This is a genomic window from Paenibacillus sp. FSL R10-2778, assembly GCF_038593035.1.
Taxonomy (GTDB): domain Bacteria; phylum Bacillota; class Bacilli; order Paenibacillales; family Paenibacillaceae; genus Paenibacillus_AQ; species Paenibacillus_AQ odorifer.
On the sequence record NZ_CP151956.1, the window covers coordinates 3,170,673 to 3,286,015 of the forward strand.

Annotated in this window: 103 protein-coding genes, 2 pseudogenes and 1 riboswitch (2 of these 106 cut by a window edge); of the genes and pseudogenes, 85 read left to right on the forward strand and 20 right to left on the reverse strand. The window is 40.7% G+C overall.

Annotated elements, in window-relative coordinates:
- From NST40_RS14120 to NST40_RS14175, 12 genes are all read left to right on the forward strand, one after another.
- Positions 1-474, forward strand: the 3' end of a protein-coding gene (locus tag NST40_RS14120) for a hypothetical protein (protein ID WP_076275689.1). The gene continues 741 nt to the left of window position 1, outside the view; the window shows 474 of its 1,215 coding nt (coding positions 742-1,215); its start codon lies off the left edge, out of view; its stop codon occupies positions 472-474.
- Between the two features lie 208 nt (positions 475-682).
- Positions 683-1,165, forward strand: a complete 483-nt coding sequence (locus NST40_RS14125; protein ID WP_038570783.1) for a DUF2975 domain-containing protein — start codon at positions 683-685, stop codon at positions 1,163-1,165.
- 10 nt (positions 1,166-1,175) lie between these two features.
- A complete protein-coding gene (locus tag NST40_RS14130) occupies positions 1,176-1,391 on the forward strand; it encodes a helix-turn-helix transcriptional regulator (RefSeq protein WP_076129351.1) in 216 nt (71 codons plus the stop codon).
- Between the two features lie 2 nt (positions 1,392-1,393).
- Positions 1,394-2,170, forward strand: a complete 777-nt coding sequence (locus tag NST40_RS14135) for a DUF817 domain-containing protein (protein ID WP_342410808.1) — start codon at positions 1,394-1,396, stop codon at positions 2,168-2,170.
- 184 nt (positions 2,171-2,354) lie between these two features.
- Complete coding sequence (locus NST40_RS14140; RefSeq protein WP_076219090.1) at positions 2,355-3,011, forward strand: CatB-related O-acetyltransferase; 657 nt, start codon at positions 2,355-2,357, stop codon at positions 3,009-3,011.
- A gap of 150 nt (positions 3,012-3,161) precedes the next feature.
- Positions 3,162-3,677 (forward strand): GNAT family N-acetyltransferase, encoded by a 516-nt coding sequence (locus NST40_RS14145; protein ID WP_076219091.1) that lies wholly within the window; start codon positions 3,162-3,164, stop codon positions 3,675-3,677.
- A gap of 30 nt (positions 3,678-3,707) precedes the next feature.
- Positions 3,708-3,944, forward strand: coding sequence for a DUF3977 family protein (locus NST40_RS14150; protein ID WP_076129355.1), 237 nt, complete (start codon positions 3,708-3,710; stop codon positions 3,942-3,944).
- Positions 3,945-4,060: 116 nt separating this feature from the next.
- On the forward strand, positions 4,061-5,449 hold the full coding sequence (locus NST40_RS14155) for a serine hydrolase (protein ID WP_076275687.1): 1,389 nt from the start codon (positions 4,061-4,063) through the stop codon (positions 5,447-5,449).
- 1 nt (position 5,450) lies between these two features.
- Positions 5,451-6,140 carry a hypothetical protein gene (locus NST40_RS14160; protein ID WP_076275686.1) on the forward strand — a complete coding sequence of 230 codons (690 nt, stop codon included), beginning with the start codon at positions 5,451-5,453 and terminating at the stop codon, positions 6,138-6,140.
- A 76-nt stretch (positions 6,141-6,216) separates the two neighbouring features.
- Positions 6,217-7,299 carry a CHAP domain-containing protein gene (locus NST40_RS14165; protein WP_256718898.1) on the forward strand — a complete coding sequence of 361 codons (1,083 nt, stop codon included), beginning with the start codon at positions 6,217-6,219 and terminating at the stop codon, positions 7,297-7,299.
- A 292-nt stretch (positions 7,300-7,591) separates the two neighbouring features.
- Entirely contained in the window at positions 7,592-7,990 is a 399-nt protein-coding gene (locus NST40_RS14170) for an Rrf2 family transcriptional regulator (RefSeq protein WP_036678138.1), read from the forward strand.
- Between the two features lie 108 nt (positions 7,991-8,098).
- Positions 8,099-8,791: a class I SAM-dependent methyltransferase gene (locus NST40_RS14175; protein ID WP_076219095.1), complete on the forward strand. Its 693-nt coding sequence runs from the start codon at positions 8,099-8,101 to the stop codon at positions 8,789-8,791.
- A 336-nt stretch (positions 8,792-9,127) separates the two neighbouring features.
- Here NST40_RS14175 and NST40_RS14180 read toward each other — a convergent pair whose 3' ends face one another.
- On the reverse strand, positions 9,128-10,036 hold the full coding sequence (locus NST40_RS14180) for an aldo/keto reductase (protein WP_248548207.1): 909 nt from the start codon (positions 10,034-10,036) through the stop codon (positions 9,128-9,130).
- A gap of 161 nt (positions 10,037-10,197) precedes the next feature.
- On the opposite strand from NST40_RS14180, the gene msrA reads away from it, so the two are divergent.
- From msrA to NST40_RS14200, 4 genes are all read left to right on the forward strand, one after another.
- Entirely contained in the window at positions 10,198-10,710 is a 513-nt protein-coding gene (gene msrA, locus NST40_RS14185) for a peptide-methionine (S)-S-oxide reductase MsrA (protein WP_076219097.1), read from the forward strand.
- Positions 10,711-10,879: 169 nt separating this feature from the next.
- The gene (locus NST40_RS14190; RefSeq protein WP_342410809.1) at positions 10,880-12,070 is read left to right on the forward strand and encodes a cell wall-binding repeat-containing protein; all 1,191 of its coding nucleotides are present in this window, start codon (positions 10,880-10,882) and stop codon (positions 12,068-12,070) included.
- 98 nt (positions 12,071-12,168) lie between these two features.
- Entirely contained in the window at positions 12,169-12,876 is a 708-nt protein-coding gene (locus NST40_RS14195; protein ID WP_341002475.1) for a response regulator transcription factor, read from the forward strand.
- Complete coding sequence (locus NST40_RS14200) at positions 12,873-14,276, forward strand: HAMP domain-containing sensor histidine kinase (RefSeq protein WP_341002476.1); 1,404 nt, start codon at positions 12,873-12,875, stop codon at positions 14,274-14,276. Before NST40_RS14195 ends, NST40_RS14200 begins: the two co-directional genes overlap by 4 nt.
- Before the next feature lie 54 nt (positions 14,277-14,330).
- On the opposite strand, the gene NST40_RS14205 is transcribed toward NST40_RS14200, so the two are convergent.
- A complete protein-coding gene (locus NST40_RS14205; protein WP_076185873.1) occupies positions 14,331-14,879 on the reverse strand; it encodes a PadR family transcriptional regulator in 549 nt (182 codons plus the stop codon).
- A 153-nt stretch (positions 14,880-15,032) separates the two neighbouring features.
- Here NST40_RS14205 and NST40_RS14210 point away from each other — a divergent pair, with 153 nt between their 5' ends.
- Entirely contained in the window at positions 15,033-16,481 is a 1,449-nt protein-coding gene (locus NST40_RS14210) for an MDR family MFS transporter (protein WP_076185870.1), read from the forward strand.
- Positions 16,482-16,559: 78 nt separating this feature from the next.
- Here NST40_RS14210 and NST40_RS14215 read toward each other — a convergent pair whose 3' ends face one another.
- Complete coding sequence (locus NST40_RS14215) at positions 16,560-17,054, reverse strand: DUF6803 family protein (RefSeq protein ID WP_076129365.1); 495 nt, start codon at positions 17,052-17,054, stop codon at positions 16,560-16,562.
- A 129-nt stretch (positions 17,055-17,183) separates the two neighbouring features.
- Here NST40_RS14215 and NST40_RS14220 point away from each other — a divergent pair, with 129 nt between their 5' ends.
- Positions 17,184-17,864 (forward strand): HAD family hydrolase, encoded by a 681-nt coding sequence (locus tag NST40_RS14220; protein ID WP_076219101.1) that lies wholly within the window; start codon positions 17,184-17,186, stop codon positions 17,862-17,864.
- Positions 17,861-18,457, forward strand: a complete 597-nt coding sequence (locus tag NST40_RS14225; RefSeq protein WP_076275680.1) for a GNAT family N-acetyltransferase — start codon at positions 17,861-17,863, stop codon at positions 18,455-18,457. Before NST40_RS14220 ends, NST40_RS14225 begins: the two co-directional genes overlap by 4 nt.
- Before the next feature lie 687 nt (positions 18,458-19,144).
- Here the strand turns inward: NST40_RS14225 and NST40_RS14230 are convergent.
- Positions 19,145-20,197: a 2,3-butanediol dehydrogenase gene (locus NST40_RS14230; protein WP_339248640.1), complete on the reverse strand. Its 1,053-nt coding sequence runs from the start codon at positions 20,195-20,197 to the stop codon at positions 19,145-19,147.
- Positions 20,198-20,512: 315 nt separating this feature from the next.
- Between NST40_RS14230 and NST40_RS14235 the strand changes: the two genes are divergently transcribed.
- The 16 genes from NST40_RS14235 (at position 20,513) to NST40_RS14310 (ending at position 40,733) form a co-directional block, all read left to right on the forward strand.
- Positions 20,513-21,535 carry a LacI family DNA-binding transcriptional regulator gene (locus tag NST40_RS14235; RefSeq protein WP_076194230.1) on the forward strand — a complete coding sequence of 341 codons (1,023 nt, stop codon included), beginning with the start codon at positions 20,513-20,515 and terminating at the stop codon, positions 21,533-21,535.
- 112 nt (positions 21,536-21,647) lie between these two features.
- Positions 21,648-22,580, forward strand: a complete 933-nt coding sequence (cysK, locus tag NST40_RS14240) for a cysteine synthase A (RefSeq protein WP_342410810.1) — start codon at positions 21,648-21,650, stop codon at positions 22,578-22,580.
- Positions 22,581-23,536: 956 nt separating this feature from the next.
- On the forward strand, positions 23,537-25,066 hold the full coding sequence (locus NST40_RS14245; protein WP_076276448.1) for a TPM domain-containing protein: 1,530 nt from the start codon (positions 23,537-23,539) through the stop codon (positions 25,064-25,066).
- Between the two features lie 174 nt (positions 25,067-25,240).
- Positions 25,241-26,368: a phosphodiester glycosidase family protein gene (locus tag NST40_RS14250; protein WP_076184510.1), complete on the forward strand. Its 1,128-nt coding sequence runs from the start codon at positions 25,241-25,243 to the stop codon at positions 26,366-26,368.
- 120 nt (positions 26,369-26,488) lie between these two features.
- Positions 26,489-27,421, forward strand: a complete 933-nt coding sequence (locus NST40_RS14255; RefSeq protein ID WP_076105621.1) for a LysR family transcriptional regulator — start codon at positions 26,489-26,491, stop codon at positions 27,419-27,421.
- 16 nt (positions 27,422-27,437) lie between these two features.
- Positions 27,438-28,553 (forward strand): 5-methyltetrahydropteroyltriglutamate--homocysteine S-methyltransferase, encoded by a 1,116-nt coding sequence (locus NST40_RS14260; RefSeq protein ID WP_076184511.1) that lies wholly within the window; start codon positions 27,438-27,440, stop codon positions 28,551-28,553.
- 139 nt (positions 28,554-28,692) lie between these two features.
- Positions 28,693-29,820: a 5-methyltetrahydropteroyltriglutamate--homocysteine S-methyltransferase gene (locus NST40_RS14265; RefSeq protein ID WP_076276449.1), complete on the forward strand. Its 1,128-nt coding sequence runs from the start codon at positions 28,693-28,695 to the stop codon at positions 29,818-29,820.
- 165 nt (positions 29,821-29,985) lie between these two features.
- Positions 29,986-30,708 (forward strand): YebC/PmpR family DNA-binding transcriptional regulator, encoded by a 723-nt coding sequence (locus NST40_RS14270; RefSeq protein ID WP_036678376.1) that lies wholly within the window; start codon positions 29,986-29,988, stop codon positions 30,706-30,708.
- 7 nt (positions 30,709-30,715) lie between these two features.
- Positions 30,716-30,778, forward strand: a riboswitch (Fluoride riboswitch).
- A 67-nt stretch (positions 30,779-30,845) separates the two neighbouring features.
- The gene (locus NST40_RS14275; protein ID WP_076276450.1) at positions 30,846-32,156 is read left to right on the forward strand and encodes a voltage-gated chloride channel family protein; all 1,311 of its coding nucleotides are present in this window, start codon (positions 30,846-30,848) and stop codon (positions 32,154-32,156) included.
- 445 nt (positions 32,157-32,601) lie between these two features.
- Positions 32,602-34,167, forward strand: a complete 1,566-nt coding sequence (locus tag NST40_RS14280) for an ABC-F family ATP-binding cassette domain-containing protein (protein WP_076276451.1) — start codon at positions 32,602-32,604, stop codon at positions 34,165-34,167.
- 95 nt (positions 34,168-34,262) lie between these two features.
- Positions 34,263-35,552 carry an amidase gene (locus NST40_RS14285; RefSeq protein WP_076276452.1) on the forward strand — a complete coding sequence of 430 codons (1,290 nt, stop codon included), beginning with the start codon at positions 34,263-34,265 and terminating at the stop codon, positions 35,550-35,552.
- 169 nt (positions 35,553-35,721) lie between these two features.
- On the forward strand, positions 35,722-36,312 hold the full coding sequence (locus NST40_RS14290; RefSeq protein WP_076276453.1) for a sigma-70 family RNA polymerase sigma factor: 591 nt from the start codon (positions 35,722-35,724) through the stop codon (positions 36,310-36,312).
- On the forward strand, positions 36,290-37,915 hold the full coding sequence (locus tag NST40_RS14295) for a DUF4179 domain-containing protein (RefSeq protein WP_076276454.1): 1,626 nt from the start codon (positions 36,290-36,292) through the stop codon (positions 37,913-37,915). The genes NST40_RS14290 and NST40_RS14295 overlap by 23 nt, the downstream gene beginning before the upstream one ends.
- A gap of 89 nt (positions 37,916-38,004) precedes the next feature.
- Entirely contained in the window at positions 38,005-38,232 is a 228-nt protein-coding gene (locus NST40_RS14300) for a hypothetical protein (RefSeq protein ID WP_036678084.1), read from the forward strand.
- Positions 38,233-38,361: 129 nt separating this feature from the next.
- Positions 38,362-39,522, forward strand: coding sequence for a DHHA1 domain-containing protein (locus tag NST40_RS14305; protein ID WP_076276455.1), 1,161 nt, complete (start codon positions 38,362-38,364; stop codon positions 39,520-39,522).
- Positions 39,523-39,590: 68 nt separating this feature from the next.
- Positions 39,591-40,733, forward strand: a complete 1,143-nt coding sequence (locus NST40_RS14310; RefSeq protein WP_076276456.1) for a copper amine oxidase N-terminal domain-containing protein — start codon at positions 39,591-39,593, stop codon at positions 40,731-40,733.
- A gap of 73 nt (positions 40,734-40,806) precedes the next feature.
- On the opposite strand, the gene NST40_RS14315 is transcribed toward NST40_RS14310, so the two are convergent.
- Entirely contained in the window at positions 40,807-41,607 is an 801-nt protein-coding gene (locus tag NST40_RS14315; protein ID WP_076125834.1) for a polysaccharide deacetylase family protein, read from the reverse strand.
- Between the two features lie 330 nt (positions 41,608-41,937).
- On the opposite strand from NST40_RS14315, the gene NST40_RS14320 reads away from it, so the two are divergent.
- Together NST40_RS14320 and NST40_RS14325 are read left to right on the forward strand one after the other, a co-directional pair.
- The gene (locus NST40_RS14320) at positions 41,938-43,479 is read left to right on the forward strand and encodes an ABC transporter ATP-binding protein (protein ID WP_342410811.1); all 1,542 of its coding nucleotides are present in this window, start codon (positions 41,938-41,940) and stop codon (positions 43,477-43,479) included.
- The gene (locus NST40_RS14325) at positions 43,472-45,235 is read left to right on the forward strand and encodes an ABC transporter ATP-binding protein (protein WP_342410812.1); all 1,764 of its coding nucleotides are present in this window, start codon (positions 43,472-43,474) and stop codon (positions 45,233-45,235) included. Before NST40_RS14320 ends, NST40_RS14325 begins: the two co-directional genes overlap by 8 nt.
- Positions 45,236-45,261: 26 nt before the next feature.
- Here NST40_RS14325 and NST40_RS14330 read toward each other — a convergent pair whose 3' ends face one another.
- Positions 45,262-46,158, reverse strand: a complete 897-nt coding sequence (locus NST40_RS14330) for a LysR substrate-binding domain-containing protein (RefSeq protein ID WP_342410813.1) — start codon at positions 46,156-46,158, stop codon at positions 45,262-45,264.
- Between the two features lie 133 nt (positions 46,159-46,291).
- Between NST40_RS14330 and NST40_RS14335 the strand changes: the two genes are divergently transcribed.
- The 5 genes from NST40_RS14335 to NST40_RS14355 all read left to right on the forward strand — a co-directional run bounded on the left by NST40_RS14335 (position 46,292) and on the right by NST40_RS14355 (position 49,524).
- Entirely contained in the window at positions 46,292-47,521 is a 1,230-nt protein-coding gene (locus NST40_RS14335) for an MFS transporter (protein WP_076125825.1), read from the forward strand.
- A 56-nt stretch (positions 47,522-47,577) separates the two neighbouring features.
- Positions 47,578-47,979 (forward strand): NUDIX domain-containing protein, encoded by a 402-nt coding sequence (locus tag NST40_RS14340; protein WP_076125824.1) that lies wholly within the window; start codon positions 47,578-47,580, stop codon positions 47,977-47,979.
- Positions 47,980-48,169: 190 nt separating this feature from the next.
- Complete coding sequence (locus tag NST40_RS14345) at positions 48,170-48,595, forward strand: DMT family transporter (protein ID WP_076190424.1); 426 nt, start codon at positions 48,170-48,172, stop codon at positions 48,593-48,595.
- A gap of 31 nt (positions 48,596-48,626) precedes the next feature.
- Positions 48,627-49,085 carry a DMT family transporter gene (locus NST40_RS14350; protein ID WP_076125820.1) on the forward strand — a complete coding sequence of 153 codons (459 nt, stop codon included), beginning with the start codon at positions 48,627-48,629 and terminating at the stop codon, positions 49,083-49,085.
- Positions 49,086-49,206: 121 nt separating this feature from the next.
- Positions 49,207-49,524, forward strand: a complete 318-nt coding sequence (locus NST40_RS14355) for an iron-sulfur cluster biosynthesis family protein (RefSeq protein WP_076125818.1) — start codon at positions 49,207-49,209, stop codon at positions 49,522-49,524.
- 99 nt (positions 49,525-49,623) lie between these two features.
- On the opposite strand, the gene NST40_RS14360 is transcribed toward NST40_RS14355, so the two are convergent.
- Positions 49,624-50,232 carry a TetR/AcrR family transcriptional regulator gene (locus tag NST40_RS14360; protein WP_076276457.1) on the reverse strand — a complete coding sequence of 203 codons (609 nt, stop codon included), beginning with the start codon at positions 50,230-50,232 and terminating at the stop codon, positions 49,624-49,626.
- Positions 50,233-50,489: 257 nt separating this feature from the next.
- Between NST40_RS14360 and NST40_RS14365 the strand changes: the two genes are divergently transcribed.
- The 8 genes from NST40_RS14365 to NST40_RS14400 all read left to right on the forward strand — a co-directional run bounded on the left by NST40_RS14365 (position 50,490) and on the right by NST40_RS14400 (position 59,362).
- On the forward strand, positions 50,490-51,257 hold the full coding sequence (locus NST40_RS14365; RefSeq protein WP_076276458.1) for an SDR family NAD(P)-dependent oxidoreductase: 768 nt from the start codon (positions 50,490-50,492) through the stop codon (positions 51,255-51,257).
- A 211-nt stretch (positions 51,258-51,468) separates the two neighbouring features.
- Positions 51,469-52,269, forward strand: coding sequence for a GNAT family N-acetyltransferase (locus tag NST40_RS14370; RefSeq protein ID WP_076217522.1), 801 nt, complete (start codon positions 51,469-51,471; stop codon positions 52,267-52,269).
- Positions 52,270-52,304: 35 nt separating this feature from the next.
- Positions 52,305-52,988 (forward strand): response regulator transcription factor, encoded by a 684-nt coding sequence (locus NST40_RS14375; RefSeq protein ID WP_076125811.1) that lies wholly within the window; start codon positions 52,305-52,307, stop codon positions 52,986-52,988.
- Entirely contained in the window at positions 52,989-53,990 is a 1,002-nt protein-coding gene (locus NST40_RS14380) for a HAMP domain-containing sensor histidine kinase (RefSeq protein WP_076125808.1), read from the forward strand.
- Between the two features lie 95 nt (positions 53,991-54,085).
- Positions 54,086-54,769 (forward strand): ABC transporter ATP-binding protein, encoded by a 684-nt coding sequence (locus NST40_RS14385; protein WP_076125806.1) that lies wholly within the window; start codon positions 54,086-54,088, stop codon positions 54,767-54,769.
- Entirely contained in the window at positions 54,766-57,369 is a 2,604-nt protein-coding gene (locus NST40_RS14390) for an ABC transporter permease (RefSeq protein WP_076276459.1), read from the forward strand. The genes NST40_RS14385 and NST40_RS14390 overlap by 4 nt, the downstream gene beginning before the upstream one ends.
- A gap of 144 nt (positions 57,370-57,513) precedes the next feature.
- Entirely contained in the window at positions 57,514-58,908 is a 1,395-nt protein-coding gene (locus NST40_RS14395) for a protoporphyrinogen oxidase (protein WP_076276460.1), read from the forward strand.
- A gap of 187 nt (positions 58,909-59,095) precedes the next feature.
- Positions 59,096-59,362, forward strand: a complete 267-nt coding sequence (locus tag NST40_RS14400; RefSeq protein WP_038570858.1) for a CD3324 family protein — start codon at positions 59,096-59,098, stop codon at positions 59,360-59,362.
- A gap of 70 nt (positions 59,363-59,432) precedes the next feature.
- Here NST40_RS14400 and NST40_RS14405 read toward each other — a convergent pair whose 3' ends face one another.
- Complete coding sequence (locus tag NST40_RS14405) at positions 59,433-59,852, reverse strand: hypothetical protein (protein ID WP_076276461.1); 420 nt, start codon at positions 59,850-59,852, stop codon at positions 59,433-59,435.
- A 20-nt stretch (positions 59,853-59,872) separates the two neighbouring features.
- Positions 59,873-59,987, reverse strand: a pseudogene (locus NST40_RS14410) (DUF2935 domain-containing protein); the annotation flags it as partial.
- 325 nt (positions 59,988-60,312) lie between these two features.
- Here NST40_RS14410 and NST40_RS14415 point away from each other — a divergent pair.
- Complete coding sequence (locus NST40_RS14415; protein ID WP_076125801.1) at positions 60,313-60,864, forward strand: GNAT family N-acetyltransferase; 552 nt, start codon at positions 60,313-60,315, stop codon at positions 60,862-60,864.
- 190 nt (positions 60,865-61,054) lie between these two features.
- Here NST40_RS14415 and sleB read toward each other — a convergent pair whose 3' ends face one another.
- Complete coding sequence (sleB, locus tag NST40_RS14420; protein ID WP_256718971.1) at positions 61,055-61,648, reverse strand: spore cortex-lytic enzyme; 594 nt, start codon at positions 61,646-61,648, stop codon at positions 61,055-61,057.
- A 223-nt stretch (positions 61,649-61,871) separates the two neighbouring features.
- Between sleB and NST40_RS14425 the strand changes: the two genes are divergently transcribed.
- On the forward strand, positions 61,872-62,423 hold the full coding sequence (locus NST40_RS14425; RefSeq protein WP_076276464.1) for a YdhK family protein: 552 nt from the start codon (positions 61,872-61,874) through the stop codon (positions 62,421-62,423).
- 91 nt (positions 62,424-62,514) lie between these two features.
- On the opposite strand, the gene NST40_RS14430 is transcribed toward NST40_RS14425, so the two are convergent.
- Both NST40_RS14430 and NST40_RS14435 read right to left on the reverse strand, forming a co-directional pair.
- Positions 62,515-64,149, reverse strand: a complete 1,635-nt coding sequence (locus tag NST40_RS14430; RefSeq protein WP_076276465.1) for an MDR family MFS transporter — start codon at positions 64,147-64,149, stop codon at positions 62,515-62,517.
- Between the two features lie 29 nt (positions 64,150-64,178).
- Positions 64,179-64,607: a MarR family transcriptional regulator gene (locus tag NST40_RS14435; RefSeq protein ID WP_036678010.1), complete on the reverse strand. Its 429-nt coding sequence runs from the start codon at positions 64,605-64,607 to the stop codon at positions 64,179-64,181.
- Positions 64,608-64,875: 268 nt separating this feature from the next.
- Here NST40_RS14435 and NST40_RS14440 point away from each other — a divergent pair, with 268 nt between their 5' ends.
- The 7 genes and pseudogenes from NST40_RS14440 to NST40_RS14470 all read left to right on the forward strand — a co-directional run bounded on the left by NST40_RS14440 (position 64,876) and on the right by NST40_RS14470 (position 72,925).
- The gene (locus NST40_RS14440; protein ID WP_076276466.1) at positions 64,876-65,937 is read left to right on the forward strand and encodes a MoxR family ATPase; all 1,062 of its coding nucleotides are present in this window, start codon (positions 64,876-64,878) and stop codon (positions 65,935-65,937) included.
- A gap of 2 nt (positions 65,938-65,939) precedes the next feature.
- Positions 65,940-67,739 (forward strand): peptidase, encoded by a 1,800-nt coding sequence (locus NST40_RS14445; protein WP_076276467.1) that lies wholly within the window; start codon positions 65,940-65,942, stop codon positions 67,737-67,739.
- Between the two features lie 36 nt (positions 67,740-67,775).
- Positions 67,776-68,238 (forward strand): annotated as a pseudogene (locus NST40_RS14450) (NUDIX hydrolase).
- A 72-nt stretch (positions 68,239-68,310) separates the two neighbouring features.
- The gene (locus NST40_RS14455; protein ID WP_076276468.1) at positions 68,311-69,381 is read left to right on the forward strand and encodes a stalk domain-containing protein; all 1,071 of its coding nucleotides are present in this window, start codon (positions 68,311-68,313) and stop codon (positions 69,379-69,381) included.
- 171 nt (positions 69,382-69,552) lie between these two features.
- A complete protein-coding gene (locus NST40_RS14460) occupies positions 69,553-71,439 on the forward strand; it encodes an acyltransferase family protein (RefSeq protein ID WP_342410815.1) in 1,887 nt (628 codons plus the stop codon).
- 90 nt (positions 71,440-71,529) lie between these two features.
- On the forward strand, positions 71,530-72,036 hold the full coding sequence (locus NST40_RS14465; protein WP_076125785.1) for a sigma-70 family RNA polymerase sigma factor: 507 nt from the start codon (positions 71,530-71,532) through the stop codon (positions 72,034-72,036).
- A 1-nt stretch (position 72,037) separates the two neighbouring features.
- Complete coding sequence (locus NST40_RS14470) at positions 72,038-72,925, forward strand: RsiV family protein (protein WP_342410816.1); 888 nt, start codon at positions 72,038-72,040, stop codon at positions 72,923-72,925.
- A 341-nt stretch (positions 72,926-73,266) separates the two neighbouring features.
- Here the strand turns inward: NST40_RS14470 and NST40_RS14475 are convergent, their stop codons facing one another.
- Positions 73,267-73,851: an AAA family ATPase gene (locus NST40_RS14475; protein WP_076190412.1), complete on the reverse strand. Its 585-nt coding sequence runs from the start codon at positions 73,849-73,851 to the stop codon at positions 73,267-73,269.
- Positions 73,852-74,082: 231 nt separating this feature from the next.
- Between NST40_RS14475 and NST40_RS14480 the strand changes: the two genes are divergently transcribed.
- Positions 74,083-75,639: an ABC-F family ATP-binding cassette domain-containing protein gene (locus NST40_RS14480; protein WP_341002503.1), complete on the forward strand. Its 1,557-nt coding sequence runs from the start codon at positions 74,083-74,085 to the stop codon at positions 75,637-75,639.
- A 275-nt stretch (positions 75,640-75,914) separates the two neighbouring features.
- On the opposite strand, the gene NST40_RS14485 is transcribed toward NST40_RS14480, so the two are convergent.
- Together NST40_RS14485 and NST40_RS14490 are read right to left on the reverse strand one after the other, a co-directional pair.
- Positions 75,915-76,781, reverse strand: a complete 867-nt coding sequence (locus NST40_RS14485; RefSeq protein WP_076217535.1) for a helix-turn-helix domain-containing protein — start codon at positions 76,779-76,781, stop codon at positions 75,915-75,917.
- A gap of 231 nt (positions 76,782-77,012) precedes the next feature.
- The gene (locus NST40_RS14490) at positions 77,013-78,674 is read right to left on the reverse strand and encodes a ribonuclease J (RefSeq protein WP_339248774.1); all 1,662 of its coding nucleotides are present in this window, start codon (positions 78,672-78,674) and stop codon (positions 77,013-77,015) included.
- A gap of 129 nt (positions 78,675-78,803) precedes the next feature.
- Between NST40_RS14490 and NST40_RS14495 the strand changes: the two genes are divergently transcribed.
- From NST40_RS14495 to NST40_RS14520, 6 genes are all read left to right on the forward strand, one after another.
- Complete coding sequence (locus NST40_RS14495; RefSeq protein WP_076184542.1) at positions 78,804-79,280, forward strand: GNAT family N-acetyltransferase; 477 nt, start codon at positions 78,804-78,806, stop codon at positions 79,278-79,280.
- A 117-nt stretch (positions 79,281-79,397) separates the two neighbouring features.
- Positions 79,398-79,931 (forward strand): TetR/AcrR family transcriptional regulator, encoded by a 534-nt coding sequence (locus tag NST40_RS14500; RefSeq protein ID WP_081387451.1) that lies wholly within the window; start codon positions 79,398-79,400, stop codon positions 79,929-79,931.
- Between the two features lie 13 nt (positions 79,932-79,944).
- On the forward strand, positions 79,945-80,271 hold the full coding sequence (locus NST40_RS14505) for a multidrug efflux SMR transporter (protein WP_339248664.1): 327 nt from the start codon (positions 79,945-79,947) through the stop codon (positions 80,269-80,271).
- 17 nt (positions 80,272-80,288) lie between these two features.
- On the forward strand, positions 80,289-80,648 hold the full coding sequence (locus tag NST40_RS14510) for a multidrug efflux SMR transporter (RefSeq protein WP_076306430.1): 360 nt from the start codon (positions 80,289-80,291) through the stop codon (positions 80,646-80,648).
- Positions 80,649-80,938: 290 nt separating this feature from the next.
- Positions 80,939-84,415 (forward strand): discoidin domain-containing protein, encoded by a 3,477-nt coding sequence (locus tag NST40_RS14515; RefSeq protein ID WP_342410817.1) that lies wholly within the window; start codon positions 80,939-80,941, stop codon positions 84,413-84,415.
- Positions 84,416-84,707: 292 nt separating this feature from the next.
- Positions 84,708-85,049 (forward strand): DUF1801 domain-containing protein, encoded by a 342-nt coding sequence (locus tag NST40_RS14520; RefSeq protein ID WP_076125767.1) that lies wholly within the window; start codon positions 84,708-84,710, stop codon positions 85,047-85,049.
- Positions 85,050-85,129: 80 nt separating this feature from the next.
- Here NST40_RS14520 and NST40_RS14525 read toward each other — a convergent pair whose 3' ends face one another.
- Complete coding sequence (locus NST40_RS14525; protein ID WP_248548335.1) at positions 85,130-85,552, reverse strand: MarR family transcriptional regulator; 423 nt, start codon at positions 85,550-85,552, stop codon at positions 85,130-85,132.
- A gap of 275 nt (positions 85,553-85,827) precedes the next feature.
- Between NST40_RS14525 and NST40_RS14530 the strand changes: the two genes are divergently transcribed.
- Positions 85,828-87,351 carry an MDR family MFS transporter gene (locus NST40_RS14530; RefSeq protein ID WP_342410818.1) on the forward strand — a complete coding sequence of 508 codons (1,524 nt, stop codon included), beginning with the start codon at positions 85,828-85,830 and terminating at the stop codon, positions 87,349-87,351.
- 79 nt (positions 87,352-87,430) lie between these two features.
- Here NST40_RS14530 and NST40_RS14535 read toward each other — a convergent pair whose 3' ends face one another.
- A complete protein-coding gene (locus tag NST40_RS14535; protein WP_076276476.1) occupies positions 87,431-88,516 on the reverse strand; it encodes a helix-turn-helix transcriptional regulator in 1,086 nt (361 codons plus the stop codon).
- 128 nt (positions 88,517-88,644) lie between these two features.
- On the opposite strand from NST40_RS14535, the gene NST40_RS14540 reads away from it, so the two are divergent.
- From NST40_RS14540 to NST40_RS14585, 10 genes are all read left to right on the forward strand, one after another.
- Positions 88,645-89,724: a saccharopine dehydrogenase NADP-binding domain-containing protein gene (locus NST40_RS14540; RefSeq protein ID WP_076276477.1), complete on the forward strand. Its 1,080-nt coding sequence runs from the start codon at positions 88,645-88,647 to the stop codon at positions 89,722-89,724.
- Between the two features lie 35 nt (positions 89,725-89,759).
- Positions 89,760-90,326, forward strand: coding sequence for an adenylyl-sulfate kinase (cysC, locus tag NST40_RS14545; RefSeq protein ID WP_076276478.1), 567 nt, complete (start codon positions 89,760-89,762; stop codon positions 90,324-90,326).
- Between the two features lie 166 nt (positions 90,327-90,492).
- Entirely contained in the window at positions 90,493-91,263 is a 771-nt protein-coding gene (locus NST40_RS14550; protein ID WP_342410819.1) for a flavodoxin family protein, read from the forward strand.
- 76 nt (positions 91,264-91,339) lie between these two features.
- On the forward strand, positions 91,340-93,724 hold the full coding sequence (locus NST40_RS14555) for a polyprenyl synthetase family protein (RefSeq protein WP_076276480.1): 2,385 nt from the start codon (positions 91,340-91,342) through the stop codon (positions 93,722-93,724).
- A gap of 166 nt (positions 93,725-93,890) precedes the next feature.
- On the forward strand, positions 93,891-94,388 hold the full coding sequence (locus NST40_RS14560) for an RNA polymerase sigma factor (RefSeq protein ID WP_076125874.1): 498 nt from the start codon (positions 93,891-93,893) through the stop codon (positions 94,386-94,388).
- 17 nt (positions 94,389-94,405) lie between these two features.
- On the forward strand, positions 94,406-95,887 hold the full coding sequence (locus tag NST40_RS14565) for a DUF4179 domain-containing protein (RefSeq protein ID WP_342410820.1): 1,482 nt from the start codon (positions 94,406-94,408) through the stop codon (positions 95,885-95,887).
- A 58-nt stretch (positions 95,888-95,945) separates the two neighbouring features.
- Entirely contained in the window at positions 95,946-96,572 is a 627-nt protein-coding gene (locus NST40_RS14570; protein WP_076276482.1) for an HAD family hydrolase, read from the forward strand.
- 223 nt (positions 96,573-96,795) lie between these two features.
- Positions 96,796-98,163: a Na+/H+ antiporter NhaC gene (gene nhaC / locus NST40_RS14575; protein ID WP_076217546.1), complete on the forward strand. Its 1,368-nt coding sequence runs from the start codon at positions 96,796-96,798 to the stop codon at positions 98,161-98,163.
- Positions 98,164-98,257: 94 nt separating this feature from the next.
- Positions 98,258-99,478 carry a GNAT family N-acetyltransferase gene (locus NST40_RS14580; RefSeq protein WP_076184556.1) on the forward strand — a complete coding sequence of 407 codons (1,221 nt, stop codon included), beginning with the start codon at positions 98,258-98,260 and terminating at the stop codon, positions 99,476-99,478.
- 84 nt (positions 99,479-99,562) lie between these two features.
- The gene (locus NST40_RS14585) at positions 99,563-99,886 is read left to right on the forward strand and encodes a hypothetical protein (RefSeq protein WP_341002512.1); all 324 of its coding nucleotides are present in this window, start codon (positions 99,563-99,565) and stop codon (positions 99,884-99,886) included.
- A 44-nt stretch (positions 99,887-99,930) separates the two neighbouring features.
- On the opposite strand, the gene NST40_RS14590 is transcribed toward NST40_RS14585, so the two are convergent.
- Positions 99,931-100,806 carry a deoxyribonuclease IV gene (locus tag NST40_RS14590; RefSeq protein ID WP_076303784.1) on the reverse strand — a complete coding sequence of 292 codons (876 nt, stop codon included), beginning with the start codon at positions 100,804-100,806 and terminating at the stop codon, positions 99,931-99,933.
- A gap of 200 nt (positions 100,807-101,006) precedes the next feature.
- Positions 101,007-102,038 carry a M23 family metallopeptidase gene (locus tag NST40_RS14595; RefSeq protein WP_341002513.1) on the reverse strand — a complete coding sequence of 344 codons (1,032 nt, stop codon included), beginning with the start codon at positions 102,036-102,038 and terminating at the stop codon, positions 101,007-101,009.
- Positions 102,039-102,229: 191 nt separating this feature from the next.
- Between NST40_RS14595 and NST40_RS14600 the strand changes: the two genes are divergently transcribed.
- The 8 genes from NST40_RS14600 (at position 102,230) to NST40_RS14635 (ending at position 113,423) form a co-directional block, all read left to right on the forward strand.
- Positions 102,230-102,985 carry a response regulator transcription factor gene (locus tag NST40_RS14600; RefSeq protein ID WP_342410821.1) on the forward strand — a complete coding sequence of 252 codons (756 nt, stop codon included), beginning with the start codon at positions 102,230-102,232 and terminating at the stop codon, positions 102,983-102,985.
- Positions 102,982-104,733, forward strand: coding sequence for a HAMP domain-containing sensor histidine kinase (locus NST40_RS14605; RefSeq protein WP_076184559.1), 1,752 nt, complete (start codon positions 102,982-102,984; stop codon positions 104,731-104,733). The genes NST40_RS14600 and NST40_RS14605 overlap by 4 nt, the downstream gene beginning before the upstream one ends.
- 195 nt (positions 104,734-104,928) lie before the next feature.
- Positions 104,929-105,795 (forward strand): SDR family oxidoreductase, encoded by an 867-nt coding sequence (locus tag NST40_RS14610; protein ID WP_339174188.1) that lies wholly within the window; start codon positions 104,929-104,931, stop codon positions 105,793-105,795.
- A gap of 214 nt (positions 105,796-106,009) precedes the next feature.
- Positions 106,010-106,555: a CueP family metal-binding protein gene (locus tag NST40_RS14615; protein ID WP_076278438.1), complete on the forward strand. Its 546-nt coding sequence runs from the start codon at positions 106,010-106,012 to the stop codon at positions 106,553-106,555.
- A 413-nt stretch (positions 106,556-106,968) separates the two neighbouring features.
- On the forward strand, positions 106,969-107,481 hold the full coding sequence (locus NST40_RS14620) for a DinB family protein (RefSeq protein ID WP_076125721.1): 513 nt from the start codon (positions 106,969-106,971) through the stop codon (positions 107,479-107,481).
- A gap of 280 nt (positions 107,482-107,761) precedes the next feature.
- Entirely contained in the window at positions 107,762-108,670 is a 909-nt protein-coding gene (locus NST40_RS14625; RefSeq protein WP_342410822.1) for an NAD(P)/FAD-dependent oxidoreductase, read from the forward strand.
- Positions 108,671-108,971: 301 nt separating this feature from the next.
- Entirely contained in the window at positions 108,972-110,453 is a 1,482-nt protein-coding gene (locus NST40_RS14630) for an Lsa family ABC-F type ribosomal protection protein (RefSeq protein WP_342410823.1), read from the forward strand.
- A 180-nt stretch (positions 110,454-110,633) separates the two neighbouring features.
- Positions 110,634-113,423: a glycoside hydrolase family 3 C-terminal domain-containing protein gene (locus tag NST40_RS14635; RefSeq protein ID WP_342410824.1), complete on the forward strand. Its 2,790-nt coding sequence runs from the start codon at positions 110,634-110,636 to the stop codon at positions 113,421-113,423.
- Between the two features lie 229 nt (positions 113,424-113,652).
- Here the strand turns inward: NST40_RS14635 and NST40_RS14640 are convergent, their stop codons facing one another.
- Positions 113,653-115,343, reverse strand: the 3' portion of a protein-coding gene (locus NST40_RS14640) for an FtsX-like permease family protein (RefSeq protein WP_342410825.1). The gene runs 898 nt beyond the window's last position; only the last 1,691 of its 2,589 coding nucleotides appear in the window; its start codon lies beyond the right edge, outside the window; the stop codon is at positions 113,653-113,655.

Here is a 115,343-nt window from a genome sequence, read left to right on the forward strand (position 1 = left end):
CAATGGATTTTAACGGTTAGTAAAGATAATCATAAAAAGGCATATCAAGTAGATGTTGCAACAGGACAAATCTCGCCGCTCGCGTTCCAAGGGCATGAAATGTTATTGAATAATATTATGAATGCGTATGGACAGAAAATTTATTTCCTGCAAAAAGCTGTATCGGGTAAGGAGAATATAGGATTTACTGTGATTTCTTACGATCTCGTGAGTAAAGAATATGAGACTACTCTGAAGAATACAAATATAGATTTAAGTGAAAACATTACCTATGATTTTAAACAAGACTATCTCTATATTGTGGGTTATAAGAATATGGGTAATAAGTACTTCAAAGGTAATCGTCTGTATGTATTCAATTTGACAAGCGGTAACCTTGAATACGAAGGAAAAGCAGTATCAACAGAGGTTACAAATCAGGCTGAAGATGAAGCTAACATGGATTTGAATTTTATCGATCTCGGTCAGTATTAGAATTACTTGTAGAATAGAAAAATAGAGATAAAGAGATATGAAAAGGTACCAAGGCCGAGCTAATGACTTCTAATAGTCAATTAGCTCGGCCTTTTAGTCGAAAATTATAAAACAACCAATAATCACTGTATATCGATTAAAATATATTGTAAAACGATAAATAATGTGATAAATTCAATTCACAATAAATCTGTGAGGTGTGTTTTTTATGGAAAGAGGATCAACACTTTTTTTAAGGGCAGCGGTTATTCTTATTGGTATCCCGGTGCTTGCTTTGTGCATATTTGTGGTGCCGGAAATAGCGAGTTTCGCAGCAGAACTGTATCCGGATTATAGTTTATTGAAATATCTCATTGCCATTGATTTGTATGCCTCGGCGATACCTTTTTACTTTGCACTGTATCAAGCTTTTAAACTGTTAGGCTATATTGACAAAAACAATGCTTTCTCGGAAATGTCTGTGCAGGTTTTAAAGAAAATAAAATATTGTGCAATCATCATCAGTTGCTTGTATGTAGTTGGTATGCCACTCTTTTACCTCATGGCGGAGAAAGATGATGCCCCAGGGATTATAGTCATCGGCTTGATTATCATTTTTGCCTCCATGGTGATTGCCGTTTTTGCTGCAGTTCTACAAAAGCTTTTAAAAGAAGCTATTGATATAAAATCAGAAAATGACTTAACTGTCTGAGGTGAAAACAATGGCGATTATAATTAATATCGACGTGATGCTGGCTAAAAGAAAAATGAGTGTTACTGAGCTTTCGGAGAGAGTTGGAATAACAATGGCTAATCTTTCTATATTGAAAAATGGAAAAGCAAAAGCGGTGCGATTATCAACGTTAGAGGCAATTTGTAAGGCTTTGGAATGTCAGCCTGGAGATCTATTAGAATACAAAAATGATGAGGAAACATAAGAATGAAGTCAATAACACAATTACTGCATTTCGGATATCATCAGGCGATGAGTTGCATATTTCCTGTTGCGATTTTTGGGACTTTAGCTCTTTCTAACATAATAGAAATGCCTTTTCTTTACCGTTATGATGCCATTCTTCTAATACTGCTTACAGTGCAGTACCTCATGTACCGTACTGGATTAGAGACACTGGATGAAATAAAAGTAATCTGTGTGTTCCACGTTATTGGTTTATTGCTGGAAATCTATAAGGTAAAGATGGGTTCATGGGCATACCCTGAGCCAGGGTTTACGAAGGTGTTTGGTGTACCCCTCTATAGTGGATTTATGTATGCAAGTGTCGCAAGCTTTATGTGCCAGATATGGCGAAGATTGAAAATGGATATGACCGGTTGGCCGGGGCTTGCTTCAGCGGGATTGTTGGGAGGAGCCATCTATTTAAATTTTTTCACACATCATTTCATTCCTGATTTTCGTTGGTGGCTGACAGCGTTTGTGGTTGTTGTCTTCTGGAAAACATGGATCATTTATAGGGTACGGACGGTTACCTATCGAATGCCCTTGACACTGGCCTTTTTTATTGTAGGATTTTTTATCTGGTTAGCTGAAAATATCGCTACATTTTTTAATGCATGGAAATATCCTGATCAATATCAAACGTGGCAACTGGTTAGTTTCAGTAAGATCAGTTCGTGGTTCCTTCTAGTGATCATTAGCGTCATTATAGTTGCCCAGCTTAAACATGTTAAGGCTAGCCGTAATCCGATAAAATCATAATTGAGCTGAGTTCGGACAATACGGTTGATTTGACGAATAAATCATTCGTTTGTTACAATGACGGCATCAATTAGGAAAAGGATGAGGACGATGGTTCGTCGTTTGAAAAGGTTTAAGAATGTCGCTACTGCATCAAGCTTCTAAGTATAAATGAATTACATTACTTAGAAGCGAGGGAAAGAAAATGAAACAACATCAGTTTAGCCACTGGTCTGAAACTAAGTATTTAAAGGATATTGTCACCAACCCAATGATAGAGGTAGGAGAGTACTCTTACTACTCTGGTTATTACGATAATCTTGATTTTGAAGATGGGTGTGTCAGATACCTTTGGGGTGATGAACAATCAAGAAAGTTGTTTAATCCCAGTGAAGATTATGGCTGGCATTTAGATAAATTGAGTATAGGAAATTATGTTTGTATTGCTAGTGGTGTAATTATTCTCATGGGTGGGAATCACAATCATCATCCTGAATGGATTACCGTGTATCCTTTTGTAGACCAGATTGCAAACTCTTACGAATCCAAAGGGGATACAATCATTGCTAGTGATGCCTGGATTGGGATGAATGCAATGATTATGCCCGGTGTGAAAATAGGCGAAGGTGCTATTGTTGCGGCAGGATCAGTTGTTGTAAAGGATGTCCCAGCGTATACGATAGTAGGCGGCAATCCTGCTAAAGTGATCAAGCAACGGTTTACAGATCAAGAAATCGAAAAGTTAAAGGAAATGCGCTGGTTCGATTGGAAACGTGAGAAAATTGAACAAGCCACGTCTATCTTTTCCAGTTCATCTATTGATCAATTATATGACTTTTACCTTAAAGAAATAAAAAAATAACAAAATCAGAACAGGCTGCCGGTATATTCGGCAGCCTGTTCTTTTATCTGACAGGTTAGTTTAACAATAATTGTTTTTTACCAGATTAATCCTAATTAGTATGTTAATATAGGAATGGACTCATTTAATAAGTTAGGAGGAAATTATATTATGGCCTTACCTTTACAAATCCGTCGAATGACACAAAACGATATTGATATTATACATATGGGGTTATCTGAGCATGACGTAAGCCAACCTCTTGATTATGTCCAACGTTGTTGGCAAGAAAATCAAAATGAAAAGCGAGTTACACTTTTAGCTTTTTGTGAAAATGAGTTTGTTGGATGGGGACATGTGGTATACAGATCGGAATATCCTTATTTTGCAGAGAATAATATACCTGAAATTCAAAACTTTGACGTCATCCCGCCATTTAGGAAACGTGGGGTAGGAAGTGTATTAATTGAAGCTCTTGAAAAAGATGCTTTTACTATATCTAATACTATTGGTATTGGATTTGGATTATACGCTGACTATGGAACCGCACAACGGATGTATATAAAGCGTGGTTTTATCCCTGATGGGCGGGGAATCATGTACGATAATAAGCCTATTGAGCCTGGGGCACATGTTTGTGTCGACGATGATCTCTGCCTTTATCTTATAAAAACTATTGAGCAATAAAAGCAGCTCATGTACGGGGGGAGATAGATTTTGAAGTATATCGAATTTGGTCTCGGCAATACATGGCTTATTAGAACTGAAACGGAGTTAGAGGATGGAACGGAATATGAAGAAAAAGGCATAGTGAAACCGGTAAAGTTCCGCTCATTATATTTAAGGATTTGGATTGGCAAAACTGTAATCATTCTAGACTTAAAACAAGGCTTGAAAATATGTAAGAAGAGTCGTAAAACGTTGAAGATTATTTTTGGTATAACAAGTCTTTAGGTTAAGTATGACAAGGTTGCCGTCTAAATGAACAAATGGAGGAGACCTGACACGAGACTTAGTGCTCTACCTGAGAATTATTAAAAACTCAAAATATAACGACAAGCGAGGTTTAAATGGATAATCCAGAGAATTTGACCCAAGCGCTGTCTAAGTTTTATGAAGAACTTGAACGATCTGATTTACCGGTTAATACTTTTATGCTATTGCGTAAGGGAGAAGTTATTACCGAGTTTTATCGTCAACCGTACCGCAAAAACGTTCCCCAGGTTTTATTTTCTCTAAGTAAGAGCTTTACATCTATTGCAGCAGGCATAGCATGGGATAACGGTTATTTTGAATTAACGGATAAAGTGGTTTCTTTTTTCCCGGATCAGCTTCCTAGCTCAATTTCACCTAATTTAGAGAAGATGACGATACATCATCTTCTTTCCATGAATACAGGACATAACAATAATATATATGGTGCGATAGCCAAGCAAAATGATTGGGTTCGTGCCTTTTTAGCTTTGGACGTAGAAGATGAACCGGGAAGTTATTACAATTACAATACACACGCCACTTATATGGTTTCGGCTATTATCGAAAAGACGACTGGAGAAAATCTTGTTGATTTTCTAATGCCAAGATTATTTGCCCCGTTGGACATAGAAAGACCGGAATGGGAGACTTGCCCGTTAGGAATTGTTGCTGGTGGAATGGGACTAAGCATACCAACAGATGGAATCGCGAAATTTGGCCAGATGCTCCTCAATCAAGGGGTTTACAATAGTCGTAGAATTGTTTCGAAAGATTATTTAAAGCTGGCGCTAAATGAACAAAGCGATAATCGTTGGGGACAAAATAAGGCTGACTGGTCAAACGGATATGGTTATCAGTTCTTTATGTGCAGGAATGGATGTAAGATGGGGAATGGAGCTTTTGGTCAATTGTGTTTCATTGATCCGAGTCAAGAGATTGTGATTGCTGCAACTTCAAGTTTTACCGAGATGAAGAAGTTACAGGATTTTTTAGATATCATATATGCAAATTTACTGAACTTTGATTGGCCAACGGTTGCATCTAACATTATTAAACCTCCTACATTTACCTCCTTAGTAGACAGGATAGTTAAAGTAGATTATAGATCGTATGGTGGAACCTATATCTTTGAAGACAATAAGCATAAAATCAAAGAATTAACATTGAAGTTTGAAGATGAGCACCTTAGTTTTTCTTTACTTTACGACGATCATTTAGATGAATTTCCGTTCGATTTTTCAAGGACTACCCATGCAAAAAGTTTATTTATTAAAGACTTATCCCTTAGTGAGCAGGAAGTTTGTACATCTGCAAGCTGGCAATATGATGATTCCAAATTAATCCTCACGGTATATTACATTGAAACCCCTTACGTAGTTGATTACACCTTGAGCTTTAGCGGTAAAAAAATTGAACTGTATATGCATAGGAATCTTTCCTTGGAGGTTAGAGAAGACATAACTGTTATTGGTTGGGAGGGATGAAATGACCAAGGGTAAAGCTTGGATAACTGTTTTATTTTTGCTGTTTTCATTAGTTTTTGTGGGAATCACACATCAGGGAACTATGTTGGGGGATTACCTCTTCAGAACTATTGGAATTCCACCTTGGAGCGAGCCTGCGACAAACCATGGTTTACATTATTCAGCAATATTCGGGATCATTTTGTTAATTTTCAGTGGGAATTTAACTATAATGCACTTTAAGCAGCGCTATAAAAAATATGTAGGCAGAACGGTTATTCTTTTTTTTATAATTTTTTATTATTTGTATCCATTTCTAACAGAACGATTGTATTATCTTGTGAATATGAACAATGATGGAATTGAAGTTGTGGATTTCCTGGAAAAAGATTCGCACTGTATGTACGGTACTCAAGAGGATATTGTGCAGGTTCAATGTACAATCAGGCTAATCAACTATGGCGGGCAAAATGAAACCATTAAGATTCGTCCAATTTTTCGAGAGTATGTTAATCCTCAAGGGATCTGGTCATTCGCAGAGGTTCAGCCGCAAGAAATCACCTTGTTACCAAGATCTAATATTAGACATCACATTTATTTTGAGAGTAAGCCTGATGCTCGGATCGCTGAATTCGGGGCGGACGGTAATACCGATTATTTTGGTGTGGAGTTCGTCAAGGATGGACAGAAAAAGGTAGTCTTTAGGGAATGAATTGATAAAAATAAATATGTGAGTTATTTGCTTTAATATTATTACAGCTGAGTAGTAACGGAAGGGAAGGTTTCCAGTGACTCAACGCCTGATAACAAAAGTAAACCAGCGCCTTGATAGTGTGCGTGTGCTTGTTCAAGATATGATCATGTCTATAGGTAGCGAACAACGGAAACAGGAAGCGTGTGTTCATCTGTACGGAGTGTCTAGTTTCGCTTCATTGCTTGCCATGAAAAGAGAACAAAATCAGGAATTGGCAGCCATTATAGGACTGCTTCATAATTATTATTTCTTCAAAACCGGAGTCAAGGAATTTCCAGGTCCCAACAGTGCTGATACCGTAAGGCCTTTATTAAAAGACTTGAATATGTTTACCAAAGAAGAGCTGACTCAAATTCTAAAGGCAATCTTCCATCAAGGGGACAGGAATAAAGTTCAGGGTCCCTATGAAGAGATTCTAAAGGATGCTCAAGTTCTACAATTACACTTGCAGAATAGGGGATGTAATGTAACACTACAGGACACGAATAGGCTTCGGAATGTACTTCGTGAAATGACGATTCCAGAGGATTTTTTGGAAGAGATAGATTACAGCAGCGGGGCTGAAGTTCTCCAGCCTACGGATAAACGTGGCAAGTTAGCTAATATTGCTGAAGCATTTGGAAAAGAAAACATTGTTGGAATACCAGGAAACGAACGATATCGAAAAATCTGTAAATATTGGCCTGACCAAGGGATTTATAAAGTATTACAAAACAATTGGTGCGCAGCATTTGTATATTACTGCTGTATGCAAGCTGGATTTCTGCTGCCGATTCGATATCCGAATGCTGATTTTCGATTAGCTGGCGTAGGGGCTTGGTTAGAGTGGGCGCAACTACCTGAGACCGCATTTTTTTATTTTGACGGGCAAGAGGGGTTTACTCCTCAGCGTGGTGATATTGTGATTTATGAAAAATTGCTAACTAATGACCCTCACGATCATACAGGTATTGTTTTAGCATGCGATGACAAGGAGATCTTAGTTGCTGAAGGAAATAGGGATAATCAGAATTATTCCAGTGTTTTCTACAGAGATCGCTGGCATTGCGTATATGGCTATATCCGTATCGCTAATGACTATGAATTTGAGTTTAGTGGTGAGTATACTCCAATTTAGTTGAGGGGAGTTCATTCGGATGATCCCAGTTAAGAATATTATGGCTGAGTATTTATTAATGTCTAACCCTAATTTTGAATTATTTTCAGAACAAGCTCTGGAAAAAAAATACGCTGCAACAGCAAAAACATCTATATAAAACTCCGGTTTTTATCGTTACTTTTGAAAGGAAAAATGAGCCAGCTTGGGACAAAGGTTCTTGAGCTTCTTCTCTTTTAAAAAGCGAACAAACTTGCCTTTTAGCAATGTTAGAGTTATCATAGATTTCTAAAGTCGTTAATGGAGGTGCTGAATGAAATATTCCCAAGCGACAGATTATGCACTTCATGCAATGCTCTATATGGTGACGGTGGCGTCTGATAAGCCGGTGGGTGTTCAATTGCTTGCTGAGAAGTTAGGTGTTTCCCAAACCTATCTGTCCAAAATGATGACTAAGCTAGTGAAGGCTGGATTGATTCAATCTGCACCTGGTGCTAATGGTGGTTATCGTCTCAGACGCAAGTCGGAAGAAATCTCTTTTTTGGATATTATCCATGCAATCGAAGGAACGGCTTCCTTTTTTGAATGCAGTCTAGATCACGGAAGTGAGTGTCTGATTCAACAGGTTGTGATTGACGCTGAGCGACAGATGGAGCAGTACTTAGAGAACACGAAAATTGCAGATTTGGCAAAAACGATGAAGACGGAGTAAAGATCCGTTCTTTTTTCGGGGTTATTAGAGACAATATAAATCCGTAATGACTTTAATGTGGGTTTTGATACTAAAATGTGAAGTTTAAAACAATGGAGGATGATTACAATGACTGAAGAGCAAAAATTAAATGCCAAGAGGGCGACCTATGAAAAAACCACTCATATTTCGATTCCATCTTATGATTCATTATTTTCGATGATCCAATCTTATTTTCGCTTCGAGTTAGGTGACATCCCTGTATCTATGCTCGTGGTCGGTGCGGGCGGAGGAAATGAATTTTCGGCATGGGGGCCATCTAACCCAAACTGGACATTTACCGGAGTGGATCCTTCGGAAGATATGCTTAAGATCGCGAAATTAAAGATAGATGAACTGGACTTAGAGAGCCGTGTCAGTCTGATTCCTGGGACAATCGATGATCTTCCTCAGCAGGACTCAAAGTTCGATGTGGCAAGTTGTATTTTGGTCCTTCATTTCATCCATGATGTTCAAGAAAAATTGAAATTACTTCGCTCCATAAAGGATAATCTGAAACCGGGTGCTCCATTTGTTCTCGTAAGTGCATATGGAGATTTGGATGATCCTGAACTCCACGACAGAATAAACGTATGGAAAAGCTTTTGGGTTGCAGGATATGAATCTCCCGAAGCGTTTGATAATGTAAGTAGCAATATTACAAAAATTTCTTTCCTTCCTGAAAAACAAATTGAAGAGTTATTGAAAGAATCAGGCTTCACAAGAATCACTCGATTTTATTCTACTGGAATTATGGCAGGCTGGATGTGTCACGCGGAGTGACTTGAATACTTTCGGACCCAGATGACGTTATTTGTATATATTTAGGCGTTGGAGCATGATTTCGGACTCCAGTGCTGCTATTCCTTAAATAGAGGATGATATATGGTGATTATCATGCTCATAGCGGCTATGGAGTCCGCGAGCACCCTTAATATAGGAAAAAGTAGCGTATAAGGTCAACTGTGTCCTATAGTGCGATTCATAAGTGTGATTAGTACTTAATTAAACCAAGTTTAAGGATTAGATCAGCGATCAGGTAGCTTCAAAAAGGAGGGGGTGCCCAACAGCCATTGTATGGCTATGGACACCCCATTGTTTTTAACGAAAGTGACTAATCTATACATGAAGCTTGTAACGATTTGCTTTGCTTATCCGCTGAATGTCTGCAAGTTCCTCCGAAGTGAGTGGAGCTACATCAGCAGCCATTACATTGCTTTTTAATTGCTCCAGACTGCTTGCCCCAGGAATAATAACGGCTACAGATGGATTAGCTAGTGGATAATGAAGCGCTGTTTGTGCAAGATTGCGAGAGTCACTAGTTTCCTGCGAAAGCTGATCATGCAAATTCAGAAGTTCCTCACTACTGTAATCTAAGTAATTCTTCTCCGCCTTGCTGCGACCACGCTCTGACAGTATGCCCCCTGCTAAAGGTCCGCGTGCAATCATGCTAATTCCATGCTTAGCTAGCAGAGGAAGGATTTCTTCCTCAGGACGTCGATCTAAAATGCTATATTGGCTCATAACACTTACGATATTTGATTTTTTCACATATTCTCTAATTACATTAGGACGAATAGAAGAGATCCCATAATAGCGGATAAGACCCTCTTGCTTAAGTTCTTCAAAAGCTTCAATCGTTTCGTCAATTGGATCTTCAATAGTGCCGCCATGCAGCTGGTATAGATCGATGTAATCGGTTTGCAGCCGTTTAAGACTATCTTTGACTGCATTTTTAATATAGGCTTTTGAAGGGTCCCAGCTCCAGCCTTCTTGGCCGGGAATTCTGCGGTTGCCAACTTTTGTGGTCAGGATTACATCCTGTCGACGTTGACGAATGGCTTTGCCAATAATTTCTTCATTACGGCCCTCATCATAAAGATCTGCTGTATCAACAAAATTGATTCCTTGATCGAGTGCTTCATGAACAATGGAAATGGCTTTCGCCTCATCCGTACCCAAAGACATACAGCCAAGTCCTATCTCACTAACATACAAATCAGATTGTCCTAAACGATTTTTTCTCATAGCGCATTCCTTTCTACTTCTGTTGTTGTTATATTATAACGTTTTGGAGAATTGAATTCTAATGGTGCTTCGGACTTCCATTGACTTTATGATCTTTTGGCTTTATCGTCATAGCATATATTCTTAATTAGATGAAGATAGATAGGGAGAGATTGGATCATATGGAACAAGCGATGTTTGCAGGCGGATGTTTTTGGTGCATGGTGACACCGTTTGAGGAATTACCAGGCATTCATGGAATTGTATCGGGATATGCGGGAGGGATAACTGAGAATCCAACCTACGAAGAAGTCAAAACCGGAACAACGGGGCATTACGAGGTTGTGCAGATTACGTTTGATCCAGCGCTTTTTTCATACGAGAAGCTGCTTGAATTATATTGGCCTCAGATTGACCCTACCGATGATGGTGGGCAATTTCAGGATCGAGGAACTCAGTACCGGACAGCGATCTTCTATTATAATGAAGAACAGCGTTTAGCAGCTCTTGCCTCGAAGGAACAGGTTGCGGGCAGTGGTAGATTCTCCGGTCCAGTCATTACGGAAATTCTTCCGGCGCCAACTTTTTATCGTGCAGAAGAGTATCATCAGGATTATCATCATAAGAATCCCAAGCACTACAAAGAAGATCGGGAGCAATCCGGTCGGGATACTTTTATCGCTAAACACTGGTAAGTGTTGAAAAAACTTTAAACCAAGAGCATCCTGAGTCATTCATGGCTTACGGGATGCTCTTTTTGCATTATATACAAATTTTATTTATTTTAAATTCTACATACTTTCCACACATTTGTAGACTAAACTACTCTAAATCAAGCGAGAACATCACACAGGAGGGTTTAGGATGAAAAAAATCATACCATTTGTTGCCGTTAGTTTGCTTTTGAGTACAGTGTTAACAAGCTGCCAATCAGGCAATAATGTTCCATCTAAGGTTAATTCGCAAGCTAGTTCTGCAACGGTGGAGCAACCATGGATAGCTACGAAGAATACTACTCGTATTAACACTTCAGATCCGATTCAAGCCGCAGTGTTAGTTTCTCAGACTTTATGGACTGCGCAAACAAAGAATAATAGACCTTCAAGTGTAGTTTTGACGGATGTGAGTAATTGGCAGATCGCCGCAGTTAGTGCAGATTTGATTCATCATCCCAGTAATGGGCCTGTACTGTATACCACAAAAGAAGGGGTTCCTGAGGTTACTCTCGCTGAACTTAAGCGACTGAATCCAATAGGTGCTGAAGGCAATAAAGGGGTTCAGGTAGTGCTTGTTGGGCTTATGGCATCCAATGTCGAACAACAATTAAAGGCCATTGATTTAAAAGTAGACCGGATAGAAGGGGATGAGCCAGCGGCAGTAGCTCAGGCTATAGATACTTATTACGCCAAAGCAGCGGGTGAACTTCCAAAGTCGGTCATTATTGGTTCTATGGATAGCCCTGAGTACACGTTGCCAGCAGTGAATTGGATCGCACATATGCCTGAACCTCTTCTCTTTGTAACCAAAGACGAAATTCCTAATTCAACGGTCGAGGCTTTAAAAGAACGTGGAGGTAGCGCAACCATTTACATCCTCGGACCAGAAGACATTGTCTCAGCAGATGTAGAAAAGCAATTAAAAGAATACGGAACAGTTACCCGTATAGCTGGAGAAGATGTTTTTAAGAACGCTATAGCTTTTGCAAGTTTTAAGGATGCCAATAACGGATTCGGCTGGGGAATCACTACACCCGGTCATAACCTGTCTTTGTTAACCACGGATTCTACGATGCTCGCTATCGCCGCTGCGCCTTTTTCCCATTTGGGGAAACATGCGCCGCTTGTTTTTACGGAAAAAGACGGGCTGCCAGATTCAGTAATGGAGTATATGATGGAGCTTCAACCTAAATTTCAAGATTCACCAGCAGAAGGTCCTTACAATCATGCTTGGATAACTGGAGATAACCCTACAATAAATGAGCGAGCACAAAGTGAAATCGATGACATGCTAGAAATCTCACCTGCTGCAGGAGGCAATCCGCATTCCGGCCACTAACCATCATCACAGGCTGGCATCATTTAGGGATGATGTCGGCTTGTTCTGTGTTTTTTTTGTATAATGAGAAGAACTAGGTCATAAAGAGGGTGAACGGCTTGAATAAGCTACAGATACTGATCGTAGATGATGAGTGGAACATGCGGAATTTATTGCGGATTTATTTAAGTAAAGAAGGGATGTCTACCAAAGAGGCGTCAACGGGTCATGAGGCACTCCAACTGTTGAAACAACACAGCTTTGACCTAATCTTGCTGGATGTGATGATGCCGGATATGGATGGCTGGCAGGTCTGCAAGCTGGTGAGGGAGTCAAGCTCTATCCCAATTCTAATGCTAACCGCACGTTCTGAAACCAAGGATAAGGTACGTGGTCTCGGTATAGGTGCAGATGATTATCTTACTAAACCGTTTGAGCCGGAAGAATTAGTGGCTAGGATTTATTCTCTGCTGCGGCGTTCAACACTTACTTTTGTTCAACAACCTCAGGAAAAGGTGCTCACATACCCTGATTTTAAAATATACCCAGAAGCTAGGGAGGTACATATTCAGGATACATCCATTGAATTCACGCTCAAGGAGTTTGATCTACTGGCCACTTTGGCGCAAAACACTACCCGGGTTTTTACGAGAGAAGAACTGGTGGAGCGATTATGGGGGAATAATTATGAGGGGGAGAATCGTGTTATTGACACTCATATTAAGAATATCCGCGAGAAACTACATAAAGGAGGCCTAGCCTATAATCCGGTTCAGACGGTGTGGGGATTAGGTTATAAATTTCATGCTCCCGGTAATCAGGTATGAAAAATAACATCATTGGACTTAAGCTTGGTTTTGTTATAATGTCTGTTTTTGTAGTTGTTTTGCTTGTCCTTGGAGTTACTATAGACCGGATGTTTACAAGCTTCTATTACAACGAGATGCAAAAAGAGACGGAGGAACTCACCTCACATTTTATTGGAATGGCGGAATCGCAGGATAGTTCAAATGAACAGATGATGAGTACTTTTGCAGAATTTTCGGATGTCAGTATCTTTAATATCTCGAAGGATGGCCATGTGATACTCCACTCGGGTGTACATGATCGTTCGGATCGTTCATTCATCCATGCTTCGGATGTTAGTAGGATTTTTGCTGGGAAAAGTGTTGATTTTGAGTATAAAGATCCTGCTGGACATTCTTATTTTATCATTGGAAAACCAATAATGGAGGGGGATACAACTCAGTCTGCACTTTATGTAATGTCCTCTACAGAGAGTATGAAGCAATCTTTGGCTTCCATCCGGAACCTCCTGCTGATTGCAGGAATAGGGGCTTTTATATTGGCTTTAGGGATCACTGGTGTGATCGCCATGATTTTGTCCAGACCTCTGATCAAGATGCAAAAGGCAACCCGGAAAATCGCGGCTGGCGAGCTGGAAACGAGACTGTCTATACGTAGTAACGATGAGATTGGTTTTTTGGCTGCGGCCATAAATGATCTGGCTGTCGATCTGCAACGATACAGGGATACAAGGCAGGAATTTCTGGCAAATATCTCACATGAGCTGAGAACGCCCATTACATATTTGGAGGGGTACACCAAGGTTATAAAAGATGGGCTTTACGAGACCGAGGGGGAAAGGGATCTATACTTGGATATCATTCATCAGGAAGCACATCGGCTCCAGCATCTGGTGGATGATTTATTTGAACTGGCAAAGATGGAGGAAGGAAAGGTTACACTTACCCAAGAGTGGATCGATCTCAGTCAGCTAGCGGAACAAGCCGTGCGCAGAGTTGAACTGAAAGCAAAAGAGAAGGGATTACAGCTGAAGCTTCAGCTTAGCGGAGATGCGTATATGATCCGTGGAGATCAAAAACGTATGGAACAGATTATTATGAACCTTCTGGAAAATGCAATTCGTTATACGGATGAAGGCGAGATTATTGTTCATGTGGAATTTACAGCGGATGCTGCAACTCTAATAGTTGAAGATACAGGAATAGGTATTCCTGAGGAAGAGCTTCCCTATATCTTTGAGCGTTTCTACCGGGTAGAGAAATCACGTTCAAGACAATACGGTGGTTCAGGTCTGGGACTTTCCATTGTTAAAAAGCTGGTGGAATTGCATGGAGGCAAGATTCGAATGATGAGTCAGCCTGGAGCGGGTACTCGTTGCGAGGTGCAACTATTGAATTTATCTAAATCCGAATACATGTAAGTAAAAAGAGACTTCCGATACAAAATGAGGTCTCTTTTTTGCTTGTTTATAATGTTATTGATTCGACTCAAGCTCTTCAAGTGCCCATTCGCAGAATTGTATAGAGCTCTCCATATCAAGCACACGTTTGCGGATCAGTAAATAACGTCCAAAAGTGGTGGCTTTTAACTCACGAGTCTCACCGCGTTCATCACGCAAGACTTCGTTTGCTTTGAGCAAAACCTTGTATCGCTCCAGCTCACTTTTACAAAACTCTGCACGTTTTAGCAATAGGTCCTTGGCTTCTTTCGGGTTGGATAGCCATAAGCTATACAGCTTAAAATGCAGCTCATCCCGCAGCACCGGAGGCTCTGCAGTAGTTTCCACCCATTGCCGCAATTGTTCCAGTCCTGCTTTCGTAATGGAGTATTCTTTTTTATCCGGTTTGTCGGTCTGTTCAATGAGCTTAAAGGTGATATAACCTTGCTGCTCCATGCTCATTAATAGAGGGTAGATTTGACTATGTCCAGCACGCCAGAGCGGCTTGATATTCTGAGTTAATTCATATCCAGACAATGAGTTAGCGCTAAGTAAAGCTAGAAGTCCATAAGACAGTGTATTCATTACTATAAAGCCCTCCAGTTATTATAAATCCGTTTTCATTGAATTTTTCGGGGATATGTCATCATTGACATATTGATCATACGATTATAACATTATTCAAGTCACCTTATATATGTAAAAGTAGACATATAAAAAATAATGAGGAGGGGAAGCATGGAAGAAAATCAAGCAAGCAAAATACATTTTTGGCCGATCATGATTGCCATATTCTTCGGGAATTTCGTCTCTGTCTTAAGTACAACGACGATCAACATTGCTGTTCCTCTTTTAATGGATCATTTCAATACGAGTCTGAACACCATGCAATGGATGGTCACCGGTTTTATGCTGGCGACAGGAGTAACCGCACCACTCGCGGGATATCTCGGTGGAAGATTCAGCTACAAAAGGCTTTATCTTTTCGCCTTGATGGGATTCACCATGTTCTCTTTGTTTTGTGCTTTGGCATGGGATCCAACATCATTAATTGTATTTCGGATGCTTCAGGGTTCGTGCAGCGGTCTCATCATGGCTTGTACGATGACCATCATATTTCAAGTAATACCGGGAGAACGCAGACCTTTTGCAGTAAGCCTCTGGTCGTTATCCGCGATGGTCGCGCCAGCCATAGGACCAACGTTTAGCGGGTGGCTGCTCCAATATGCCAGCTGGCATTGGTTATTTTTAATTAACATCCCTATTGGAATCATAGCTGTTATTCTAACCCTAACGTTAATTCCATATTATCGAATGAATATTCCGAAGTCATTTGATATTCCTGGTTTCCTTACCGTTGTCCTCGGTAGTTTATCATTATTAACTGCATTTAGCCAAGGCAATAGCTGGGGATGGACTTCGTGGAAAACCTTATCGTTAATTCTTTTGGGAGTTGTGTTGTTAGTTTTGTTTGTTTTGCGCGAGCTGAAGGCGGAGGTACCTCTGCTGAATTTGCGTGTATTCCGTAATCGCCGTTTTACCGCCATGCTTAGTATCTATAGTTTAGTTACGATTGCGATGTATGCCGGAACCTATTTAACCCCTTTGTTCTTACAAACGGTAGAAGGGGCTACAACGCTTAAAACAGGGCTGATTTTATTGCCGTCCTCAATCCTCCTTGCCTTATTGAGTCCAATCGTAGGTAAGCTGTATCCAAAGTTCGGACCTGTGAAGTTGATTTCTGCGGGTATTTTATTTATATTCATCGGCTTATTCATGCTTAGTCGGCTGCAAACGAACATATCTTATAGCTTTATTATGTGGGCGATGGTCGTTCGTAATCTCGGCATTGGACTAGCCAATGTTCCAAGCAGTACAGCCTCAATGGAGGAAATTCCTGTCGAATGGTCTGGACATGCTACGTCGATCAACAACTGGGTCCGCAATGTGTTAAGCTCACTTGGGATTGCAGTATTCACCTCCCTGCTGTCGAGTAGATCCTTACTCCACTCTAAAGAGTTGATCAGCTCCGGTGCAAGTAATACAGATTCGATACGTTTGCTATCGTTCACGATGGGTGTGAATGATGTTTTTGTGGTAGGTTCCATTATTGTTTTGTTTGGATTTCCACTGATGTTTTTATTACGCAAGAAGCGTACTGTGGTAACTGTACAAAACGCAGGATGACCGGTACGATACAAAAAGCAGATCAAGGTTTTATCCTTGATCTGCTTTTTGTCTTAGATTACGTTTTGTTAATAAACTTTAATGCATCATATCGCCCATTCCACCCATACTCCCTACAATTTCCGGATTAATCATCCCAAATATCATCGCGATATGCGCCACGACCAAGAATCCACTAATAAGCAGAAAATGCAGCTTCATCTTGTGCTCTTCCGATCGTTTACGGGCAATCAGACCAAGATCTAACAAAGCCAGTGGCAATAAGAAGAGTACTCCGCTTAAATAGAAGCCCACGGCTACGATATCAACCCATGTGTGCCATTCCCCATTCACAGACAAAGGAATAAACGCAGTCGGGAACAAGTAGAGGAATACACCTGTGAAATATATCCCTGCGAGTATGCTGCAGACTTTGTTGAAGGATCGTAGTGGGCCTGTTAGATTCTTGGTGAACAAAATAATAAACTCTGTAATGGTAATCGTCTCAGCAAAAATCACGGGGATGGCCATGAATATAATCAAATTCCAAGGCTGGTTGTCCGCTAGCAAAGACATGTAATGCGTCATGTTCATAAGATACTCCTCCGATAATATGTAATAGCTTCAGTTACTTATCGTATTCGAGAAGTATGTGGAAAGTATGTGGAAACGAAGGTATGATAAATATATGCAATAATAACAGTCGAGGGGAGCAAGACAACCGTGGGAAGAGGATTACAAAACATTTTATTTGATTTAGATGGTACTTTAACAGACCCCAAAGAAGGCATCACCAAAAGCGTAGAATACGCTTTGAACAAATTTGATATACAGATCGAGCATTTGGATGAGCTTCTTCCTTACATAGGTCCTCCGTTATATGATTCTTTTATCGAGCTGCACCATTTCACTGAGGAACAAGCGCTTCAAGCGGTTGCTTTTTACCGGGAGCGTTACAGTGCCACGGGATTATTTGAGAATATGGTGATTGAAGGTATACCCCAATTGCTGGAGGGACTTAAGACGAATGGATACTCATTGTATGTAGCAACCTCCAAACCGACTGTTTTTGCAGCACAGATTCTTGAGCATTATAAGCTCGATCATTATTTCAAACATATCGGAGGAAGTAATCTGGACGGTACCCGTTCTAAGAAGCAAGAGGTTATTCAGTACGTGCTTGATGAGAATGACATACATCCAGAGGAAGCGGTAATGATAGGAGATCGTAAGCATGATATCATCGGTGCTATTGGCTGTAGTGTTGAATCCATTGGAGTGACTTTTGGTTATGGTCCCAAGGAAGAGCTTGAACAAGCCGGAGCAGACCATATCGCCTTTCGTGTGGAAGAAATTGCAGATATCATTCAGCATATTTCATTGAGAGAACGGTGCACCAAATGAGTGTTATGAATACTCAAATACTTGACGGGAAATCGATTAAGCTGGTTCCAATAGATGAAAGTCTTGCAGAAGGATTGGCGAGAGTGTTAAGAAATCCAGACATCTGGGAATTTACCTGGCGAAAAATAACGTCGGACGAGCAGGTGCAAGGATTAATCTCAACAGCTTTAGCGAATCAAAAGAACGGTTCACAAATTACCTTTACTATCATTGATAAAGCAACGGAGCGAATTATCGGAACCACTCGTATTATGCATCCGGATTTGGTTCATCGTAACGCTGAAATTGGATGTACCTGGATCTCACCAGACTATTGGAGAACTAGTGTGAACACAGAAGGCAAGTCGCTGCTGCTACACTATTGTTTTGAAGAACTAAAGCTGATCCGCGTAGAATTTACAGTGGTCGCGAACAACTTGAGGTCACAAAGAGCAGTAGAACGAATAGGGGCGGTTAAAGAAGGGGTTCTGCGTAAGCATAGAATCAAGTCTGACGGATCGATTCATGATAATGTGGTCTTTAGCATATTGGATACCGAATGGCCTGCTGTAAAAGAGAATCTGCATTATTTGATAAATGATAAATACGCATAAGTATAGATGAAGCAAACAAACGGGCTAGGGGCCGTTCCATAGGGAGCTACACTTCATCTATAATTGATGAATCATAGTGGTGACGGAAGCAATTTGTTAAAGCAGAGTGAGCGTTTAATTGTATTTTGTACAACTATAATTCCTTAATTGGTCGGGGTATAGATATAACTGTATTTAGTACATCTATATTCCTCATTTAATTTCTTATAGGTGGATTTTCAGGGTTTTAATTGTACAGAATACAATTAAAACAAGAATAGTTACTTTTGCACACGGAATAAGTGTACAGAATACAGTTATTTCACATTTACCCTATATCACTCTCCATTATCTCATTCGAATCCTTTAAATTAGGTGCTAGAATTATAACAAGAGGGAATGCACCGGAAGCTACGTTCTGTCTGAAAGGATTTCTTCAAGGCATCAGACTTGCAACTCCTGCTTAGTGAGGATGAATATACTTTGGTGGATCAGCGGATGATTAAGCGAGTTAAGCCAGAGCGTATAAGGATTTGCCCATAAATTTGCTTAAACACCCCCCACAGATCAAAAACACCAGGCAGTGATACTCCAATCCCGGAGAATCGCTGCCTGGTTTTTTTTAATAACAGAGACCGCTACAAATTCTAGAAAGAGCTGCTTGGAGCAGCGCCTTCTTTTATGATTCAGCCAATAGGCTGCTTATGGTTATTGTTTAGGACTTACAAGGATTTTTACTTGATTTTTTTCTTTCAAAAGAGCCTCAAACCCGTGATCAATCACTTCATTCAGTTTAATTCTCTTAGTAACAAGTTTTTCAGCAGGGAAGTACCCTTGTTCCATCAAGCTAATTACAGCGGGGAAAACATCACGGTAACCAATGATACCAGTTAAGTTGCGTTCTTTAAGTACGATATTGTTTGGAGTAATCGTAGCATCTTTTTCGAAAATACTAACGATCATGATTTGTCCACTCAATTTAGTGGAATTAATGGCTTGGGTTAGAACGGGAGGTACACCTGTCACTTCAAACGCAACATCTACGCCACCATCGGTACGTTTTTGAATTTCTTCGACCACATCATATTGTTTAGGATCGATTACAATACCACCAAGTTCCTTAGCTTTACTCTTACGTTCCTCGGAAAGTTCTACCACATAGATTTCAGCTGCGCCGGATGCTTTCAAAGCTTCAATGACCAGCAAACCGATTGGGCCAGCACCGAATACTACAGCTTTATCTCCAACCTTCAGTTGACTGGAACGAACAGCGTGTAGAGCAACGGCAGAAGGTTCCACCAGAGCACCTTGTTCATAGGATAAGCTGTCTGGAATTTTGTGCACCATATGTTGGTCTGCTGCGACGTATTCTGAGAATCCACCGCCACCACCAGCCAAACCTAGGAAGCCCATTTTTTCACAAAGATTATATTTACCTTGTCGACAAGCCACACATTCACCACATGCAAAAACAGGCTCTACGACGACGCGATCACCAACATTAAACTTGCTAACGCCTTGACCTACTTCTACGATTTGTCCAGAGAATTCATGTCCCATTACGACTGGAGCTTTTTCACCAGTAAGGGGATGATCTGTTCCTTGGGGAATGAAAATAGGACCGGCTACATATTCGTGAAGATCGCTGCCACAAATTCCGCACCATTCGATTTTGATTTTCACTTTCCCTTCAAGGGCTGCTGGTTCTTCAATCGTTTCTAACCGTAGATCTTTGACGTTATGCCATCTTAATGCTTGCATATCATTCATCTCCTAGATTAATAATTGATAATAAATAGTGTTTTATTTCTGGAAAAGAGGAAACGTTTCCGAGAACAAATATGTCACATAATTTTCATATTGTCAAATTTAAATAATGAAAATATTAATATTGAAAATTAGTGAAAAATTTCACTAAAACAGAGTTATATCAAGCCTTTAGGCTCACATTAGTCGTTGAGATAAGTATTCTTCTATGTACTATTATGTTATAATCTATACATTGGAATTTTGACTTTAGATGAGTGGAATAGAGATAAATACGAAAACGATTCCGGAAATAAGGGGACTATCAGAGTGGCTAATAAAAACAAAGTAACCATAGAGGATGTAGCGAAACGGGCGGGGGTAGGTATTGCTACTGTCTCAAGAGCCATTAATAATTCAGAGGGAATTAGTTCCAAGACCAAGGCGCTGGTACTGCAAGTGATTGAGGAGATGGGTTTCACTCCAAATACCTCTGCGCAAAGCCTCAAAATCCGCCAAACGAAGCAAATTGCTCTGGCCGTTCCTGACATTCGCAACGCAATTATTCCGGATATCGCCTGGTCCGTAGAGCAAGCCGCCAAACAACATAGCTATCGGGTAATCCAGATTAATACTTCTGGCAACCCGCGGACTGAGCTCGAAACAATCCGTGAGGTCAAAAAATTACATGTAGATGGACTCATTATCATGCCTCTTGCTTATCCAAAGACCATGGTAGAGTTAATTAATAAATCGAGTGTTCCGGTCTCTATCATTAACTACGGGAAAAGAATCACAGAAAATGTGAAAGCTGACATCGTTAGTTTGTCACGTTTTGAAGGACAATTAGTGATGGAGCATTTAATCAATATCGGTCGTACTAGGATTGCATATGCAGGGGCACAAAAAGATCTTATTGAAGATCGTTATCTTGCTTATCAGCAAGCTTTAAATCAAGTGGATATTTCGCTTGTTTATTTTGGCGAAGACTTTTCCTTGCAAACTGGACTACAAGCCGCTGACTATTTCTACAGCCTGACGCATATGCCAGACGCTATTTATGCAGTGAATGACATGGTGGCCATAGGTATTGTGAATCGGTTTAAAGAATTAGGCGTACGTGTTCCAGAAGATGTGGCGGTGGTTGGGGTAGATAATAACGCATGGACAACTATCACAACGCCTCAGATTAGTTCAGTTTCCATCATGGGGAATGAAGTGGCACGATTAGCCACACAGCTTCTTTTGCAACGTATTCAGGATAATATTACCGGGGAGTATCAAAGGGTGCAGCTTGATCCGCGATTAATCGTGCGAGAGTCAAGTGTTTCGGTTAGACGTAGTACGAATTAAAGGCCTCAAGTTTGCGACTACTAAGAATGAATAGGTTGTAAATCCTTTAAATCCTGCTAGACTTAATACAGAGTAATTTGATTGGAAATTAAGAAATGAGGTGCGGATCATTATGGCTAATATTTATAAGAGCTTAACCGATCTGATCGGAAATACACCGTTATTAGAGATTTCAAGGTATAGTAAAACCCAAAACGTAGAAGCAAGGGTTCTTGCCAAGCTGGAATCTTTTAATCCTGCAGGTAGTGTTAAAGATCGTATTGGATATGCAATGATCAAAGATGCGGAAGAGAGAGGTCTCATCAATAAAGATTCTGTCATTATTGAGCCTACTAGTGGAAACACTGGGATAGGACTTGCTTTTGCAGCTGCTAGCTTAGGGTATTCACTGATCATCGTCCTACCAGATACATTTAGTATTGAACGCCGTAAATTAATGCTGGCATTAGGTGCTGAGCTTGTGTTAACACCGGGAACTGAAGGAATGAGCGGAGCTGTAAGAAAGGCAGAACAATTAGCTGCGGAAATTCCAAATTCATTTATTCCCCAACAATTCAGCAATCCTGCGAACCCGGAAATACACAGAACGACTACAGCAGAGGAGATTTGGCGGGATACCGATGGAGATGTTGATATTTTCATAGCGGGTGTTGGTTCTGGAGGCACTATCTCGGGTGTTGGGAAAGCGTTGAAAGAAAAGAACCCCGCAGTCCAAATTGTCGCCATCGAGCCGTTTGACTCTCCTGTTTTATCAGGAGGCCGTCCTAAGGGACATGGGATTCAGGGCATTGGAGCAAACTTTATTCCGGAGAATTACGATAATGAAGTGGTGGATGAGATTTTTCAGGTGAAAAATGATGATGCCTATAGCGTATCACGTGCACTTGCGAGAACAGAAGGATTGCTGGTGGGTATCTCCTCCGGAGCAGCTGTTTACGCAGCTACACAAATCGCTAAGCGTCCTGAGAATAAGGACAAGACCATCGTGGTGATTCTGCCGGATACCGGTGAACGTTACTTAACCACTACGCTGTTTGATTTTTAACGGAACATGAGCGCTAGATCCAAGGAATTGGCTTTAAAAAGCAAGCAAAAGGTTCAGCTATAGGCTGAGCCTTTTTGTTGTTGGAGTATTGGCTGTATATCTCCAGATAACGGGTATCTCAAGTAACTAAGAAGTTTAAGGGGGATTCAAATCTCCCATTATTACACGTAGCTAAGAAGTTCAAGGGGGATTCCAAATCTCCCATTTTGTATAGTAGCCAAGGAAGTTCAGTGTGTTACGGACCATATTGCAGCTATTTCGCCATTTAATCTCATTTTGCTGCGTTATCGGACTGTATAGCACTTATTGGCCAACATTTGCGGATAAGTGGTGTGGTTTTGAGTAAATAGCTGCAACTGAGTCCGATATACTACCCCAAACGCTCAAATAAACAGAATAATGTCTCCTGAGTCCGATAATCGGCGAAAAGTATGTTATCCAGCGATTCCAAAACTCCAATGTACCTCAAGCAACTAAGAAGTTTAAGAGGGATTCCAAAACCCCATTTTACTCAGTAGCCAAGGAAGTTCAGTGTGTTACGGACCGTATTGCAGCTATTTCGCCTTTTCAGCTCATTTTGCTGCGTTATCGGACTGTATAGCACTTATTGACCAACATTTGCGGATAAGTGGTGTGGTTTTAAGTAAATAGCTGCAACTGAGTCCGATAGCCTGCCGCAAACGCTCGAATCAACAAAATAACGTCTCCTGAGTCCGATCCATCAGTGAAAAGTATGTTATCCAGCGATTCCAAAACTCCAATGCTCTTGAGTTTGATCCATCAACACAACACGATGATTGCCCCTAAAGCGACTTGCACGCCTCAAATCACCCGCCTCACAAACTCTAACCGTTTTTTCCTGTTGTGTAATTTCCAGTTTAGAATAAAATGGAACTATTCCGCTAACCGCGCGTAACCGATAAATAAGAGAGATAATGATAGATCAGGAGGTACATATGAACACGAGAACTCTAAAAATACTGCTACATACCACACTTGCTGCCTTATTGTTAAGTGTATTGCTTTTGCCGGCCGTAAGTTTAGCCAAAACTGCTGTACCTAAGCATACAGGGTCATTTTATGTGAATGATTTTGCGAATGTGATTGACGAGAAAGCAGAGAATTACATGGTGAACTACGGTATTCGATTACATCAGGCTACTGGAGCTCAAGTTGTGCTTGTAACTGTCGATTCTACTGAAGGGGTTTCGATGGAAGAGTATGCAAAATCGCTTTTCAATAGCTGGGGTGTGGGGGCTGCGGATAAAAATAACGGTCTGCTGCTGCTCCTTTCTATAAAAGATGATGATTATTGGGCGGTACAAGGTAAAGGTATAGAGGAATCATTGCCTAACAGTAAGATTAAAGAGATTCTTTCACAATATCTTGAGCCGGATTTCGCAGCTAAAACATACAGTAATGGTGCTAGGAAGACGTATGGAGCTTTTATTCAAGCTATGGGCGGCACTTGGGCAGAAAATGTTGGCACCAAAAATTACGTATCCGATAATGCGGGTGTGCTCAAAAAAGTAACTAAAGACTATCTGAACGATTCCAGCAACAGATATAAAACAACAACCGGAAGTGGAATTTATGTGGTCACCGTAAAAAATGCTGGAGATAAAACATTGCAGGACTATACCTATATGAAGTTTGCTTCGGTAGGTGCGGGTCCTAAGGATGTTATGCTGGTATTGGACATAGGCGGAGACAACTATCATGTTCTACAAGGCAAGGATATCGACAAGGTTTTAACCAATGAGGCTATTAGTAATATTTTAAATACCGTGCTTGAACCCCAATTTGTGAAAAAAGATTACGGTACGGGAGCTACAACGACAGTTAATTCGTTCTACAGTTTCTTGTTAGCTAGAGCGGATCATCCGCAAGGAGTCACTGGAAACAACGGAAACAATGTTAATCCTGGAACTACAACGAATTCTGGTACTTCCTCTACTACAGCTACAAGTGGAGGTGAGGCGGTTAGTAAAAGCAAGGCTTTTCTAATTTTCTCAGCGATTTTGGGTTCGCTTATCTTATTTGGATTTACTGCTTCACGACGCAATAGATATATAGAAATGTATGGTTTGCCATTTAATCCATATAGCCAAAGGAATATACGCCGTTATGGTCCTTGGCATGGTCAAGCGGATTACGGTTATGGCAGACGCTGGCACAGACGTTATTATCATCACCACCATAGGAATACAAACAATTCGCAATCAAGTTTCTGGGGAAACAGTGGTGGCGGAGGCTCTACTAACGGTGGCGGTGCAGGACGGTATTCCTCAAGCAACGAGAACCATGGTGGTGGAGGTTCCAGCAGTGGTGGAGGAGCAGGAAGACATTCTTCAAGCTCATCCAGCCGCAGCTACTCAGATGATGATGATAGAGGCTCATCAGGTGGTGGCGGTTATTCCGGCGGTGGTGGCTCATCAGGCGGCGGCGGTAGCGCTAGCAGCGGCGGTGGAGTAGGAAGACATTAGATTTTGTTTAGCTTTAGATGAGCAGGTAGCCAAGATATTGGAAACCTGCTCGTTTTTTGTTTTTGAATGCTGACTATTTCTCAAACAGAAACTTTTAACGAAAATCATCGTCTATGATAAGGACGAGTTGTACATATTATCAAATTAGTAATATTTAGGGAGGAATACTCAGAAGTGAGCACTTCATCATTACCTCAACGTTCCAATGCACGCAATAAGAAACCTGTAAAGAAACCAATAAAAAAGCGGAAGAAACGAAGTTTTTTTCGCACCTTATCCAAAGTTTTTTTATTCTGCTTATTCTTAATGATCGCTGCTGGTGGATGGCTTTATTTTGCACCCTCGGCTCAGAACTTACGTTATACAATCGCAGATACGCTAATTACAACACAACATCGCTATATGGCTAAATATATTATAGGTGAAGATCAACTGAAGGAACGGGTAACCGAATATACCGCCCGTTTTGAAGAGATGGGGGACGAAATAGATACACATACGATCGCTCCCGAACCTGAGGTGGTAGAGAAGCCGCTTGTCGAGATTGAGAATGTCTCAGGCAGTGGCTATACCGGATATGTAATGATTGTTAATGATCCAACCAAAGTCCGACTAGGAATACCTAATAAGATTGGTTCAGGTGAAAAAGTAACCAGTATGGTGAAGCGTACAGGCGCTATCGCTGGAGTTAACGGTGGTGGGTTCGCTGATCCGAACTGGAAAGGTAACGGGTTTAAACCCATAGGAATTGTAGTCTCACAAGGTAAGTTATATTACAACGGTCTTGGCGGTAAAAAATCTACACAGATTGTTGGTCTTGATAAACAAGGAAAAATGGTTGCCGGGAATTATACGCTAGATGAGATTAGTAAAATGGGGGTTCAGGAGGCAGTTACTTTTAGTCCGCGGCTAATCGTCAATGGCAAAGGATTGATTAAGAATGCAGCGGAAGGTTGGGGGATTGCACCTAGAACAGCAATGGGTCAGCGGGCAGATGGCGCTATTATTTTTGTGGTAATTGACGGACGACAGCCTACTTATAGTATTGGAGCAAATCTCTATGATGTGCAGCAGATTTTGCTTAAGCATGGAGCTGTGATAGCGGCTAATCTGGATGGTGGATCTTCTACGGTACTAGTAAAAGATAATGAGATTATGAATAAACCCTCATCCCAATATGGTGAGCGGTATTTGCCTACAGCTTTTTTAGTTTTTGAGCATCCAGAACAGGTTGATATGCCAAATATCTGGAAAGGACTAGACCCTGCCAAGATTGATGCTGGGAAAAAGAGAACACAATAAGTAGGCGTTATTGGGCACATAATAAGGATTATCTTGGAATGAGATGTGTATTTATGCTACGATATCAGCTAGTATGAAACAGAATGTAGTACGAATAGGTCTGGAACAGGGGGAATAGGAGTGACGTTGCAGCAGCTCCGCTACGCTATCGAAATTGCAAATAGTGGCTCCATGAATGAGGCGGCAAAGAAACTCTTTGTTTCTCAACCGAGCCTGTCCAACGCTATTAAAGAGCTTGAAAATGAACTTGGGATTACCATCTTTGAAAGGACGAACCGTGGAATCAGCATTTCTGTAGAAGGAATGGAATTTCTCGGATATGCCCGTCAAATCATTGAACAAACAGAGCTTATGGAGAATCGTTATACTGGGAAAAAGCGTAGCCCAATCTATTTTTCCATTTCGACTCAGCATTATGCTTTTGTGGTAGATGCTTTTGTGAGTCTCATGAAGCAAAGTGATGTCTCAGAGTACAACTTCAGCTTGAGAGAGACGCAAACCTACGACATCATCGAAGATGTGCGTACTCTCCGTAGCGATTTGGGGATTCTTTATATTAACGAGAGCAACTATAAGCATATGAATAAGCTGTTCAGTGACGGTAATCTGAAATTCACGCCACTCTTTAATACTGACCCACATCTTTATGTTAGAACTGGACATCCGCTTGCCCAGAAGGAAAGGATCTCGCAGGACGATATTTTACCTTTTCCGTATATTACTTTTGAACAGGGTGAGAACAATTCACTTCACTTCTCGGAGGAAATGTTAAGTTTTTCTCAGATTGAGAAGAATATTAAAGTGAATGACCGGGCAACCTTGACCAATTTATTAATGGGCACGGACGGTTATACAGTGGGTACAGGAATCATGGCATCCGATCTGAACGGTAATGGACTGAAGACGATTCCATTTGAGAGTAATGAAGTATTCACGGTTGGTTGGATTGCGCATAAAGATCGTAGACCTAGTGTGATGGCATCCAAGTATATAGAAATCTTAAATGACTTGGTTTCCGGAAGTTATTTTGATCTAAATCATTTTTTACTATAGCTGTAGGAGGATCGGTATGATTAGACCCGTAACTGGCACCCAGAGAAATGCTCCACCCTTTCGCTATGATATCGTCGGCAGCTTCTTGCGTACGGAAGAGATTAAAGCAGCCCGCCTCCAATATGAGAATGGTGAAATCACAGGTAGTGAGCTTTATGAAATAGAGAATATTGAGATTGCTAAACTACTGGAATTAGAAAAGGAAGTAGGATTATTAGCAGTAACAGATGGTGAATTTCGCCGTTCCTGGTGGCATCTTGATTTCTTTGTCGGAATTAAAGGAACTGAAAAGATTAACTTAAATCAAGGGAATGGAAGAGCGGAAACGGTTCAGCGTGCAGAATCATTCCGAATTGTTGACCGGATTTCCTTTGAAGATCATCCCATGCTACAGCAATTTATAAAGCTCAAGGAAATGGCGGGAGACCGGTTACCCAAAATGACGATCCCTTCACCTGCCCTATTTCACTTTGTGGAGGAGTTTAATGGAAATGAAGTTTACCCTGATAAGGAAACTCTATTTCAAGATATCATCGCGGTTTACCAAACTGCGATTCAAGCCTTTTACGATGCAGGCTGCCGTTATCTTCAGTTAGACGACACAACTTGGGGAACGCTGAGCAGTGGCCGACATCGCGCCCATTTACGCAGTAGAGGTACAGATCCCGATCAGTTAGCAAAGGATTACGTTAGGCTGATCAATGAGAGTATTGCGAATCGTCCGCATGATATGACCATCGCGCTGCACGTTTGCCGAGGTAATTTTCGCTCCACTTGGTTCGCTGCTGGCGGTTATGAGCCTGTTGCCGAGGTGCTTTTTTCCAATACAAAAGTTGATGCCTTTTTCTTGGAATATGATAATGAACGAGCTGGCGATTTCGAGCCCTTACGATTTATTAAAGACCAATTTGTAGTGTTGGGATTAGTGACAACCAAACATGGGGGTCTGGAGAGTAAAGAGCAGCTTAAGGCAAGAATCGAAGAAGCCGCGCAATATGTAGATATTGAGAAGCTGTGCCTAAGCCCTCAGTGTGGATTTGCTTCTACGGAGGAAGGAAATATTCTAACTGAAGAAGAGCAGTGGGATAAAATACGCCTTGTGATCGAAACCGCCCGAGAGGTCTGGTTATAATTAAATAAGCTAATTTGGTGGCCTGCTATAGCGTAAGCTTATGGTAGGCCATAGTTTTTAGGAGTTACCCTGTCCTGATTGTACAGTGCTATAGTGAATTCAACAGAAAAGCACAGACAATGAAGGAGGACGAACCCCTATGAGTACCATCCAAAAAGGAAAACAAAGAACTGAAGTGCCATTCAGAGTAGATATCGTTGGCAGCTTCTTACGTCCGGAAACGATTAAGAGAGCTCGTGTCCAATATCAAAATAATGAAATCTCCGCTGATGAATTGCGCAAGGTTGAAGATACAGAGATTGCCAGAGTTGTGAAAAAACAAAAAGCGGTTGGATTAAAAGGTGTAACGGATGGAGAGTTCCGCCGCTCCTGGTGGCATTTAGATTTTATGTGGGGCCTTGAAGGGGTAACAAAGAAAGTCAGCCCAGTGGGCTACCTGTTTAATGGTGTAGAGACCAGAGCGGAAACTGCAGAATTATCCGGTAAAATCCGTGGGACTAACCATCCGATGATCGCTGACTACAGACAATTGGTTAGCATAGCGGGAAATGATGTAGTAGCGCGCCAAACGATTCCTTCGCCAGCGCAGTTCCTTGCTGAACTTCAGCGCAACCAAAAGACTACTGTAGCTGTTTACGACAACCAGTATGAATTAGTGGCTGATATTGCTGCAGCTTATCGTGAAGTTATTCGTGATTTCTATGAGGCAGGTTGCCGTAATCTGCAATTGGACGACTGCACATGGGGTATGCTCTGTGATAAAGGATATTGGGAAGCACGTCAAAAAGAGGGTGTAGATGTTAACGAAATCGCTAAGTTATACGCATTTGTAAATAACGAAGCGATTAAAGATCATCCAGCAGATATGGTTATCACGATGCATGTATGCCGTGGGAACTACGCGTCCACTTGGGCAGCATCCGGCGGATACGAGCCTATCGCAGAAGTGTTGTTTGGAACGGTGGATGTAGATGGTTTCTATCTGGAGTTCGATACGGATCGGGCCGGAGACTTTGCACCCCTTAGATTTATTAAAGATCAACAAGTAGTTTTAGGTTTGTTCAGTTCGAAGTCAGGTGAGCTTGAGAATAAAGAAGAAATCATTGGACGGATTAAAGAAGCTTCGCAATATGTGGATATCAATCAGTTGTGCCTGAGCCCACAATGTGGTTTTGCCTCTACGGAAGAAGGAAACCATCTGACAGATCAACAGCAATGGGATAAACTGCAGTTTATTAAAGAGATTGCAGATGAAATTTGGCAGTAATCTATAAAAAATTAGCAGGCTCCTGATTGAATCAGGGGCCTCTTTCTATCTGTATTGTGACAGCTTAGAGGATTAACCTACTACTGCACTTTACTAGAGCTATCGAAGAAGGGTATAATAAGTAACAATTGTTTTTAATTCATGTTGAAAGAGAGCGGGAACAATATGGGTCGTAAGTGGAATAATATTAAAGAAAAGAAAGCTTCCAAAGACGCAAACACAAGTCGTGTTTATGCAAAGTTTGGTGTTGAGATTTATGTAGCAGCAAAGAAGGGTGAACCCGATCCAGAAGCGAACCGGGCCCTGAAAGTTGTATTAGAACGTGCAAAAACTTACAATGTACCAAAAGCGATCATTGACCGTGCGCTTGATAAGGCTAAAGGTAGCGCTGAAGAAAATTATGAAGAGCTTCGTTATGAAGGATTTGGACCTAGCGGTTCAATGATCATCGTTGATGCGCTCACAAATAACGTTAATCGGACAGCTCCATTGATCCGTTCAACCTTCAGTAAGAATGGCGGAAATATGGGTGTCAGCGGATCAGTAGCTTACATGTTTGACTCTACGGCCGTTATAGGTGTGGAAGGTAAAACTGCTGATGAAGTAATTGAAATGATGTTTGATGCAGAACTTGATGTACGCGATGTGCTGGAAGAGGATGATGCAGTTATTGTTTATGCAGAACCTGATCAGTTCAATGCAGTGCAAGAAGTATTCAAGAATGCAGGCATCACTGAATTCACTGTAGCTGAGTTAAATATGCTTCCACAAAACTATGTGGCACTCCCAGAAGATGCTCAAGCTCAATTCGAGAAATTGATTGATGCTTTGGAAGACCTGGAAGATGTTCAACAAGTGTATCATAACGTAGATTCAGAAGAAGAATAATTTAAGTTTTATAAAGGGCGATGGAGTTCGCCGTAACTGTCTCTCTGAGACTAATGACTCCTACCAGTGTGAGCTTCCCTGGTAGGAGTCTGTTTTATTGTTGAGACTAATTTATTTTGTCCTTAGGAGCTGTCGAGATGAATCCATGGTCTACCCGATGGTTTGAAATCACTAAGAAGCGAAGTTATTTTGCTCTTTGGAGTACATTTATCAAATGGATTGTGCTCGGCAGTGTAGTTGGTATTTTATCCGGCACCGCCTCTGCTTTTTTTCTAAAAAGCTTGGATTACGTAACAGATGTACGTTTAGAGCATCCAGGGCTACTTTATTTGTTGCCTCTTGGGGGAGTATTTGTTAGTTTCCTATATATGCGTTACGGAAAAAACAGCGCTAAAGGAAATAACCTTATTATAGAACAAATTCAGGACGGCCAAGAGACTATACCTTTGCGAATGGCTCCATTGGTGTTGTTCGGAACATTAGTAACCCACTTATTTGGTGGATCCGCTGGGCGTGAAGGGACAGCTGTTCAAATGGGCGGAAGCCTTGCGGAATGGTTCGGAAAGCTGATTAAAATCAGTCCTCTGGATCGTAAGATACTGTTAATGTGCGGGATCAGTGCAGGCTTTGGTTCTATTTTCGGAACACCGCTGGCTGGAACCTTATTTGGTCTAGAGGTAGTAACCATTGGACTTATTAGCCAACAGGCATTACTTCCATGTTTTGTGGCTAGCTTTGTTGGTGATCTGGTCACCACTCGATTGTGGGGTGTTCATCATACACACTATGTAGTGAATGAATTTCCAGCTTTAAGTTTAATGATTATTCTAAAAGTGGTATTGGCCTCTGTAATTTTTGGTCTCGTGAGTATGCTTTTCAGTGAACTGACTCATTTTCTGAAAAGAATCTTCACCGCCAGGATAAGCAATCCAATGATAAAAGGTGCCGTAGGTGGATTAATTATCATTGCCTTAGTATTCCTTGTAGGGTCTCGTGATTACTTAGGCCTCGGAATTCCGTTAATCAAGGATTCTTTTGAGGGAGATGTCTCGCCGTTCGCTTTTTTATGGAAGCTGATCTTTACCGCCTTTACCTTAGGAACAGGATTTCAGGGTGGTGAGGTTACTCCGTTATTTACGATTGGTGCCACACTAGGAAATGCCTTGGCTGGAATATTACATGTGTATGGACCCTTTTTAGCTGCCCTCGGTTTTATTGCTGTCTTCTGTGGAGCTACTAGCACGCCTATCGCTTGCTTCTTAATGGGGATCGAGCTGTTTGGTTCGGAAGGAGCCATATACATGTTTATCGCTTGTGTGGTGAGTTATTTATTCTCCGGACATAGTAGTATTTATACTTCACAGCTTATTGGTGTATCGAAGAGCCAGTTCATTACTATTCCTCAAGGGACTAGGATCGGTACGGTCAAACGCGCCCGCAAAAAATAACAGCACCTCTCGGATGGTGGTTGACAAGTGCGGATACACGATTTAAAATGTAGCCAAACGAAGGGATGGTTCAACATGATTCATGTGGAAACTGAAAAATTATATACCAGAAGCTGCTCCGAACAATCGGATACAAACGATGAAACGTTGTCCGGAGCTTAATCAAAAAGCGAATCGCTTTTTATATCATCGAAAGCTAGCTAGGTCATTTTAGTGTGATTATTCATGCTTATTTGATTACGCCATCTTCCGATGTTAATGATTAAGAGGCTGTAGACAATTTTCGTCTACAGCCTTTTGTGTTTATAATGTTCAGTTTCCAAACTGACAATTATCTATTTGTGCCGTCTATTCGTGCACTAATAAGCAGAAGGCTTGCGCCCAAGGGCGCGGTGTCTTCTGCTTTTTTTGTGCTTAAAAACAATTATAGAAAAGAGGAAAGCAAATGAGTTTACTTGAGGTTTCTAATGTATCACATGCTTTTGGAGATAAAGTGCTGTATAAACAGGTTTTTTTGGAAGTCTACAAAGGGGAGCATGTAGGTGTAGTGGGTCAGAATGGAACAGGGAAAAGCACATTGATTGGTATTCTGACGGGCGAGGTGATTCCTGATGGTGGAACGATTAAATGGCAGCCCAATATCAAAATAGGTCATCTTGATCAATACGCGGTTATTGATGGGTCAAGTACCGTTCAAAGTTATTTAAGGAGAGCGTTCACTGAATTATACGAAATGGAAGAAAAGATGAATGCACTTTATGCGGAATGTGCTGTTTCTGGCAATGAAGTGCTTTTGCAGAAGGCAGCAGACCTTCAGGAACGACTTGAGGCGCTCGACTATTATTCTATCGAGAGCAATATCAGTAAAGTGGTTACGGGGCTAGGACTAAATGCAATGGGGATGGACCGTCCTATTGATCAGCTTAGTGGGGGGCAGCGAACCAAAGTTATATTGGCAAAGCTGTTGCTTGAACAACCTGATGTGTTATTGCTCGACGAGCCCACCAATTATCTCGACACCACGCATATTAACTGGCTTGCTGAATATCTGATAGCGTTCGATCAAGCCTTCATTGTGGTCTCTCATAACTACACTTTTCTCGATAAAATATCAACAAGCATTTGCGATATTGAAGGGGAAACGATTAAAAAATATCATGGCAAATATGCTGATTTTTTGAGACAGAAGGAGCATTTTCGCGAAAGCCATATCCGGCAGTACCATGCACAGCAGAAAAAAATTGAAGCCACTGAGCAATATATCCGGAAAAATGGTGCTGGTGTTAATTCTAGAATTGCCCGTGGCCGTCAGAAGCAGCTGGATCGTATGGAGAGAATCGCTGCACCGACGTTTGTCACTAAAGCATCTATCCGTTTTCAAGAGCTTCCTGTTACTGCACAAGTTGCGCTTAGAGTAGACCATCTTGTGGTTGGTTACGATAAGCCGCTGCTGCCAAAATTAACATTTTCCATTCGAGGAGGACAAAAGATAGTCATAACAGGCTTTAACGGCATCGGAAAATCAACATTGCTGAAAACATTAGTTGGTCAAATCCCCAGTGTTGACGGGGCATTCCGCTTTGCGGAACAAGTCTCTCTTGGTTACTACGAGCAAGATTTAATTTGGGAAAGCGATAACATGACACCTATTGAAATCGTCGCATCGTTTTATCCAAAATTGACTATTAAGGAAATACGTCGTCATTTAGCATTATGTGTTGTAAAAGATAGTCACGTTACACAGCCTATCTGTACACTCAGCGGTGGCGAACAATCCAAAGTTAAGCTGTGTCTTTTATTACTTACAGCATGTAATTTCTTAATCTTAGATGAGCCCACTAATCACTTAGATGCCGAAACAAAAGATGCTTTACAGAATGCTTTAATCCAATTTAAAGGTACAGTGATTCTAGTTTCTCATGAGGAGCAATTTTATCAAGGGTGGGTGGATCGTGTAATCAATATTGTGGATGAAAATAGAAATAGAGAACTAAAGTATAGTCATAGATAAGGTTAACTAGTAACATAAAGTTGTTCCAAATTAATACAATCGTCTTCAAATGGCTTCCTGGTTTAAGTGAATATAAAGGAGGGCTCCAATCAGACATGTACATTAATAAATCTTCGTTAGCTCAGTTTGCTCAGGGCAATAAGACCTCAGATGTGACCATGGATAGATATCTTACACAATATTTAGATCTTTACGATAAGGTAGAACCACACGTGCGTGCTTTTGTGCCAGAGGAGAACCGAGCAGATAGAATAAAAAATGAAGTGGCTAGGGTAAGAGAGAAGTATTCGGAATTTCCTAAACCATCGCTATATGGAATACCTGTTGGAATCAAAGATTTAATTCACTTAGACGGGTTGCCTACCTGTGCAGGGTCGAACCTTCCCCCACAAGCTTTGACGAAGTCTGAGGGCAGTTTTATTCAAAAGCTTCGGCAAAAAGGGGTTTGGTTCACCGGCAAAACAGTGACGGAGGAATTTGCTTATGCCGGACCTATCACGACCCGTAATCCTCATCAGCTGGATCATACGCCTGGCGGCTCTAGTGCAGGCTCTGCTGCTGCGGTTGCCGCGGGCATCTGTCCATTTGCAATAGGTACACAAACCTTGCGTTCTGTTATGGCACCTGCTTCATTTTGCGGAGTGGTCGGCTTTAAACCTAGTTATGCGCGTATCCCTATAGATGGTGTCCGATTGATGTCGCCATCTTTTGATACGTTTGGATTTTTCACTCAGGATATGGAGGGTATGGACTTTCTCGCCGCAGAGCTTGTAACGGAATGGAGACCTTTTAAAGAAGCTCGTAAACCTGTGCTAGGGATACCCGAAGGTGTATACATGACATTATTAGAGAATGACACCAAGATAACCTTTCAGAAGCAGCTTAAGAAGCTTGAGGAAGCAGGGTTCAGCATAAAAACAGTTGCAATGCCGTGGGAAGATAGCTTTATCTACGGAGATGCCATGGTGCGGTTTGTTCACGGAGAAATGGCGCAAGTCCATCATTCACTATTTGATATTTATAAAGATCTTTATGAGGATACCGTACGGCAGGCTATTTTATCTGGACGAACCATCACTGAGGAAGAACTGGAAGGATATCGTAGCGGACAAATCAAGCTCAGAAACGATCTATTAGATGTGCAGAAGTCACAGGGGATTGATCTGTGGGTTTCGCCGGCTCAGGCAGGAACAGCTCCGCTGTGGGGAACACGAACCGGATGGACCGGAATGACGGCCATTTGGTCATATGCTGGAGCGCCTGCGGTGAGTATTCCAGCTGCCTCTATAAATAACATGCCTTTAGGCTTTCAATGTATCGGGGCATATGGCAGGGATGAAGAGTTAATTTATTGGAGTAAAGTGGTTTCTTTAGCGCTTCAGTGATTCTATGGCTTTAGAAATGGATCGATTGTTGTATTTTGTTCTAAAACGTAATCGGTAGATTACACAGTAGGTCTTCGTTTTATTTGAAGATCTACTTTTTTTTGTATAAAGTGAGAGTTTTTTTAATAGGGATCGTCTATATAGTATCGTGCTTCAAGGAGGCTTCAGGGTGAAGGGACATGTACCGAAAGTTGAAAAAGAGGATGAGAGGCTATGGATCCAAAATGTTCTCGATGGACATAAAGAAGACTATTCGTATCTTGTAAATCGATATAAGAATAAAATTTATGGGCTTTTGCGAGGAATGGGAGCCAATCATCAAGATGCACAAGACATAACGCAGGAGACGTTTATTAAAGCTTACCGTAAGCTGGCTTCACATGATTTGGATAAGAATTTTGCGGCGTGGCTATATGCTATCGCGACTAATTTACTGAAGGATTCGTGGAAAAAAGACCGACCGACAGCGAGTTTGCCGGACGACAATGCCGAATATTCTCTTTCGGATAATCCAGAAGAAGAATTAATGCGATCGGAGCATCGCACAGAGCTGCTTCACCTGATGCAGAAGCTCCCGTCTAATTATCGTACGGCTTTACTGCTTCGTTATACCAATGATTTAAGCTATGAAGAAATGTGTATGGTTCTAGATGTTCCATTAAGCAAGATTCAAAATGATTTATACCGGGCTAAACAGCGTTTGAAGCAGCTAATTACACTCCAGGAGGTGAAGACCGATGAGGTGCTTAAATTCCTATGAGATCGAAGAATATATTTTAAGCAAATCTATCTTTCGAGATCAAGCCGTAGCTGAACATATGGCAACTTGTACGCAATGTAATATGATCTACGAAGCAGAGCTTGAAGAACAAGCAGAATGGTCGCAGGCTATGTATGAAGAGCGCTTACCAGATTCATTTACTGCTCAAGTAATGGCTTCTTTGGAACAAGTAGAGCTTGAGGAATTTACTCCAACACAAAGGAATCGTAAGCATCCGAAGCGCAATAAGTTGCTGAGATTATTTATGGGTGCGGCGTTGTTACTGGTTGTGCTAAGTGCCGTGATCTTATATTCCGTTCCTACACTGGCAGAGACTTTACGTTCTCTTTTTGTAAAAAACAACATGGACATTGGCCTTCTACGAGCACAAGAATTTGGGTTGGTAGAGCATCCTAATATTAAGGTGAAGGATAAGGGCTACACAATCAAAATAGATGAAGCAGTGGCAGATCCTACACGGGTAATTGTTGCGTTACAGCTGTTTGGACCGGATGGAAAGCATGATAAAAAACGCTTGGTCCTTAATGATGGGAACAGTATTGCGATTAAGGATGATCAAGGGAAGGTTGTTGGGGAGTTATACGATATAGGATTTACCAGTGACTTTTACTATTTGATCGCTAATTTCACTGAACCTCTGCAAACTGATCGAATTACGGTCGAAGGTCATATTACTGAATTGGGAAGTGAACGCAAGAACATCCCTACTCTTAAAGGCGATTGGAATTTCAATTTTTCTATGGATATGACAGAAGCGAATAAACAAACAACCACCATGCCACTAACGGGTAGCTACACCTCCCCGGACGGTTTAACTGTGACCTTGAAAAAATTAACTCATATGGTGCAAGGTGTTCGTTTTGAGTTTGATACGCAATTGAGTGAAGAGGCATTGACCCGTTCTCCTGGCGAACTATGGAAGCAACAGGGCTTGAAATTCCATTTTGAGGATACAGCAGGCGAAGAGATTCACAGTGTTAATGCTAGAAAGTTTCCTAATAAGAATAGCGTGATGTCCTACTCTAACCTTCCCGGGGCAACAAAGGGACTTATGCACTGGAGCTATACGTTTAAATATTTACCTCAGGATACGCCTTATACTTTCGTATTGGATGGATATTTCATCCCAGAGAAGGATGGTTCTAGTGTGCAATTTGAGCCTGCCAAGTTGAAAGAACAGCCGATTCCCTTTGTATTTGACGGGGATGAACTGATGTTAAATGATTTTACAGTGGAGTCATCTCCCGATAACAATGTATCAGCGAAGGAAGGTGTATTACATTTTAGAGGAAGATTGAGAAATGAGTTTTTAAATAGTGAATGGATATTTAAGACACTAGATGGCAAGGAGTACAAACTCACTGAACAAGGAGCTTTTACTACCAAAGGGGGAGGATGGAAAGATGGTTATATTGAATTTATCGAGTCTCAGTCAAATAATCAAAAGAAATATTTCCAATTCCGTGCCGAAGGCCTTACACAAATTCCCGAGCAGCTTCAATTAGTACGCACGATAAACAATCGAATGTATACTAATGTAGACTGGTCCGTTCCTATCATGGAAGCTAGCAAAAAAGAGTAAATATAGTTATTTGGTTTCCGGATTGTACAAGCAAATAAGGGGGAATAAGCATCTCATATACTATCACAATGGAAAAGAGGTGGTAGTTTATGACTGCTGCAGAGAAGAGAAAAATTCAAAGAGCTTTGAACGCATTGCGTAAGCAAAGAGTGATTCTGAAAGAAAGTCTTAAAAGAATTGAAGCCATTCTTTGCAGGTTGCCTATTGGCAGTCGTGAAAGATTTGAATTGTTAGCAGTAAGAGACTCAATAGTAGAAGCGCTTCGACTAAATGCAATTGCCATTAGAAATTTAAAAGATGCTACTTGTTCTTGTTAATTACCCTAATACCAGTTCTACGCAGTTTTTGCGTGGAGCTGGTTTTTTTGAAATAATAAGATTCAAACTATCCGTTATGATACTATAAACTTAATATGTCGATAACGTAAAAAAGAGAGGAAACCATTTATGACCAACAAACTATACTACAATTCTACATACCAGACTGATTGGCAAACCCGTGTGACTGAAACCATAGAACGAGAAGATGGTCTTTATGTTCTTTTAGAGGAGACGGCTTTTTATCCGCATGGTGGTGGACAACCCTGTGATCTTGGAGCTATTCAGGGAATCCCTGTGCTTGATGTAATCAGTGAGGAAGAGCTTGTACTGCATAAGCTGGAACGTTTACCTAATGAGGAATCGGTAACTTGTCAGATCGATTGGAATAGAAGATTTGACCATATGCAGCAGCATAGTGGCCAGCATTTGCTCTCAGCGGTTTGTCTAGAAAAATATAACTTTATGACCTTAAGCTTTCATTTAGGTGAGGACTATTGCACTATTGATATAGAAGTGCCAGAACTGTCTGCTGATCAACTGTACTCCATAGAGAGAGAAGTTAATCGGCAGATTTACTTAAATCACAATATTCTCAGCTATTTCGTAACAGGGGAAGAGGCTTCACAGCTTAAATTGGTTAAACAGCCAAAAGTGACAGAGAACATCCGGATTGTTGAGATCAAAGATGTTGAATACAACGCTTGTGGGGGGACACATGTGTCCTCAACGGGTGAAATTGGGATAATTAAGCTTTTAAAAGCTGAGAAAATAAAAGCGAACACGCGGATTTATTTTAAATGTGGATATCGTGCTTTAGAGGAATTTAATACTAGTCAGCAAATCCTTGGAACACTGTCTTCCAAATTCAACACAGGCAAAGATGAGATTATTGATCGAATTGAAAAATGGGAAAATGAACAAAAGCTGCTGCAAGCTGAAATTTACCTGCTTAAAGAAAAAAATGATGACTATGTTGTGCAAGAGCTTTTAAATGAGCAAGCGGGAAAGATGATCGCACAAGTATTTGAAGATAAATCGCTAAAAGATCTACAGAGCTTAGCAAATAAGCTGACTTCGAAATGTGATCTTCCTGTATTATTAGCTACTTCTGCGGAGAATAAGGTTGTTTTTGCGCAGAATGGGAGCACGGAGATTTCCTGTGGAGCTTTTTTCAAAGCTCATCTAGGCAGCTATAATGGTAAAGGCGGGGGCAGCGATAAACTGGCGCAAGCAGGATTCCCAACTTGGGTGGATGCTTTGGCATTTTATGAGTTTGCTAGAGGGTGAGAAGAAACTTTTTCCATTATCTTCCGTCTAATTACATATGATTATAATGTCGAAGGAGACGGATAGATATGAATAAATGGAAGGTAACGCTAGGGATCTTTGCTGTTTTGATTTTAAGTACTGGATATGGATCGGTATCTGCGCAAGCAGACAAGCAAATTCAATTTAACTATAAAGAAATTGGAATCAGCAGTAAACAAGTGATCGCGGAGAATACAACTTTTGTACCCTTGAAATCACTCGCAGATGCTATGGGTTATAAGTTATCGTGGGATCAAAAATCCAAAATGGCCAAGCTGGTACGTCCAGAGCGTGAAGTCATCTTCACCGCGGGTGCTGCAACGTCAAAAGTGAACGGGGCAGCGATGGCATTAACAAAATCTCCTCGTATCATAAAAGGTTCGTTGTACTTGCCATTGGTCTCTGCAGTCAGTGTACTCGGGGGTAAAACCGCGCTTAATAAAACGGATGGGGTTATCCAAATCGTAGATGAACCTAGATTTGTTGCTGCTTCTGTAGAAGGTAGATCCTATTGGATATCTCAAAAAAACGCTAATTTATATTACCGGGCTACGGCAGCCGGGAAACCAGTAATTATTGGCCAACTACCCCTTAAGGAGTCAGCTTACAATCATGGATTTGAGATTAAAAAACTTGGAAATGGCACGGACTTACTCCAGTTAACGGACAATCACTATGCAATGTTTAATGATTTCAGCAACAGCTATCAGGTATTAGTTCAAGCAGGTACAATAATTAAGCAAATGGATTATCATTATATGATCTCTGCTTATCCACATGCGCCTCAAGTACCTTCCACTCAGGTGTATATGACCGATGGGAAGAATGTTCAGTATATTACTAAGGATGGCGGTTTGGGCAAGTTGTTTGAGATGGAGAAATTAACCGGGGCAACCGGTGATTTCATAGTGGAGTACGCCGCGGAGGATGTGGCACTTGTTCGCTTATTAGATACAACACAATTATATATTGTCTACAGCAGTACAGGAGAAATCGTCAATCTCAGTGAACAACTGATTACTAGTGAGGATCGTAAAGAATGGGATAAAGTAAATGATGGCAGAGATCAATACATTCTGAGCAGAATGTTAGGGATGAAAAGCCGTAAGGGGAATGTGCTTACATTCACCTATACGCCAATCCTTGAGGAAAAAGCAAAAACAGTGACATATACACTTCTAGCGAAATAATTCGGAATCACATCAATATAATTAGCACAAAAAAAGAGCGATGTTGGCCAACGCTCTTTTTTTGTGTTTTAGATTATTTCGTAGTCATCATACTTCCACCCTTAATCTGAACGGGTTGATCATTAATAGATACCCAAACATCTATGGCAGAATTGTTGCGGATAATCGTTTTGTCGGCACTTAATTTCAGTGAATACAGGGCAGTGACATAATCATAAATCTCAATATTAGTAGCGTACCAAATATCTGAATGTCCACCTGCTTGTTGGCAAAAAGTTTCGATTAACTCCCAATTGTTCTGCTGTGCGAACTCATAGCTATGGCCCCAAACATAACAGAGTCTTAGTTTCTGGGAGGGTCCTTCCATTGTGAATCGCTCCCAAACCTGATGCAGATCTTCAATATGGTGGCAGGTTGGATGCCATTCCATGAAATTAAGAGGCATATCAAACTGTTTGGTAGAGTGAACAGTGCGGCTGTATTCAATTCCAACGGACTGAAGTGGTGCAATTATCTCCTGAGAGTATGTACCGTAGGGGTAGGACATGCCTCGCACTGGATAATCCACCAGCTTTTCCAATCGTTTACGGTCTTCGAACAACTCTTCAATTACCATCGGTAAAGGAAGACGCTCTAGATGTGGGTGAGTAACGGAATGGGCGGACACTTCATGATTCCTGAGCGAATGCTTAACATCAGCGGGCGATAAGAACCCAGGTGCATTGATCATTGCACTATTTAAATGGAAGGTCCCTTTAATTCCATATTGATCAAAAATACCAGCCAAGCGGATATCGTGTTTCTGGCCGTCATCATAGCTCATAGTGAGCGCCTTTGATAATCCGCCTGGGAATAAGTTGAATTGAAGTTTCATGAATTCACACTCCTATAATTTGGTGAGCTTGAAAGTACTTCTTCCAATTATAAACAATTAACGTTATAATCAGATTCCACGTTTGAAAAGGAAAGAGTTTTCAGTGAAAAATATACACTTAAGGAGAGATGCTATCTGCCTGACTTTCTCTACGTTGTAAAGCTACTCTATGTAAAAGACAAAAGAAACTCACTTTTATATTTTATCACTAACCTGCTGAGCCCACCAATTCTATTTGCAGAGCTGTTCATAACGAAATATGTAGTTGACCTCATTCAGAACTTCACGACTAACGCCTACCTACATATCTTACTATTGGTAAGTTCACTGATGTTAATTTTATATCTGGCTGGCATCAATGGTTCTCTTCGAGCCATTTCTGTAACCAATTTAACGGCAACCAGTATTTATGAACTGGAACATAGTATTTTGGCTAAGACCTCTAAATTATCGACGGCTTTATTGGAAGATCCCGCAACAAAAACGATTAGAGAAAAAGCAAAACGGCTTTCCCTGATCGATTTGTTAGATCAATGGACCGCGGTGACAATCCACTTTATAACATTGATCGCACTAATCGTAGTCCTATCCTGTTATGGCTTTTATATCCTGGCAATGTTCATTTTAGTAGTACAAATTCTGCAGCTTTACCTCATCAGATGGATGTCTCGGAAAGTAGAGGCCATTTCAGCAAATCAAACCTCCTCTGTACGAATGATTAATTATATCGTTGATTTGCTGGTTAGTAGAAATACCCTCCCGGAAGTAAGAATGTACGGAATGTCCTCCTACTTGGTTACCACAATGAAAGAGATCTTTAATGGGAATTTCAAACAAATGCACCGAAAAGTTATTTTATCTGAGACCTTAAGCTTCTCCCAAAGTATAACTATGACTTTATTAAACGGGCTTACGATTGCTATTTTAGCAATTACGCTTGGAGGTAGCGGGCAGAGCGCCGGACTTTTCGTATTATTACTTCAGATATCTAGTCAATTATTTATTGTCATTCCTGCACTAACAAGGATGTATTCTGATCTGACCAAAAGTCGCGTGCGCTTCAATGAGTATAGTGCGTATTTGGAACTTGAAGAGCAAGTTCAAAGAGATCCGGAAGATTCGATAAGGAATACCGATGCGATGCAGATCACAATTCAGCAGTTGAATTATCGTTATGCAACCAATGCACAGGACACGCTTAAAAATATAAACATGACCCTCAAACCTGGTGAACGAGTTGCTTTTGTAGGTGAGAATGGTTCAGGAAAATCTACGCTCATCAAGCTGATAGCAGGGTTATATCATCCAACAGCGGGAAACATCCAGTGGTTTAATGGAGAGCAGGAAGTTCTGGCTCATAACGTCACAAAGGGTGTGAGAGTTGTTTTTCAGGATTTCACTAAATTACATAGACCAATTCGAGAAAACATAGCCATGGGGAATATTGCTGCCATGTATGACGATTCAAGATTATTAGCTGCGATGAGAAAAGCAGAAGCCGATTCTTATGGTGTTGCGTTGGACACTTTAGTAGGTCCACAGTTTGGGGGGATTGATCTGTCTGGTGGACAATGGCAAAGACTTGCGATTGCACGTGCATATCTCAACAACGGCTCGCTTACGATTTTTGATGAACCTACTGCAGCCCTCGATCCTTACGCGGAACAGCAGGCGTTTGAAACCTTTATGAAATTAGGAGAGCAGCAGACCTCCATTATTGTGACACATCGGCTATATATGTCCAAATTCGTTGATAGAATTTTTCTGTTTGAGCATGGAGAAATCGTTGAAAGTGGAACACATGAAGAATTAATGAAGTTGGATGGTAAGTACAGGGGAATGTTTAACCGCCAGTCCTCTTTATATGGCTGAGAAAGGAGAGATTCTGCTGAGAAGAGACCTTAAGAATATTTTAACGATACTGGCACGGATGATTGGAAAAAGTCCAGTAATCTCAACAATAACGATCATAGTTCCTGTAATCAGTGGATTATTAACTTTTTACTCGTATTCTGTTCAAGTTCATATCATTAATGCAGTAGCTGCTGGTGCGATAACCTTTATTCCGATTCTATGGTTTGTTTTAATTCATGGAGTACAAGCCTGTTCATTGAGTATAACCAACATAATGAAAAGTCGAATGAATGCGGAACTAACTCTCGCTTTCCAATCCGAGCTGATAGATATTGCAAATCAAGTTGACTTTGAGGATTTTGATGATGAAGAGTTTGGGAACAAGCTGCAAAGAGCTAAAACAATAGTTGGAGAAGATTTAGAGGGGATTACTGGTTTTTTGCTGTCCAGTGTAGGAAATATCTCAGGACTTATAAGTATCATCTGGTTATCGGCTACAAGTGGATATTTTTTAGTCACACTGGTGGTGGGTTTAATGATCGTATCTACTTTATCTTTTCGAATGTTTACTGAGATTAAAGTTAGAAGAACAGGGCGAGAGCTTACTTTTGACGGAAGAATGGGGGATTATCTAGCTGTAACTTTGGAAGATCCTAATGCGATTAGGGAAATGCGAATCTATAACTCTATCTCCTATTTTACGGATCTCTGGGCAAAGCTTATGAAGAAGCAGCATGATAAAAGGTATAGTGCGAGGAAATTCGAAATCAAAACAGGGATGATTGTGGCTATGGTTCAGACGAGTGCTATTTTTATCGTATTGGTCTATCTGTTAAGTAAAATGGGGGAGTCAAATACAGTTACTGTGGGGACAATCTCAGTATTATTTCTGGCTTTGTTAACTTGTGGTGGTAAAATCATGAGTTTGACTTGGCCGCTAAGCAAGCTTTACATCAGCAGCAGTAAATTATATGACTTAAATGAAGTGCTTACCTATAAAAATAGAGATTTCCGAAAAAATAATATCAATAACAGCTCTGAAGCTATGCTTCCTATTACCGTTTCAAATGTCTATTTTAAATACGCCGAATCCAGTAAGTATGTTTTATCTAACATCAATATGGTCATAAAGCCCGGTGAGAAAATAGCCATCGTTGGAGAAAATGGAGCAGGAAAGTCTACCTTGATCAAATTGTTATTAGGGCAGTACACTGCTAGTTCTGGATCTATTTACTGGAAAGACAGTCCAGAACCTCAAGGTAAAGTATCCGTCGTGTACCAGCATTCTATTAAATTCGAAATGACACTAAGAGAAAACATCCTGTTGGGTGATGCCAAATCTTCGCCGGACGATGTGAAAATACTAAGTATTCTGGAAAAATGTGAGCTGATGGATTTGTTTTACGAATTAGGGGGACTAGATGTTAGGTTAGGTCAAATGCTTGAAGGAAGCAGGCAGCTATCAGGCGGACAGTGGCAAAAGCTGGCGATTGCGCGTGCGTTATATAATGATGCGGATCTTCTAGTGTTTGACGAACCTACTTCTGCGATTGATCCGAATGCTGAGATGCAGATCTATACACAATTATTAGATATCTGCCAAGATAAAGCTGCCATCTTCATTTCACATAGACTGGGCTGGGCGAAAAATGTTGATACGATCTATGTTATTGATAATGGAAGTATAGCTGAAGTGGGGCAGCATCAAGACTTAATAAATAATAAAGGGATTTATGCAGATATGTACGCTTTGCAATCATCTTGGTATAACTAAAAATGCTTAGCATAGTAGTTTTCACGTTAATTATATTCATGAGGTTTACTAAAAAAATCCACAGCAAATTTCCGGAAATGTATAGCTGCTTGCGATAAAAAGTGCTTTCTGCTCCATGCGATGCCAAAAGAGCGTTGACATAGTGGTTCTGTTATTTTTAATTGAACAATTTCTGTATTTTGACTTCTTCTGCCTAAGGAGAGAGGGAGGGTGAAGGTGATTCCTAGTCCCATTTCTACTAGGGTTTGAATGGCGCTTACTTCTTCAAGCTCGAACGTAATTTGAGGTTCAAATCCAGCTTGTCGGCAAAATTCATCTGAAATTTCACGGAAATTATATCTAGAAGATAAAGAAATGAAATTCTCACCTGCAGCTTCTATCAAAGAAATACTCTTTCGATTAGTAAAGCGATGATTCTTGGGCACAGTTAAACATAATTCTTCTTCTGCTAAGGTATGCCACTCGATATCTGGTCCGGTAACAGGTGTAGATGATATGCAAAAATCAATCGCTGCACTCTCTAAATCATTTCTCATTTCTAACGCAGAGCCGAGCTGACGTTGGATGATCCGTACATGCGGATGAAGGGTAAGAAATTCTTTTAGTAAAGTGGGCAATACATACGGGAGTGTGGCCGCAATGGAAATTACACCATGTTCAAGTCCAGCCATATCTGTGAGCTCACGCTGTCCTTCTTCAAGTTCCATAAAAGCTTGCTCGACACGTTGCAGATAGGTTTTTCCGAATTCGTTCAATTTTATATTTCTGCCTTGTCGCTCGAATAAGGGAACACCTAAGTTTTTCTCTAAACGCTGTATGGAATTACTAAGGGAGGGCTGAGATACATTTAATTCTTTTGCGGCCTTAGTCATGTGTTCATGGCGTGCAACTGCCTGAAAATATTGAAGCTGAAGGAATTCCATAACAAAAACCTCACTTTACTTATAACTCTAATGTGATCTATCGATCATATAATATGTATTTTACTTAATTAATTTTCAGTCCTATACTATTGTAACATATAAAAAGTTATAGGTAGGATGGAGAGAGTCTGTTGTGATTAGAGAGAAAATATGGACCCGGAATTTTATTGTTGTTTGCTTAAGTAGTTTTTTTATGTTCCTGACCTTTTACATTCTGGCAACTGCATTCCCGTTATACGTAAAGGAAAGCTTACACGGGAATCAGCAGCAAATGGGGTTAGCGATTACTATCTATGTAATAGGGGGAGTTTTGATCCGTCCTTTTTCGGGACAATGGGTCGATAAATTCGGCAAAAAGAAAATGGCGGTTATTGGGCTAACCATATTTCTAATCGCCTGTATTGGTTACTTCGGATCTAATGGAATTGTATTATTCCTGGTAATTCGTTTCCTACACGGAATGAGTTATGCTGTTGCCTCGACAGCTACAAGTACAATAGCCTCGACGCTAATCCCTTATTCACGTCAAGGAGAAGGCATCGGTTATTTTAGCATGTTTATGAGCATTGCTATGGTCATTGGACCCGCATTGGGTCTTTTTCTCTGGAAAGATGAGAATATTAATGTACTACTGTTAGGCGTGTGTGTGATTGCCGCTCTCTCGCTGTTATTCACGTTAGGTGTTCGGATGCCAAAAGAAGATAAGGCTAACGTTATTGAAGCTGTTAAGAAACCTGCTAAGACGCGAAAAGGGCTTCGCTGGAGAGACGTAATCGAGCCGAAAGCCTTGCCGATATCACTTGTCGGATTTACGCTTGCTTTTTCCTACAGCTCCTTGTCTGGATTTATAGCTTCTTTTACGAAAGAAATTCATCAATCACAGCTTACTGGTTATTTTTTTGTGGCTTTTGCAATTATGATTGTATTGTTTCGCCCGGTTATAGGTAAAGTATTCGATAAATATAATGAGCATATTCTCATCTATCCCGGAATTCTAATCTTCGCCGTTGGATTGCTTAGTTTAAGTCAAGCTCGGTCTGGTTTGATGTTAATGATGTCTGGTGTCATTATGGGAATTGGATATGGTGCACTTATGCCATGTTTCCAGACTCTTGCGCTTAAATTAGCGGCTAAAGATCGTAGAGGTAGTGCGAATGGGACCTTTTTCTTGTTATTTGATTTGGGTTATGGAGCGGGCTCGTATTTCATGGGTTTAATTGCTTCTTATACGGATTACCGAATGATGTATGAGGTTGCGGGGGGAGTAACACTTCTCTCTCTTGCTGCGTACTATTTGCTTCATCATGTACCTCAGGCCAAAGCTAAGCTGCACATACAAAAATCAAATATAGACGTTGTATAAATAGATGGTCTTGGCTGTATGATATAATTATTAGAAAAAAATATGGGGAGAACTGTATGACTACAATCATTGATAAAATTGCATGGATTCATATTCAGAATGGACAAGTTTTGTGTGCGCGTTCCAAAGGGAAAGATACCTATTATTTGCCTGGAGGAAAAAGAGAAGCTGGAGAAACAGACGAGGAGACGCTCGTGCGCGAAATCGAGGAAGAGATCTCTGTTCGTATTAAACCAGAAACCATCTCCTATTTTGGAACCTTTGAAGCGGAAGCTCACGGTAAAGCTGAAGGCGTCATAGTTAAAATGACATGTTATATCGCGGATTTTGAAGGTACACTTAGTCCTGCGTCGGAAATTGAAGAGTTATCCTGGTTATCTTATAAGGATCGAAATCGTGTTTCAGTCGTTACACAGATCATTTTCGATCAATTGCATGAGCATAAATTACTTTCCTAATCCACAATTTAAAGTTCTGAAAGCCCGTTTTAAGCCTAAGAGATGGCTTGAGGCGGTCTTTTTTTTGAAAATATACGAAAGGCTTATAGGGGCAACAACATCGTTTATTTTGGTTTAGGACAGATGTCCTTTTTTAAAGGCCTGAATTGCTTTTTAATATGTAAGAGATCGAAGTTGAGGAGAGAGAGAAATGAGAGGAATTATATTTGCGTTTTTAGCGGGGGCTTGTATCACTCTGCAAGGAGTATCTAATGCTCGAATTAGTCAAGATATTGGGACTTGGCAAGCTGCGACAATTACACAGTTAACAGGATTTATCATGTCGTTACTAATCCTCTTATTTGTTAGAGATGGGAAATGGCAAGGATTAAAAGAAGTAAAACCATTATATCTAATTGGCGGATCTTTTGCCGCAGTCGTTATTTTCAGTGAAGTCACTGCCATTCAACAGATTGGCGTTACTTTTACTATATCGACATTGCTCATTGCACAGCTATGCTTGACCTTCTTAATTGATATTAAAGGCTGGTTTGGGATGGAAAAACGACAAATGAGACTCCCACAGTTTATTGGAATAGGGTTGATGATTGCTGGAGTAGTGATTTTGAAATTCTGAGAATACAATCAACAACTGGAGGAGTTACGTTATGATTTTAGGGTTAATATTAGCGCTTGTCGCGGGTTCATTCGTTAGTTTACAAAATATTTTTAATACGAAGGTTAATCAAAAGGTTGGATCTTGGGCCACAACGACGTTAGTATTAGGGTTGGGTTTTCTGGCTTCCTTTATTATGAGTCTTATCTTTGAAGGCGGCCGAATATTTACTTTGCGAAATATGGAGCCTTGGTACTGGATCAGCGGATTGATCGGGGTGGGTGTAGTAATCTGTCTCGTGCAAGGCACCAAACGTCTTGGGCCAACCTATGCGATCTCGATCGTATTAATCTCTCAGCTTGGGTTTGCTTTATTGTGGGATTCCCTCGGCTGGTTAGGGCTTGAAAAGGTTCCATTCACCTGGAAGCAGTTGGTCGGAGTACTCGTGATTGTTGGCGGTATTCTAGTGTTTAAGCTAGGTGGTGCCCGGGAGACTCAAAAGTCGGCTTAATTTATCCTCAGACTCATGTTTGTCAAAATAGAAGTGATGGCAGTCACACGAGAGTGAAAGCAAATCAATCTATACTTTGGGAAAGTAGTAACTCAATTATAAATAAGGAGCAGATCATCCAATGTTCATACAATTGAACTCTCTAACTACAGAAAAGTTAAATGAAAACCTTGGTGAACGACCAGGTTATTTTAAATTGTTCTTCGATACAGAGGGCTGTGGTTGTAATGGCGTGATCGTAATTCAGATTATTAGTGAACCCCATGCTACAGATATTGAAGTTCAGAAAGAGCCCTTTACTTTTTTTGTGGACCGTCAACAGGAATCTTTATTTGATGAACAGATGCGACTTGAAGCAGATGAGAATTACCCGTCATTCAGATTAAGTAGTGATTCGGGCCTGTTAGGAAGCAATATTCGAGTAAAAGATATTCGCTGAGTAGAGCACTGCTACTAAAAACCAGAGCATTTGAGATCATCTCTCAATGCGCTGGTTTTTTAAATTTCGTTCCTATATATGGCACTTGCAATTCATTTCTTACCCATTAGATTTTTTCATAAAAGCTATATGGTCTATTTTGCTGTTCACCAGTGTAATTAACTGTTCTGCCATATAGCTCGCCGAATATTTGAAATTGACTTCAGCCCAGTGCATAATGACACCTACTGTAGCAGACATTTGGTAACTCAACATAACTTCATAATCCACAGGAGCAGCATCAGCTTCTATCTCAATTCGCATATCCTCACGCATGGATTCCCGTAAACGGTCGAACAGTTCAACAGTCATTTTCCCTCGTTCCACTGCGGATAAGGCTAAAAACTCCGCTTTATGCCCCTCAATATATTCGAACAGCTGCAGAATGGAAGGGAAGACCTCCGTTGCCTCAATACGTTCCAATCCCTCATAAGGGTCTAATAGCGCCTCTCCTATACCCTGTAGAAATTCATCATGTATTTCCTTAAGCAAAGCCTCTTTACTCTCAAAATGTTTATAAAAAGTCCCTCGATTGTAATCCGCTCGATTAGTCACGTCCAATATCGTAACTGAATCATAACTATTTTCCAATATTAGCTCAACGAATGCAGATTTCAGAGCTTGGCGTGTTCTTCTGGTTCTTCTGTCTTCATGTTCTTCCTGTATCAAAAAAACTACCTCCAGCTATGATCTTTTTATCGTTCATTTATAGTTCTTACTTTAAAAGTAACAAAAGATCAGCTAATGTTCAAGATTTAGACATAAGTAAACACGTAGAGCAAGTATGTTGGTTAGGCGACATTACTTAAAATTCTGATTATTGAACAGGTTAACTAATGGGGTGTACTCTAGTAATAGAGATAGGTTATCCCATCTCCTAAGACTATAATATATAGCCAATTCATAACAAAGGATGCGAACATACAATGAGTGAATCATATGTAAAAACTGCTGTAATTACTGGAGCTGCAGGTGGAATCGGTAAAGAGCTTGCCCGTCGATTGTCTGATCGTAAACTGAATCTTGTACTTGTCGATCTGAATGAAGAAGCGATAAAAAATGTCATCCAAGATTTAGGCTTAAATGAATCTAACTCTTTAGCTGTAGCTGCGGATGTCTCTAATGAAGAAGACGTTCAGAATTATGTTAATAGAGCGGTAGAAAAATTTGGAACCATTGATTATTTTGCAAACAATGCCGGAATTGAAGGTCCGGCAGGTCAAATCGAAGAGCTTAACGTTAAAGCACTTGATCTTGTATATAACGTCAATGTACGTGGTGTATTTCTTGGACTACATTATGTAATTCCTGTGATGAAAAAACAAAAATCAGGCGCTATTCTGAACACTTCTTCTCTGGCAGGACTCATGGGTGCACCAGGTATGGCCCCTTACATTATGTCTAAGCATGCTGTAATTGGTCTGACTCGCGTAGCTGCAAATGAGCTTGCACCCCTTGGTATTCGTGTAAATGCGGTACTCCCAGGAACGATCAATACACAAATGATGCGTAAAATTGAAAATAATTTTGGAAGCGCAGAAGAATACAAGACAGCTAACGAAGCTGCAACACCTATGGGACGCTACGGAGAACCGCAAGAGGTTGCCGCTGTGATGAACTTCCTTCTGTCGGATGAGGCTTCATTCGTAACGGGTTCTCTATATACAGTCGACGGTGGTATGATAGGTCAATAATGCAAGCTGATTTCGATCATTAAGGATACTCCAAATAAAGGATTGGGCCTGTGCGTCAAGCATTGGGTCCAATTCTTTTTTATTTAGGATACCCGGATCGGATTTTATAATAAGCAATTTGCTGAATTATCTTATAGAATATACAAAGGGGATTTAATCTTTTTAAGTATTGATCAGTGATTTAGATAAATTGTTGGCGAGGAGTGTTCATATGCATGAATTATCTCAACAGGATTTTAATGAAGTGAAACCGTTACTTACAGGTGCTCCTATTCATCCTGAAATTCTCTCCATTATCGAGGGAAATAATCCGGGCTGGATTTTTGTAGATCAACTTGTAACACCAAAAAGCGCGTTGGTATGGAGTAAGGGGATGCAAGGATTTTATATTATAGGCGATCACACCAATGAGATATTTATTAAAAGCTTAGATAGTTATGTATCCAGTCAGATTGTACCGAGGATGAAAAAGCTTGGGCTGGAGTATTTTGAAGTCTCAGGTCAACACAATGAATGGAATCTGGCATTGATGTTTCCTTCTAGGAAGCTATATCCTTTTGAACAAATGGTGTTCAAGTTATTTCACAAGCCAGTTGAGTCCCTTAATAATGCGATTAGAATTATAAATCTTAAAATGCTGGAATGGGAGGACTTAGATCTAAAGAATATAGAATTTGTACATGACAATATTGATTTATTCTGGTCATCGAAAGAAGACTTTAGGGCAAAAGGCTATGGATATGCTGCTGTTGAGGGAACTGAGATTATGGGTGTGTGTTATTCTAGTTTCGTTACGGAGGATACTCATGCTATCGGAATTGAAACTCTCTCCAAGTATCAGAATAGAGGAGTGGGGACTCATTTAGCGGCCTTAGTAGCGGAGGATATACTTACAAATGGTTTTACACCTTACTGGGACTGTTCATTAGATAATGAAGCTTCCCGAAAGCTAGCGCTCCGTTTAGGATTTCAGCAAATTCATCAATATAAGTGTAGTGCATTTTCAATATGACGGTTTCGCAAATTATTAGGTTAGGATGAACATTGATGAGAATATTGCTCGTAGAGGACGATAGAACGATTGCTTCAGGACTTGAATATTCCTTGCAGCAGGATCATTTTGAAACTATTTTATGTTATGATGCAACCTCTGCTAGGAGGGTGTTGGCGGAGCGGTTATCTGAAGTAACACTTTGCATTTTTGATCTCTCTCTACCGGATGGCAGCGGATATGATCTGTGTAAGATCGTGAAGGAGCGGAGCGATATTCCGGTCATCTTTTTAACTGCGATTGATGACGAAGTTAATGTAGTGATGGGACTTGATATGGGAGCAGACGATTACATAACTAAGCCATTTCGGATTCGCGAGCTGTTATCACGCATTAAATCGGTGTTAAGGAGATATAACAAGCAGGCTCAAACTCCATCTAATTTTGAACTAGAGAATATACGGATTAATACGCTTGAAGGAAAAGTTTATAAGAACGGCGATGAAGTTCTGCTAACAGCATTAGAATATCGTCTGCTTCTGATATTTGCTAATCATGTGGGACAAGTCCTTTCCAGAAATCAGCTGTTAGAGCGGATTTGGGATGTCGCCGGAGAATTTGTAAATGATAATACATTGTCTGTGTATATTAAACGCTTAAGGGAAAAGTTAGAGGATAACCCGCAAGAACCCACACTGATCAAAACAGTACGCGGTTTAGGGTATAAGGTTGGTGATTAGATGTTACGAAACAGAGAATTTAGATGGTTATTACTAACGATGACTACGATCAGCCTTCTGGCGATTATAGGAACGGCATTTATTTCATCAGCAGCGATGGGGATCACGGCGGTAACTTCAGTTCTGCTTATAGGTTGTTGTTTATTATTTACCCGCTGGAGATACCGCGAAATTGAGAAGCTTTCAGGGTATCTACGTCAAATTAGCAGCGGTAATTATTCGCTCGATGTTCGTGATAATCAGGAAGGCGAGCTTAGTATCCTGAAAAATGATATTTATAAGGTGACGTTGATGTTATCGGAGCAGCGTTTGCTTTTGCAAGAGGATAAAATAAAGCTTACCAATGCGATCTCCGACATCTCCCATCAGCTCAAAACACCACTTACCTCCATGACCGTGATGGCAGATTTATTAAGCGATCCTGATCTGGACGTTGAGAAAAGAATAGAATTTACGCGGAAAATCAGCCTTCAGCTCGATCGGATTGGCTGGCTGGTTTCTTCATTATTAAAGTTCTCAAAGATCGATGCCGGAACCATTCAATTTAAAAAAGATTCAATAAAAGTAAAGAAGCTTGTTCAGAAATCTATGGAGCCCATACTGATTCCAATGGATATAAAGGAGCAACGGATCCTAATCGAAGGTGAAGACGCTACCTCATTCATAGGCGATTACAATTGGACAACTGAGGCGATGATTAATATTCTGAAAAACTGTGTAGAGCATACACCTGCTGGGGGAGAGATTACGATTTCTTTTGCAGAAAACACGCTGTTCACGGAAATTGTCATTACTGATAATGGCAAAGGAATTCCTAAGGCAGAGATCCCCTATATTTTCAAACGATTCTACAAGGGTACAAATGCAAACGAAGACAGCGTTGGAATCGGACTTGCCTTGGCGCAAAGTATTATCACTGAACAAAACGGCACGATTGATGTGGTGAGTGAAGTAGGAAAGGGGACACAATTTCGGATCAAATTTTACAAGCAAGTGATTTAACACTTATGGCTTAGTGACTAGAATGTCACTTAAGAGTCACTGAAGAGTCATTGTAGACAGATATACTGATCTCATCAACAAATGGGGGTCTAACAATGGATATTTTAAAGATTGAACATCTGTCTAAAACATATGGTAAAGGCGAGACCGCAGTAAAGGCTCTGGATGACGTATCTTTTTCAATTAAAAAAGGTGAATTCGTAGCGATTATTGGACCATCCGGCTCAGGAAAATCAACTATTCTGCATTTATTAGGTGGGGTGGATAGACCGACAAGCGGTAAAGTATTTGTAGATAACACGGATATTTATGATTTGAATGAAACACAGCTGGCGATCTTTAGACGCAGACAAATTGGTCTTATTTATCAGTTCTATAATCTCATACCGGTGCTGACGGTTGAAGAGAATATCACACTTCCGTTGCTGCTCGATCAGCATAAAGTGGATAAGAAGCAATTTGCAGATACCGTGAAGGCGTTAAATTTGGAAAATCGTTTAAACCATCTGCCGAATCAGCTATCAGGCGGACAGCAGCAGCGGGTATCCATAGGCAGAGCATTAATTAGTAACCCTGCAATTATGCTGGCAGATGAGCCAACTGGTAATCTAGACAGCAAGAATAGCAGTGAAATTATTGAATTATTAAAAATGTTTAATAAAACGTATAATCAAACACTGATTGTGATTACTCACGATGAACGTATTGCCTTGCAAGCAGATCGGGTTATTACTATTGAAGATGGAAGGATCGCTAAAGATGAGGTGATTCGTCCGTGAATATTGTAAACAAATTAACTATAAGACATTTGAAACAGAATAAGCGAAGAACATTGGTAACTATCATTGGAGTTATCATTTCAGTAGCTATGGTAACGGCTGTGGCGACGTTAGGTTTTTCTTTTATGGAATTAATGAAGAAGCAAAGTATCTCTACAAATGGAGAATGGCATGTCCAATATAGAAATGTTACTAAAGCTCAACTCAAAGCGATAGAAACAGATGATGCGACAAAAGCCCTAGTGATCTCCAACGATCGTGGCTACGCCCCTTTAGAGGGTGGGAAGAATGAGAATAAACCCTATTGGTATATCAAGGAATATAATGCAGCTGGTTTTAAACAATTTCCGATTGAACTGCTGGAAGGTAGACTCCCGAAGACAAACCACGAAGTAGTCATTTCTGAGGAGATTGCAAAGAATGCAAAAGTCTCTTACAAGATTGGTGAAACTTTAACGCTTGATGTGGGTGAACGTGTCACTAGCGATGATGAAAATAGTGGGCAACCCCTATCTCAGAATGAACGATTACGGACTGAAGAGGATACCCTGCTTGAAAAGATTATTCATAAAAAATCAATGAACTATACGATTGTGGGAGTGATAAAACGTCCTACTTGGGAACCAACATGGTCTCCGGGTTATACTGCCATAAGTTATGTGGATGAAAGCATGATTGGAGCAGCTGAAAAAACCACAGCGACGGTTGTATTAAAAAAGGTGGACAACTCCATATACAAGCATGCAGAGGAATTGGCAAAAGAAAATAAGATCGAGTCGATCTCTTATAATAATAGTCTGCTCCGCTATTATGGTGTGACGAATAACGATGGCTTACGTAACACACTTCTTTTATTGTCAGTAATTATTATGGTTGTGATTATCATTGGTTCCGTTTCTTTAATCTATAATGCTTTTGCAATCTCTGTCTCGGAGCGTGCACGTCATTTAGGGATGCTCTCCAGTGTAGGGGCTACAAAGTGGCAAAAGCAGAATTCAGTGTTTTTTGAAGGAATGATTATCGGTTTAATTAGTATTCCAATTGGGATCATTTGCGGTATAGCAGGCATCGGGATCACTTTTATGTTTATCAATTCGATGATTAAAGATGTATTAGGGATAACTGAGAGATTAACGTTGATTGTTACACCTCTGTCTCTACTAACCGCTTGTTTAGTTTCAATACTGACAATTTTTATATCCACCTATCTTCCAGCCAGAAAGGCTTCAAAGATCTCGGCAATTGATGCGATCAGACAAACAACCGATGTTAAGCTCTCAGGTAAAGCGGTGAAAACATCCAAGTTCGTGCGCAGATTGTTTGGTATTGAAGCAGAAATTGGTTTGAAGAATTTAAAAAGAAATAAACGCAGGTACCAAGCAACCGTGTTCTCACTTGTCATTAGTATTGTTTTATTTTTATCTGTATCAGCGTTCACTTCTAATATGAGAAGATCGGTAGAACTCTCACAGGATGGTTTGAACTATGATATCCAAGTATATATGGGGACTGAGGACGCTCAAAAAGTGGACCGGTTGACGAACTCGATATCCAAATTACCTAATATAACGGAATATAATGTGACTAAGGAACTCAGTGTGAGTTCATGGATTGATGAGAAAAATATGGCAAAAGAATTGCAAGAGATTGTGCAGGCGGATAAGAGTGTTCTAAAGAACGGGAAATATCCTTACTATATTCAGATCTATGCACTAAATGAACAGAGTTTGAAAACCTATGCAGAAACGGTCGGTATAAATTATGAACAACTAACGAAGCTTGATCAGATGACTGCTATTGTGAATGATACGGTTACCTTTGAGGATGAGAAAGCTAAAAAAATTGTTGAGACCAAAGCTTTTCACTCTGAAGTCGGCCAAAAGCTTGAGCTTATTTATACGGATTGGGATACCAAAAAAGAGACGGATTTATCACCAGTAAAAATTGTCGCTCTAACTGATAAACGTCCAATGGGAGTACATTCAGCAATGGTTGGTGGAATAAACATCATCGTCTCTGAACAAGTCTTCGATAGACTAACAAATGATGCAATGAGCAAAGATATTCAAAGCCGGCTTAACTTGAACAGCACAAACCCATTAGCGACACAACAAGCCATAGAGGAAATGAAAGAGCGGAATATCTATGTTCAAAATGTGTATCAAAATAGACAAAATAGTGAGCAGATGATCATGTTAATGTCTATTTTCACCTATGGTTTTATTGCTTTGATTACTTTAATATCAATTGCGAATATTTTTAATACGATATCAACTAGCATATCTCTTCGTAAAAGAGAGTTTGCGATGCTGAAGTCTGTGGGCATGACGCCAAATGGTTTTAATAAAATGATTAATTACGAAAGTGTTTTTTATGGAATAAAGTCACTACTATATGGGCTTCCGATTAGTATAGTTATTATGTACTTGATCTATAGATCAATGATGAGCAGCTTCTCTTATGGATTCACACTTCCGTGGATGAGTATCTTGTGTGTCATATTGGCAGTGTTTATCATCGTTAGCGCAGCCATGTTATATTCAAGCTCAAAAGTGAAAAAAGAGAACATTATCGATGCATTGAAACAGGAAAATATATAACTATTACCCCATCATTGCCGCGTTTAACGCGGCTTTTTTGTGTCATATCTGACACGTTGGTATGTAAATTCTTATAAATTCCTATGATATAATGTACACAATTGAATTGATACAGATTATAACCACGAGGTAGGTGTCAACGAATTGAGAACAGTTGTCGTGATTGGCGGGGGAATTACTGGATTGTCTACCGCTTACTATTTACAGAAATCTATAGAGCATAACAAGCTAGATGTAAAAATCGTTTTGGTTGAAGCCAGCGATAGACTGGGCGGCAAAATCAGAACACTAAAACAAGAAGACTTCATTATGGAGTCTGGGGCAGATTCTATTGTCACCCGTAAAACGAATGTTGCACCTCTGATTGAAGAGTTGGGTATACAAAATGAGGTTGTATATAACGCGACAGGAATATCCTTTATTTATACAGAAGGTAAACTGAAGCAAATTCCTAAAGATGCAGTCTTTGGCATTCCGCTCAGTATGGAGTCGCTTGCTACAACAGAACTGATCTCAGCTGAAGGAAAGGTTGAAGCACTCAAAGATTTCTACACTCCCAATAATAAGTTTACGAAAAACGATTCCGTGGGTGATTTTCTAGAAGCTTTCTTTGGTAAAGAACTTGTCGAGAAGCAAATTTCACCGGTTCTTTCAGGTGTATATTCCGGGAAGCTAAGCGAACTTACAATTGCCTCGACGCTGCCTTATTTGATTGATTATAAGAATGAATACGGCAGTATTATTCAAGGCTTATCCGCAAATAAAGCCAAATTTCAAGGGAATGGTGATAAGAAGTTCATGTCATTCAAGGGAGGTGTATCTGCCTTGATCGACTCTATGGAAGAACATCTTTCTAATTTGGAGATCATCAAAGGGATTCGTGCCGAAAGAATTGAGAAGCGTGGAGAGCAGTACCAGGTAACTTTGGCAGATGGACGAATCATAGACTCCGATGTTGTCGTACTTGGAACGATGCATTCTACTGCACAAGCGCTACTTCAAGACGAAGAACTAAATGAAGATTTCAATCAGTTATATAATAGTTCTATGATTAGTGTATATTTAGGATTTGATATCCCCGACAGTCAGCTGCCTGCGAATGGCACAGGGTTCATCACTGCCAACAGCGATGATGTTCTATGTAATGCGTGTACGTGGACAAGTCGCAAGTGGGAGCATACGTCAGGACAACAGCGTCTGCTTGTCAGACTCTTTTATAAAAGCTCAAACCCTCATTATGATTCGTTGATCAAGCTATCTGAAGAGGAACTATTGAAGGTGGCTTTGAAAGATATACAGACCAGTCTCGGGATAACAGGACAGCCAGCTACCTACGATGTGACCAAATGGCATGATGTAATGCCAAACTACCATAAACTTCATCATCAAATTGTAGTATCCTTAGAGAAGAAGATGACAGACAGGTATCCTAATGTTATCCTTGCTGGATGCTCCTATTATGGTGTAGGCATTCCAGATTGTATTGCGAATGGAGAAAAAACAGCAGAGCGTATTTTGGAACAAGTAATTTCACATTAAAAAGGAGGGTGTACAATCGTGAGAAGATTAGCGATCAGCTCTATGCAAAGTCTAGACTTATAAACAACGGCGGTTGTTTGTATAGAGCGAAAAATTGATTTTACCGCTAGTGCAGTGTGCATGGGTTGTTTAAAGAATAGACTTTGCTACCTTCAAACTCATAAAAAGTTTAAGGAGCAGAGCGATTATGAAATATGTAAATGCAGATACGATTTTCCCAAAAGAATTATTAGAGGAAATTCAGAAATATATCAACGGGGGTATGGTTTATATCCCTAAGCCTGAAGAATCACATGTAAAATGGGGCGAAAAGTCAGGGAGCAGAAAATACTTAAGATCTAGAAACATCGAAATCTGTCTAAGGTTTGCTGTGGGTGCAACGGTTGACCAGCTTTCAGATGAATATTGCCTATCTAGGGATAGTATTAAGAAAATTGTTTATTCAAAAAAATAGCTTATCATCCAAAAAAACCACGTTAGAGGAAACTCTGACGTGGTTTTTGGAATTTAATAATAATTTAATCTTAAATACCATACTTTTTCCGATATTTATTGATCCCATCTACGAACTGTCCTTCATACTTCACGCCTTCATCCATCTTTTTATTTGCCGCATTAATAGCTGTACTAGAAACTTTTGTTTTGTATAGTGCTTCTTTCATCATTGTCATTGCTTCTAATTGCAACTTAATCGCTTTTAAATAGATTTCATGTAACGCCTGCAAATCTGTATTGGGTGCTTTAATTTTTTTCGCCTCTATTACCAACTTAGTGTAATTAGGAATGATTACATTATTGAACGCTGTATAGCGTTGTTTTCTATTGTTACCTGTATCTATTCTGTTCTTTACATATGCATCAGAGGCAATTTCATCAAATTTAAAAATCGCTGCTATTTGATTAGAATAGGTTGTGAAATCTATTACTTCTTGTGGCGTTTTCATCTTTTCTTCATAATCTGCCCTAGTTGCGTGTCTTCACAACGAAACCCAAGGTTTAAGAAAAAAAGAGTGTTCTTTGATGATTCGTGACCAGAATCTTATTTCATCTAGAGATCTCGAAACAAAAGGATCCGGCATATCTGAGCGCACCTCCCATTTTTATACAATTGTAATATGCGTGAGGTTTGTACTGTATCCGCAAAAGTTAAGACGAGTATATAGAAGTACAGTAGGTACGGTTAACTTAATTATCAAATATAAATGGTGACATTATATAAAAATTAATTCTAATCGAATATGGCATATAACTAGAGCGAGGTCGTAATTATACTAAAAAAGAAGTGACATTAGACAAGAACTTGTGGAGGTATGATGGAGATTAAGCTTGTTCCAGTAACCATAATATTTTAGTGATCTCCATAAATATATTCAGGAATTCGACAGAAGGTAGGGAGGGAACGACATGAATATCACAATCACCTTAACTGACAGTGCCTCGAAGTTTATTATTAACAACCTTTACCCACTATACTTACACGATCTATCAGAAATATGGGGGACGATTCCTAATCGATACGGGGTATTCGAGGAGGACGAGACACAGTCACTGCAGGAACAGAATAAAGTCTTCGACATTTGGTGGGAGAAAGCTGGAATTTTGTATCCTTATTTAATAAAAGAAAATGATATTCCAATAGGGTTTGCATTAGTTGCTACACCACCATATACTCCGTCTGCTTGTGAATTCTATTTGAATGAATTTTTTATTCTACGGCCTTTCCGTGGTAAGGGGCTCGCTGAATATGCGGCTAAGGAAGTCTTTAAGCTTCATTTGGGTAACTGGGAGCTACAAACGAATCCCACGGATACAAATAGGAGAGCACAGCATTTTTGGAGGAAAACTTTAAAAGAATACACTGGGGATAGTTATTTAGAGGAATGCGGGAAGTCATATGATGATGAATTAAAGATGATTTTTACATTCAATAACCAATCAGAATTATCGAATCCATAAAAGGGGATTTCGAAGTTATGTTTAAGAATTCATTCCTAAAAGCAAAAGCTTATAAGTACAATTCACTGCAATATTTGGTGGCTTTAGTGCTTGAAATGGATGCTAACACAACCGAATAGGTTTAATAATAAAAGCCGATCTAACTATCGTAGTTAGATCGGCTTTTGTTGATCTTAGCTATTTGATGTAATTACCTCGCAAATATATGCTTACCAATTTTTAAGTTTTGCGGACGTGACCAAATCCATGCACTAGTTGCTGTATCGGGATTGAAATAATAGATTGAATGGTTTGTGGGGTCCCAACCTCGAACAGCATCAAGAGCAGCTAAATAAGCTGTCTGATTTGGTGTAAGCCAATACTGGCCGTCAGACACGGCTGTGAAAGCTCCTTTTTGGAATACAACTTCTTTAATATTGTCAGGAAATTGACTAGATTGTATACGATTCATGACTACTGCACCCACTGCAACTTGTCCAACATAAGGCTCACCGCGAGACTCACTGTAGATAACTTTAGCCAAAATATCCATTTCATTAATATTTAGCGTGTGTTTTTTTAAAATATTCCAAGTTTTTGTCCCCGAAATTCCATCAGCGCTTATGCCATAGGCCTTTTGAAATTTAGCAACCGCTGCTTTCGTTTGTGATCCGTATACCCCATCTAAGGGCTCAGTATAGAAATCAAGGGTTTTTAATCTATATTGTAGATCCCATACATCTCCTGAAGAACTTCCTATGGTTAATAGCGGAGCTGCATTAGCAGAACCGATTATAGTAGCCATGCTCACCAGACCCAAAAGAAGCAACAAAGTGAATATTTTAGTCTTCATTATAGTAGCCTCCTTTCAGAAAACATTATAAATATAGTTTAATCATTGAGACAACACTCATTTAATGGAAAATAAATTACTGTTTTACAAACTGTAAATCCTTAGTTCCGTTTGTGATTTTCTGAAATGGGTAAAATAATACTTATAGGCAGATAAAATTTCGGAGGTCTTTTATATGAAAAAGCAATTATTTCTACTAGTCGTCGCAGCTGCTTTCAGCTTAAGTGCTTGTAGTAATGACAATAGCTATGGCAATCAGATGTCTTCTAACGATACACAAATGGAACATAACTCACATTCAAGTTCAGGTGAAGTTCCAAAAGATCTGAGGGTAGCGGAGAATCCTACTTACAAAGTAGGAAGTGAAGCTGTGATCCAAACTGACCATATGGAAGGGATGAAGGGAGCCATTGCGACAATTGTGGGAGCTTATGAGACGACAGCATATAATGTTTCCTATAGACCTACTACAGGAGGTCAACCGGTCACAAATCATAAGTGGATTATTCATGAAGAAATAAAAGAAGCAGATGATATATCCTATCAACCAGGCTCAGAGGTTATTATGGAAGCTGATCATATGAAGGATATGAAGGGTGCAACGGCTCAGATTAACTCCACAGAAAAAACCACAGTCTATATGATTAATTACAAACCTACTACGGGTGGAGATGAAGTGAAAAATCATAAGTGGGTAACAGAAGATGAGCTTTCACCTGTAAAATAATAGATCAACACAAAAACTGCAACTTACTCAGTTACGCATGAGTACGTTGCAGTTTTTGTTGTTTTATAGTCAGCTTCAAAATAATTTGCGGTTAGGCTTTATCCACTGCAAGTTTTGAAGATTTCATGTTTGACAGGTCCTGTTCAGCTTCTTCAGGAACTGGCATTTGGTTAGAAGTACGAAGTGGAAGCTCCTTCAGGAAGAAGACAAGCACGAAAGCTACAACAAGCACAATGGTCCCGGTTAAGAACACGGATGACAATGTCTGTCCTAAAGCATCACGGATACCCTCAATCATTTGTAAGAAGACAGGCTGTACATCGGCTGGCAGACTAGCTTGAGTCTGTTCAAGCAATGGTTTGTTCATTAATGCCTGTGGATTAGCGAAGGAGAGCATTTGCTCAGCAAGTTTTGGATCTATCTGTGTGAAATCCGGTGCTGATGACGATTGCAGAGCTTCCTTCAAGTTTTTAGTAAGACTATTGGACATAACGGTACCCATGACTGCGATACCGATCGTACCGCCTAAATTACGGAATAATTGTGAGGAGGCCGTTACTACACCCAGTTCGGTGTGTGAAACCGCATTTTGAGTAGCTAGTGAGAATACTGGCATCCCCAATCCCAACCCAAGACCAAACACAATCATACTTAGGACAGCCATCGGTACATTATTCATAAATACCATAATTGTCATACCGGCAATCATAATGGGTATTCCAATTAATGCGTAACGTTTATACTTCCCTTTTTTCGCCATCTTTTGACCGGTAAGGGCACTGGCTACAACCATAACGATCGACATTGGCATAGTAACATACCCTGCATATGTCGCGGAGATCCCCAGAACACCTTGTACGAAGAAGGAAAGATAGATCATAGCTCCCATCATACCGAAGTTCATAATAAAACCAATAATATTAGATATGGTAACTACACTATTCTTAAATAGATGAAGCGGGAGAATTGGATTTTTAGCTTTGGATTCGACAAAAATAAAGAGAAGTGCCGAAACGACTGTTCCCGCCAACAGGCCGAGAATTTGCGAAGAACCCCAATCATATTCTGTACCTGCCCAGGTGAAGGCAAGCAGTAGAGGAACGATGGTAGTTGTCATTAACAAGGAACCTAAATAGTCGATGCTGGTTGACTCTCCGCGTTTGCCTTTAGGAAATAAGGTAAGAATCATCACGAAGGCCACTACACCAAGCGGTAGGAAGATCCAGAACAGCCAATGCCAATCCATATTGTCGATCAAAAAGCCTCCAAGCGTTGGTCCAAGCACACTGGAGAAACCGAATACGGCCATCATCAACCCCATCCATTTACCACGTTCACGCGGAGGGAATAAGTCACCTACGGCAGTAAATGCGGTGGATTGAATAATACCTGCACCTACCCCTTGAATCCCACGATAAATGATAAATTGATAAACATCGGAAGATGTTCCTGTCAGAAAAGCCCCAACCATAAATAATAGAATACCTGCTAATAGAAAGGGTTTACGTCCGAACATATCAGATAACTTACCGACAAGAACGGTTGCTATTGTTGATGTTAATAAATAAATGTTAATAGTCCAAGTATAGTAATCCATGCCATCAAGAATTGCGATTATACGCGGCATAGCAGTACTTGTAATTGTCTGATTAATCGCTGCGAACAGCATTGCAGCCATAATAGCTATCATAATACTAAGTTTTCGTTTGCTGGATAAATGTTCCATTCGATTGTTTCCCCGCCACTTTTTAAATTTTATCTTTTGTCTAAATCAGAAATTATAACTGCGAAAATTCTTCTTAAATGCTCAATATCTTCATCGGGCAGTATCTTAAAGTAAGATTCCATAAGTTCTTGATGGCGTTCCTGCACCTCTTTAATCGTTGCTTCTCCTTTCTGCGTAATGGTGATGTGTACCACTCTTCGATCATCCTTGGCGCGTTCCTTATTTACGTAATCTTCAGCGATTAATTGGTCTGTTACGCCTGTAATTGCTGCTGAGGTAATACCAAGAGCTGCAGCAATCTGTGATACGTTTTGTGGACCGTTCTTAGATAAAGTCCTGAGGGTTTTGAACTGTGTAATATTTAGGGGGTAGTCTTGTTTGTTCCAATCTTGAGAGATTCCTTTTAAAAAGGATTTGAACATAGTAGAAATCTGAAGAAAATCTTCATTATTAGCCAAATCACGCCTCCTAAAGTTATGAAATAGGGCGGAATAAGTAATTCCGTTAAATTTTAGATAACAACTAAATGATTAACTACTTAATTATTAAAGCGTGAAACAATATATCATCCTTTTTTATATCTCGTCAAGAAAAGGTTTGTTTTTTCGAATGAAATAGAGTGGGTTGATAATATTGTTGTTGAAGTTCGTTCCTGAGCTAATGAATTATTTGTTATACTGTGTATAGTTATCGTTATTATCATTACATTAAAAAAGGAGCATTTATTTGAATCTAGCAACTCCTGTAACACCTATTCAACTTATGCAAGTACTTCTAAACGTTTCTGTGATTCGCCCTGTTTTTATCTGGGGGGCGCCTGGTATTGGGAAATCTTCGCTAGTAGAAGCTTTTGCTGATCAGGTGGGTCTTCCTTGTGTGTCTCTATTAGGTTCTCAATTAGCACCTGAAGACATCATTGGAGTCCCGCAAATCGTTAACGGTAAGAGCCAATTCTGTCCTCCAAAAATGATTGCTCGGGATGAACCTTATTGTTTGTTCCTGGACGAGCTTAATGCCTGTTCTCAAGAAGTGCAAAAAGCTTTTTATAGTCTCATCCACGAACGCCGCATAGGCGATTATCACCTACCTGAGGGCTCTATAGTAATAGGAGCTGGTAACCGTGCACAAGATAGTGCAATTGTTAAACCTATGTCCTCCGCGCTTATCAATCGGATGTTCCATATACAGTTAAATGTATCGTTTCAGAATTGGATCTCTTGGGCATATGAGCATAACATTCATCCTATGGTTATTGAATATCTGGAATTGCGTCCCGATCATTTGTGGAGTGCACCTCCAAAGACTGAAGAGACTTTCTCCACGCCACGCTCTTGGCATATGCTTAGTGATGCACTACATGAGTTTGGCGATGATATAAATGCGGATACCGTGGGGATTTTAGCGAATGGTTCACTGACACCTGCTCACGCCACACAATTCAGGGCTTTTTATAAAAATCTAACTGGAAAATATGAACTTAATCAAATTATAGATGGTAAATCCTCATTTCCAACGGCTCCAGAAGATCGGGATCTCCTGTATTTCCTGGCGCAATCCTTGCGTGCCCAGATTATCAAAGAACTCCCTCCGATTAAAGATAACGTACGAGATGGACATCGCCAATTTGCACACACTGTTAAAAAGCTGATTAAAGACTTGTCCGTCATTAGCTTCGAAATTGCACAGCTAGTAGTTGCTAAGCAGGAGCAAAGTGATAATATTCCAGATTGGTTAATGGTTGAAATTGTACGTGATTTACCACGTCTTGCAATAAAAGAGCGGGGGTAAATATGGCTAAAAAAACAACTCCAGATAATCCCGCTTTGAAAAATTTTAATGAAGCATGTTCGTTAATCGCGGATCATCCTATTTTTGCGCCGTTATCTGTTCGAGCTTCGATTATTCATAATGAAAATAGTCCCTATCCTGAAGACGGCTGGGCAATTGTCACTAATAACGGTTATATTTACACTCATCCTAAAAGGCGTGGCGAGGTTGCTGAATGGATATACGTTTTGGCACATTGTTTTCTTCATTTAGGTCTTGGACATTTAAAGATTAAAGAGAATCAAGTGGCGTGGAACGTTGCATGTGATGTGTACATAGCAAAGTTTTTAAATGACTTGAAGCTTGGAAAAGTACCCGCAGATATGGAGTCGCGAATTGATCTTACAATTAAAGATGAACAACAGCTTTACGAGCAGTTTATGATAAAAGGAATTCCGGACACCTCCAGATATTTTGGGACCGCGGGTGTTTCAAAACTGGATATGAATGTTAGAGAAACCACCAAAAGATACTGGGGAAAAGCACCGGATTGGGAAGCCTATTTTGCTTATGGGTTATCTAATGCTGTGACGAATGCAGTAAGTGTTGCTGGAGGCCATGCTAATACTATTAGTGACCCTACACTTTCATTAACCGCTCCACAACGTGCAAAACGATGGTTTATGGATAGATATCCTTTATTAGGTGCGCTTGCCGCCGGCTTTGAGATTATAGAAGATCCAGCGATATGTCGGCGATTTGATATTTCCATAGCTGCCATTGACGTTATTGAGCGCAAAATATTTATGAACCCTGCAGCCGGACTAAACGATGAGGAGTGTATTTTCGTGATGGCGCATGAGCTTCTGCACGCGGGGCTTCAGCATCACGAGCGATGTCTTGGCCGGGATCATTATCTTTGGAATGTGGCTTGTGACTACGTAATAAATCTATGGCTAGTAGAAATGAGTGTAGGGGAGTATCCGCGAATTGGACTCTTATTAGATCCTGAGCTTAAAGGTTTATCTGCTGAAACGATTTATGATCGTATGGTCGGAGATATCCGCACTTATAAGAAACTGGCAACCTTGAGAGGGAATGGACTTGGTGACATTTTAGATAACGGTTCATCAAGTTTTTGGGATGCGAGAGAAGGACAGACACTAGATGATTTCTGTAAAAATGCTATGCAACAAGGACTGATGTATCATGAAGAGCAAAGCCGCGGTCTTTTGCCATCAGGCCTAGTTGAAGAGATTAGAGCGCTAGGCCAGCCACCTATTAAATGGGATGTAGAGCTTGCTCGGTGGTTTGATCATTATTTTTCACCGCTTGAGAAGACCAGATCTTATTCACGAATTAGCAGACGTCAATCTTCTACACCTGATATCCCTCGACCACAGTGGGTTCATAGCGGTGCTGCAGATGATGGCCGTACTTTTGGAGTTATTTTAGATACCTCAGGCTCAATGGATAAAAAGCTTCTGGCCAAAGCATTAGGAGCCATTTCAAGTTATGCGCAGGCTCGTGATGTTCCTTTTGCACGGATTATCTTTTGTGATGCTTGTCCTTATGATGCAGGTTACATGCCCCCGGAGGCTATCTCGGATCGGGTACAAGTGAAGGGAAGAGGGGGAACGATCTTACAACCAGCTATTGATTTGATTCAACAAGCTGAGGATTTTCCGAAAAAAGGACCACTTCTAATTATTACAGATGGTTATTGTGACAAGCTGACCCTTAAAAGAGACCATGCTTATATTTTGCCCAAGGGAAATGACTTACCTTTCTCACCCAAAGGACCTGTATTCAGAATAAATTAAGGCTTAGAATAAATTTAGAGCGAGGTAACAATGGATATGAATCCCCCCAAACATATTCTTTCAGCAGCTACAGTTGTATTCAATGATCAAGAAGAAATCTTATTAATAAAAGGTCCACGTAGAGGCTGGGAGTTGCCAGGCGGACAGGTTGAAGAGGAGGAGTCCCTTATAGAAGCAGCAATCAGGGAAGCCAAAGAAGAATCGGGCATTGATATAGAGATAAATAAGTTCTGCGGAGTTTTTCAAAATGTTGATCGATCTATTTGTACTAACCTATTTCTAGGGAAAGCCATCGGCGGCGAACCTGCTACTAGTTCCGAGAGCTTAGAAGTTGGTTTTTTTTTCGATAGAACAAGCATTGGAAATGGTCACATGGAAAAACCTCAGACTGCGGCTGGAGTATTGTCTAAATGATGAGGTGCAGCCTTTTTACGTAGAGTTACGGGGTACAGAAGTTGAAGAAATTATATTTAAATTAGAAAACCAGCAAACTTTTTAGAGGTCCTCCTGCGTCCTAGCTAATGAGTGTCATCGGAAGGCACTTATAAATAGAGATGGAGGATGACGAGATATGAACAAAAGAACAAAAAATCTATTTAAAATGAGTGCAGTTGGATGTGTAGCCATTATGGGAGTGAGTGCAGCTTCTTTACCGGTTCATGCTATGGTTTCCACACAAGTAACAGCTAATGTTTCTGCGGCTTTACCGTCGAAGGCACCAGCCCTTGCTGGCATAAAAGTGCAAGAAAAAGTACTTAACACAACAAGTAAATACCTGATTGCAGATTTAAAAGTACCACAGCTAACAGGAATGCTGGATACTCATTATCAAGATGAACTGAACGATATTATCCTCTCTCATGCTGAAAAGGATCTGGCACAGTGGGAGGAAGACGCCGCAGAAATGGGCAAAAAAGCACAGGCTGATCAAATGGAATATCATCCTTATAATCTTTACATTACTTATGATCTGAAATCAGATGGAACAGGTTCTCCAGCAGGCGTTATCTCCTTGACTGTTACTACTGAAGGTTCTGAAGGTGGAACAAGCATGCCGCGGATCGATACTTATAATGTGAAAAATATAGCTGAGGCAGAACCTGTTGCACTAACGGATCTACTGGGCGCTAACTACAAAGAGAAGCTCGATGCAGACATTCTGGCAGCGATTAAAAAGGATTCAGATAAATATTTCTTAGAAGAGTACACAGGAACTTCAACTGAGCAGTCGTTCTATATCGATAAAGGTAACTTAGTAATCGTATTCCCTAAATACAGCATTGCGCCAGGTTATGTAGGTTCACCAGAGTTTCGGTTCAGCTTAAATCATAGTTCAACTGATACAACTAAGCTTGATTTGAAAAAAGTAGCTACTTTCACGAATAAGAAAGGCGTGCTCATGGTATCGCTTCGTGATGTGGCCAGTCAACTAAACTATGAATTGAAATGGAATCAGTCTACCAAAACCGCTGAGTTGATGAAAGGAGCACAGTGGACAAGTGTTACGCTTAACAAAGATTCATACTTCTTCGCAAAAATGACTCCTAAAGCTTTAGGTGCCGCACCTGTTCTGCAAGATAACAAAACCTATGTACCTGTTCAATTCGTATCAGAAATTCTTCAGGTTGAAGTTCAGAAATAACCATTTAGAAGTTTGTGAAAGTAGTTTGATTTATTAAAAACATCCCGCAGGGTAATTCTTGCGCGGGTGTTTTTTTACTTTTGATAACAGATTAGCCAGTTTAAAGAACTTTTTGAACTGCTCCTGCGTCCTGCCTATGAACAACAAATTAAGGGTAAGGACTGAAACAGAATGAATGACAACAAGCGTTATATGCCTGGTATTGATGGACTAAGAGCTTTTTCCGTACTCGCTGTCATAGCCTATCATTTGAATTTGAAATGGGCTGGGGGTGGACTGCTGGGAGTGGGAATCTTTTTTGTGATCTCGGGTTATCTCATCACAGACCAAATCATTAACCAATGGGAGCGTCATCGAAGATTGGACCTTCTGGACTTTTGGATACGTAGAGCACGGAGGTTGCTGCCGGCGACGATAGTCATGCTGATCGTTGTCACCATATGGCTCTTAATCATAGATCCCACGAGATTAAATGGGCTGACAGGAGATTTCATGTCATCACTATTTTACGTTAATAACTGGTGGTTAATATTTCATGATGTTTCGTACTTCGAAAGTTTTGGACCTCCTTCTCCGATCGGACATTTATGGTCACTTTCTATTGAAGAACAGTTTTATATTCTATGGCCGCTGCTGCTCGTATTAGGACTAACGATCATACCTCGTCGAGGTAAACTTATTGCCTGGATTCTGGCTTGTGCTGCTGTCTCAGCTTTAGCCATGGTTATGTTCTATGTACCGGGCACAGATCCAAGCAGGGTCTATTATGGAACAGATACTCGCATATTTGCACTTCTAATTGGAGCGGCGCTTGCTGTTGCATGGCCTAGTCAGAAACTTAAAAATACAGTCACAAAAAGATCTCGTTATATGTTTGATATCATTGGTGCTCTGGGACTGCTGGTATTAATGGTGCTAGTTTACCGGGTTAACGAGTTTGATGAATCACTATATCGGGGTGGATTTTTGATCATCTCTATCATTACTGCAGTAGTGATTGCCGTGCTTGCTCATCCTGCCAGCTCTCTTGGACGGAAAATGGGCTGTAAACCCTTGCGATGGATAGGTGTACGTTCATATAGCTTATACCTTTGGCATTATCCCGTAATAATTCTTACCAGCCCTAATGGGAATCCAGATGAGAGCGGCGTGCTTCGAATTATCCTTCAGTTAGCAGGAAGTTTTCTACTGGCAGCCTTATCATACAAATATGTGGAGGAGCCGCTCCGGCGGGGATCATTAAGAGATATTTGGAACCATAGGAGTGCAAAACAACGCCGCAGCTACCGCCCAGTCTTTCTTATGACCATGATCTTTTTGATTCTTATTCCGATTGCCTGCAATGGATATTTATCCAACGCTGAATCTGACACACTTCCAATCGAAGTTGCAGATAAGCAGAATGTACAGCAAGAGAAGCAGAATGTACAGCAAGAGAGAACAGCGCAAGATCCAATAGATCACAATTCATTGGTACCACCTGTAGAAAAAAATACGACTGATGTTGAGAAGCAAAAACCTGACACTGAAGAGCAACAAGTTGAACCAGAAGGAAACATAGCGGTAACCGGGAAAAATCAAACCGGAAAGAATATTACGGCCATTGGCGATTCTGTCATTTTGGATGCAGCACCATTTTTGGTAGAAAGTCTCCCTGGTATTGTCATCGATGGAAAGGTCGGCAGACAGATGATGCAGGCACAGGAGGTAATTGATCAGCTTAGAGCACAAGGACGGTTAGGGGAGCGGATGATCATAGAGCTGGGAACGAATGGAGCTTTTAACTCCAAGCAATTACGTAAACTACTAAACTCGTTAAGCGATGCGGAGCAGATTATTTTGGTCAATACACGTGTGCCGAGAAAGTGGGAGCAGACTGTGAATTCCACCCTTTCAAAAGTTTCCAGTGAATTCAGGAATACGACCATAGTAGACTGGTACTCAGCTAGTGAAGGAAAAGACGACTACTTCTACAAAGATGGTATTCATTTGAAACGTGAGGGTGCCAAGTATTATGCATCAATTCTAATTAAAGCTTTGGAAAAAGAAAATAAATAATTTATTTGGAATCTCCAAACTTTTTTATACTCACCAAACGTCTTACTCCTGTTACAACACCAGATCACAAACAGAGAAGGATAATCGACCATGTTGAATAGGAAAACCGAGAAAATATTGACGCGATGTATCAAAGAAAACAAAGAAAATGTATACCGGCTTGCTTACAGTTATGTGAAAAACAAAGAGGATGCCCTCGACATTGTGCAGGATTCTATTTATAAAGCGATGACACGAATGGATTTGCTAAAGGATCACGATGCCGTGAAAAGCTGGTTTTACAGGATTGTCGTGAATACTTCCTTAGACTTTTTGCGCAGAAACAAGAAGGTTCAGACGATGGAGCCAGAGATAATAGAAACCTATAGTCCGGCTGTTGAGGATAGCTATACAGATATGGATTTGAAAAGAACACTGGAAGAGTTGCCGGCGAAATACCGAAGTGTGATCGTGCTTAGATATTTTGAGGATATGAAGATTAATGAAGTGGCTGAAGTTCTTAACGAGAACACCAATACAATAAAGACAAGGCTGTATCAGGCCCTTCAGTTATTGCGGGTGAAGCTGAATGATGAAGCCTTAAAGGAGATAAAGTAAGATGGACGAAAGAATACAAGAATTACATAAAGAGTATACCGATATTCCCATTCCGGATGAACTTGATTTGATTGTAAACCGTTCTATAAAGCAGTCACTTAAAGCCAATAGAAAAAAACACACGACAACTAAGTGGGTGGCTAGTGTTGGTGCGGCCGCAGTTATTTTTCTAGTAGCCATAAACACCAGTACAACCGTAGCTAGTGCATTATCTTCCATTCCAGGCGTAGATCGGATAATAAAAGTGCTGACTATTAAAGAATACGTTGTAGAAGAAGAGAACTACGATGCAAATATCAAGGTTCCAGCCGTTACGGATATGGAAAATAAAGAACTGGAGCTTGGATTGAACAGCAAATATTTAAGTGAGAATAAAGCACTATACGAAAAGTTCCAAGCGGAGATCGAAGCGTTGAAGGAACAAGGTGGGGGCCATTTGGGGCTGGACGTAGGTTATGAAGTGAAAACGGATAATGAGCGCATTTTCTCCATTGGCAGATATGTTGAGGAAACCGCTGGTTCATCTTCAATGGAAGTTACTTTTGATACGATAGACAAAGTGAACCAGATCCTTATTACATTGCCAATGCTATTTAAAGATGATCAATACATTGAACGCATCAGCGAAAATATTAAAGAACAGATGATTGCTCAAATGAAAGCAGACTCTGAGAAAGTTTACTGGATCCCTGAGTATGGCGATGATGTACCAACGGATCAGTTTACCTCCATTACGAAGAATCAGAGCTTTTATATCAACACCGAAGGTAAGCTTGTGATTGTGTTTAACAAATACGATGTCGCACCGGGTTATATGGGCTCCGTTGAATTTGTGATACCAACCGCGGTGCTTGCTGATGATTTGGTCAGTCAGAAGTATATTCAATAAAAGAATTGTGGGAATAACGTCATCTGCGGTCCGAAACTCTGCACAAAAGGTGATATAAGCGGAAATAAGGTCATCTGGGTCCGATAGTCTAACCAAGGCTCTTTGTCCAAACCTCAAACATCGTTTGCTCTCATTATTTGACGCGAACGCTGCTGCTATCGGACTCAGCTGACCCTAAACGCAGCATTATCGCACTTTTGCAATTCTATCGGACCGCATCGTCTCTATTGGCACGGAAAACACGCCCCAAGCGCACTTTTCTAACGAATAGCTGCACTGGAGTCCGAAACTCTGCACAAAAGGTGATAAATGTGGAAATAAGGTCATCTGGGTCCGAAAGTTTAGCCGTATATAAATTGTTCTACCGCCGCAACAGTAGCATTGATATCCGGGTTAGAATTGTCGATCAACGCAATATTTTCAGCCGGGAGCGGCCATTCTACCGTACGGTTGCCAAGAGAAGTGCGGAATTCATTCCAATGCTGGAACTTCCATTCATCTAGTGGTGATTGTCTGTCTTGAATTCGTTCAAGGTACAATTCCTCGTTGGCTAACCCTACCAAGACAACCTTGACCTCAACATCATGAAGGGAACGCCCGATCCGAGCTAACTCATGGCTGATCCAGTCAGGATTGGCCGCCTCTTTGGTAAAGGGACCAACTACAAAAGCATCGACGTCCAAGCCTATATTATCCAGCGCAGCATCCATAGTGATTCGATAACCTAAATCGCGGCATAACCTTTTGTACTCAGCTGAGTCTCTATCTGCCGGATCCAGTCCGTGTAAAGTCATTATCGCGTCAGCAGCAGGCCGTAGTAGAATATCCATATCGAAAAAAGGTATTTTGCGCCGCGAAGCAATCGCTTTAGCTAACGTTGTTTTGCCTGCTCCAGCTGGACCAAGAAAAAATACAAGTTTATTCATTTCTAATTCTCCTTAGTTCTCAAGTCAACTCCAATATGTATCTATGCATACTATCATATAAAAGATGACGAGCAATCGCCAGCGTAATCCCATTCTCGGCAAATGACGGTCCACAAAACTAGAATTGCTCGCGGATTAGCCCATAAAATGATAATTTTTTGCTTCTCCATTGAGTTTTTAGCTAATCCTGCTTATAATATAGCGAGAAAAATAAGAAAAAGGTGTCCATAAATGAGCATATTAAATGTTGAAGGATTAAGTCATGGCTTTGGAGATCGTGCGATCTTTAAGGATGTTTCATTCCGTCTCCTAAAAGGCGAGCATATCGGATTATTCGGCGCTAACGGCGAAGGAAAATCCACTTTTATGAATATTGTTACAGGCAAACTGCAACCTGATGAAGGTAAAGTCGAATGGTCCAAGCGGGTGCGTGTTGGCTACCTCGATCAGCATGCAGTGTTAACCAAAGGAATGACGATTCAAGATGTACTCAGAAGTGCTTTCCAGTACCTGTTCGATCTTGAGCAAGAGATGAACGATATGTATGGCAGAATGGGTGACGTTTCACCTGAAGAGCTGGAAAAGCTGCTTGAAGAAGTAGGTACCATCCAAGATACACTTACAAATCAAGACTTTTACATGATCGATGCGAAAGTACAAGAAACCGCGCGTGGACTAGGGATTACTGACATTGGATTGGATCGCGATGTAGCCGATCTTAGTGGTGGTCAACGTACCAAAATCTTGCTTGCTAAGCTATTGCTTGAAAAACCAGATATTTTGCTCCTCGATGAGCCTACGAACTATCTGGATGAGCAGCATATTGAATGGCTGAGACGTTACCTTCAAGAGTATGATAATGCTTTTATTCTGATCTCACATGATATGCCATTCTTGAATAGTGTTATCAACCTGATCTACCATATGGAAAATCAAAAGCTGACCCGATATGTGGGTGATTATGAGCAGTTCCAACAAGTCTACGAAATGAGAAAACAGCAGCTTGAATCTGCCTATAATCGCCAAAAGCAAGAAATAGCAGAGCTGAAGGATTTCGTAGCTCGTAACAAAGCCAGCGTGGCTACCCGTAACATGGCGATGTCCAGACAGAAGAAGCTCGACAAGATGGAGATCATCGAGATTGCCAAGGAGAAACCGAAACCACAGTTTAACTTTAAAGAAGGTAAAACTGCTGGCAAGATGATTTTCGAAGCAAAAGAATTGGTTATCGGCTACGACTCTCCATTGTCCAGACCGCTTAATTTGTTGATGGAACGTGGACAGAAGATCGCGTTGGTTGGGGCAAACGGAATTGGTAAAACAACTTTGCTGCGCAGCATTTTAGGTGAAATCTCTGCTTTGTCCGGTTCGGTAGAACGTGGATACCATCAGGAGATTGGCTATTTTGAGCAAGAGATGAAGGAAGGCAATTACAAGACTTGTATTGAGGAAATCTGGGATACATTCCCGTCTCTGTCACAATTCGAAGTACGTGCTGCTCTAGCTAAATGCGGATTAACCACGAAGCATATTGAGAGTAAGATTGCTGTACTAAGTGGTGGGGAAAAAGCTAAAGTTCGTCTATGTAAGCTGATTAATAGCGAAACTAATATTCTTGTATTAGATGAGCCGACGAACCACTTGGATATCGATGCCAAAGATGAACTGAAACGCGCTCTAAAAGCATACAAAGGAAGCATTATTATGATTTCTCACGAACCCGATTTTTATCAAGACATCGTAACCGATATCTGGAATTGCGAAGATTGGACAACGAAAGTATTCTAAGTATACGAGTTCAATTAACGAATCTTAAACAGGATACCTTACTTCGATACTCCGAAGGGTATCCTGTTTTTTATTCCGAGGCACTATCTGCATTAATTGTGGCGATTAAAATTGGCGTCTGAGTAGAAATCAAGATCATCATGTGGAGTGATTCCACTTTCAATGCAGATTTCCAGATAACAAATCCGTCAAAAATTGATGGCCGCCTTAATGATTTTCATAATTAACACAAAGAATAGATCACTCCTCAAAACTTTCCGTCCGATAAGAAGACTTTAGGCTTCAAACTTCAGATTCTGTGGTTCCGTCGGAAATTCTTCTGTCCGTGCACGGGAATCAGTGACGGGAACGTCCAGGCCTACTTCTTCAAATGTGCAGTCATCTAGCCAAATCTTTCCTGATCCCGATAGGAGAATACCAATGTTGATACAATCCGCCTCTGCCGGGATATCCAGCACACAAGCGTAAAAATTCCAGGAAGCAGTTCCTTTAATGCTTCTGTACTGCATGTTGTCAAAACCCAGCATATTCTGGAGCTTGTCATCAATACGCATCCATAAGCCGCACCAGTCGCTGACTTCTTCGGTCCGGATAAAGCCGGCAAACCGCATCCGCTTCCCGAGATAATTTTTTGCATCAAACTGCTGCATTAGAGTACCAAATTCGTTCTCTTCAGGTGGTTCAGTTTCTGCGCATTCCAGTGATACAGAGTTCCTTCCCTTATGGTAAATCTGCATATCTAATGATGCCTTATATTTGCTGGGGGATGTTCCGGTGATGAACCAACCTTTAATTTCGGACATGGTTAATTCCTCTCTTTCCTGAATCAATAGTTTTATCTGCGACCTGTATTGGGCTGGGGGGAGAGCATAAAGTCCTTTAAAAGCTCTTGTAAAAGCCTCTTGACTATCAAAACCATAAAGCAGTGCGATATCTAGAATGCGTTCTTCGGAATAGAGCAGCAGTTGGGCAGCAGAACTCAACCTACGGGAACGAATGTATTCAGCTAAGCTTTTGCCGACATATTTCTGAAAGAGCCGGTGGAAATGATATTTGGAGAATCCAGCCTCTTTCGCAATTCTGTCCAGATTCAATTCTTCTTCCAAATGGTTCTCAATAAATTCAATACTATTGTGAATCATCTTGTAATACAGCCTGATCACCTCCCTGGTATTAATATACCTCACCTATTTAAAGGGATTTTGATAATTCTTGCTTAGTTGTACTTCAATATGTAGAGATTTGCATCTGAACCTAATACTATCAGCAGAAGATATAAAAGGAGAGTATAAAACTATAAAACACAAAAAAGGCGAATTCTTACTCATAATGGAGTAAGAATTCGCCAATATCTATTCGATTGCATTCCTACATTAAACCTCAATGATGATTGGAAGAATCATTGGCCGCCGTTTCGTTTTTTCGTATAGGAACTTACTTAATGATTCTTTGATGGTCTGCTTGATGATATTCCATTGGCCGAGATCCGTTTCGTTCATTTTTTTAAGGGTTGATGTTACATGCTGGTTGATCTCGTCCATTAAATTATCGGAGTTACGGACATAAACGAATCCCCTGGAGATAGTGTCTGGCTCGTTTAATAGACGTCCATCGGTTTGGCTCAGTGTAATCACTGTAATCAGAATACCGTCTGCTGACAGCTGGCGACGATCGCGAAGCACAACATTTCCAATATCTCCGATCCCAAGGCCATCTACTAGAATTTGCCCAGCAGTCACTCGACCGGATTGGCGGACAACACCAGACGATGACTCAACGATGTCTCCATTTTTTAGAATAAAGATATTTTCCGGTTTGACGCCTACCGCCTCCGCTAACAAGCTATGATGATGCAGCATACGGTATTCACCATGAATCGGAATAAAGTATTCAGGTTTCATTAGAGTCAGCATTAGCTTAAGCTCCTCTTGGCTGCCATGCCCGGAGACGTGAAGCTCACTGCGTGAACCATAGATGACTTTAGCACCCAGCATATATAAATTATCGACAATCCTTGAAACATTCCGTTCATTTCCCGGGATGGGATTGGCTGCGAGCAGCACCGTGTCCCCAGCCTGGATCTCCATCAATCGATGGCTTGAGTTCGCTAAGCGGGATAGTGCGGCCATGGGCTCTCCTTGACTGCCTGTACATAAAACAGTTACCTGTGCCGGAGGGAGCTTAGCAGCTTCTGCAGGTTCGATCAGCATATCGTCCGGCATGTTCAAATAACCGAGTTCTTGGGCCACTCTGACTACATTTACCATACTTCTGCCGAGTAAGGTCAATTTACGTTCAGTTAAATGAGAAGCATCAATGATCTGCTGTAGACGATGTACATTTGAGGCGAAGGTAGAAATAAAAATTCTACGGTCTGCTTTTAAAAAGGCTTCTTCTATGTGAGCGCCAACAAGCTTTTCAGAAGGGGTGAAGCCAGGACGCTCAGCATTAGTGCTTTCTGACAGCAAGATCTTTACACCGTTTTTCCCAATATCGGCCATTTTATGTATATCTGGATACTGCTTGTTGACAGGCGTCATGTCAAATTTGAAGTCTCCCGTATGAACTACGATACCTTCAGGTGTATCGAATACTACGCCAAGGCAATCTGGAATACTATGATTTGTATTAAAAAATGTTGTAGTAATGGCTCCCAGGGTCAACGTGGATTCTGAATTAATACAATGGAGTTTCGTTTGTCGTAAAATTCCATGTTCCCTAAGTTTATTTTCGATTAATCCTAAGGTTAAACGGGAAGCATATATTGGGATATTCAACTGTTTAAGCAGGTAAGGAATCCCGCCGATATGATCCTCATGTCCGTGAGTCACCACCAACGCTTGTACCTTATCAATATTATTTAATAAATACGAAACATCAGGAATAATTAGGTCAATCCCTAAGAGACTTTCATCTGGGAATTTAGAGCCGCAATCAATGACAACAATATCATCTGCGTATTGCAGGATATACATATTTTTACCAATTTCATGAACCCCACCTAATGCTGCAATCGAGAGTTGCTTAGCTGCCATTTTCATTGAAGCCCCTCCTAAATAAATTTCTCTATATTATGTTTGAATCCCATTATAATTATCCATTCTGAAGCTTGATACAATATAATAACTGAAGAAAGCTAATCGAAAGATAGGAGAACGTTACTCATGAATATCCGACTATTACAAATGAAAGATAATAGCTCCATTGAAAAGGTCATTAGGGACTGCCTAATTGAGTTTGGCGGGAATCGCTCGGGTCTAGCCTGGGAGGATGACAGCCTGCATCATTTATCAGATGATTATAATCATAGTGAGAATCGGGCTTATTGGGTTGTCGAAGAGGGAGGGGAAGTATTAGGGGGGTGTGGCATTGCTCCTTTCGGGAATGATGACAAGATATGTGAGTTACAAAAAATGTATTTATCTCAGTCGATTAGAGGTAACGGGATAGCCAAAGAACTTTTAAATACAGCGTTGGACTTTGCTAAGCTTCATTACAACCAATGTTATTTGGAGACACTTCAAAACATGCACGCAGCTAACCGTTTCTATATGAAAAATGGATTTGAGCTTTTGGATGAACCGCTTGCGGGGTCGGAGCATTTCGCTTGTGATGCTTGGTATATTAAAAATTTAATGTGAATTGCTTTAAAAATGTTGGAGGCCTGGATTACCAGGCTTTTTTTGATCTAAGGTAATGATTTTTTATTTGACAATAAAACCGTCCAGACGGTACTGTAAATAACAGAGGTGATTTTCGTGAACAGTAATTCAAAACGAAGTAGTATTTTATTAGCAGCTTCTATAGTAGTTAAAAATAATGGGGTGGAGAAGCTTACGCTTGAAGCCGTTGCCAAAGAAGCCGGGGTCAGTAAAGGTGGACTGCTGCACCATTTTCCGAATAAGGAAGCTTTAATAAAAAGTATGGTGGAAGAATTAACAAGTGATTTTTTCAGTAATGTTCAAGAAAGAGTATCGAACGCATCTAGAGAAACGGGGAAGTGGGGACGAGCGTTTGTTCAGGCGATAGACGACGATCTTAAGGAAGAGCAAGAGATTAGCACCGCGCTTTCGGCTGCTCTTTTTACGAATCCGGATATCCTTAAGAAATTTCAAGATCAATACTCAGTATGGCAAAACAATATAGAGAACGATGGAATAGATCCTGTACGTTCCACAATTGTCAGGCTGGCAGCGGACGGTTTATGGTATTCAGAAATGTTCGGGTTAGGAGCTTTAGATAAGGATTTACGAGATAAAGTAATTCAAGAATTAATAAACATGACGGAGTAAGGAGGGGCTATTGTTGAATTCATATCTGTTACTGGCAACAGCGATTATCTGCGAGGTATTTGGTAGCTCCATGCTTAAGGTTTCTAACGGGTTTAAAAAGATTTTACCTTCAATAGGAGTCGTACTCGGCATGGGTTCAGCCTTTTATTGTCTTTCTTTAGCGCTTTCAACGATTCCACTAGGGACGGCTTATGGTATTTGGTCGGGGGTAGGTACGGCTTTAACTGCGTTAATTGGAGTCATCATTTATAAAGAAAACTTCAATCTGAAAAAACTACTCGGCCTGATTCTTATCATTGGTGGAGTAGTCATTATGAAACTTTCTGGTGGATCTCATTAGAGCTTGGAGGAAATGTTATGAACAAGAATAAGGGTTTTTGGGTACTGGGAGTAGCTATTATAAGCGAAGTAATAGGTACAACTATGCTGAAAATGTCAGAAGGGTTCACACAAATATTGCCTACTATAGGTATTATTATTGGTTTTATTATCGCATTTTATAGTTTGTCCATAAGTCTCAGAGTTTTACCTTTAAGCCTAGCTTATGCGATTTGGGCAGGTGTAGGTACAGTTCTAACCGCAATCGTTGGTATCGTAATATGGGGGGATCCATTTAGTATGCTTACACTTGCAGGCATAGTATTAATAGTTGGAGGTGTGGTTTTATTAAACTCTCCAGATTCAGCTAATGAAAAAGAACTTAAAACGACAAGTTAATCTTCATAAAAAACTAGGGCCTGAGAAATCAGGCCTTTATTTGATGGACGTGATGTTAATAGATTCCATATTTAGGGTAGTTGCGCGATATTGGTATCACATATCTTTTCCGTAGAATTACATCTTATAGCTTGATCCGCTCTTTCTCTATAATGAGAGTGTCTCACATTGAAAGGAGGATCGGTTGTTATTTAATGTGTTCTGAGATGAATTTGATTGTAAACGCTATCATTTGAGCACTCCGATAAGGCGACACGTTAGTGAGTATCTACATTAAGAGGAGGATTATAATGCGCAACAAGTATGTCGTTTGGTCGCTTGTAGTAACCCTGTTGATTTCAAGTTTATACCTGGCAGCGGGTCCGTTCACATTTGTTAGTGCCTCTGGTGGTGCGAATTTGACGCTGGGCAAAACTGTGACGGCTAGTGGTCAATCACAAACGTATAGTCCAAACAATGTGAAAGACAGCAATCAAGAGACGTATTGGGAAAGCAGCAATAATGCATTTCCGCAATGGATCCAAGTAGATCTCGGTACAGAGACAAGTATTGACCAAATCGTATTGAAGCTGCCAACGGGCTGGGAGACGCGTACGCAAACACTCGCCGTTCAAGGCAGCACAAATGGATCTACATTCACTGACATTGTTGGTTCAGCTGATTATGTGTTCAATCCTTCAGCAGGAGGGAACACCGTTAAGATTGATTTTTCAGCAACCAGCACTCGTTATGTACGCCTGAATGTAACAGGCAATACGGGTTGGCCGGCAGCGCAAGTTTCTGAATTCGAAATTTATGGAGCTAGTACACCAACACCGACGCCAACAGCCACACCAACGCCAACAGTTACACCAACGCCAACAGCCACACCGACGCCTACAGTCACACCGACGCCAACAGCCACACCAACGCCAACAGTCACACCAACGCCAACGGCCACACCTGTTGCGGGCAGTAATATCGCGGTTGGCAAATCGATTACCGCATCCTCTAATACGCAATCATTTGTGGCAGCAAATGCTAATGACAACAACACCAACACATACTGGGAAGGTGGCAGTAATCCTAGTTCATTGATACTTGACCTGGGGTCAAACTACAACGTTTCCTCCATCGTTCTAAAGTTAAATCCAGCCGCTGCATGGGGAGCACGTACCCAAACGATTCAAGTGCTCGGTCACAATCAGAACACAACGACATTTGGGAATCTGGTGTCAGCACAATCGTATTCGTTTAATCCAGCTTCAGGAAATACAGTAACCATTCCTGTTACCGCAACTGTCAAACGTCTACAGCTTAATATTACTGCCAACTCGGGTGCTCCAGCTGGACAGATCGCCGAATTTGAAGTATACGGTACTCCAGCTCCGAATCCGGATTTGGTGATTACTGGCATGTCCTGGTCACCAACGAATCCGGTTGAGTCTAATGCGATTACGCTGAACGCAATCGTAAAGAATATCGGCAATGCCAGCTCTCCAGCTACTACTGTTAATTTCTATTTAAATAATGAGCTTGTAGGCTCAGCTCCGGTAGGTGTACTAGCAACTGGAGCATCGACAACAGCATCGATGACACTTACCGCAGGAGTTAAGCCTGCCGCAACGTATTCAGTTAGTGCCAAAGTTGATGAAGACAACCTAGTTATCGAACAAAATGAAGCGAATAACAGCTACACGAACCCAGCGTCACTTATTATCGCTCCAGTGTCCAGCTCTGACTTAGTGGGAACTGTTACATGGACACCAAGTAATCCTGTTGCTAATAACAATGTAGCGTTTAATGTAAATCTTAAGAATCAAGGAACCATTGCCTCTGCAAGTGGTTCACATGGTATAAGCGTTGTTCTTAAAAACTCTGCGGGGTCCACTATTCAAACCTATAATGGATCTTATAACGGTGCCTTAGCAGCGGGGGCAATAGTTAATGTTGCGATTCCAGGGACTTGGACAGCGATTAATGGTAACTACACAGTTACCACTACTGTTGAAGTGGATGCTAATGAGATAGCTGCCAAGCAAGCGAATAATGTAAGTGTTTCTAATCTCGTTGTCTATGCTGCGCGTGGTGCAAGCATGCCGTATAGCCGATATGATACCGAGGATGCTACACTCGGGGGTGGCGCGACATTGAAATCGGCGCCAACCTTTGATCAAGCATTAATCGCCTCTGAGGCTTCTGGTCAGCGTTATATAGCTCTTCCTTCGAATGGTTCGAACTTAGAGTGGACGGTCAGACAGGGTCAAGGCGGCGCAGGTGTAACTATGAGATTTACAATGCCTGACTCTGCAGATGGGATGGGATTGAATGGTTCACTGGATGTGTATGTGAATGGAGCGAAAGTAAAAACAGTTTCCTTAACCTCATACTACAGCTGGCAGTATTTCTCAGGTGATATGCCTGGCGATACACCTAGTGCTGGACGTCCACTATTCCGTTTTGATGAAGTTCACTGGAAGATGGATACACCCCTCCAACCTGGGGACAAGATTCGAATCCAGAAGAACAATGGAGATAGCTTGGAATATGGTGTGGATTTCCTTGAAATTGAATCTGTTCCAACAGCAATTGCCCGCCCAGCTAACTCCGTATCTGTAACAGATTACGGTGCTGTGGCAAACGATGGACAAGATGATCTGGCAGCTTTTAAAGCTACTGTAAATGCAGCCGTGGCAAGCGGTAAGTCTATTTATATTCCAGCAGGAACCTTTAATCTTAGCAGTATGTGGGAGATTGGTTCTGCTAGTAATATGATCAATAACCTCACTATTACTGGTGCTGGTCTCTGGCACACCAATATTCAGTTCACCAATCCTAATGCTGCGGGCGGTGGTATTTCACTCCGTATTTCAGGTAAGCTAGATTTCAGTAATGTATATATGAATTCTAATTTGCGCTCACGTTATGGACAAAATGCAATTTACAAAGGTTTTATGGATAACTTTGGAACCAACTCTATTATCCATGATGTCTGGGTAGAGCATTTTGAATGCGGAATGTGGGTAGGCGACTACGCTCATACACCTGCGATTTATGCTACCGGGCTGGTAGTTGAAAACAGTCGGATTCGGAACAATCTTGCAGACGGCATCAACTTCTCGCAAGGAACTAGCAATTCAATTGTACGCAATAGCAGTGTGCGAAATAATGGTGACGATGGTCTTGCAGTATGGACCAGTAACACAAATGGTGCACCTGCTGGTGTGAATAATACCTTCTCGTATAACACCATTGAGAATAACTGGCGTGCGGCAGCGATTGCTTTCTTTGGAGGAAGTGGTCATAAGGCTGATCATAACTATATCATTGATACAGTTGGTGGTTCCGGCATACGTATGAATACCGTTTTTCCAGGTTATCATTTCCAGAATAATACGGGTGTAGTTTTCTCAGACACAACCATTATTAACAGTGGTACGAGTAAAGATCTTTATGGGGGTGAACGTGGCGCAATTGATCTTGAAGCATCAAATGATGCTATCAAGAACGTTACATTTAATAACATAGACATCATTAATACCCAGCGTGATGCGATTCAATTTGGATATGGTGGTGGATTCGAGAACATCGTGTTCAACAACATCAATATTAACGGTACAGGACTTGATGGAATAACAACTTCACGGTTCTCAGGTCCACATAAAGGTGCAGCTATTTACACCTATACAGGCAATGGTGCTGCAACCTTTAATAACCTGACAACCTCCAACATTGCTTATCCGAATCTGAATTATATTCAGAGCGGTTTTAATCTAACGATTCATTAATTTTATGTACGAGGTTAAGGGAGAAGCTCTTAGGAGCTTTTCCCTTTTTAGCTTGTAACGAGCTGGATATCTCTAAATTGCCAGAAGGATAATGACTACATGAACAAGAAATTAATATAAGGGGAATTTAAACTATTAAATTTTTGAAATTCTTTTGCGGATGTGTTGATTTCATCATCTTATGTTCGTCATAGCAGATGCGTCGGATCTCAAAGGACCTCCTGATTTTGTTAAACAACTTACTGCGCTTATTCAGGCAAACCAATTAATTACTTAAAGGGAGAGATGAAAAATGAATCAGGAAGTAATCGATTTTATTGAAGCGCTAAAAGAATCATGGCAGGTGGAGTTGTCCACCTCACTACGTGAGGTTGTTCATCAGGCTATACCGGATGTGCAGGAACGTATTCAGTATAAGAAACCTCATTTTTTGAAAAATGGAAAATACGCTGCGGCCATCTCGACATCAAAAGACGCAGTCAGCTTTGTAATCTTTAATACAACCGAGCTAACGCTTCCAGAGGGAGTATTTGAGGGACCACCTGAAAGGAAAACCCTGAAGCTTCGAAAAGGAGACACATTTGATTCTGCACAATTGGTCTCTTTAGTTGCTCAAGCTTCAGCTTCTCTTTGATCCATACTTATATTAAAAGGACGATATCTCAAAGTCATTTGACTTCATGGGATATCGTCCTTTTTGACGATTATACAGTCTTAGTTACTCGTTGTAGTGCTGAGATAGTGAATCTGCTCTTCCAGGATGGTACTTGCTTTGCCTAAAAATGTTGTTATAAGCTCAAGCTCCTGCTCAGTAAAGGAAGACGCCAGTTTAACCATCTTAGTGTGCAAAGGAAGGTAGGCATTTCCAACCTCGTTATTCTCATATAAAGGAACAATGATCACCTTACGACGGTCATTGGGATCATGTTCTCTGCGAACAAAGCCGTTTTTTTCAAGTCGATCAATTAATGTGGTAATGCTGCCTGTAGTAAGTCCAGTTAATTTGGATAGCTCGCCGGCGGTGATAGGACCTTTTTCATGAAGGATATCTATAGATAGAAAATCGTTATTGTATAACCCTAGAGAAGTTGCTACTTTTTGCTGATACAAAACCGTTCGGCTGCCTAGGCCCCGCATGCGTAAAGTTAAGTCTTCCTGCTGAATTGTAACTTGATTGTGTCGATCTCTTGACAAAAGAGGACCCTCCTTTTAAAATGTTTATATCTTGATAGTCAAGATAATTAATAAACAAGATACTTGATGAACACCTAATTAATTGTCTTGATTTTATCGAATTATTCACTAATTTGCAAAGGTATAAAATCACGTGGTTTGGAATGAAGCCTGTGCACAATCCTTTAACAATTAGAGTAGAACTAAACATTTGGGAAAAGTGGAGGAGAAAAAGGAGCATGGAAAAGAAAAATAAAGTTGGGGTTATTATAGTAGCTCTATTGTTGGCTACACTTATGGCATCAATGGATAATACTATACTTGCAACCGCAATGGGAACCATTGTAGGTGACCTTGGCGGCTTTGACAAATTGATGTGGGTTACGTCCGCTTATATGATAGCTGAGATGGCGGGTATGCCGATTTTCGGTAAATTATCGGATATGTATGGACGTAAGCGATTTTTTATTTTCGGTATTATTGTTTTTATGATTGGTTCAGCTTTATGTGGTACGGCAAATTCTATTGTTCAGCTTAGTATTTATCGGGCAATTCAGGGTATTGGTGGAGGGGCACTCGTTCCTATTGCATTCACGATTATGTTCGATGTAGTGGCCCCAGAAAAACGGGGGAAAATCGGTGGGTTATTCGGTGCTGCCTATGGTATTTCCAGTATTTTTGGTCCTCTTATTGGCGCTTATATAGCGGATTATATTCATTGGTCTTGGGTCTTTTATATCAATTTACCCATTGGTGTTATTGCATTCTTTATGATCGCTTTCTTCTACAAAGAATCTGTTGAGCATTCCAAAGAGAAAATTGATTATCTTGGGGCTTTTACACTTGTAGCTTCAATCCTTTGTCTCATGTTTGCGATTGAGCTCGGGGGTAAGAAATATGCTTGGGACTCGACAATGATTCTGGGATTGTTTATGGCTTTTGTTGTGTTTTTAATTGGTTTTATTGTTATCGAACGTCGTGCAGAAGAGCCAATCATTACCTTTGGCATGTTCAAGGATCGTCTCTATTCTACGAGTAATGTTATGGCGATATTTAGCGGAGCGGCATTTATTACAGCCTCGGTGTACATTCCAATTTATATTCAAGGGGTTCTTGGCGGGTCTGCCACAAATTCGGGGCTTGTTCTACTTCCGATGATGATTGGTTCTGTTATCACTGCTGCTGGCGGAGGATTCTTGCTCTCTAAATTTAATTATCGCACGATCATGATTTCTACGTTAGTACTCCTTGTAGCAGGTATGGCTCTACTTACCACATTAACACCAGACTCCTCCCGGTTTATGGTCACTATTTTTATGTTTCTGGTGGGTCTTGGCATAGGTTCATCATTTTCTGTTCTAAGCAATGCAGCGATTCATGGATTTACAGCAAGACAACGGGGTTCTGCAAGTTCGACACTTAGCTTCACACGGGAGCTGGGAATGACACTTGGCATTACGGTATTTGGTATTATTCAAAGTCACATTTTTTCGAATAAACTAGCTTCCATGTTCAGTAAGGGAGGCGCGGCGCCAGAAGGTGTTAATCTAAGTGATCCAAGTACAATTTTGACTCCCGACACACGGGCCAAAATTCCCTCTGAGGTTCTTGATAAAATCACCGAAGGATTATCTTCTTCTCTTGTTCATACCTTTGCTTGGGCGATTATTCCATCTGTTATAGCTCTAATGGCAGCATTTGTGATGAGCAGGGAGAAGTTTGACCCTGCTTCTGAGCTGGAAGAATTTACGGCATCGCATTAAGGAAATAAAAGATTAAAATTAAAGCCCAAGTCCTTTGTTAAAAAAGGCTTGGGCTTTTTTGATAAGAAGCTCGGCGATCCTATTTCTCTGAAATGCTATAACGAGAATGTAAATGCCAGATAAGCTCTCTACGGCTGCTGACACCTGCTTTAGCGAAAATGGATTTTAAATGATCCTGAACCGTGTAAGCAGAAATATGTAACTCAGCAGCCAATTCTTTAGTAGATAATCCGCGAATTACTCCTTCAAGTAAATGCTGTTCCCGTTTCGTCAGATCATACGCTTCTGCAATGATAGGAAGCATATCTGCTGGACGTGCAGGCTCGAATGAAATGGCAATTTGCGTCTGACCGTCGTATGCATGAAGCCGGCTAGCCCGGATCACCAGATAAGGTCCGTCTGACATCCGGATACAGGACTTAGCCATCCCCGAAGATTCAGAGGGACTATTGATTGCTTGTGTGCTCACCGCCCGAATTGGTCGTGGCAGGATATGGTGATCAATTTTTTCTAATGAACGAAGTTTCTCTAACCAGCGGTCTGCTGTAGGATTGGAGGAGAGGAGAACTAGTTGATCAGAAAGGACGGCAATTCCGGAACCGTAATCTTCTTCCAGCCAAGTCTGATTTCTCTCAGGCAACTCAAGACTGAAAGCCCGCATTCTTGCGGCAATCTCAGGAAGCATTAAGGCTATCCGTACACAATCTTCCTGTGAAAATACAGGCTGACCCGACTTTCTGTAAAGTGTCAGATATCCCCAACACGCATCTCCATGAACAAGTACAGCGCGTAATTCATCCTCAAATCCTGCCGGAGACAGTACTTTTTGATAGCGGGCACTCAAATCTGGCTGCCCTTCGGTTGCTTCATATATAGTAGCTACGTGCACTTTACTATGAACCATTTGCTCATAGGGATTAATATCGTCTTCACCGTATTCGATCTGGAACAAGTGATGATGAATGGATTCCACGTTATCTTCTGTCACCGCACCTGTCGAGAGTAGTGTCTGTGGATCAACATGGGTACAGCAGGCAGCATCAAAGGGTACAGCCTCGCGTAAAATCGACAGTAATGAAGTACGGTAGCTATGTGAAGATTCAGAAACAGTACCTAACCTTATGATTTGTTGTTTAATATGATTAAGTTGTCTTATGGTTTTCATAGGTCAGCCCTCTAGTCATGGAGTATAAAAACAGGTATCCCACATTTATGGGATAGTGAATGTAAACCATATCCGTATAATTGAGAATGGTTCTTAATTATTTCTATTATATAGGATGCGGTGATAAAATGCAGAGAAAAGAAGATATTGTAGTCGTCGGTGGATATGGCCATGTAGGGCGTACCATTTGTGAAATCTTAGAGAAAAAATATCCTGGAAAAGTATATGCTGCAGGGCGAAGCCTTGTAAAAGCAAAGCAATTCAGTCAAGCAACTGATGGGAAAATTAAGCCGATGCAGTTGGATATTAATAAACCTTTACCTACTGATAAGTTAGAACGAGTGAAATTAATCATTATGTGCTTAGATCAAACGGATACGGATTTTATAAGAGCTGTGTTTCGAAGCGGTATTCATTATGTGGATGTATCTGCGAACGGTTTGTTTTTGAATGAAATTGAGAAATACAAGAGGGAGGCTGAAGACAATGGGTCAAGTGCTGTCTTAAGTGTAGGACTTGCTCCCGGCATCACTAATCTCCTGGCCCTTGAAGCAGAGCGGCAGATGGATCAGATTGAGGAGATAGAAATTGCGATTATGCTCGGATTAGGTGATTCTCATGGCAAAGCGGCGCTAGAATGGACAGTTGACAGTTTAGCAGCTAAGTTCGAAGTGAAGCAGGATAATCGCCAGGTTGAGGTGGAGAGCTTTACAGACAGAAGGTTGTATCATTTTGGTGATGAGATGGGTAACCGATATGCTTACCGTTTTCCATTCTCAGATCAACAGACACTTAGCAGAACACTAAAATCATCGTCTATCTCTACACGATTTTGTCTTGATTCAGCTGTAGTTACTAAAATACTGGCAATAACGAAAAGAACTGGAGCCGTTCGCTTACTGCAAATAGGCTGGCTGAAGAATTCAATTGTTCGTGCTATGGGGCGGCTGCATTTGGGGGATGATGGGTTCGCTATTAAGGTTGAGGCACATGGAAGAAATTCAGAAGGTAAATTACATCATGCGGATTTTTTATTACAAGGAAAGAATCAATCTATCATTACGGCAAAAGTAACAGCGGCAGTAGCAAAACATCTATATGATTCACCACCCACAGGTGGAGTTTACCATATTGAGCAGATGACTGATATAGCGTATATACAGAAGGAATTAGGATCAGCCATTTCTCTCAAGACTGCGGTAAACTAGTATAATATTAATCATATAGAAAGGGGCGTCTTAGAATGAATAGAAAAGATTTGGAGCTGTTGAACGGTCATAAAGCGGGCGTGTTTTGGTTCACAGGATTATCAGGTTCAGGAAAAAGTACACTAGCACAACAAGCTGAAAAAGAATTGTTTAAGCAAGGCATCCGATGTGCTGTAATCGACGGCGACCAGCTAAGGAAAGGTTTGAATATTGATTTAGGCTTTTCAGAAGAGGATCGTAAAGAAAACATGCGTCGCGCAGCCGAAGTAGCATCTATGTTTTTGGAACTAGGCTTTATAGTGCTTGTCCCGATGATTTCACCTTCTTCAGCTGCTAGAGAAGCGATTAGATATCGTTTTCAGTCTGGCGAGTTTGCAGAGGTTTATGTGCAATGTTCATTAGAAACCTGCGAACAACGTGATCCTAAAGGGCTATATAAGAAAGCTAGAAAAGGTGAAATTCGTGAGTTTACAGGTATTGATGCTATTTATGAAGCCCCTGAACATGCCGAATTGACAGTTAACACAGAGATTTACGATATGGAGAGCAGTGTGAATCTGCTAGTTGATTTTGTTACACATAATTACGCTAAAAAGATATAGAGGGAAGTTAACAGAAGCCTGGTCAAATCGGGCTTCTTTTTTTTGCATTCTCAAATGGAATTATATCGCATAAAAGGGATCAAGGTGCTACAATATGAATGAATAAAATAATATTCATTCATATTGATGGGTCTTATTCAAAATATGCATATATGGAGGGGTTCAAATGAAAAAAGTTACTGCATTTATTGGGAATCAACAAAAGCATGCGACCTTTGAAGCGGTTTGTGAATTTGGTAATAATTTAAAAGCATATGGTGATATTGAATTTGAGTATGTCTTTTTAAAAGATTATCGGCTTGAATATTGCCGGGGCTGCAAGATATGTTTCAATAAAGGTGAGGAATATTGTCCACTAAAGGATGATCGCGATGTATTGATGGAGAAAATGATCCATTCTGACGGAATTATTTTCGCCACGCCTAATTATGCATTTCATGTATCGGCACCGATGAAGAACCTCTTGGACCGGCTTGCTTTTGTATTTCATAGACCTCGATTCTTCGGGAAAACCTTCACGGCTATTGTCAATCAGGGGATCTTTGGAGGCAGCAAAATTGTGAAATACCTTAGTAATATGGGCGAGAATTTCGGATTTCAAGTTACAAAAGGCTGTGTCTTGACTACTTTGGAGCCAAGAACAGAAGTTGCGCAGAAAAAAATGACGAGAGAAATAAAGAAAGCCTCCGAAAGATTCTATAAGGACCTTATGTCGCCCAAGACTCCAGTTCCTTCTTTTCTCAGATTAATGCTGTTTCGAATGTCACGTACAAGTATAAAAACAATGCTTGATGATCATTTCAGGGATTATCGTTATTACAAAGAACAAGGCTGGTTTGAGTCGGGTTATTATTATCCTGTTTCATTGGGGCCTATAAAAAGGACAGCGGGTCTGATCTTTGACTTTATTGGGAAACGTATGGCGAAGAATTCGTAACCATAAAGACACTTCTCCGTATAAGATATGAACATGACCGACAATTAACCAAAAGAGAAGTTGAGGTAATCCACCTATGAATGTGAATGTAACCGATCATGCCGATTCAGCCTATTCGCTAGCCGAGCAGAGGGCGGCTCAGTATTTTATTTCACTGCAATTGCAGTTCAAAGAACAAACTTATGTATCTACTCTCACTGAAGATATTCAATTATGGAAAAAACATCATATTCATCGCCGCTCATGGTTGTCATTTTTCTCTAGAGGGAAAAGGAAACCTGATTCGCAGGATTATCATAGGTATATAGGCTGGCTGAATCTTAACGGTAAATTGGATGATTATTTAGATCGCAGCGTGTCCTATTTATATATGAGGGATCTGGGCAAAGCCTTGGATTCTACTGATACACAAAACAGGATTCAGCGAATGGTTGCTGACATTAGATCTCAATTGATCCCAGACGATTCAACAACGATAAGAGATCAATCGGAATTTATGAGCTTGGCAGGAGTATATCGCTGGGCGCAGAAAGAAGGCGTCGAGACCGCCACCATCTGGGTGATCGACAAGCTAAAGAACGTATCAACCCATATTCCGCAGGAAATGAATGCCGAACAAGCGCAGCGTAAGTTAATTAAGATCATTATCGGGGTCATTCTGCATGTAATGGAGGAAATGGGGGAGATTACCCCACCTTTGGAACGTTCTAAGAAGCTTAGTGAAGCCATTAGACTTGGTTATTCTTATGGGCTGACTTACCCTTATATTGATGATCTTCTCGATTCCAGTGTCTTAACGGTTCAAGAAAAAGAGCAATTTTCCCTCATGATACGCGACGCTATCCTTACTAGAACTGTGCCAGACCTTGGAGAATGGTCCGGAGAGAACATGGAATTCATTCGATACGTACATTCGGAGCTTAGTGAAGCTTTCGAATATATTAAAAGCTATCAACGTCCAGAAATGCAGAACATATTCTTCGAGCAATCCTTTGTGTTTTTTCAATCTCAGGAGCTGGACCGTGTTAAGGAACTTTCCAATGCTAAATACACCAATGAAGAGCTTTATATCCCCATTATCTTAAAATCCTCTTCTTCCCGTTTAATTGTCCGATCCGTTATTAGTGCACCTACAGATGATGGATTTGATCAACGCACTTTTTATTATGGTCTTTACAATCAACTGGCTGATGATTTTGCAGATATGTTTGACGATATGAAAGAGGGAGCGGTAACGCCGTATACCTATTTTCTGAAATACCGTGATCAACGTTCAGATTTGATAAACCCTTTTGAATTATACTGGACCGTCATCTCTCATCTAATCCATTCCGTATATCACTCCGATGCCAAAACCCGTGAAGTGATTCTAGATCGAGCAATTAACGGTTTGAAGCGTTGTAAAGAACGTGTGGGTACTGAAAAGTATAAAGAGATTATGGAGATCTTTGCTTCGGGTCAACCCGAATTTAATCGTCTCGTGCAGCAAATGGTGTTGAAAGCTGATGATGTGGATTTTTTTGACAAACTACTAAGAGATCAAATGCTTACGAATTTAAAAAACAACAAGCAGGAAAAGGTGGATTTTCACAATACGATTCAAAAGGTTCGTGGTGAAATCAACAATCAATTGCCGATTAATAAACCTGTTGGGACACCAGCTATGAAAGAAATGTTAATTGATGCAGCCAATTATAGTTTAGAGGGTGATGGCAAGCGAATACGACCTATCCTCACTTGGGTTATGGGGGTGAACGAATACGGATTAGACAGCGCGGCAATTGTGCCGCTTTTGAGGTCTTTGGAATATATGCATACTGCATCCTTAATTTTCGATGATCTGCCCTCTCAGGATAATGCCCCCACTCGAAGAGGCCGTTCAACTCTACATGAGGTGTATAATAGCGCAACGGCGGAATTGACAGGACTCTTTCTAATTCAGAAGTCGATTGAGGAACAGGCATCCCTTTCTACATTCGATGCTAAATCCGTAATTGCTTTAATGCAATATTCAGCACAAAAGGCGGAAGATACCTGCATGGGGCAAGCGATGGATTTGAATTCTAAAGGGAAAGCATTGACGCTAGAGCAATTAAATATGATTTGTTTCTATAAGACGGGCATTGCGTTCGAAGCTTCACTAGTTATGCCAGCGATTCTCGCACAGGTTAAGGAGACAGAAATTGAAGCTTTGAAGAAATTTGCTTATCATGCGGGGATTGCTTTTCAGATTAAAGATGATTTACTCGACTTGGAAGGGGATTTACAATTACTGGGTAAGCCCACAGGGCAGGATGTTGAGAATAACAATGCAACGTTTGTCTCCATTCTGGGTTCAGAAGGTGCTAGAAAAGAGATGTGGGAGCACTATTGTCTTGCCATGGAGGCGCTAAAAGAGATCCCCCGCAATATCAATTTTTTAAAACATCTATTGAATTATATGGTTAATCGTGATCGATAAATATGAGAATGGAGTGTTGGCATCTTTGCCAGCACTTTTTTATGAAAAAAATCAATCGTTTTTACGTTCAACTCCGTCTTACTTATAAGAACATCAGAACGATGACTTTATCCTAATACCGACACTGACAAAAAAAGAGGGGGTGTGGTGAGTGGTGGATAGGACGATGGACGAGGTCAGAATGGTTGATTTTGCCCGAATGGATGAGGAAGTTTTCTTTAAACGCCTGTATGTGGAGCATCGGAAAATGTACACCGTCGCTTATAGTTATCTACGGACAGAAGCGGACGCGTTAGAAGTTGTACAAGAGGCTTCATGTCGAGCCTGGATGAAACGTAAGAAGCTTAAAGATGAACAGTCATTTACACCTTGGTTGATTCGAATTACGATCAATTGCTGTATGGATGAACTACGACGAAAAAAACGAGTGATTCCTACGGAGAAGCTGGCAGAGGTTGCAACTCAGGAAATGAAAAGTAACGACCGGATTGATCTGGAACGTGCTCTGAACCGATTAAAGCCCAAATATCGGCATGTGGTACTTCTTAAATATTACAATGACATGACTACAATCGAAATCGCAAAAGTGCTAAAAAAACCTGAAGGTACAATCAAAACCTGGTTACGAGAGGGACTTAAACAGCTTCGTAATGTGTTGAAGTGATATGGGAGGTGAACAGAGTGACAGATAAAGAAGATCGTATTTTGCAGAAAAATGTTGATGAGATGAATCAGAATACTGAAACTTTACAGGAAATGAAAATTTTTAACGCGATGCGAAAGGGAATTATGGAAGGAAAAAAACGTGAGAAACGCCGCGTTTATACCGCAGGTTTGGGAGTGATCGCAGCTGCAGCCGCAGCCCTGTTATTTACATACTCTTCAATCGGATTACCGGCCAAGGAAGTGGCTCAACCTTCAGTTCAAACCGCCAGCCCTAAAAATACAGATGATTTTGCAGCTTATCGTTCATTTTCAAGGTTAGAACCAGCGCTTGCTAGTGCTCTGGAACAGAATCTCGTGATGCCGGTGGGTCAGAGCGCGGAAAACAAGGGGTACCGAGTGGATGTAACTGGTGCAGTAACAGATGGAAGGAAGGTGTATATTCTATACAGTGTTCAGAACAATACAGACAAAGAAGTTATACATGCGAATTTTGCGCTTCAATATGAAGGCATACAGGAGTCGAATCTACATAAAGGTGCTGCACTAAGTATGGTTGCCAGCGATAACCGAATTCAACCAGGCCAGTCTAAGGATTTTATATACACTACTAGTCTTTCACCAACGGTTAAATATCCAAAGGAAGTAAACTATAATGTCATTCTCACTGAAACTTCAGATAAGGCGCTACAATCCAGTAGTAATAAGTACCGGACTAATCTGGATGTTGCTTTCGAACTTAATCCTGATATGCTCAAAGCACAGGAAAGAATTCTAAAAACGGATAAAACGCTGACAGTTGACGGGCAAAAGATTAAAGTGAATCTAGTGCAATATACACCGCTTAGTACCTATGTAGATTTGGAGTATGATCCGAACAATGATAAACAAATTTTCCAATTGATTAATCCAGTTCTGATTAATACAAATGGTGGAGCTACCGAAAAATTATTTTACCCCGACATCGTCAACTCAGACAATTCTGAAGTCTATTCGGACAACTCCAAGTTCACGCTGGTGTTCAGGAACAGCCAGAGCAGTCTAAACCGTCAGCCAGACACCGTTTCATTAAAAACCTTTGGTATCTCGGCAGTGGAAAAGAATAAAATGAAAATTGTTGTCGATCTCAATAAGCAGCAAATCATTGAAGCACCGGGAAGTGGCCTTGAGCTTGTTGCTCCAACGCAAGAGAATTATGCTGATGAAGGAGAGATCTTGTTGCGGCATACAATTACTGATGCCGAATATTTAAAATACTACACTAGACTTGCTGAGACTTTTACTGATGCGGAAGGAAATGTGCATAAAAGAGCAATCAAAACAACTTCGGCAGGAAACTTCGGTGGCTACATGACTTCAAAGGAGGGTACAGCCGTGGATGAAATGCGTTATACTTTTGGAAAGGGAGCGAAAGATTATCCTCAACCCCTAACGATTACGCTAGAGAAATATATTAATCCGATTATGGATACGCAAGCCGTAGAGTTATTTTCTAAGTAATAGATTAAGCTTAACGATTAATAATCTTGTATTTGTTGTAATCCTATAGGAGGTAGTTATGCGTAAATATAACACTGTAATCTTTGATGTGGATGGAACCTTAATTGATACAGAAATCGCTGTTCTGAGTTCTCTGCAAAAGATGTTAAAGGTGGATCATAACAGAGAGTATGAATTGTCAGAGCTCTATTTTGTGTTAGGTATTCCCGGTTCAGCTTCATTACCACAACTTGGGATCGAAGATATTCATGAGGGCAATGAGAGATGGAATGTTTTCATGAAAGATTTCTATGATACTATTAACATCTTTGACGGAATTGTAGATGTAATGAGTTCATTACAGTCAAAAGAGATCGTTCAAGGAATTGTGACTTCCAAGACAAGAGATGAGCTAAATGATGATTTCGTTCCATTTGGCTTAACTAAATTCCTATCATATACCGTTATCGCAGAAGATACAGCAAAGCATAAGCCACATCCAGACCCCTTGCTAGAATTTATTAGAGTATCAAAAGCAAACCCTGAATCATCTATTTACATAGGGGACACGATCTATGATTATGAATGTGCAAGAGATGCTGGTGTCGATTTTGGATTAGCTTTATGGGGATGCAAGCAGCATGAGCATATTCCCGCGAAATATAAATTTGAAACTCCGCAGGATATTTTAAAGCTGCAATTGTAAAGTGAATAGGGTGAATATATAGCAGAGCGGCATTTTGCCCTCTGTTTTTTTAATGGAAAAACCTTCATTGTATGTTCTTAACATTGACTCTTCTCTATCTTATCGTTAATATTACCTCTGTGCTTCATTGCCCAAAAGCCTAAAAGCTTAAAAGCTTAAAAGTAAGGAAGCACCGCAATCTCCGAATTTTATCCCAATCACAATGTTAAGGAGCACTATCGTTATGGACCGTCAGCTTAGTTTTTCAAAAAGTATGATTATCATCGCTTTTATTTTCGCACTTCTTTTTGTATCTATTTTCCTATTAAAAGCAGAACCTCATATCCCTCTTCTCGCAACCACAGTTGGCACAGCAGTCTTATTGGGTTTATTTGGCGTGTCATGGAAAGATATTGAGGCAGCTATCATTAAAGGCATCCAAACAGCTATAATGCCCATTCTTATCCTCATGTTGATCGGAATATTGATCGCTGTATGGATGATGAGTGGTACGGTGCCTACACTTTTATTTTATGGTATGGATTATATTAATCCGAACTACTTTGCAGTAAGCGCGTTATATGTCACAATTGTCGTCTCTATGTTTACTGGAAGCTCATTCACCACCGTTAGCACGATCGGCGTAGCTTTGATGGGTATTGCTTTGACGACAGGGATTTCTCCCACACTTGCTGCTGGAGCGATCATTTGCGGAGCTTGTTTTGGTGATAAAATGTCACCCTTATCCGATACGACGAATTTTGCACCTGCAGTGGTAGGTATATCCTTGTTCACACATATTCGTAATATGATGTACACAACGATTCCAGCGCTTATTATAACTACTGTCTTTTTCTTGTTCGCACCAAAAGCCGATGCGATTGATTTATCGTCGATTCAAGGGATTAAGTTTGCTCTACAAGATGGATTTCATATCCACTGGTTAACGTTGATCTCACCACTTGCCGTTATTATTTGCTCAATCAAACGAATCCCAATCCTTCCTACACTGATAGTTGGTATTGTTACTGGTCTTCTAGTGACCGCTATTATTCAGCAGCAGGCAGAAATCGGTGTCTGGTTCAGTGTGATGCAGAATGGATACGAAAGTACTATTGCCAATGAAACCGTTGCTTCTATCGTTAACCGAGGTGGAATGCAATCAATGATGAGTTCCGTTTCACTTATCTTGATTGCTTTATCATTAGGCGGGCTAATACAACATTGTGGTGTCATAGAGGCTTTTTTTCGCAAAATCATTCAACCCCTCAAACGTAAAAGCAGTATCGTGCTTATGAGCGGCGCATCATCCATTGCGGTTAATGGGATGACTGGTGAACAGTATCTTTCTATTTTGTTGCCTGGTCAAATGTTCAAAGATGAATATAATCGCCGAGGCATTCCAGCAAAGACACTATCCCGTACGTTAGAGGATTGTGGAACCCTTGTTAATCCTTTAATTCCTTGGGGAGTTAGCGGTGCTTTTTTCGCTGCTACACTAGGTGTGCCGGTAATTGAATATATACCTTATGCCACCCTTCTGTGGTTAAGCCCATTCATCACGTTTGCGTATGCTTTGATCCCGCAGCTGCAAAAGAATACGCTAGGCTAACCTTCTCTGAAAGAATGTATTTATTGAACGGATATAAAGAATAATAAGAGTGATTTCTGATTTATATCTGGGGAATTCAGCGGGGGTATTGCTAGTGAGTCGCAATAAGTTGCAGGATAGAATCAGGTTAGCAAATGTCGAGACTAAACATGCAGAGCAATTTAATAATTTATTACGTTATGTATTTCAAGTGACGAATCGTGATTTACAAATCTTTGGTTGGGAAAATCGTGAAATCACCCAAGCGAAGCTGCCAGTTCTAAAGTATGCTGATGTGGTCGGTTGGTTTGATGGTGATAAATTGATTTCACAGTTAGCAGTATACCCATTTCAAGTAAATATTTTTGGGCGAATTTATGAGATGGGTGGCCTGACGGGTGTTGGAACCTATCCCGAATATGCTAATTTAGGTTTAATGAATAAGCTGATGTTGCATGCATTAACTAAAATGCGGGGCCGCAAGCAATCAATTTCTTATCTATTTCCGTATTCTATTCCGTATTATAGGCGGAAAGGCTGGGAGATCATTACCGATAAAATCTCATTTGAAGTTCCGGATACCCAGCTGCCGAAAACTAAAAAAGTTCCTGGGAACGTGGAGCGGGTAACTATTGAACATCCAGATATCAAGGAGATATATGATCAGTTCTCCATGCAGCATCATGGAGCTATGCTTCGAAATAAGTTGGCTTGGGAAGAATATTTACGCTGGGATCTGGATGAAATGACAGTGGGCATCTACTATAACAATGATGATTTGCCCACGGGGTATTTGTTGTATTGGGTTGCTGAGGAGATCTTTTACATCAAAGAAATGGTATATATTAACGAAGAAGCTCGCGTGGGATTATGGAACTTTATAAGTGCACATTTTTCGATGATTACTCTTGTCAAAGGGGATATTTATAAAGGGGAGCCGCTTTCCTTCGTTTTAGATGATGGTGACATCAAGGAAACCATTGCTCCTTATTTTATGGCCCGGATAGTGGATGTGCAATTATTTATCGAACAGTATCCGTTTAAAAAACAGGATAAAGATGGTTGCCTTATCTTCACCTTGAGTGATCCGATGCTGGAATGGAACCGGGGTACATTTACGCTTAATGTGGATAAAGATGGAACAGGTGTTTTGCACGCAGGAGGGACTAACCCTTCCTTGTTGATTGACATTCCTACTTTAACCACGATGTTAATGGGTTATAAGCGACCTACCTATTTGGCTAGGATCGGTCGGATCCAGGCAGATGAAGCTACAGTTCAATTCCTGGAAGGGTTAATCAGGCCAGAACATCCTTATTTCTCTGATTATTTTTAAAAAGCATACTCTAATGAGTGTGCTTTTTTCTTCTTTTATAGTAGAATTGATTCTCGGCAACACTAAATGATATGGGGTGTAAGAATGGCGATTAATTTCACCAAACCAATGATCCAAAGGTTAGAACAAGAAATCATAGAGGTAGAGAGCAAGCTCAAAAACGTGAAGAACAAAAAGGAAAAATCCAAATTCAAAATTAATCAATTAGAACAGGATATGAAATTTAGCAAGTCTCACACAGATTTGAGCAGTAAAATGACGCGAATCAAAAAGCTTAACGATGAAATTAAAAACATCAATCGCCTGCAAGCTGATCTTTCCAAAGAATTAACAGCAAAGAAAAACTCGTTAAAAAAACTCCAGGTAAATGGAACCGCACCTACTACAATTGATTCCACAAAAGGATAGTCGATCATGGCTGCACAGATGAAAAACCGCGTAATTGGCGGTTTTTATTTTTTTACCAGCTCATCTGTTTCTCCCCTTAACAAGGAAATCTCATGCTTATAGGGTGCGTTTACATATTTCTTTTCACCGATGGAGGGAGTCTCTAGGAGTTTGGGAATGGTTGATAGTTGAGGATGGTGGACCACATATCTTAGCGCCTGAAGGCCGATATATCCGTGCCCTATATTTTCGTGCCTGTCTTTATGTGAGCCCATAATATTCTTTGAATCATTGACGTGAATGACTTTTAGGCGCTCTATTCCGATCAATCGATCAAATTTATCCAATATGCCATCAAAATCTTCTTTCACGTTATAACCGGCATCATGGATATGGCAAGTATCCAAACAAATTGATAGGCGCTCATTATGGGTCACTCCATCAATAATAGCTGCAAGTTCTTCAAAAGAGACTCCACATTCACTACCTTTTCCAGCCATAGTTTCTAATGAAACCTGAACATTTCGTTTATCTGTTAGCACTTCGTTTAAGCCTTCCACGATCCGAGAGATTCCAGCTTGAGAGCCAGCACCAACATGGGAGCCAGGATGTAGGACGATTTGGGTTGAACCCAAAGCTTCTGTTCTTATGATTTCTGATTGAAGAAACTCTATACTATGCTCAAAGACCTGTGCCGAAAGTGTATTTCCTAAGTTAACGATAAATGGAGCGTGTACAATAATATTAGAAATACCGTTATCTCTCATATGAGCATGTCCCGCTTCAATATTCAAAGCTTCAATGGGTTTGCGGCGTGTATTTTGTGGGGCTCCGGTATAAAAAAGGAAGGTGGTCGCTCCATAAGAGGCTGCCTCTTCACTAGCTCGAAGGAGCATTTTTGTTCCGGTCATAGACACATGAGAGCCTAGCAGTAAAGACATCGGGGTTGACACTTCCTTTCCTTTGAAAAGAGAGCCATATTTAGTCACTATATATCCTATATGTCTATTATTATTTGTGAATTACCCGGATTATATGTATTGGTATTACAAGAAAGTAGGATGTTTTTTAGGGAAGATCAAGGTTGTCTCATCTGATTTATTATTTATGAGAGACAACCTTAGCGACCCGGAATTTAGCGCTAATTAGCGGCGGAAATAGTCTCACCTTGAATTGGTTTTAAATTTTGCTCCCATTTAACTCTGATTGCCCGGGAAGTGAATAGATCAGCTCCATCTGAGATTTGGAAGTGTAGATGGGCCTCGCTCGTATTACCAGAATTACCTGTTAAGCCAATAACTTCACCTTTTTCGACTTTATCCCCCGGTTTTACAGTAACTGACCCTTGTTTGAGATGCGCCAAATGACTATATTCCCCGCCATGATCAATGACAATGATATTTCCGGTAGCTTGATTCGGATTCATGACCCCAACTGGCTCATTGTCTTTAATGTCATTCACAACCGATACAACGGTGCCGTCCGCTGGAGCGAGAATGTTTTTGCCAAAGGCATAATAGCTTTCATTTTTTAGTGGATCTCCTGTATAGGAATAGTTATCTTTGGTTTGTATAAAATCGTAAGCGTACCGCTGGATTTCTAACTCATAATGATAATTCACAAGCACATTTTCACCACCCCAAAATACATACCAATCTCCCTCAAACGGCAGTGCGTATTCATGTTTGCTTAGTACATTGTCGGTTTCAGGAGAAGGGGTAAGCTCTTGAACTTGAATTAATGTAATCGTCCCATCCGGATCAAACATCCCGACAAGCCCCTTATTGCCAGCATCACTAACCCATGTGCGTCGATCAAATCCATTAAGCTGCATGGTCGATGCCTTTTCCAATGTATGGATACCCTTAGTGAATTCTTTTCCTGTCTCTGTTAATTCTGCTTCACTTATTTCATCTTTTAAAGGCTGATTAAAGCGGGCATACAACTCCTTGTACTTCCCGTCCAGTAGAATCTTTGATAGTTCATCTGGAGCAAATCCGCTCAGAATGGCAGCTGTGGCCGGGCTTGTTGTCTGCTCCGCCTTTTCAGTAGTCGGCACATCTGCATTCTCTCCTCCACAGGCAGCCATTAATAAAGACAATGACCCTACAGCCAAGGCAGTTCTTGTATTCAAAATAACTTTATGAATGATTTTTTTAGGTTTTTTGTTCATATATGTCGCCTCCCAGTATTACGATTGTAGCAGTCTATCCTTAGCTCTTCTGAAATTCTATATTAACACTTACATAATTTACTAGCTGTTTAATGAATACGAATTAAGCTTCCGTTAAGATTAGTAAGATTGCTAGCCAAAAAAATCATGCTATGATGTTAAAAACGTCTATTGTGAAAGGGAAAATTTATATGAATGAGGCTTCAATTTTATTGGTTGATGATGAGGTATCACTTTTAGACATTATGGAGACAGTGCTGCGTAAGGAAGGCTACGCCAATATAGATACAGTGCAAACAGGTGAAGAAGCAGTAAGTGCCTGTGAATCCAAAAAATATGATTTAATTGTGCTGGATGTAATGCTGCCCGGACGAAGTGGTATCGAAATCTGCCCTTTTATCCGTCAGACGACGGATGCCCCTATTCTTTTTCTGACTGCGCGAACGTCTGATTTCGATAAATTAACGGGCTTTGCTATAGGAGGAGATGATTATATCACCAAGCCCTTTAACCCGCTTGAAGTGGTGGCTCGTATAAGAGCACAGCTGCGGAGATATTTTGCTTCTGCTAACCAACAGGCTACTGGCAAGAGTGTAGAAATAGTCCCCAATAAATCTGCAAATGTATATGATTACGGAAGGTTTAAGCTAGATGAGACAGCGGGAGAACTCCTGGTAGAGGGTCAGTCTGTTGCTTGTCCGGCACTTGTATTTCAACTGCTGGTCTTCTTATGCAAACATCCCAATCAGATTTTCAGCAAAAGTGAGTTATATGAGAAAGTATGGGGCGATGAAGCACTGAGCGATGATAATACGGTCATGGTTCATATTCATCGAATTAGAGAACGTATCGAAGCAGACCCGTCCGATCCAAAATTTATTATTAACGTTAGGGGTCTTGGTTATAAGCTGGTGAAGATAGACCGCCAGGAGTTGTCCATGCCATGAATATCAAACGTCGGTTAACGTTAAGGTTCGTTCTACAGCTAGCAATTACGGGAATGGTTGTTCTCGCTATTGCTGCAGTAACTTTTACTTGGATGCTGTTGCGTTTTCTCGATATCAGTATTACGCGTGATTTTGCTAATGTTGGCTTAGAGCAACTGGTTGAATCCTCCAAAATTGATGAGAAGGGCATTCAATTTTCCCCGAGCTTGCTGGAGCAAGTGAAGAAGAATAAGGGCTGGCTGCAAAACATCGATGAAAATGGAAAAGTTGAAAGTGCCTACAACACTCCAAAAGATGTCCCAATTCAATATGGACCGGGTGAAGTAGTCGCCTATTGGACAGGGACTCAGCCTTTTCCGTATACTCTGGCTGTATGGATTCAAGAGAAAAATGGGAGACAATTCACGCTTCTTTATGGCGCGCCAAATATACTAGATCCTCTGTTAAAAAAAATGAGCGAAGGTACATTTGATGCAGTAGATGGAGATCTGGTTCTGCCTGATTCGATTGAAAGAGAAATTAAATCATCACAGGCTTTTGTTCAACTCATTGATTCATCGGGTACGGAGCTGCTCTCCTATAATAGGCCAAAGATGATTCCCACCAAGTACTCAGTGCCAGAGCTAGCACTACGCACTCTCTACAGTGAACGTTACGGCTATCATGTCCGATCTTCTTTTGATAAACAAACGGGCCAAACATGGATCGTTGGACAACCGAACGTAAAGGGTGCAGATACAGGACAAAAGGTATGGGTACCTGAAGAGGTTAAAATTGTCATTAAAGGCTCATTAGCAATGCTCGCGGCTTTATTGCTTGCATTTATATTGCTATCTTTATGGCAAGCTCATAGGTTTGGAGCGCCAATGCTGCATATGCTTGTATGGCTCGATTCTATTGGAAATGCCATATATACAGAGCCTTTGGACCGTAAAGGAAATCGTCGTAGTCGAACACACGTAGGTAAATGGAGGCGGAGATACCGGGTTTTTTCTGATGTAATGGTCTCCATAGAGAAATTATCTGCTAATTTGCAGAGAGATCAGGCGTTGCGGCAACAAACAGAGAATTTGAGGGAAGAATGGATCGCAGGTGTTACACATGATTTAAAAACTCCTTTATCTTCTATAACTGGTTATGCTCATTTACTGGCGGAGCCTTCGTATGATTGGTCGAAAGAGGAAGTTCGCAAGTTTACAAGGACGATGCTGGATAAATCAGCCCATATGGACATGCTGATCAGTGATCTTGCCATGACCTATCGGCTAAAAACAGGGATCAAGCCACCAGAGCTGATGGAAGTGGAATTGAACTCTTGGTTACATCAAACCCTTGATCAAGCTGCTGCAAATCCCGAATACGGGAAGCAGCGAATTATATTTGTGCCGGCACCAAACGAAGTGAGGGCCCGATTGTATACTCCATGGCTAGAGCGGGTTGTGAACAATTTGACTGCGAATGCTTTACTTCATAACCCCTCGGATACGATTTTAACGGTTTCGCTTACTATGAATGATTTGGACAGTGGATTTACTATTCAATTTTCCGATGATGGCGATGGAATGGATGAAGTCACACTTAACCGATTATTTGAACGTTATTATCGAGGAACGGACACCGTATCTAGCTCCAACGGATCCGGCCTTGGCATGGCGATCTCCAAGGGATTAATCGAATGTATGGAGGGCAGAATTGCTGTTGAGAGTAGCCCTGGACAAGGGACCATTATTAAGTTGAGTTGGAGCTAATCATAGAACCAGCGTTTTTCCTAACGGAAATGACGGTGGTTTTTTTGTTCTGAATATAATTTTTTAATTCTCCTGTTTATTATCCAGCCAGAGTTGGGATCATAAATAAGTTGACATCCAAACTGATTGTAACTACAATAGTTACAGGTAGTGGTTAAAATGAATTTATCATCCTAGTTTGAGGAGGAAGTAAAAATGAAAATAGCAATAACAGGAGCAACAGGTCAATTCGGATCATTGGTGATAGAAGCTTTACTTAAAACTGTACCCGCAAGTGATCTTGTAGTTAGTGTGCGGAACCCAGAAAAAGCAAGTGATCTTCAGGCACGTGGAGTGGAAGTCCGTCATGGTGATTTTGATCAACCTGAGACGCTGGAATCAGCATTTGCCAGTGTGGATCGATTATTAATTGTATCTGCAGATGGTGATAATGAAACCCGGATTCGCCAACATAAAGCAGCTGTTGCTGCTGCGGAAAAAGCAGGCGTCGGCTTCATTGCCTACACAAGTGTAGGACAAGCAGACAAGAGTGAACTATTTCTTGCTGAAGTTCACCGCATCACCGAAGAAGCTATTCGCGCAACAGGCATTCCTTACAGCTTCCTCCGTAATAACTGGTATTTGGAGAATGAGATCGGCTCCATTCAAGGTGCTCTAGCAGGTGCCCCATGGGTGACTTCAGCAGGGAATGGTAAAGTTGGCTGGGCTACACGCGGAGATTATGCAGAAGCTGCAGCAAATGTTCTGACAGGTGACGGACATGAGAACACAGTGTATGAATTGTCTGGCAACCCTTTAACACAAGAGGAATTGACTGAGATCATAGGCAGTGTAATCGGTAAAGAAATCAAAGTAATCCAGGTTGACGACGAGGCTTATGCCAAGACCATGTCGGAGGTGGGTGTCCCAGAAGCTGCGCTTCCAATAGTTGTAGCTATACAACGTGGGATTCGTGAAGGTTGGCTTAATATTGAAAGTAGCGATTTAGAGAAACTGCTGAAACGTTCAGCTACTCCTCTTGCGGATGTCATTCGTGTTATGGTCGGTAATTTACAAGCATAATAATATAAAAGATAAAAGGCTTCCTCGAGGTTGAAAAACCAGTGAGGAGGCCTTTTTTTCTGTGTTGATAGAGGATGAATCAAATACATAACTTTTCACTATTTTGCCTTGTTCATAATTGTGTTAGTTTAGTCTAACTAGTTATACTAAAAGAAATGGAAGATACTTTGAGTGAGTACATAATCTGGCGAATAAGCGAAGGAGATGATTACAAATGAAAAGAAATATCTTGGTGGTATCGGGAGCGGCGGTTGTTGCATTAGGTGCGTATTTGTTATTGGGAGGTATCGATAAGGATACGCCTTCAGCACAAGATACAACCGACATTAAGCAATTAGTGCAAGAATATAGTTCAAGCAGTCTGGAAAACCTGTCCGCGTCTATCACTTCTGAGCAACTTATTGTAACCGATAGTAACAATAAAGAGAAAACTTACGACTTGCCTAAAGATGAGTTTTTTGTTTCTATAGCTCCATATGTGGAGAATACGCATCCTTGCGCAACACATAGCTTGACTGGCTGCCAAGGGGAATTAACGGATGATGAGTTTAAAGTATATATCGAAGACAGCGAAGGCAATGTGATTGTGGATCAAGAAATGAAATCGCTATCTAACGGATTTATTGATCTTTGGTTGCCCCGGGACAAACAATATAACGTAACCATTGAGCAGGACGGAAAAACAGCAAAATCTGAGCTTTCCACTTTTAAGAGTGATAATACATGTGTTACAACTATGCAATTGGCAGAAAGTATCTAAAAAGTTGCAGAGAGAAGACTTGAAAAGCGAATGCTCAGCAGGATGTTTCTTAAGCGATGTCGAAGTCGTTATTCATAATCCAATTAGATCTTCCTTCTGATGTATTCTGTATTGGACTTTCGCCAAATGTCCATCGTATCGGACTCCATTGCAGCTATTTTAAATTTTCGCGGCATTTTTCAAGCTTATCGGACTGCATAGCTCTTATTGGCTTGTAATGGCACAGAATTGGAGTGTATTTAGGGAAATAACTGCATCTGGGTCCGATAACCTCGTGAAATGCTATAAATCTACGAAATAAGTGCACCTCGGTCCGATCTAGCGGAGAGTTAGAAAGTGTTTGGGAAAAGAAATCAAAAGTATCACACGAATGATCAAAAGAAATTGCTTTACAGAAGAGAGGAGAGAGATGAATGGTTAAAGAGCTGATCATTGGGGATGTTTTGCAAGAGCTGGCTGGTACACGTCGGATACTGGAGAAGCTGCCTCAAGAGAATATGACATGGAAACCACACTCTAAGTCAATGAGCCTGGGTGGGCTGGCCACACACCTCGTTAACCTTCTGAGCTGGCAATCTGCAATTCTACTTTACTCGGAGTTTGATTTGGCATCTGTGGCATATCGACGAGAAGCACTGGAGAGTCCCGACGCGGTTCTACAAGAGTTCGACCTGAAAGCTCGTGAGATTGAGGAATTAATTACTGCAAGCAATGTGGAGATGCTCGGCGCGGAGTGGACCTTGCGGAACGGGGAGCAGATCATCCGTCGTCAGACACGGGCAGCTGCGCTTCGTACCATCGGATTGAATCATATGGTTCACCACCGGGCGCAGCTTGGAGTTTATCTGCGGCTGCTTGACGTGCCGGTACCTGGTCTTTACGGACCCTCGGCTGATGATTTAGAATTAGCAAACGGTGAAGGTTGATAAGTGAGGAAGCCCTGCACTGCCAAGTAAGTTCAACATATAGCTCTTACCTGATATATTGGAGTATTAAGTTACCTCCAAACATAAGGTAATGGGCTTATTTACTTTTTTCTAGTATTACACTAAATAAAACTCACGGAGGATCGGAAAGTTTGGGTTGACACTTTAGCTAATTTGGAGATATTATAGATTCATTAAGTCTATGATGTGGCGAATATTTTTTTTGGTTTAATAATAGACAAAAAGAGTCTTTAATATCTGCATATAGGAGATGATTCATATGATTTACGATTGCATTATTGTTGGTGGTGGACCCGCAGGCTTGAACGCAGCCCTTGTTCTTGGTAGGGCAAGAAGAAAAGTAGCTTTAATTGATAATAATCAGCCAAGGAATGCTGTTACCCATGCATCACATGGTTTTATTACAAGAGACGGGGTTACACCAGCCGAGTTTCGTCGCATTGCGTATGAGGAGGTACTACGTTATCCGTCAGTTGAGCATATCCAGACTGAGATTATTTCGATTAACAAAAATGATTCTGGATTTGCGGTACATGATTCGTTTGGTCGTCACATTGAAGCTCGCAGATTGATTTTGGCGACCGGGTTAAAGGAGGTCCTTCCTGAGATAGAGGGCCTACGACCATTATACGGAAAAAGTCTGTTTAATTGCCCGTATTGTGACGGCTGGGAATTACGAGATCAACCCCTTGTCGTTGTTTGCGAAAATCCACATGTTTTTCATATGGCAAAAATGCTGCTCAATTGGAGTAAAGATTTGGTTATCTGCACGAACGGCAAGACATTCCTTTCAGATGAACAGAAAAAAAGTCTTGAGGCTAAGGGAGTTGTAGTCAATGAACAAACAGTTTCCTCTTTTATGGGTCATGACGGGCAACTTCAGGCGGTTCGCTTTGCAGATGGTACTGAGATCTTAAGAACGGGAGGGTTTATTTCTCCGAATTTGATCCAAACGTCATCAATCGTAGACCATTTGACTGTAAAGCGGAATGATTCTGGTGGGTTTAGCACGGATGGTGCGGGGAGAACCTCGATTCCAGGATTATATTCGGCTGGAGATGTTTCTTATTTTATGCCTTCTCAGTTAGTGTTTGCCGCGGCTGACGGGAGTCGGACAGCTATGAGTGTAAATATGGATCTTACAGAAGAAGAATTTGAACTTTTTTAACGAATTATGGGTAGGAAGTTGAAAATAATAAATATGCATGATAACATAATTACAAATTAATGATCGGAGTTGAAAAGTATAGTGTAGTAATTATTCTTGCGTCCCATGATGAATAAAACAACAACAATGGTTTATTTCGTTTGTTTTATTCTTTGTATGCAAGAAAGTTACTACTTCTTTTCACTCGAAAATATATCCATATCTAACTCCATTTGGGGCTGGATTTGCTGTATTTATTTGAGTCACAAGAAAGTAACTTTCTTGTGGCTTTTATTTTGTTAAAATACAGGAGGATTATTTTATGTCATTAATAAATGTCACAAATCTAACCTTTGCCTATGAAGGCAGCTACGATAACATATTTGAGAACGTAAACTTTCAAATCGATACCGATTGGAAATTAGGTTTCACAGGGAGAAATGGTCGAGGAAAGACTACATTTCTTAGCTTATTGCTTGGAAAGCATGAATACAGCGGTAATATTTCTGCTCATGTCAGCTTTGAATATTTCCCCTTTCAGGTGAATAACAAGGAGCTTAACACCATAGATGTGATCAGCGAGATTTTTCCGGATTATATTCATTGGAAGTTAATGCGTGAGCTTTCTTTGCTAAAGGTTTCTGAGGATGTGTTATATCGTCCCTTTGATTCATTGTCTAACGGAGAGCAAACGAAAGTGCTGTTAGCCACATTATTCATTAAGGAAAATAGCTTCCTGTTGATTGATGAACCTACAAATCATTTGGATATGACGGCAAGAAAGCTTGTCAGTGATTACCTCAATACGAAAAGTGGATATATTCTGGTCTCTCACGACAGATCCTTTCTTGATAATTGTGTGGACCACATCTTGTCAATTAACAAAACCAATATAGAGATTCAAAAGGGCAATTTTTCTAGCTGGTGGGAGAATAAAGTCAGACAAGATAACTTTGAGATAGCGGAAGACGAAAAACTTAGAAGAGATATCAAACGCTTGTCAGCCTCATCTAAACGAACAGGTAACTGGTCACATGAGGTGGAAAAAACTAAAAATGGAACTAGAAATTCTGGATCTAAGTTAGATAAAGGTTATGTTGGGCACAAGGCAGCTAAAATGATGAAACGCTCTAAAGCCATCGAGCAAAGACAGCAATCTGCTATCAACGAAAAGTCTAAGCTTCTTAAAAACATCGAAAATTCTGAGAACTTAGAGATTACGCAGCTTGCTTATCATAAACGTCATCTTGCGGAGCTGGATATTGTTTCGGTTTTTTACGGAGAGAAAAGGGTATGTTCAGAAGTAAGCTTTACCATTGAGCAGGGGGAGAGAATTGCACTCTCGGGTAAAAATGGTTCCGGAAAGTCAAGTATCATCAAATTGATCTGCGGTGAGGAGATAGATTATACCGGCACCTTCACTAAGGATAGCCAGCTTATCATTTCCTACGTATCACAAGACACTTCAGATCTACGGGGCGATTTAACAGATTATGCTAGAGAGAATGGGATAGATGAAAGTCTTTTTAAATCTATTCTGCGAAAGCTTGATTTCTCCAGAATTCAATTTGATAAGGATATATCCACTTACAGTGGCGGACAAAAGAAAAAAGTACTGATCGCCAAAAGTCTTAGTGAAAAAGCTCATTTGTATATTTGGGATGAACCGCTTAATTTTATTGATGTTATTTCACGTATGCAAATTGAGGAGCTATTGCTTGAATATACACCAACACTCATTTTTGTGGAGCATGATCGCGAATTTTGCCATAATGTTGCCACGAAGATCATTGAACTTAGCTGATATTTTTAACATCGATTGAAAATTTCCAACTCTAACAGACCAATATTATTATATTAATAAAGATAATTATTATATATATTACAGTTATCCAATGTACTATAATGGTATAGTTAAACTTTATGATATGTAATTGATGCCTAAAGAAACAACCTATAGAATTGAACAACAGGAGGAAACAAGTTGAGTACACAGAGTGTGGGAATTCCATTAGAAGGTTTTGCAGAATTTAGCCGGACGGTAGCAGCAGAAGGTGCAGTACTGTTGAAGAATGATCATCAGGTGCTTCCGTTTGGTGAAAGTGATAATGTTGCTGTTTTTGGCAGAACTCAAGTGAATTATTATCGCAGTGGTACTGGTTCGGGCGGTAGTGTTCATGTTACTTATACGACCAACCTGCTGGGCGGTCTTCGCAGTAAAAAGAACCTTACGGTCAACGAAGATTTGGCAGCAGTATATGAGAAGTGGATTGAGCAAAATCCATTTGATAATGGTGGCGGCGTTTGGGCTGCAGAGCCATGGAACCAGAAGGAAATGCTTTTATCCGACGAATTGGTAGCTGAGGCTAGAAGTAAATCGAACAAAGCAATCATTGTAATCGGACGTACAGCAGGAGAAGATCAGGATAATGTCGATGGTTCAGGAAGCTACCAACTAACAGCTGATGAAAAAGCGATGCTGAAGCAGGTAACTACATATTTTGAGCAAACGATTGTTGTACTGAACGTCTCTAATATTATTGATATGAGCTGGCTGAACGATGAAAGCTATAAAAATCCAATTTCGTCTGTCATCTACTCTTGGCAGGGGGGAATGGAAGGTGGTAATGCAATTGCGGACGTGCTGGCTGGAGAAGTAACTCCAAGCGGAAAATTAACAGACACGATCGCATATTCCATCAACGATTACCCGTCAACACACAACTACGGTAATGAATTTACAAACCTTTATCAGGAAGATATCTATGTTGGTTATCGTTATTTCGAGACATTTTGCCCAGAAAAGGTTCAATATGAATTTGGTTATGGAATATCGTATACCACGTTTAAGCTCGAGTTAGAAGAAGCTAAACTTATTTACAAAGCTGGCGAACTTAATGTTGAAGTCGGCGTAACCGTAACTAATACAGGAACTACCTTTGCTGGAAAAGAGGTTGTTCAGGTCTATTATGAAGCTCCACAAGGAAAATTGGGACAGCCTGCTAAAGCTTTGGCAGCCTTCGCAAAAACAGAAGTCCTTCAGCCAGGCGAAGCTCAACGTCTTACCGTGAGTTTCCTTGTTCATTCAATGGCTTCCTATGATGATGCTGGTGTGTCAGGGCATGCTTCCGCTTATGTGCTAGAAGAAGGCACGTACCGCATATTTGTGGGAACGAGTGTTAAAAAAGTGGAGGAAGTCAAAGTTGAAGGGAATAGCGGCTATGTCGTGGAAACTCTTCAAGTTGTGGAACAGTTACAAGAAGCTCTTGCACCCACGCAAAGCTTTACAAGAATGCAACCTGGTGTTCAAAAATCAGACGGTTCATATGAACTTGTTTATGCAGAGGTTCCAACACGCAAGATTTCGTTAGCAGAACGGATCGAGAGCAATCTACCAACAACGATCTCCCAGACAGGCAATCAAGGGCATAAATTAAGAGATGTATTTGAACAAAAAGTTAGTATGGAAGCTTTTATTGCCCAGCTTAGTGACGATGATTTGGCTGCCATTGTACGGGGTGAAGGTATGAGCAGCCCATTGGTTACACCGGGTACAGCTTCTGCATTTGGAGGAGTAAGTGATAGTCTATATAACTTAGGAATCCCTGTTGCATGTACGGCAGATGGTCCTTCAGGAATTCGTATGGATAGTGGAGCAAAAGCGACTCAGGTTGCGATCGGAACGCTTCTTGCAGCTACTTGGAATGCCGCATTAGTCGAAGAGCTGTATGTGTTAGAAGGACAAGAGTTGGTACGAAACAACATAGACACCTTGCTTGGACCAGGTCTAAATATTCGTCGCAGCCCGCTTAATGGCCGCAACTTTGAGTATTTTTCTGAAGATCCTTTGATCTCTGGGGTGTTTGCGGCTGCATGTACACGTGGGATTATGAAAGGTGGCTCTAATGCCACGCTGAAGCATTTTGCCTGCAATAATCAGGAGAAACATCGCAGTAAAGTGGACGCTGTTGTGTCGGAACGTGCGCTTCGCGAGATTTATTTGAAAGGTTTTGAAATTGCAGTGAAGCAGGGTGGAGCGAATTCAATTATGACCTCCTATAACCCTGTTAATGGACATTGGGCCGCTTCAAATTACGATTTGAACACTACAATTCTCCGCGGAGAATGGGGCTTCAAAGGTATTGTCATGACAGACTGGTGGGCCATCATGAATGATGTCGTTAATGGTGGAGCTGCAGACCGGAAATTTACAAATTGGATGGTCCGTGCACAAAATGACCTGTACATGGTTGTAGCTAACTATGGCGCCGAAATTAATGGATGGAATGACAACACCATTGAATCCTTGGAAAATGGATCTTTGACTAGAGGAGAGCTGCAACGTTCTGCAATGAATATTTGTGAGTTCATCATACATGCTCCAGTATTCTCGAGAAAACAGCAAATTGTTGAAACAGTTGAGTCCTTTAAGGCTAATCCTTCACTTACTGCAGAACAAGTACAATCCTTATCTCAAAATCCACAGGTTAAGCCAGCCGTTGAAGGATCGACTTTCTTTGAAGTTGGCCAAGCTGGACAATATCGGATCCTCGTGCATATCATGTCAACAGAACCTGAGCTGGCTCAAAGTGCATGCAATGTTAATTTGAATGATCAATTGATGACAACCATTCAAACCAACGGGACAGAAGGTCAATGGATTAGACAAAAGCTTGTGAAAGTAGAACTCGAAGCAGGTCTTTATGAAATGAAACTGGAATTCATTAAACCAGGTTTACAGATCGACTGGATCGAATTTAATAAAGTTGACTAAGTAGCTCTAAATATAAGTTAAAGGAAAAACCCTGCGCTAATGCAAATCCTCCAATAAGGATGTTTACGATAAACATAATTGTTTAGGCACACAGCCGAACGATTACTGTTTAATTGTAAATAATCTATATTGGAGGGTTTACTTTTTGGTGAAGTTTAAATTTGAATACATAGAAAGCCGTATGTCCACAATTTTGCAGTAAAACCTGATCTTAATATCGGTATTAAAATCAAGCCAAATCATCCCGAAGCGCGTCAATGATATTTTCTTTTTTTATCTTGCTAATGGCATACAACATTGTAATAAACACGATAAAGATTACGCCAAACACGCTAATTGCCATACTGCCCCACGGGAACACAAAATTAAAGTTATCTATCCTTTCTACGGCCACTAACCCTTCATAAATCAGCCACGAGATGATTCCCGCTATTGGAATTCCGAACAGCAACGTCCTCATCCCATAAAAGAAACACTCAAAACTCATCATCTTATTGAAATCGCGGTCGGACATCCCCAACGAGCGGAGCATGGCAAGTTCCCGCCTGCGCAGTCTGATATTTGTGGAAATAGTATTGAATACATTTGCAACCGCAATCAGGGAAATCATAATAACAAAAACATAGGTGAACACATCAATAACAAATATTAAACTGCGGTATTGTTCAACTATTGTATGGACATTGTAAAGGGTATAAGCAGACATCATTCCCGTGTCCTGAATGATCGCTTCCATTTCAGCCACCGATTGCGAGGGATTATTTGAAAGAAAGGCCAGGCCCATTTCCGCATGGGTATCCGGGCTTTTAAAGTTCTCTTTGAGTGAATAGGGAGCTACCACCATAAAAACGTATGGCCGCTGCTCTAAAGATTGCCTTGGAGGCGGATCCACCGGGTACGTATCGACAAACGTAATGTTTATGCTTTGCCCCTGTTCCATCATTTGCTTGTCATTTGTTTGGGGGGCGACACTAAATGTCATGGAATGATTTGCAAACATATTAAACACTTCGCTTGGCCTTTCATTATTATCAATCCGCTTTTTGGCAACGGCAATCATCTTCGCGTCCTGCCCGGTATATTCATCTGCAGACAAACCCAGTTCTTTGATAAAACTCAGATATTTGCTGTCCTCAATAAACTGGATGTCCATGGGTAGTTGAACCGTTTCGTCCGGCGTAGTATACCCCGCGTATTCCCGGTAACGGTCTGAAAAATCGCTTTCCATAATTACGGATGTATACACATAAACGGTTTGGTACGAGCTTTCATAAACCCCGTCAGAGGTTTTAAGTTTGTTGTAAAGCGGGATCATTTCGCTGTCGTCCGTCACCTGAGTGGTAAAAAGAATGTCATAGTCCATGTCCATTATCAACTGTTCTGAAAGTCGTTTTAGAGTTGTTCCAAAAGCACTTCCCGATACAAACAGCACGACGCTTAAAGTGAGCGATAACACAATGCTGCGATAACGTTTTTTGTTTCTTTTAAAGTTTTTTAACGCAAGTGTACCCTCCAAACCGTAAATACGCTGTGCAAATTTTGATGTTTTTACCGCTTTCGATTCGGTTTTGACCTCGTTGGTCTGACGAATATTCTCCATCACGGGAGTATTTGCAGCTTTTCTGGCCGGGATATAGGCTGAAATCAAAATGGTAACTAAACTGACTGCTGTAGCTGCGACAATTGCGGGGACAGACAACGATAGGGTTAAAGGCACGGTGCTGTGGAAAGTTTTCCCGAAATTCTCGGCAACCATAGGAATTACAAGTCCGATACTGCCTATGCCGACCATAATGCCAATAGGTATGCCGACTGCACCAATGCAAAGTCCCTCAAATAGCACAGAATTTCGCAGTTGCCTTGCCGTTGCACCCACCGATGCTAGAATCCCGAACTGGCGTGTGCGTTCGTTCAGCGAGA

Coding starts and splice junctions, on each gene's coding strand:
- NST40_RS14125 (WP_038570783.1), top strand. CDS start 683: ATGGAAAGAGGATCAACACTTTTTTTAAGGGCAGCGGTTATTCTTATT.
- NST40_RS14130 (WP_076129351.1), top strand. CDS start 1,176: ATGGCGATTATAATTAATATCGACGTGATGCTGGCTAAAAGAAAAATG.
- NST40_RS14135 (WP_342410808.1), top strand. CDS start 1,394: ATGAAGTCAATAACACAATTACTGCATTTCGGATATCATCAGGCGATG.
- NST40_RS14140 (WP_076219090.1), top strand. CDS start 2,355: ATGAAACAACATCAGTTTAGCCACTGGTCTGAAACTAAGTATTTAAAG.
- NST40_RS14145 (WP_076219091.1), top strand. CDS start 3,162: ATGGCCTTACCTTTACAAATCCGTCGAATGACACAAAACGATATTGAT.
- NST40_RS14155 (WP_076275687.1), top strand. CDS start 4,061: ATGGATAATCCAGAGAATTTGACCCAAGCGCTGTCTAAGTTTTATGAA.
- NST40_RS14160 (WP_076275686.1), top strand. CDS start 5,451: ATGACCAAGGGTAAAGCTTGGATAACTGTTTTATTTTTGCTGTTTTCA.
- NST40_RS14170 (WP_036678138.1), top strand. CDS start 7,592: ATGAAATATTCCCAAGCGACAGATTATGCACTTCATGCAATGCTCTAT.
- NST40_RS14175 (WP_076219095.1), top strand. CDS start 8,099: ATGACTGAAGAGCAAAAATTAAATGCCAAGAGGGCGACCTATGAAAAA.
- NST40_RS14180 (WP_248548207.1), bottom strand. CDS start 10,036: ATGAGAAAAAATCGTTTAGGACAATCTGATTTGTATGTTAGTGAGATA.
- msrA (WP_076219097.1), top strand. CDS start 10,198: ATGGAACAAGCGATGTTTGCAGGCGGATGTTTTTGGTGCATGGTGACA.
- NST40_RS14190 (WP_342410809.1), top strand. CDS start 10,880: ATGAAAAAAATCATACCATTTGTTGCCGTTAGTTTGCTTTTGAGTACA.
- NST40_RS14200 (WP_341002476.1), top strand. CDS start 12,873: ATGAAAAATAACATCATTGGACTTAAGCTTGGTTTTGTTATAATGTCT.
- NST40_RS14205 (WP_076185873.1), bottom strand. CDS start 14,879: ATGAATACACTGTCTTATGGACTTCTAGCTTTACTTAGCGCTAACTCA.
- NST40_RS14210 (WP_076185870.1), top strand. CDS start 15,033: ATGGAAGAAAATCAAGCAAGCAAAATACATTTTTGGCCGATCATGATT.
- NST40_RS14215 (WP_076129365.1), bottom strand. CDS start 17,054: ATGAACATGACGCATTACATGTCTTTGCTAGCGGACAACCAGCCTTGG.
- NST40_RS14225 (WP_076275680.1), top strand. CDS start 17,861: ATGAGTGTTATGAATACTCAAATACTTGACGGGAAATCGATTAAGCTG.
- NST40_RS14230 (WP_339248640.1), bottom strand. CDS start 20,197: ATGCAAGCATTAAGATGGCATAACGTCAAAGATCTACGGTTAGAAACG.
- cysK (WP_342410810.1), top strand. CDS start 21,648: ATGGCTAATATTTATAAGAGCTTAACCGATCTGATCGGAAATACACCG.
- NST40_RS14245 (WP_076276448.1), top strand. CDS start 23,537: ATGAACACGAGAACTCTAAAAATACTGCTACATACCACACTTGCTGCC.
- NST40_RS14260 (WP_076184511.1), top strand. CDS start 27,438: ATGATTAGACCCGTAACTGGCACCCAGAGAAATGCTCCACCCTTTCGC.
- NST40_RS14265 (WP_076276449.1), top strand. CDS start 28,693: ATGAGTACCATCCAAAAAGGAAAACAAAGAACTGAAGTGCCATTCAGA.
- NST40_RS14270 (WP_036678376.1), top strand. CDS start 29,986: ATGGGTCGTAAGTGGAATAATATTAAAGAAAAGAAAGCTTCCAAAGAC.
- NST40_RS14275 (WP_076276450.1), top strand. CDS start 30,846: ATGAATCCATGGTCTACCCGATGGTTTGAAATCACTAAGAAGCGAAGT.
- NST40_RS14280 (WP_076276451.1), top strand. CDS start 32,602: ATGAGTTTACTTGAGGTTTCTAATGTATCACATGCTTTTGGAGATAAA.
- NST40_RS14285 (WP_076276452.1), top strand. CDS start 34,263: ATGTACATTAATAAATCTTCGTTAGCTCAGTTTGCTCAGGGCAATAAG.
- NST40_RS14295 (WP_076276454.1), top strand. CDS start 36,290: ATGAGGTGCTTAAATTCCTATGAGATCGAAGAATATATTTTAAGCAAA.
- NST40_RS14300 (WP_036678084.1), top strand. CDS start 38,005: ATGACTGCTGCAGAGAAGAGAAAAATTCAAAGAGCTTTGAACGCATTG.
- NST40_RS14305 (WP_076276455.1), top strand. CDS start 38,362: ATGACCAACAAACTATACTACAATTCTACATACCAGACTGATTGGCAA.
- NST40_RS14310 (WP_076276456.1), top strand. CDS start 39,591: ATGAATAAATGGAAGGTAACGCTAGGGATCTTTGCTGTTTTGATTTTA.
- NST40_RS14315 (WP_076125834.1), bottom strand. CDS start 41,607: ATGAAACTTCAATTCAACTTATTCCCAGGCGGATTATCAAAGGCGCTC.
- NST40_RS14320 (WP_342410811.1), top strand. CDS start 41,938: ATGTTAATTTTATATCTGGCTGGCATCAATGGTTCTCTTCGAGCCATT.
- NST40_RS14325 (WP_342410812.1), top strand. CDS start 43,472: ATGGCTGAGAAAGGAGAGATTCTGCTGAGAAGAGACCTTAAGAATATT.
- NST40_RS14330 (WP_342410813.1), bottom strand. CDS start 46,158: ATGGAATTCCTTCAGCTTCAATATTTTCAGGCAGTTGCACGCCATGAA.
- NST40_RS14340 (WP_076125824.1), top strand. CDS start 47,578: ATGACTACAATCATTGATAAAATTGCATGGATTCATATTCAGAATGGA.
- NST40_RS14345 (WP_076190424.1), top strand. CDS start 48,170: ATGAGAGGAATTATATTTGCGTTTTTAGCGGGGGCTTGTATCACTCTG.
- NST40_RS14350 (WP_076125820.1), top strand. CDS start 48,627: ATGATTTTAGGGTTAATATTAGCGCTTGTCGCGGGTTCATTCGTTAGT.
- NST40_RS14355 (WP_076125818.1), top strand. CDS start 49,207: ATGTTCATACAATTGAACTCTCTAACTACAGAAAAGTTAAATGAAAAC.
- NST40_RS14365 (WP_076276458.1), top strand. CDS start 50,490: ATGAGTGAATCATATGTAAAAACTGCTGTAATTACTGGAGCTGCAGGT.
- NST40_RS14370 (WP_076217522.1), top strand. CDS start 51,469: ATGCATGAATTATCTCAACAGGATTTTAATGAAGTGAAACCGTTACTT.
- NST40_RS14375 (WP_076125811.1), top strand. CDS start 52,305: ATGAGAATATTGCTCGTAGAGGACGATAGAACGATTGCTTCAGGACTT.
- NST40_RS14380 (WP_076125808.1), top strand. CDS start 52,989: ATGTTACGAAACAGAGAATTTAGATGGTTATTACTAACGATGACTACG.
- NST40_RS14385 (WP_076125806.1), top strand. CDS start 54,086: ATGGATATTTTAAAGATTGAACATCTGTCTAAAACATATGGTAAAGGC.
- NST40_RS14400 (WP_038570858.1), top strand. CDS start 59,096: ATGAAATATGTAAATGCAGATACGATTTTCCCAAAAGAATTATTAGAG.
- NST40_RS14405 (WP_076276461.1), bottom strand. CDS start 59,852: ATGAAAACGCCACAAGAAGTAATAGATTTCACAACCTATTCTAATCAA.
- NST40_RS14415 (WP_076125801.1), top strand. CDS start 60,313: ATGAATATCACAATCACCTTAACTGACAGTGCCTCGAAGTTTATTATT.
- sleB (WP_256718971.1), bottom strand. CDS start 61,648: ATGGCTACTATAATCGGTTCTGCTAATGCAGCTCCGCTATTAACCATA.
- NST40_RS14425 (WP_076276464.1), top strand. CDS start 61,872: ATGAAAAAGCAATTATTTCTACTAGTCGTCGCAGCTGCTTTCAGCTTA.
- NST40_RS14430 (WP_076276465.1), bottom strand. CDS start 64,149: ATGGAACATTTATCCAGCAAACGAAAACTTAGTATTATGATAGCTATT.
- NST40_RS14445 (WP_076276467.1), top strand. CDS start 65,940: ATGGCTAAAAAAACAACTCCAGATAATCCCGCTTTGAAAAATTTTAAT.
- NST40_RS14455 (WP_076276468.1), top strand. CDS start 68,311: ATGAACAAAAGAACAAAAAATCTATTTAAAATGAGTGCAGTTGGATGT.
- NST40_RS14460 (WP_342410815.1), top strand. CDS start 69,553: ATGAATGACAACAAGCGTTATATGCCTGGTATTGATGGACTAAGAGCT.
- NST40_RS14465 (WP_076125785.1), top strand. CDS start 71,530: ATGTTGAATAGGAAAACCGAGAAAATATTGACGCGATGTATCAAAGAA.
- NST40_RS14470 (WP_342410816.1), top strand. CDS start 72,038: ATGGACGAAAGAATACAAGAATTACATAAAGAGTATACCGATATTCCC.
- NST40_RS14475 (WP_076190412.1), bottom strand. CDS start 73,851: ATGAATAAACTTGTATTTTTTCTTGGTCCAGCTGGAGCAGGCAAAACA.
- NST40_RS14480 (WP_341002503.1), top strand. CDS start 74,083: ATGAGCATATTAAATGTTGAAGGATTAAGTCATGGCTTTGGAGATCGT.
- NST40_RS14485 (WP_076217535.1), bottom strand. CDS start 76,781: ATGATTCACAATAGTATTGAATTTATTGAGAACCATTTGGAAGAAGAA.
- NST40_RS14490 (WP_339248774.1), bottom strand. CDS start 78,674: ATGGCAGCTAAGCAACTCTCGATTGCAGCATTAGGTGGGGTTCATGAA.
- NST40_RS14495 (WP_076184542.1), top strand. CDS start 78,804: ATGAATATCCGACTATTACAAATGAAAGATAATAGCTCCATTGAAAAG.
- NST40_RS14510 (WP_076306430.1), top strand. CDS start 80,289: ATGAACAAGAATAAGGGTTTTTGGGTACTGGGAGTAGCTATTATAAGC.
- NST40_RS14515 (WP_342410817.1), top strand. CDS start 80,939: ATGCGCAACAAGTATGTCGTTTGGTCGCTTGTAGTAACCCTGTTGATT.
- NST40_RS14520 (WP_076125767.1), top strand. CDS start 84,708: ATGAATCAGGAAGTAATCGATTTTATTGAAGCGCTAAAAGAATCATGG.
- NST40_RS14525 (WP_248548335.1), bottom strand. CDS start 85,552: ATGCGGGGCCTAGGCAGCCGAACGGTTTTGTATCAGCAAAAAGTAGCA.
- NST40_RS14530 (WP_342410818.1), top strand. CDS start 85,828: ATGGAAAAGAAAAATAAAGTTGGGGTTATTATAGTAGCTCTATTGTTG.
- NST40_RS14535 (WP_076276476.1), bottom strand. CDS start 88,516: ATGAAAACCATAAGACAACTTAATCATATTAAACAACAAATCATAAGG.
- NST40_RS14540 (WP_076276477.1), top strand. CDS start 88,645: ATGCAGAGAAAAGAAGATATTGTAGTCGTCGGTGGATATGGCCATGTA.
- cysC (WP_076276478.1), top strand. CDS start 89,760: ATGAATAGAAAAGATTTGGAGCTGTTGAACGGTCATAAAGCGGGCGTG.
- NST40_RS14550 (WP_342410819.1), top strand. CDS start 90,493: ATGAAAAAAGTTACTGCATTTATTGGGAATCAACAAAAGCATGCGACC.
- NST40_RS14555 (WP_076276480.1), top strand. CDS start 91,340: ATGAATGTGAATGTAACCGATCATGCCGATTCAGCCTATTCGCTAGCC.
- NST40_RS14560 (WP_076125874.1), top strand. CDS start 93,891: ATGGACGAGGTCAGAATGGTTGATTTTGCCCGAATGGATGAGGAAGTT.
- NST40_RS14570 (WP_076276482.1), top strand. CDS start 95,946: ATGCGTAAATATAACACTGTAATCTTTGATGTGGATGGAACCTTAATT.
- nhaC (WP_076217546.1), top strand. CDS start 96,796: ATGGACCGTCAGCTTAGTTTTTCAAAAAGTATGATTATCATCGCTTTT.
- NST40_RS14585 (WP_341002512.1), top strand. CDS start 99,563: ATGGCGATTAATTTCACCAAACCAATGATCCAAAGGTTAGAACAAGAA.
- NST40_RS14590 (WP_076303784.1), bottom strand. CDS start 100,806: ATGTCTTTACTGCTAGGCTCTCATGTGTCTATGACCGGAACAAAAATG.
- NST40_RS14595 (WP_341002513.1), bottom strand. CDS start 102,038: ATGAACAAAAAACCTAAAAAAATCATTCATAAAGTTATTTTGAATACA.
- NST40_RS14600 (WP_342410821.1), top strand. CDS start 102,230: ATGAATGAGGCTTCAATTTTATTGGTTGATGATGAGGTATCACTTTTA.
- NST40_RS14605 (WP_076184559.1), top strand. CDS start 102,982: ATGAATATCAAACGTCGGTTAACGTTAAGGTTCGTTCTACAGCTAGCA.
- NST40_RS14610 (WP_339174188.1), top strand. CDS start 104,929: ATGAAAATAGCAATAACAGGAGCAACAGGTCAATTCGGATCATTGGTG.
- NST40_RS14615 (WP_076278438.1), top strand. CDS start 106,010: ATGAAAAGAAATATCTTGGTGGTATCGGGAGCGGCGGTTGTTGCATTA.
- NST40_RS14620 (WP_076125721.1), top strand. CDS start 106,969: ATGGTTAAAGAGCTGATCATTGGGGATGTTTTGCAAGAGCTGGCTGGT.
- NST40_RS14625 (WP_342410822.1), top strand. CDS start 107,762: ATGATTTACGATTGCATTATTGTTGGTGGTGGACCCGCAGGCTTGAAC.
- NST40_RS14630 (WP_342410823.1), top strand. CDS start 108,972: ATGTCATTAATAAATGTCACAAATCTAACCTTTGCCTATGAAGGCAGC.